Origin of the sequence: Kibdelosporangium persicum (genome assembly GCF_013280595.1) — a bacterium.
GTDB classification, from domain to species: domain Bacteria; phylum Actinomycetota; class Actinomycetes; order Mycobacteriales; family Pseudonocardiaceae; genus Kibdelosporangium; species Kibdelosporangium persicum.
In genome coordinates this window covers 1-82,644 of record NZ_JAAATY010000040.1, presented here as the reverse complement: position 1 = coordinate 82,644, position 82,644 = coordinate 1, and the positions used below count along the sequence as shown (strand labels likewise).

General features: G+C 68.4%; 72 protein-coding genes. 26 read left to right on the top strand and 46 right to left on the bottom strand.

The window, feature by feature from the left end; genetic code table 11:
* Positions 1-189 precede the first annotated feature (189 nt).
* Complete coding sequence (locus GC106_RS41555) at positions 190-1,629, bottom strand: MFS transporter (RefSeq protein ID WP_173141681.1); 1,440 nt, start codon at positions 1,627-1,629, stop codon at positions 190-192.
* 84 nt (positions 1,630-1,713) lie between these two features.
* Here GC106_RS41555 and GC106_RS41550 point away from each other — a divergent pair, with 84 nt between their 5' ends.
* Together GC106_RS41550 and GC106_RS41545 are read left to right on the top strand one after the other, a co-directional pair.
* Complete coding sequence (locus GC106_RS41550) at positions 1,714-2,907, top strand: cytochrome P450 (RefSeq protein ID WP_173141680.1); 1,194 nt, start codon at positions 1,714-1,716, stop codon at positions 2,905-2,907.
* A gap of 1 nt (position 2,908) precedes the next feature.
* A complete protein-coding gene (locus tag GC106_RS41545) occupies positions 2,909-3,538 on the top strand; it encodes a TetR/AcrR family transcriptional regulator (RefSeq protein ID WP_173141679.1) in 630 nt (209 codons plus the stop codon).
* A 110-nt stretch (positions 3,539-3,648) separates the two neighbouring features.
* On the opposite strand, the gene GC106_RS41540 is transcribed toward GC106_RS41545, so the two are convergent.
* Positions 3,649-4,041, bottom strand: coding sequence for a TIGR03618 family F420-dependent PPOX class oxidoreductase (locus GC106_RS41540; RefSeq protein WP_312873301.1), 393 nt, complete (start codon positions 4,039-4,041; stop codon positions 3,649-3,651).
* Positions 4,042-4,049: 8 nt separating this feature from the next.
* Positions 4,050-4,589, bottom strand: coding sequence for a F0F1 ATP synthase subunit B (gene atpF / locus GC106_RS41535; RefSeq protein WP_173141678.1), 540 nt, complete (start codon positions 4,587-4,589; stop codon positions 4,050-4,052).
* 184 nt (positions 4,590-4,773) lie between these two features.
* On the opposite strand from atpF, the gene GC106_RS41530 reads away from it, so the two are divergent.
* A complete protein-coding gene (locus GC106_RS41530; protein WP_173141677.1) occupies positions 4,774-6,282 on the top strand; it encodes an MDR family MFS transporter in 1,509 nt (502 codons plus the stop codon).
* On the opposite strand, the gene GC106_RS41525 is transcribed toward GC106_RS41530, so the two are convergent.
* Complete coding sequence (locus GC106_RS41525) at positions 6,251-7,390, bottom strand: erythromycin esterase family protein (RefSeq protein ID WP_217281604.1); 1,140 nt, start codon at positions 7,388-7,390, stop codon at positions 6,251-6,253. The genes GC106_RS41530 and GC106_RS41525 overlap by 32 nt on opposite strands.
* Positions 7,391-7,471: 81 nt before the next feature.
* Between GC106_RS41525 and GC106_RS47215 the strand changes: the two genes are divergently transcribed.
* Entirely contained in the window at positions 7,472-8,161 is a 690-nt protein-coding gene (locus tag GC106_RS47215) for a TioE family transcriptional regulator (RefSeq protein WP_217281603.1), read from the top strand.
* Between the two features lie 217 nt (positions 8,162-8,378).
* On the opposite strand, the gene GC106_RS41515 is transcribed toward GC106_RS47215, so the two are convergent.
* Together GC106_RS41515 and GC106_RS41510 are read right to left on the bottom strand one after the other, a co-directional pair.
* The gene (locus GC106_RS41515; RefSeq protein ID WP_173141674.1) at positions 8,379-9,389 is read right to left on the bottom strand and encodes a hypothetical protein; all 1,011 of its coding nucleotides are present in this window, start codon (positions 9,387-9,389) and stop codon (positions 8,379-8,381) included.
* A 19-nt stretch (positions 9,390-9,408) separates the two neighbouring features.
* Positions 9,409-10,794, bottom strand: coding sequence for an MFS transporter (locus GC106_RS41510; protein WP_173141673.1), 1,386 nt, complete (start codon positions 10,792-10,794; stop codon positions 9,409-9,411).
* Between the two features lie 57 nt (positions 10,795-10,851).
* Here GC106_RS41510 and GC106_RS41505 point away from each other — a divergent pair, with 57 nt between their 5' ends.
* The gene (locus GC106_RS41505; RefSeq protein WP_217281602.1) at positions 10,852-13,845 is read left to right on the top strand and encodes an ATP-binding protein; all 2,994 of its coding nucleotides are present in this window, start codon (positions 10,852-10,854) and stop codon (positions 13,843-13,845) included.
* Here the strand turns inward: GC106_RS41505 and GC106_RS41500 are convergent.
* Positions 13,747-14,658: a DMT family transporter gene (locus tag GC106_RS41500; protein WP_173141672.1), complete on the bottom strand. Its 912-nt coding sequence runs from the start codon at positions 14,656-14,658 to the stop codon at positions 13,747-13,749. The genes GC106_RS41505 and GC106_RS41500 overlap by 99 nt on opposite strands.
* Positions 14,659-14,724: 66 nt before the next feature.
* Here GC106_RS41500 and GC106_RS41495 point away from each other — a divergent pair, with 66 nt between their 5' ends.
* A complete protein-coding gene (locus GC106_RS41495) occupies positions 14,725-15,525 on the top strand; it encodes an AraC family transcriptional regulator (RefSeq protein ID WP_217281601.1) in 801 nt (266 codons plus the stop codon).
* A 75-nt stretch (positions 15,526-15,600) separates the two neighbouring features.
* The gene (locus GC106_RS41490) at positions 15,601-16,068 is read left to right on the top strand and encodes a hypothetical protein (protein WP_173141671.1); all 468 of its coding nucleotides are present in this window, start codon (positions 15,601-15,603) and stop codon (positions 16,066-16,068) included.
* Here GC106_RS41490 and GC106_RS41485 read toward each other — a convergent pair.
* A complete protein-coding gene (locus GC106_RS41485; RefSeq protein WP_173141670.1) occupies positions 16,057-16,899 on the bottom strand; it encodes an NAD(P)-dependent oxidoreductase in 843 nt (280 codons plus the stop codon). The genes GC106_RS41490 and GC106_RS41485 overlap by 12 nt on opposite strands.
* On the bottom strand, positions 16,896-17,771 hold the full coding sequence (locus GC106_RS41480; protein WP_173141669.1) for an NAD(P)-dependent oxidoreductase: 876 nt from the start codon (positions 17,769-17,771) through the stop codon (positions 16,896-16,898). The genes GC106_RS41485 and GC106_RS41480 overlap by 4 nt, the downstream gene beginning before the upstream one ends.
* Before the next feature lie 428 nt (positions 17,772-18,199).
* On the opposite strand from GC106_RS41480, the gene GC106_RS41475 reads away from it, so the two are divergent.
* The gene (locus GC106_RS41475; protein ID WP_173141668.1) at positions 18,200-21,340 is read left to right on the top strand and encodes an AfsR/SARP family transcriptional regulator; all 3,141 of its coding nucleotides are present in this window, start codon (positions 18,200-18,202) and stop codon (positions 21,338-21,340) included.
* A 274-nt stretch (positions 21,341-21,614) separates the two neighbouring features.
* Here GC106_RS41475 and GC106_RS41470 read toward each other — a convergent pair whose 3' ends face one another.
* Positions 21,615-22,079 (bottom strand): peroxiredoxin, encoded by a 465-nt coding sequence (locus tag GC106_RS41470; protein WP_217281600.1) that lies wholly within the window; start codon positions 22,077-22,079, stop codon positions 21,615-21,617.
* Between the two features lie 204 nt (positions 22,080-22,283).
* Here GC106_RS41470 and GC106_RS41465 point away from each other — a divergent pair, with 204 nt between their 5' ends.
* Together GC106_RS41465 and GC106_RS41460 are read left to right on the top strand one after the other, a co-directional pair.
* A complete protein-coding gene (locus tag GC106_RS41465; protein WP_173141667.1) occupies positions 22,284-22,637 on the top strand; it encodes a hypothetical protein in 354 nt (117 codons plus the stop codon).
* 59 nt (positions 22,638-22,696) lie between these two features.
* Positions 22,697-23,053 (top strand): hypothetical protein, encoded by a 357-nt coding sequence (locus GC106_RS41460; protein WP_173141666.1) that lies wholly within the window; start codon positions 22,697-22,699, stop codon positions 23,051-23,053.
* A 122-nt stretch (positions 23,054-23,175) separates the two neighbouring features.
* Here GC106_RS41460 and GC106_RS41455 read toward each other — a convergent pair whose 3' ends face one another.
* A complete protein-coding gene (locus tag GC106_RS41455) occupies positions 23,176-24,300 on the bottom strand; it encodes a carbohydrate-binding protein (protein WP_173141665.1) in 1,125 nt (374 codons plus the stop codon).
* 191 nt (positions 24,301-24,491) lie between these two features.
* Here GC106_RS41455 and GC106_RS41450 point away from each other — a divergent pair, with 191 nt between their 5' ends.
* Entirely contained in the window at positions 24,492-25,202 is a 711-nt protein-coding gene (locus GC106_RS41450; RefSeq protein WP_173141664.1) for a GntR family transcriptional regulator, read from the top strand.
* Here the strand turns inward: GC106_RS41450 and GC106_RS41445 are convergent.
* The 6 genes from GC106_RS41445 to GC106_RS41420 are packed head-to-tail and all read right to left on the bottom strand — an operon-like array spanning position 25,177 to position 31,488.
* Positions 25,177-26,676 carry a beta-N-acetylhexosaminidase gene (locus GC106_RS41445; protein WP_217281598.1) on the bottom strand — a complete coding sequence of 500 codons (1,500 nt, stop codon included), beginning with the start codon at positions 26,674-26,676 and terminating at the stop codon, positions 25,177-25,179. The genes GC106_RS41450 and GC106_RS41445 overlap by 26 nt on opposite strands.
* 5 nt (positions 26,677-26,681) lie before the next feature.
* On the bottom strand, positions 26,682-27,488 hold the full coding sequence (locus GC106_RS41440; protein ID WP_312873300.1) for a carbohydrate ABC transporter permease: 807 nt from the start codon (positions 27,486-27,488) through the stop codon (positions 26,682-26,684).
* Positions 27,485-28,420 (bottom strand): carbohydrate ABC transporter permease, encoded by a 936-nt coding sequence (locus tag GC106_RS41435; protein ID WP_173141662.1) that lies wholly within the window; start codon positions 28,418-28,420, stop codon positions 27,485-27,487. Before GC106_RS41435 ends, GC106_RS41440 begins: the two co-directional genes overlap by 4 nt.
* A complete protein-coding gene (locus tag GC106_RS41430) occupies positions 28,417-29,652 on the bottom strand; it encodes an extracellular solute-binding protein (protein WP_217281597.1) in 1,236 nt (411 codons plus the stop codon). Before GC106_RS41430 ends, GC106_RS41435 begins: the two co-directional genes overlap by 4 nt.
* Before the next feature lie 42 nt (positions 29,653-29,694).
* Positions 29,695-31,116 carry a carboxylesterase/lipase family protein gene (locus GC106_RS41425; RefSeq protein ID WP_173141661.1) on the bottom strand — a complete coding sequence of 474 codons (1,422 nt, stop codon included), beginning with the start codon at positions 31,114-31,116 and terminating at the stop codon, positions 29,695-29,697.
* Between the two features lie 9 nt (positions 31,117-31,125).
* Positions 31,126-31,488, bottom strand: a complete 363-nt coding sequence (locus tag GC106_RS41420) for a winged helix-turn-helix transcriptional regulator (protein ID WP_173141660.1) — start codon at positions 31,486-31,488, stop codon at positions 31,126-31,128.
* A gap of 111 nt (positions 31,489-31,599) precedes the next feature.
* On the opposite strand from GC106_RS41420, the gene GC106_RS41415 reads away from it, so the two are divergent.
* The 4 genes from GC106_RS41415 (at position 31,600) to GC106_RS41400 (ending at position 36,328) form a co-directional block, all read left to right on the top strand.
* The gene (locus GC106_RS41415) at positions 31,600-32,544 is read left to right on the top strand and encodes an NADP-dependent oxidoreductase (protein WP_173141659.1); all 945 of its coding nucleotides are present in this window, start codon (positions 31,600-31,602) and stop codon (positions 32,542-32,544) included.
* 45 nt (positions 32,545-32,589) lie between these two features.
* Positions 32,590-33,036, top strand: coding sequence for a hypothetical protein (locus GC106_RS41410; protein WP_173141658.1), 447 nt, complete (start codon positions 32,590-32,592; stop codon positions 33,034-33,036).
* A complete protein-coding gene (locus tag GC106_RS41405) occupies positions 33,033-33,659 on the top strand; it encodes an alpha/beta fold hydrolase (RefSeq protein ID WP_173141657.1) in 627 nt (208 codons plus the stop codon). The genes GC106_RS41410 and GC106_RS41405 overlap by 4 nt, the downstream gene beginning before the upstream one ends.
* Positions 33,660-33,997: 338 nt before the next feature.
* The gene (locus GC106_RS41400; protein WP_376777818.1) at positions 33,998-36,328 is read left to right on the top strand and encodes a Tex family protein; all 2,331 of its coding nucleotides are present in this window, start codon (positions 33,998-34,000) and stop codon (positions 36,326-36,328) included.
* Here the strand turns inward: GC106_RS41400 and GC106_RS41395 are convergent, their stop codons facing one another.
* Both GC106_RS41395 and GC106_RS41390 read right to left on the bottom strand, forming a co-directional pair.
* Complete coding sequence (locus GC106_RS41395; protein WP_312873296.1) at positions 36,329-37,102, bottom strand: tRNA(His) guanylyltransferase Thg1 family protein; 774 nt, start codon at positions 37,100-37,102, stop codon at positions 36,329-36,331.
* 50 nt (positions 37,103-37,152) lie between these two features.
* Positions 37,153-37,995, bottom strand: coding sequence for a LacI family DNA-binding transcriptional regulator (locus GC106_RS41390; RefSeq protein ID WP_173141655.1), 843 nt, complete (start codon positions 37,993-37,995; stop codon positions 37,153-37,155).
* A gap of 70 nt (positions 37,996-38,065) precedes the next feature.
* Between GC106_RS41390 and GC106_RS41385 the strand changes: the two genes are divergently transcribed.
* Together GC106_RS41385 and GC106_RS41380 are read left to right on the top strand one after the other, a co-directional pair.
* The gene (locus tag GC106_RS41385) at positions 38,066-38,641 is read left to right on the top strand and encodes a hypothetical protein (RefSeq protein ID WP_173141654.1); all 576 of its coding nucleotides are present in this window, start codon (positions 38,066-38,068) and stop codon (positions 38,639-38,641) included.
* Positions 38,642-39,309: 668 nt separating this feature from the next.
* Positions 39,310-42,321, top strand: a complete 3,012-nt coding sequence (locus GC106_RS41380) for an AfsR/SARP family transcriptional regulator (RefSeq protein ID WP_312873295.1) — start codon at positions 39,310-39,312, stop codon at positions 42,319-42,321.
* A gap of 46 nt (positions 42,322-42,367) precedes the next feature.
* Here the strand turns inward: GC106_RS41380 and GC106_RS41375 are convergent, their stop codons facing one another.
* The 5 genes from GC106_RS41375 to GC106_RS41355 form a co-directional block, all read right to left on the bottom strand.
* Positions 42,368-42,925, bottom strand: coding sequence for a hypothetical protein (locus tag GC106_RS41375; RefSeq protein WP_173141653.1), 558 nt, complete (start codon positions 42,923-42,925; stop codon positions 42,368-42,370).
* 108 nt (positions 42,926-43,033) lie between these two features.
* Complete coding sequence (locus tag GC106_RS41370; RefSeq protein WP_173141652.1) at positions 43,034-44,299, bottom strand: sensor histidine kinase; 1,266 nt, start codon at positions 44,297-44,299, stop codon at positions 43,034-43,036.
* A 50-nt stretch (positions 44,300-44,349) separates the two neighbouring features.
* The gene (locus tag GC106_RS48445; protein WP_246368002.1) at positions 44,350-46,614 is read right to left on the bottom strand and encodes an acetyl/propionyl/methylcrotonyl-CoA carboxylase subunit alpha; all 2,265 of its coding nucleotides are present in this window, start codon (positions 46,612-46,614) and stop codon (positions 44,350-44,352) included.
* A 5-nt stretch (positions 46,615-46,619) separates the two neighbouring features.
* Entirely contained in the window at positions 46,620-48,215 is a 1,596-nt protein-coding gene (locus tag GC106_RS41360; protein ID WP_173141651.1) for an acyl-CoA carboxylase subunit beta, read from the bottom strand.
* Positions 48,212-49,888 carry an acyclic terpene utilization AtuA family protein gene (locus tag GC106_RS41355; protein ID WP_173141650.1) on the bottom strand — a complete coding sequence of 559 codons (1,677 nt, stop codon included), beginning with the start codon at positions 49,886-49,888 and terminating at the stop codon, positions 48,212-48,214. The genes GC106_RS41360 and GC106_RS41355 overlap by 4 nt, the downstream gene beginning before the upstream one ends.
* Positions 49,889-50,052: 164 nt before the next feature.
* Between GC106_RS41355 and GC106_RS41350 the strand changes: the two genes are divergently transcribed.
* Complete coding sequence (locus GC106_RS41350; protein ID WP_173141649.1) at positions 50,053-51,492, top strand: multicopper oxidase family protein; 1,440 nt, start codon at positions 50,053-50,055, stop codon at positions 51,490-51,492.
* Here GC106_RS41350 and GC106_RS41345 read toward each other — a convergent pair.
* From GC106_RS41345 to GC106_RS41300, 10 genes are all read right to left on the bottom strand, one after another.
* The gene (locus GC106_RS41345) at positions 51,486-52,271 is read right to left on the bottom strand and encodes a TIGR03084 family metal-binding protein (protein ID WP_173141648.1); all 786 of its coding nucleotides are present in this window, start codon (positions 52,269-52,271) and stop codon (positions 51,486-51,488) included. The genes GC106_RS41350 and GC106_RS41345 overlap by 7 nt on opposite strands.
* Before the next feature lie 10 nt (positions 52,272-52,281).
* The gene (locus GC106_RS49580) at positions 52,282-52,482 is read right to left on the bottom strand and encodes a hypothetical protein (RefSeq protein WP_173141647.1); all 201 of its coding nucleotides are present in this window, start codon (positions 52,480-52,482) and stop codon (positions 52,282-52,284) included.
* 104 nt (positions 52,483-52,586) lie between these two features.
* Positions 52,587-53,963, bottom strand: a complete 1,377-nt coding sequence (locus GC106_RS41335) for an amidase (RefSeq protein WP_173141646.1) — start codon at positions 53,961-53,963, stop codon at positions 52,587-52,589.
* Between the two features lie 10 nt (positions 53,964-53,973).
* A complete protein-coding gene (locus GC106_RS41330; RefSeq protein WP_173141645.1) occupies positions 53,974-54,741 on the bottom strand; it encodes an SDR family NAD(P)-dependent oxidoreductase in 768 nt (255 codons plus the stop codon).
* On the bottom strand, positions 54,738-56,183 hold the full coding sequence (locus GC106_RS41325; RefSeq protein WP_173141685.1) for an aldehyde dehydrogenase family protein: 1,446 nt from the start codon (positions 56,181-56,183) through the stop codon (positions 54,738-54,740). The genes GC106_RS41330 and GC106_RS41325 overlap by 4 nt, the downstream gene beginning before the upstream one ends.
* A gap of 2 nt (positions 56,184-56,185) precedes the next feature.
* A complete protein-coding gene (locus GC106_RS41320; RefSeq protein ID WP_173141644.1) occupies positions 56,186-56,962 on the bottom strand; it encodes an ABC transporter ATP-binding protein in 777 nt (258 codons plus the stop codon).
* A complete protein-coding gene (locus GC106_RS41315) occupies positions 56,955-57,761 on the bottom strand; it encodes an ABC transporter ATP-binding protein (protein WP_173141643.1) in 807 nt (268 codons plus the stop codon). The genes GC106_RS41320 and GC106_RS41315 overlap by 8 nt, the downstream gene beginning before the upstream one ends.
* On the bottom strand, positions 57,758-58,576 hold the full coding sequence (locus GC106_RS41310) for an ABC transporter permease (protein ID WP_173141684.1): 819 nt from the start codon (positions 58,574-58,576) through the stop codon (positions 57,758-57,760). The genes GC106_RS41315 and GC106_RS41310 overlap by 4 nt, the downstream gene beginning before the upstream one ends.
* A gap of 14 nt (positions 58,577-58,590) precedes the next feature.
* Positions 58,591-59,535, bottom strand: a complete 945-nt coding sequence (locus tag GC106_RS41305) for an ABC transporter permease (RefSeq protein WP_173141642.1) — start codon at positions 59,533-59,535, stop codon at positions 58,591-58,593.
* Positions 59,532-60,983, bottom strand: coding sequence for an ABC transporter substrate-binding protein (locus GC106_RS41300; protein ID WP_173141683.1), 1,452 nt, complete (start codon positions 60,981-60,983; stop codon positions 59,532-59,534). Before GC106_RS41300 ends, GC106_RS41305 begins: the two co-directional genes overlap by 4 nt.
* Positions 60,984-61,096: 113 nt before the next feature.
* Between GC106_RS41300 and GC106_RS41295 the strand changes: the two genes are divergently transcribed.
* Positions 61,097-61,834, top strand: a complete 738-nt coding sequence (locus GC106_RS41295) for a FadR/GntR family transcriptional regulator (protein ID WP_173141641.1) — start codon at positions 61,097-61,099, stop codon at positions 61,832-61,834.
* A gap of 32 nt (positions 61,835-61,866) precedes the next feature.
* Here GC106_RS41295 and GC106_RS41290 read toward each other — a convergent pair whose 3' ends face one another.
* The 6 genes from GC106_RS41290 to GC106_RS41265 all read right to left on the bottom strand — a co-directional run bounded on the left by GC106_RS41290 (position 61,867) and on the right by GC106_RS41265 (position 67,054).
* Positions 61,867-62,484 carry a response regulator transcription factor gene (locus tag GC106_RS41290; RefSeq protein WP_173141640.1) on the bottom strand — a complete coding sequence of 206 codons (618 nt, stop codon included), beginning with the start codon at positions 62,482-62,484 and terminating at the stop codon, positions 61,867-61,869.
* Entirely contained in the window at positions 62,481-63,593 is a 1,113-nt protein-coding gene (locus GC106_RS49575) for a sensor histidine kinase (protein ID WP_173141639.1), read from the bottom strand. The genes GC106_RS41290 and GC106_RS49575 overlap by 4 nt, the downstream gene beginning before the upstream one ends.
* Before the next feature lie 11 nt (positions 63,594-63,604).
* A complete protein-coding gene (locus tag GC106_RS41280; protein ID WP_173141638.1) occupies positions 63,605-64,255 on the bottom strand; it encodes an ABC transporter permease in 651 nt (216 codons plus the stop codon).
* Positions 64,255-64,941 carry an ABC transporter ATP-binding protein gene (locus GC106_RS41275; RefSeq protein WP_173141637.1) on the bottom strand — a complete coding sequence of 229 codons (687 nt, stop codon included), beginning with the start codon at positions 64,939-64,941 and terminating at the stop codon, positions 64,255-64,257. The genes GC106_RS41280 and GC106_RS41275 overlap by 1 nt, the downstream gene beginning before the upstream one ends.
* Before the next feature lie 144 nt (positions 64,942-65,085).
* Positions 65,086-65,823, bottom strand: a complete 738-nt coding sequence (locus tag GC106_RS41270) for an SDR family oxidoreductase (protein WP_173141636.1) — start codon at positions 65,821-65,823, stop codon at positions 65,086-65,088.
* A gap of 10 nt (positions 65,824-65,833) precedes the next feature.
* Positions 65,834-67,054 (bottom strand): SGNH/GDSL hydrolase family protein, encoded by a 1,221-nt coding sequence (locus GC106_RS41265; RefSeq protein WP_173141635.1) that lies wholly within the window; start codon positions 67,052-67,054, stop codon positions 65,834-65,836.
* Between the two features lie 41 nt (positions 67,055-67,095).
* Here GC106_RS41265 and GC106_RS41260 point away from each other — a divergent pair, with 41 nt between their 5' ends.
* The 3 genes from GC106_RS41260 (at position 67,096) to GC106_RS41250 (ending at position 71,995) form a co-directional block, all read left to right on the top strand.
* Positions 67,096-68,097 (top strand): asparaginase, encoded by a 1,002-nt coding sequence (locus GC106_RS41260; protein WP_312873293.1) that lies wholly within the window; start codon positions 67,096-67,098, stop codon positions 68,095-68,097.
* A 212-nt stretch (positions 68,098-68,309) separates the two neighbouring features.
* A complete protein-coding gene (locus tag GC106_RS41255; RefSeq protein ID WP_173141634.1) occupies positions 68,310-70,103 on the top strand; it encodes an AMP-dependent synthetase/ligase in 1,794 nt (597 codons plus the stop codon).
* Between the two features lie 266 nt (positions 70,104-70,369).
* Complete coding sequence (locus GC106_RS41250) at positions 70,370-71,995, top strand: substrate-binding domain-containing protein (protein ID WP_173141633.1); 1,626 nt, start codon at positions 70,370-70,372, stop codon at positions 71,993-71,995.
* A gap of 103 nt (positions 71,996-72,098) precedes the next feature.
* On the opposite strand, the gene GC106_RS41245 is transcribed toward GC106_RS41250, so the two are convergent.
* From GC106_RS41245 to GC106_RS41235, 3 genes are all read right to left on the bottom strand, one after another.
* A complete protein-coding gene (locus tag GC106_RS41245) occupies positions 72,099-73,274 on the bottom strand; it encodes a PucR family transcriptional regulator (protein ID WP_173141632.1) in 1,176 nt (391 codons plus the stop codon).
* 39 nt (positions 73,275-73,313) lie between these two features.
* Positions 73,314-73,760, bottom strand: coding sequence for a hypothetical protein (locus GC106_RS41240; RefSeq protein WP_173141631.1), 447 nt, complete (start codon positions 73,758-73,760; stop codon positions 73,314-73,316).
* 94 nt (positions 73,761-73,854) lie between these two features.
* Positions 73,855-74,424, bottom strand: coding sequence for a TIGR03086 family metal-binding protein (locus GC106_RS41235; protein ID WP_173141630.1), 570 nt, complete (start codon positions 74,422-74,424; stop codon positions 73,855-73,857).
* An 87-nt stretch (positions 74,425-74,511) separates the two neighbouring features.
* On the opposite strand from GC106_RS41235, the gene pdxR reads away from it, so the two are divergent.
* Entirely contained in the window at positions 74,512-75,939 is a 1,428-nt protein-coding gene (pdxR, locus tag GC106_RS41230; RefSeq protein ID WP_173141629.1) for a MocR-like pyridoxine biosynthesis transcription factor PdxR, read from the top strand.
* On the top strand, positions 75,936-76,556 hold the full coding sequence (locus tag GC106_RS41225) for a signal protein (protein WP_173141628.1): 621 nt from the start codon (positions 75,936-75,938) through the stop codon (positions 76,554-76,556). The genes pdxR and GC106_RS41225 overlap by 4 nt, the downstream gene beginning before the upstream one ends.
* A gap of 72 nt (positions 76,557-76,628) precedes the next feature.
* Here the strand turns inward: GC106_RS41225 and GC106_RS41220 are convergent, their stop codons facing one another.
* From GC106_RS41220 to mihF, 3 genes are all read right to left on the bottom strand, one after another.
* Complete coding sequence (locus GC106_RS41220; protein WP_173141627.1) at positions 76,629-77,465, bottom strand: PhzF family protein; 837 nt, start codon at positions 77,463-77,465, stop codon at positions 76,629-76,631.
* Between the two features lie 9 nt (positions 77,466-77,474).
* Complete coding sequence (locus GC106_RS41215) at positions 77,475-78,584, bottom strand: isochorismate synthase (protein ID WP_312873291.1); 1,110 nt, start codon at positions 78,582-78,584, stop codon at positions 77,475-77,477.
* A gap of 136 nt (positions 78,585-78,720) precedes the next feature.
* The gene (gene mihF / locus GC106_RS41210) at positions 78,721-79,032 is read right to left on the bottom strand and encodes an integration host factor, actinobacterial type (RefSeq protein WP_173141625.1); all 312 of its coding nucleotides are present in this window, start codon (positions 79,030-79,032) and stop codon (positions 78,721-78,723) included.
* A 421-nt stretch (positions 79,033-79,453) separates the two neighbouring features.
* On the opposite strand from mihF, the gene GC106_RS41205 reads away from it, so the two are divergent.
* Both GC106_RS41205 and GC106_RS41200 read left to right on the top strand, forming a co-directional pair.
* Positions 79,454-81,091, top strand: a complete 1,638-nt coding sequence (locus GC106_RS41205) for a long-chain fatty acid--CoA ligase (RefSeq protein ID WP_173141624.1) — start codon at positions 79,454-79,456, stop codon at positions 81,089-81,091.
* A gap of 151 nt (positions 81,092-81,242) precedes the next feature.
* The gene (locus GC106_RS41200; protein ID WP_312872492.1) at positions 81,243-82,625 is read left to right on the top strand and encodes an IS1380 family transposase; all 1,383 of its coding nucleotides are present in this window, start codon (positions 81,243-81,245) and stop codon (positions 82,623-82,625) included.
* Positions 82,626-82,644 lie beyond the last annotated feature (19 nt).

Genomic DNA, 82,644 nt, shown 5'->3' with positions numbered 1-82,644 from the left:
AGCATTGACCACCCACCAAGGCACCCCCGCCCCAACAACTCACAGTGGAAAAGCTGGGCAGACCAGCGGCTCCCGCACGCCCACGACAGAAACCACCGGCCCACCAACACAACCACCCACGACCAAGATCACCAACAAAACCCATCGGTGGATCTGGGTTCTAACACTGATAAACACTCACGAGGGGTTCTACCGCAGGGTGGCGAGGTTGTCCTTCGGCACAGCGGGGGCGCCGTCCCGCTCGCGGGGGCGGCTGGGGATGAACGCGGCGATGGCCAGCGCGGCCAGCGCCGTGGCACTGCCGATCGCCATGATCAGCCGGAAGCCGGTCTGTGACGGGACCTGGGTGGGTCCGAACGAGACGGTGAGGTGCGCGAGGATCACCCCGGCGACGGCGCTGGAGACGGACGTGCCGATCGACCGCATCAACGTGTTGAGGCTGTTGGCGGCCGCCGTCTCCGACAGCGGTACGGCGCTCATGATCAACGCGGGCATGGCGCCGTAGGCCAGGCCGATTCCGGCGCCGATCAACGCCGAGACGAGGACGAGCTGCCACACGGCGGACATCAGCACGACACCGAGCCCGTACCCGGCGGCGACGACGACAGCACCGGCCATCAACGTCACCTTGGGGCCGTGGACACGGGAGATCCGCGCGGACACAGGCGCTGTCGCCATCATCACGAGACCGGACGGCACGAGCACGAGGCCGGTGACGAGCATGGTCTGCCCGAGGCCGTACCCGGTCGCCTTGGGCAGCTGCAGGATCTGCGGCAGTACCAAGGACATCGCGAACATCGCGAAGGCGAACACGATGGACGTCAGGTTGGTGAGCAGGACCTGGCGACGGGCGGTCGTGCGCAGGTCCACGAGCGGTTGCCGGATGCGCAGTTCGAACCAGCCCCATACCAGCAGCACGAGGATTCCCACGCCGTACAACCCGAAAGTGAGCCCGGCTTCCCAGTCCGCGCCCTTGGAGATGGCCAGCAGCAGACAGACCAGCGCCACGGACAGGCCGACAGCACCGACGAGGTCGAAACGTCCGCCGGTCCGCACGCTCGACTCCGGCACACAAGTCAGCACCAGCGCGAAAACCACGACGCCGAGCCCGGCGGAGGTCCAGAAAAGCATGTGCCAGTCGGTGTTTTCGGCCAGGAACGCAGCCGCGGGAAGGCCGAGGGCACCGCCGACACCGAGAGAAGCACTCATCACTGCCGTCGCCGAACCGAGCCGCTCCACCGGCAGTTCGTCGCGCATGATGCTGATTCCCAACGGGATCACGGCAGCCGCGGCGCCCTGCAGGGCTCGGCCGGCCACCATGGGGATCAGCGTGTCGGACAGTGCTGCGACGATCGACCCAAGGACCAACAAGCCCAAACTGAGCAGAAGCATGCGACGTTTGCCGTACATGTCGCCGAGCCGTCCGACGACCGGCGTCGCGACCGCTCCCGCCAGCAGCGTCGAGGTGATCACCCAGGACGTGTCCGCCACGGACGCGCCGAGCAGCGCCGGAAACGTTGGCAGCAGCGGAATCACCAGCGTCTGCATCAGCGACACCACGACCCCGCCGAGTGCCAGTACCGGCACGACGACGTTCGGTCGTGGCCGGATCGCGGCGAATTGGGACATTCAGGGCCTCCATCTCGGCGTACCATGCCGATCATAGATTAAGTCAATTGACTGACTTAACGCCGCACGACAAAGGAGTCACCGGTGACAGAGGAGCTGGTGCGATACCCGATCCCCACCCAGTCGGCGCTGGAACCCCCGGAGGACTGGGCCCGGCTGCGTGCGCAGTGCCCGGTCGCGCGTGTCCAACTGCCCAGCGGGGACGAGGCTTTACTGGTCACGCGCTACGACGACGTCCGGCAAGTGCTGTCCGACCGCAGGTTCACCCGGCCGACCCCGGACGACAACGCGGCCCGGGTCGCGGATGTCGAGTCGGGCGGCGTGTTCAACAGCGAGATCGCCACGATCCTGCCGCAGCACGGCGAGGCGCACACGCGGTGGCGCCGCATGATCGGCAAGTGGTTCACCATCCGGCGGATGAACGAGTTGCGCCCGGCCGTCGAGGCGATGGCCGAGCAGTTGATCGACGACATGGTCGCCAAGGGAGCGCCCGCCGATCTCAAGGCGTCATTGGGCTTTCCGCTCCCGGTGTGGGTCATCTGCGACATGCTCGGCGTGCCCGACGCCGACCGGGACCGTTTCGCGCGCTGGTCGGACATGTTGCTGAGCATGACGAAGTTCACCCAGGAGGAGATGACCGCCGCCCAGGTGGAGTTCGGCACGTACATGGCCGCGCACATCGCGGCGAAACGGGAACACCCGGGCGACGATCTGCTCAGCGCGCTGATCGAAGAGCCGGAGATGACCGACCTGACGCTGATCGCCACCGGCATCGCCCTGCTCGTCGCGGGGCACGAGACCACGGCGAACATGATCGGCAAGATGGTCGCCATGCTGCTGGCCGACCGGCGGCGCTGGGAACAGCTCGTCGCCGATCCGGACCTGGTGCGGCCCGCCGTCGAGGAAGCGCTGCGGATGGACGCCAACGCGGGCTTCGGCATGCTGCGGTACCTCACCGAGGACGTGGAGATCGCCGGCACCGTACTGCCGAGCGGCACGACGGCGGTGTGCAGCATGGCCGCGGCCAACCGGGACGAGAAGGTGTTCGGCAACGCGGCCGAAATGGACATCCGGCGCAGCCCGAACCCGCACCTGGCGTTCGGTGCGGGCGCGCATTCGTGCATCGGTCAGCCGCTGGCCCGCACGGAGCTGCAGGCGGTGCTCGACGTGCTGGTGCGTAAGCTGCCCTCGCTGGAGCTCGCCGTCGACGTCGACGACCTGCGTCGGATCGAAGGGCTGGTCGTCGGCGGGCTGAAGGAATTGCCGGTGCGGTGGTGACATGAGGACAACACGAGCCAGTGCGACGCGGGAACTGATCCTGACGGCGGCCGAGCGCCTGTTCGCCGAGCACGGGGTGCTGGCGGTCTCCAACCGGCAGGTCAGCGAGGCCGCCGAACAGGGCAACAACACGGCCGTCGGCTATCACTTCGGCACCAAGGCCGATCTGGTGCGGGCGATCGCCCGCAAGCACTCGGTGCAGATCGAGGAGATCCGCCAGCGCATGCTCGCCGAGCTGGGCGACAGCGGCGATCTGCGGGCATGGATCGCGTGCCTGGTACGGCCGACCTGCGAGCATCTGGCCGAACAGGGCAATCCGACGTGGTTCGCCCGGTTCAACGCGCAGGCGATGACCGAGCCGTCGCTGCGCGAGATCATGATGGACGAGTCGCTGTCGTCGCCGTCGCTCGTGCGGATCATCGCGGGGATCAACCGGTGCCTGCCGGAGCTGCCCGCCGATGTCCGTGCCGAACGCAGGGACATGTCCAGGCAGTTGATGGTGCACATGTTCGCGGAACGGGAACGTGCGCTGGCCGAGGGGACGGCGACGCCCCGGGCCAGCTGGCGGGACACCGCGGACGGGCTGATCGACGCGCTGGCCGGGCTCTGGCTCGCGCCGGTGAGCAAGTAGGCGGCACCAGGTCCGATATGGACCAGGCCCCCTCGTGAGTGTTTATCAGGGTTAGAACACGGATAAACACTCACGAGCTACTTCCTGCCCTGCGCGTACCTGCTCGTGGTCTACATGGTGACTGTGCCGAGAACGCGGCGAATGCTGATTTCCAACACGACACGCTTCGGGTTCACGCGCGGCGTGCGGTAACGCTCGGCGTAGCGTTCCTCGGCCAGACGGACGGAATCGGCGTCATCACGCAGAACCGCCGTGCCTTCGATCGTCGTCCAACGGCGGCCGTCGACCTGACAGATGGCCGCTGGAACGCCGTCAGGACCCGCCGCACGGATACGGCGAGCCTTGGCGGACTCCCCTGACGTGATGACGCGGACGATTCCGGCGGCCACGTCCAGCGTCGCTCCGACGGGGACCACGTGCGGTGTCCCGTCCGGCCGGATCGTCGTGATGGTGCACAGATGGCGTTCCCGCCAGAAGGCGGCGAGCTCGCCGTCGGGATCGATCACGCCGATCAGGCGCGTTCGGCGAGGAACCGGTCGATGGTGCCGCGCCGACGGGCGTCCGCCTCGACGTCCGATGTGGACTCACCGAGCACCCGGGCGGCCAGCTCGACCGCGATCCGGGAGACCTCGGGCCGCAGTTCCGCCTTGACCTGGACCCGCTGGGTCTCCAGGTCGGCACGGGTCGCCATGACCAGTTCGTCGGCTTCGGCCTTGGCCTGGGCGCGGACCTCGGCGATGACCTGGTTGCCCTCGGCACGGGCCTCGTCACGGATACGGGCCGCCTCGGCCTGCGCGGCGTGGATCTCCCGCTGGTAGCGCTCAAGGGCCTGCTGTGCCTCGGCCTGCATGGCCTCGGCTTCCTCGATCCGGCCCTCGATACGGCCCTGCCGTTCGGTGTACAGCTTCTCGAACCGCGGCACGACCAGCTTGGACATGACCAGGTACAGGATGATGAACAGCGCGAGCCCGAGCGGGACCTCCACGGGCAGCGTGCTCGGGAAGACCGGGCTCTCCTGGTCCGGTTCCACCGCGAGGACGAAGTTCGGCATCGGCGCTCCCCCTGGGTCGTCGGTGACCTCACCTTACCGGTCGTGACCTTGCGCGATCGCCTCCGCCTTACCCGGCGAAGCCCGCACCAGAGTAGTTGCTGAACCTAAGCAAGTAGCGAACTTCACAGCGCCACTGGAATCGCTCCAGGTAGATGATGGTTGACGGTCTACTGGGAGGAAAGACATGACTCAGGTGGCGCGCGCCGCGGTCGGGCTGCGCTCGGAACGCGGCCCGGTCCTCGGTTCGATCATGCTGGCCACCGCGCTGGTGGCGCTGGACAGCACGATCATCGCGACCGCGGTGCCGTCCGTTGTGGCCGATTTGGGCGGGTTCTCGCAGTTTCCGTGGTTGTTCTCGATTTATTTGTTGACACAGGCCGTCACGGTTCCGTTGTACGGCAAATTCGCGGATCTGTTCGGCCGTAAACCGGTTCTGCTGTTCGGCATCGCGGTTTTCCTGATCGGCTCGGTGCTGTGCGGGGTCGCCTGGAGCATGCCGGTGCTGATCGCCGCCCGGGCCATCCAGGGCATCGGCGCGGGTGCGGTCCAGCCGATCAGCATGACCATGCTCGGCGACCTCTACACCCTTGAGGAACGTGCCCGGGTGCAGGGCTACGTGACCAGCGTGTGGGGTATCTCGTCGCTGGTCGGGCCGGCGCTGGGCGGCCTGTTCGCCGAGTACGTGTCGTGGCGGTGGATCTTCTTCATCAACATCCCGGTCGGTGCGCTGGCCGTGCTCGTGCTGCTGCGCAAGTTCAACGAGGAGATCACCCGTAGCAAGCACAAGATCGACTACCTCGGCTCCGCGCTGCTGACCATCGGCCTGTCGCTGGTGCTGCTCGGGTTGCTGGAAGGCGGCGTCGCCTGGGCGTGGGACTCGCCGCCCAGCGTGCTGATCTTCGCCGCAGGCGCGGTTGTGCTGATCGCGTTCGGCTTCGCGGAACGCCGGGCCGACGAGCCCGTGCTGCCGCTGTGGGTGTTCCGCAGCCGCACGCTTGTCGGCGGCAATCTGATGGCGTTGATCGTCGGCGCGATGATGATGGGCCTCAGTTCGTACCTGCCCACGTTCGTCGAAGGCGTGCTCGGCACCGGCGCGCTGGTCGCCGGTTTCACGTTGGCGGCCATGACCATCGGGTGGCCGATCGCCGCGAGCATGTCCGGGCACGCGTACATGCGGATCGGGTTGCGCAACACAGCCATGATCGGCGCGGTCTTCGTGATCGTCGGTGCCGTGCTGACCGCGATGCTCCCGCGCGACGCCGCGATCTGGCAGGCCGCGGGCGCCGCGTTCATCATGGGCGTCGGCCTCGGCCTGACGTCAAGCCCGTCGGTGATCGCCGTCCAGTCGTCCGTCGGCTGGGAACGCCGTGGCGTCGCCACCGGTACCAACATGTTCGCCCGTTCCCTGGGCAGCGCGGTTGGCGTGGCTGTGTTCGGCGCGATCGCCAACGCCACCCTCGCCAACCGCTTCGCGACCCCACCGGCCGAGGTCGCCGGGCAACTACCCAGCAGTGTGGACGCCACCAGTCTCGTCCTGGGCACGCACGACGACTCCCCGGTGTCCTCGTTCATCCGCGGCGCCCTGTACGACGCGACTCACAACGTGTTCGTCTCGTTGATCATCGTCGCGGCGCTCAGCGTCATCGCCCTGTTGCTGATGCCTAGCCGAACGGCAGCCGAGGCACGTTCCTGACGAACAAGATCCCGTCCGTGTCCCGGACGTGGGCGGGATCAAGCGGGATGTAGCTGAAGTTCCCGGTGGTGCGCGGTTTCAGGCCGGTCGTGTCGATGTCGGCCGAGCGCACCACGAAGCTGTCACCGGGCAACGTCGACAAATACCCTTCCAGGGTGTCCGGGTCCGGCGCACCGACGTTGGGGTTCGGCGCGGTCCCCATGCCCGTGGCGATGAAGGCGTACTGGTCGCCGACCTCCGCGCTGACGATCGCGCCCGCGCACCAGAACTCCCGCACCGCACCGGCGAAGTCGAGGGTGCTCAGCTCCCGCTGCAGGTGCCTGTTGTGGGCGTTGACGAAGGTCTTGCCGTATTCGGCGATGGCCTTGAGGTTCTCGGCCATCATGGCGTCCCTGATGGCCATCAGGTGCGCGATCCGGGCGTCCGAGTTCCACGCCATGCCCTGGTGGTAGCGCAGCAGGCCGTTGGCGGTCCGGCCGTACAACCGGGCGGACCACCACTCGTCACGGGATTCCGCGATCAGCCGCGGTGTCCGCGCCACGAGCAGGCCCTGGAGGTCGTCGACGATCAGCCGGAGCCGTTCGACGTCCGGCGACGAGCCGACCGACTGGGTCGGGTCCATGGTCGCGTCGGGGTTGCTCCAGCGCTCGTCGGCGCCGAGTAGTTCGTCCACTGTGTACGGTGAACCGAGGTACGAGTTCAACGCGGTGATCGCCTGCCGTGGGCTCGCGGCGGCGGTTATCTCCAGCGGACCGTCGAAGCCGAAGAACCTGACCGGCTCCGGATGGGTCTCGTTGTAGGCACGCATCCACTCGACCAGCGCGCGGGACGATTCGAGCTCACCGAAGCCGTGGCTGAAGCCGTCTCGCATCACCTCGTCGAGCGATCCGATGCCGTCCACGACATAGGCGTTCACCACCTGGCCCGCCAGGCAGTCGCTCTCCAACGCGAACGCACGATAGCCGTGGTTCGCCACGAGGTGCTGGAAGATCTGGTTGCGCAGCAGGGGAAACGCTTCCATCCAGTGCGTCGGCTCGCCCAGCCCCAAGATCCGCGGAATGGCCGGCAGCCCGGCCAGGACGGCGTCCACTTGTTCCTCAATCGACATGGGTTCTACCGTATCGTTGAACTCTCAGTTGAAGCTTTGACCAGGAAAAACGCCAGAACTAGCGAGGAAACCCTCAACACGATGAGCAGGCCGATAGATCTCGCCAGGCAGCATCGGCTGTCCACGCAGGCGGTCCGGAACTACGAGGACGCCGGAATCCTGCCGCCCGCGGATCGCACACCCAGCGGCTACCGCACCTACACGGACCTGCACGCGAAGGCGTTGAGCGCCTTCCTGGCGCTGGTCCCGGCTCACGGCCACCAGACCGCGACCGCGATCATGCAGGCGGTCAACGAAGGTGCCGTCGACACGGCGCTCGCCCTCATCGACGACAGCCACGACCAGCTCCGCAAGGACCGGCAAACCCTTGCCTCGGTGGAGAACGCGCTCGCGACCATGACCCCGCCGGACGAGTCCAAAGTGGCGTCCGTCGGCGCACTCGCCCACCAGCTCAAGCTCCGCCCGGCGACGCTCCGGAAGTGGGAGAAGGCGGGCATCGTGCGACCGAAACGCGACCGGAAGACCGGATATCGCGTCTACACGGCGACCGACGTCCGCGACGCCCAACTGGCGCACCAGCTCCGGCGTGGCGGGTACCTGCTCAGCCAGATCGCCGACGTGCTCGACCAAGTGCGTACCGCGGGCGGCATCGAGCCGCTGCGGGCCACGCTGGCCGACTGGCACGGCCACCTCACCCGGCGTGGCCGGGCCATGCTCGCCGCGGCGGCCCAGCTCGACGACTACCTCAAGCAGGCCGCCCGCGAAACCTGAAGGACCGGCACGTTCCGAGCCAGTACGCCTAGGCCGTGTTTCAAATGCCCGATCGCGATAGCCGGGCCGGATGCGGCCCCTGACGCCACCGCGGGACCGCCCAAAGACAACCAGTATTCGCGGCGATCCCGCGGCGACGCCAGGAACCGCCCCACCGAGCCGATTCCGGCCTCCGGCCGGGGCAGACTCTCATCGACCGGGACATTCGAAACACGACCTAGACGTGGCCGTCCAGCACAGTCCGGATGGCCACGAGCTGGTCACCGGCGTAGTCGGCGTACGTCGGGTAGAACCCGTCACCCCAGCTCGTCATGGCGAACAGGATCTGCGCGCCACCGACCTCGATCACGCCCGACGCGGTCTCCGAGGCCCGGACGTCCCGCATGACCTGCCAGTGGTGCGAGTGCGGCCGGAAGTCCAGCTTCATCCGCTTGTCGTTGGCCAGCTGCCAGGTCTCGACGGTCTCGTACCGCTCGATCGCCTCTTCCAGGCCGAGGTTCTCCCAGCCGTACACGTCCGCCTCGCTGAGCGGCGACGCCTCGTGCGCGGCGGCGGCCTCCTCGGCGTCCCTGCCCCAGAACGCCACATCGGCCTGGCCGTCGACGGGCTTCAGGTGCCGCCACGAGCTCAGCGCGTCCGCGTCGGCGAAGGACAGGCGCGCCCAGTCGACGCCGACGCGGCCGAGCAGTTCGGTGCGTGTCACAGGCTCTTCGCTGACCCGCACGGACATGTCCTTCAGCCGCACGCCGTCCTCGCCGTAGTCCTGCTCGGTCGCTTCGACCGGCAAAGGACGGTCCGTCGGCAGGCCGCCGACCGCCACGACAGGAACACCGAAAATGATGAACCCACCGTCACCCCTGGTGACGGACCGTCGCACCCGCTCCCGATGCGGCACGCGTTCCTCGCGCGCCTCGGTCCTGGCGTCGAAGCCCTGCTCGTGGCAGAACTCGGCGAAGTCCCGCGGCATCTTGTCCACGTGCGACTTCGGGATGTCGTAGAGGAACACACCGGCCTGCCGGTCGTACGCCGCCGCGGCCTGTTCGGCGTGCGGCCCGACGATGTCGAAGTCGACCGCCCCGGTGATCTCCCTGATCAGCTTCGGGTCGTCGATGTTCAGCAGCACCGGGTCGATCTCGGCGGGCGACCGCTCGCCGGACCATGCCCCGAGGTAACCCCCATCGGCGACGACCAGGTGGCCGGACGGACACGTGATCTGTCCAAGTCGCATCACCGCATCCTATTGGGTGTCACCTGCCGGGGTGAGCTGGGCGCAGCAGCCGCAGCACGAGGACCGCCAGCACCCCGGTGATCGCGGCACACAGCAGCGCCACCACGTTGAGACCGGCCGTGAACTGCGTGGACGTGGTCTCCAGCAGCGATTGCCCGTTCGTGGCCACAGCGGTGCCGATGACGCCGAGCACGCCGACGCCCAGCGCGATGCCGAACTCCATCGCGGTCTCGGACATCGCGGCCGCCGACCCGGCCTTCTCCGGCGGTGCCGTCCCGATCACCAGCTCCGTGCCCAGCGCCATGATCGGGCCGATCCCCAGGTACACCAGGGAGAACCCGGCCATGACCAGGCCGAGGCCGTCGGCCGCCGCCAGCACGGCGAAGCCGAGAGCCGCCATCGCCAACGCGACACCGACGATGTGCGCGGGCGCGAACCTGCCGGCCAGCTTGGGCGTGACCAGGGAACTGAGCACGAGCACCACAGCGGAGGGCACCAGCCAGAGCCCGGCGGTCAACGGTGTGAAGTCCTGGACGAGCTGCAGGTACTGGGTGACGAACAGGTAGATGCCGCCGATCGCCGTCATCGTGAACAGCTGCGCCATCAGCGCGACGCTGAACGACCGGTGGCCGAACATCCGCAGGTCCAGTAGCGGATCGGCGAGCTTGCGCTGGCGCGACACGAACACCGCCCCGAACACCAGACCCACCACGATCGCGATGCCACCGGCCAGCCCGCCGTGCTGTTTGATGCCGTAGATCACCGGCAGCACCGCGGCCAACGACAGGAACACGCTGGTCAGGTCGAGCCTGCCGGCCTCGGTGTCGCGGTACTCCGGTAGCAGGAACGGCCCGGCCACCAGGAGCACGGCCATGAACGGAACGGCGAGCAGGAACACCGAGCCCCACCAGAACCACTCCAGCAGCAGCCCGCCGACGATCGGGCCGAGGGCGATCCCGGCCGAGAAACACGTGGCCCACAGGCCGATCGCGATCCCCCGCTGGCCCGGCGGGAACATCGTGCTGATCAGCGACAGCGTCGACGGGCCGAGCGTGGCGCCCGCGACGCCGAGCAGCCCACGAGCCAGGATCAACAGCAGCGGATCCGGCGCGAACGCGGCGAGCACCGAGGCCGCGGCGAACGCCATCGCACCGATCATCAGCAGCCTGCGCCTGCCGATCCGGTCGCCCAACGTGCCCATGGTGACCAGGAACCCGGCGACCATGAAGCCGTAGCTGTCCACGATCCACAGCAGTTCCGTGTCGGTCGGCCGCAGGTCGGCGCCGAGATGCGGGACGGCGAGATACACCACGGTGGCGTCCATCGCGAGCAGCAACGTCGGCAACGCCAGCACCGCGAGGCCGACCCATTCCCGGACCCCCGCCCGGGCTTCAGTTGTCTTCACGGGCCAGAGCGTGCGTGTGGTCGCCTACCAAGCGCTTACCAAACTATTCTCGGAGACATGCGATTCGGCGTGCTCGGGCCGCTCACCGTGCACGACGCGCACGGCGAGCCGGTCACGGTCACCCGGGCCGCGGTCCGGGTTCTGCTCGCCGATCTGCTGGTGCACCAGGGCCGGCCGGTGTCGGCGGACCGGCTGATCGAGGATCTGTGGGGCGCCCAGCCGCCCCGTGATCCGGTCGCCGCGTTGCAGGTCCGGGTCGCTCAGTTGCGGACCGCCTTGGGCGAGCGGACGTTGGTGGAGTCCACGCCCGCCGGATACCGCTTGGTCACCGACAATGTGGACGCCGCCGACTTCGCGTCGCTGATCGGGCAGGCCCGGGCGACGTCCGACGCCCGCCGGAAGGTCGCCCTGCTGGATCAAGCGCTCGCTTTGTGGCGCGGCCCGGCGTACGCCGACTTCGCCGACGCGGCGTTCGCCCAGCCCGCGATCACCCGGCTGACCGAGCAGCGGCTGGTCGCGATCGAAGACCGTCTCGATGCCCTTGACGACTGGGACTTGGGCGAACTGGCCGAACTGGTGGCCACGTATCCGTTGCGGGAGCGGCTAAGGGCGATCCAGATGCGGGCGTTGTACCGCGCCGGGCGGCAAAGTGATGCGCTCGCGAGCTTCCGTGAGCTCACGTCCTCGCTCCGCGAGGAGCTGGGCATCGATCCCGGTGCGGAAATCGTCCGGCTGCACCAGCAGATCCTTCGCCAGGACACCGGCCTGGCCAGGGCACGCACCAACCTTCCCGCCGAAGTGTCCCCTTTGGTCGGCCGCGCCGCCGCGATCAGTGACGTGAGCGCGCTTCTGGACGCTCATCGGCTGGTGACGCTGACCGGCTCCGGTGGTGTCGGCAAGACACGGTTGGCGCTCGCGACGGCAGGACGCGTGAGCCTGCCTGACGGCGTCTGGCTCGTCGAACTGGCCGGAGCCGGTTCCGTCGCCGAGGCCGTGCTGGCGGCGTTGGGTGTTCGTGAGTACCAGGAGCTGGCGCCAGCCGATTTGGTGCTGACGGCGTTGCGTGACAAGCAACTCCTGCTGGTCTTGGACAACTGTGAGCATGTTGTGGGTCAGGCCGCGGAGTTGGTGTCCCGGCTGCTGCGGGCGGCTCCTCTTGCGCGCGTGCTCACCACGAGCCAGGAACCACTCGGGTTGCCCGGCGAGGTGCGCTATCCCGTGCCGCCACTGGACGAGCCGGACGCCGTCCAGCTGTTGACCGAACGCGTACAAGCGTTGGGCCACAGCCTGTCTGACTCAGCTGCCGCGGCAGAACTGTGTCGACGGCTGGACGGTATTCCGCTCGCGCTGGAGCTGGCGGCGTCCCGCGTGCCTGTGCTGGGTGTGCACGAGCTTATTGCGCGGCTTGATGACCGGTTCCGGCTGCTGACCGACGGCTATCGCGACGCACCACCTCGGCAACGGACGCTTCGCGCGGTGCTCGACTGGAGCTGGAGCCTGTTGTCGGACGAGGAACGGACGGTCCTGCGCCGGCTTTCCGTGCACGTCGAAGGGTGCACGTTGGCGGCTGCCGAGGCGGTCAGCGGCCTTGACGTGCTCGACCAGCTGGCGACGTTGGCACAGCGCAGTCTTGTCGTTGTCACGCATGACCCGCAGCCGCGTTATCGCCTGCTGGAGTCCGTCGCCCAGTACGGCGCCGAACGCCTCGCTGAGGCCGGCGAAACAGCGGAAACCCGTCAACGGCACCAGATGTGGTACCTGCGATTGGCCGAGCAAGCCAGGGACGAGCTCTACGGGCCTCGTCAACGGCAGTGGCTCGCCACACTCGACCAGGAGTCGGCCAACCTGCGGGCCGCGCTGGACGGTCTCGTCCGTGACGGCCAGGCCGATCCGGCGTTGAGGCTGGCCAATGCGCTCACCGGGTACTGGTTCCTGCGCGGCAGGCGGAGCGAATCGTCCCGTGCCCTGAACTCGGCGTTGGCGTTGGGCGGCTCGCCCGAGCTGCGTGCCCAGGCCCGGGTGTGGCAGCTGGGCCTGGATCTGCTTGCCGGGCAGGGAACCGATCGAGTCGCGGCCTGCGAAGAGGTGCTGGCCGACTACACGCGGTTCGGCGATGCCGTGGGTATCCCCCGGGCGCAGTGGTTTCTGGGTTACGCGCTGTTCGTCTGCGGTGAGCTGCCCGCGAGCGAGGACTTCGTTTCCCGTGCGCTGGCCGGGTTCCGTGACGACCCGTGGGGCGAGGCCGTGGCTCTCGGCGTCCGCGCCGACCAGGCTCTGCTGCGTGGCGATCTGTCCACTGTGGAGGAGGCCGGTCGGCGGAGCGTGCGGATGCTGGCGGAACTCGGCGACCGGTGGGGCCAGTCCCAGGTGGTGTCGCCATTGGCCGCCTTGGCCGAGATCACCGGCGACTACGAGCGTGCCGAGCGGTTGCACACCGATGGCCTGCGGCTCGCCGAGGACCTCGGCCTGTGGACGGACGTCGCCGAACGGCTCACCGGCCTGGGCCGGTTACGGCTTCTCGCCGGGGACTACCGTGCCGCCTGGGACCTGCACGAGCGGGCGATGCGCCTGGCCGCGGAGCATTCCTACGAGCCAGGCGTGGTGCACGCCGAGGTCGGGCTGGCGTTGGGCGCCCGCCGCGAGGGAAAGCTCGACATCGCCGAAGCGCACCTGGAGCGCCTGCTCGAGTGGCAGCGCCGTGCGGACTACCCGCCCGGGGACGCCCTGATCTTCGCCGAGCTCGGCTTCGTTGCCGAAATGCAAGGCGATGCCGGCAAAGCGATGAACCTGCACCGGAAATCCCTGGCGGAAGCGGAGAGGTCCGGCGACCGACGAGCCGTCGCCCTTGCGCTGGAAGGCCTTGCCGGGGCGTACTCGATCAGCGGGGACCTCGCCCGGGCCGCCGAACTGCTCGACGCCGCGGCCGCGGAACGGGCGTCCGCGGGCGCTCCGCTACCGGCGGCTGAGCGGTTTGACGTGGACAGGATCAGCGCTCGGCTTGCGGGATGGCGTGATGGTGGCGAGCCACGCGCCGACGAGCATGCACGCTGATCCGACCGCCTGCACCGGCGTGATCGACTCACCGAGCACCAGCCACGAGCCCGTCAGCCCGAACACCGGCACCAAAAACATCGCCGAGGCTGCCGTGGCGGGCCCGACCGCCCGGACCGCCTGGTAGTACATGACGTAGGCCAACGCCGTGGGCAACGTTGCCAAGTAGGCCTGGTTGAGCCAGAACCCGGCGTCCAAACCGGACCAGTCGACGTCCCCGAAGGACGGCAACGCGATCACTCCCAACGCCACAGCTCCCGCTGTCGTGGCGTATGCGGTGACTGTGAACGCGGGCAACCTGCTCAGCAGCGGCGCGCCGCAGATCGTGTACGCCGCCCAGCACGCGGCGGCCCCGAGGAACAGCAGGTCCCCGGCGAACCGGCTCGACCCACCGTCCGGGATTCCCACGAAGAACACAGCGGCCCCGGCGACCGCGATGACCAGCCCGGCGGTTGCCCGGACGGTCAGCGTGCGGCGGCCGAGCAGGGCCGTGACCGCGACCGTGATCACCGGCGCCGTCACCGGGACGATCACGCTGCCGTCGGCCGACGGTGCGAGGGAGAGGGCCATGAAGAAGAACGAGTTGTAGCCGAACATCCCCAGCATGCCGAGACCGGCGACCTTGCCGAGGTCCTTGCCGCCGATCCGGTGACGGGCCAGCACGCTGTGCAGCACCAGCAGGACCACGGCGCCGAGCCCGAACCGGAGGAACGCGCCGACCTGCGGTGTGACCTCGTTCACCGACACCTTCGACAAGGCGAACGCGCTCCCCCAGAACGCCATGACCAGCACAAGCATCAAATACGTACGCACGTGTCCGATGCTGCTGCCGTTCCGCCGGGCGGTCTTGAACGCTCGTGCGTGGGGCACAATGAGCGGGTGGAGTGGGTTCGGTATCGACGGCTGGCAGATCGCCCGGTCGAGGCGATGCACGCCCACTTCGAACAGCACAGCTACCACATGCACAGCCATGACACGTACTCGTTCGGCCTGACCGAACTCGGTGCGCAGACGTTCGGCTGCCGGGGGTCGAGGCGGACGAGTGCGGCCGGGATGGTGATGGCCTTCAACCCCGACGAGCCGCACGACGGGCACGCCGAGACCGAGCACGGCTTCACGTACCGGATCATCCACATCGGCCCGTCGCTGGTCACGGACGTGCTGTCCGACCAGGCCGGGCGTTCGGCGGGCATGCCGTTGTTCACCGAGCCAGTGCTGCATGATCCCGTCCTGGCCAGGGCGCTTGACCGGCTGTACAACAGCCTCTCTGACGAGGCCAGCGCCCTGGCCAAGGATGAGGCGCTGGCCGAGACCGTGGCCGCGCTCGTGCGCCGGGCCGCGATGTCCGCGCCTGTTCCCGTTGTGCAACCACTGGCCAACGTCCGCCGCGCTCGTGAACTGCTCGACGCGGAGTACCTGTCGGCTGTGGGCGCCGAGGACTTGGCCACGGCCGCGGGGTGCAGCCGGTTCGCGCTGTACCGCGCGTTCAAGGCGACTTACGGGATGTCCCCCAGCGATTACCAACGGCTACTGCGCCTGCGGGCCGCTCGCCGGTTGATCGCCTCGGGGACCGCGCCCGCCGAAGCGGCCGTTCGCTCCGGGTTTGCCGATCAGGCCCACCTGACCAGATGGTTCCGCCGCTACTACGGCATCACGCCCGGCACTTACCAACGCGCCTGAGCATTGTCCGGCATCACGCACTTCCGGCGGCCCCGGGAGTTGAGCCTGACTGAGCCGGCGCCCTAAGGTGCTGCGGTGGGTTTCTTCGGTACCTATTTGTACGACGGTGACAAATGGACACCGCACGATCTCGAAGTGCCGCCGGACGTGGCCGGGCCGTGGCTGATGGTCGACATCCACGACAGCGACATCGCCGCGGTCAGGTACAGCCCGGCAGGGCCCGGCACCGGAATCGCGTACCTCGGGGTCACCCCGCGGGTCTACTTCGACGACGAGAAAGCCTCGGCGCCGACGGACGTGGCCCGCGAGGCGGAAGGCCTGGCCGCGTGGCGTGAGGAACTCGGCGCCTCGGCCGTCATCTCGGACGACCTGATCGACTTCCTCGCCGAGGACGAGGCGGAGGACTGGGATGAGGACGAGGACGGCGAGGACCTGGACGACACCTTCGTCGAGGAGAAGACGGTCCAGTTCCTCGTCGCGCTCAACGTTCCCGTGCCGGACGACCTGCTCCGCTCCTGGGCAGCTCGGCCGTCACTTTCGTGACTTGACCACTTCGTACAGACTGGTCCAGCTGTCGCGGCCGTGGCCCGTGGCGATCGCCCTGTCGTACAACGACTTCACCGCGTACGGCAGCACCGGGTCCACCCCGGACTCGTTGCTCGTGATCGTGATGTGGTCGGCCGTGGCACCCATCATGATCACGTTGGCCGCGTCGCCCGGGTGGTTGCCCTGCTGGATGTTCTTCAGCGCCTCGTCGAGGAAGTACGACACGGTGTTGAAGTTCTCCACGGCGTACGGGAAGAACTCCGCAGCAGGCACGCCCGCGGCCTCGATCAGCGCCGTGGCGTGCAGGTAGGACGCCAGCGCGGTCAGGAAGATGTCCAACTGCGCCTGGTAGAACAGCTGGCCGAGCGCGGGATCCGCGCCGACGTACTTGACGCTGCCGATCACGTTGAGCACCGGCTCGTACTTCTTGATGACGTCCTCAGGGCCGCCGTAGAAGACGTACGCGACGTCGGTCGCGACCTGCTCGGCAGGCACCATCACGCCGCCCGCGACGAAGGTGGCGCCACGGTCGGTCGCCCACTTCGCGGCTTCCCTTGTCTTGCCGGGAGTGTCCGAGCTGAGGTTGACGATCACCTTGTCCTGGAGCGTTTCGCCGTCCAGGATGTCGTACATCGCCTTGTAGTCGGTCAGGCTCAGAATCACCAGTTCGCTCGCTGCCAAGGCGTCCTTGACCGTCGGCGCGACCGTCGCGTCAAGGCCTTCGGCACGTGACGCGGTCCGGTTCCACACCGTGACCTCGTGACCCGCCTTGCGGAGGCCCCGGACCATCGCCTGGCCCATCGGGCCGAGACCGATGAGAGTGATCACTTCTTCCCCTTCTTCAACAGTTCCACCACGCCACCGATGTCCTCGTGGCCGTGGCCGTCCGCGACCCGGCGCGCCATCAGCGGGGCGAGCGGTGCCAGCAGTTCCGGGCTGATCCCCACTTCCTCAGCCGACAGCATGAGGTTCGCGTAGCCCGCGGACTGCATGGCGATGTTCGACGTGACGTTGATCGTGTAGTCCTGCTTGTCGATCTGCTCGGCCATGCCGTCGACATAGCCAGCCATCGAGGTGATGTAGCGCTTCAGCAGCGGCGCGAACGTCGTCGCCGGGACGCCCGCCGACGTGACCAGCGCAAGGGCGTGGAGGCCACCCGCGAACATCCCGTACATGCCACTGAGCAACCCGATGTCGTGCAGTGCCGCGAAACCGGCGTCCGTGCCGACGTACAGGCTCTCCCCGAACGCCTCCAGCACCTGCTTGTTCGTGTCGTACGCGCTACGCGACCCGCTGTAGAACACGAACGCGGCGGGCGTTCCGATCATCGGCGGCACGGCCATGATCCCACCGTCGAGGTAGTCGACGTCGTACCTGCCCGCGAACTCACGAGCTTGCCCCGGCGTGCCGTTGGTCAGGTTGACCAGCACCCGCCCGGTCAGCGCGTCACCGGCGGTGTCCAGCACGTCGGTCACGGACTTGTAGTCGAACAGACAGGCGATCACCAGGCGGCTGGCTGCCACCGCCTCGGCCACCGTGGTGGCGTGCGTCGCACCCTCGGCGACCAGTGGTTTTGCCTTGTCGGCAGTGCGGTTCCATACCGTCGTCGGGTATCCGGCCTTGAGCAACGCCCTGACCAGGGCGGACCCCATGTCCCCGAGCCCGAGAACAGTCACTGCGGATTTGCTGAGATCTGGCATGACCCCAACTCTGCGCGCCCCCACGCACGAACCACTGGGGGTCCACGCACGGCCGCTCCCCAGCGACCAAGCCCCGGCCGCCCCCAAACCCCTCGTGAGTGTTTATCGGTGTTCTAACCCTGATAAACGCTCACGAGGGCTGAGCTGGGGTTATTCGCCGCCCTGGACTCCTCAAACCGTCACCGGCACTGGCTTCGGCGACCAAGCCCGTCCGAGCGGAGCGAGGACAATCCAACACGGCTTGGTCGCGCCGGTCATTTACGCCACGCAACACGCCCGACACCGCCCCCGCCCACCACGGAGACCAGCCACCGAGCGGTGTCGGCAGCGTGGGGCGGGGTGGAAATGACCGGCTTCCAGCGACCAAGCCCGTCCGAGCGAAGCGAGGACAATCAAACACTGTCGGTGGGTGCCGCTACCTTCGGAGAGTGCGATTCGGGGTGCTGGGGCCGTTGGCCGTGTGGACCGCTGACGGGCGCGAGGTGCGCGTGCCCGAGGTGAAGGTCCGCGCGCTGCTGGCGGATCTGCTTGTCCAGGACGGCCGGCCGATCCCGGCCGACCGGCTGGCCGACGACCTGTGGGGCGACAGGTTGCCCGGCAATCCGGTGAACACGCTGCAGACCAAGGTCTCGCAGCTGCGCAGGGCGCTGGAGGACGCCGAGCCGGGTGGGCGGCTGCTGGTGTCCCACCGTTCGGGCAGTTACGTGATGCAGGTCGACGTGGACGTGGCGCGGTTCCGCACACTGGTGGCGCAGGCCCGTGAGGTCGGCGATCCGCGGGCGCGGGCGGCCTTGTTGTCCGACGCGCTGGCTTTGTGGCGAGGGCCCGCGCTGGCGGACTTCGCCGACGAGCCGTTCGCGATCCCGGTGATCCAGCGGCTCACCGAGGAACGGCTCGTCGCCTTCGAGGAATGGGCCGCGGCACGGCTGGAGCTCGGCGAACACGCCTCCTTGGTCGTGGAGCTCGCCGACCTGGTCGCCGAGCATCCGTTACGTGAGCGGTTACGTGCGCTCCAACTGCTCGCGCTCTACCGCGCGGGCAGGCAGACCGAGGCGTTGGACAGCTACCGTGAACTGGTCACGGTGCTGGACGTCGAGTTGGGCCTGACGCCCAGTCCTGAGCTGGTCGAGCTGCACTCGCAGATCCTCCGGCAGGATCCGTCGCTGGGCCTGCCGTCCGTGGCGCGCACGAACCTGCCCGAGCCGTTGACCGAGCTGGTCGGCCGGGAAACGGCGGTGCAGTCCGTGCTGTCGTTGATCGGCGAGACCCGGCTGGTCACGCTGACCGGTCCCGGTGGCGTGGGCAAGACGAGGCTGGCGATCCAGACCGCGCGGCAGACGCCGGAAGCGTGGCTGGTCGAGTTCGCGGGTCTGGAGCAGCACGGGACGCCGGAGTCGTGCCCGCGTGAGGACATGGTCGCCGAGGTCACCGCGGCGACGCTGGGCATCCGTGACGACCAGGGCGCCGTGCTGGACCGGCTGGCCGAGTCGTTGTACGCCAAGGAAGTCCTGCTCGTGCTGGACAACTGCGAGGGTCTGGTCGGCTCGATCGCCACGATGGCGTCCCGCCTGCTGCAAGCCGCGCCGCGGTTGCGCATCCTGGCGACCAGTCAGGAGCCGCTCGGCGTGGCCGGTGAAGTGGTGTGGAACGTGCCGCCGTTGGACGTGCCCAGCGCGGCCAGCGTCGAGGCTTCCGACGTCCGCGCGTTCAGCGCGGTGCAACTGTTCGTCGCACGTGCTTCGGCCGCTGACCCTCGATTTGTCCTCAACGCGGACAACGCGGCCGACGTCGCCGCGATCTGTCGTCGGCTGGACGGCATCCCGCTGGCGTTGGAGCTCGCCGCGACCCGAGTACGCGCGCTCGGCACGCGTGAGTTGCTAGCACGCCTGGACGACAGGTTCCGTCTGCTGGCGAGCGGCAACCGCGGCGGCCCGCCACGCCAACGGACGCTTCGGGCGATGATCGACTGGAGCTGGCAACTGCTGTCCCCCGTGGAGCAGGTAGTGCTGCGCCGCCTGGCCGTGCACGTCGAAGGCGCCAGCCTGGCCGCGGTCGAGGCGATCTGCGCGGGCGGTGACGTCCTCAAGGCCGACGTCCTGTCGCACGTCGCCGACCTGGTGGACCGGTCCTTGGTCGTCAGCAGCCCAGGGCCGCGATACCGGCTGCTCGAATCCGTTGTGGCGTACTGCGTCGAACAACTGCAGGCCGCAGGCGAACTGGACACGATGCGCCTACGGCACGCGGAGTACTACGTCAGCCTCGCCGAACAAGCGGACAGCAAGCTGCGCACGAGCGAACAGCGCCCGTGGCTCGAAGTCCTCGACCTCGAAACTGCCAACCTGCGCCGCGCGCTGGAAACCGCCCTGCAACACGGAAACGCCGCCCTCGCGCTGCGCCTGGCCAAGGCGATGACGTGGTACTGGTTCCTCCGTGGCCGTATCAACGAGGCCCGCAGGACGATCCGGCAGGCCCTCGACGTCCCGGGCGAAGTGCCGGACCTGCGATCGACGGTCCTGGCTTGGGACGTCGGCCTCGCCGTGCTGGCCGGTGAACCGGTCGACGAGCAGGCCTTCGAGGTGGCGCACGACATCAAGAACCCCGCCGACCGCGCCATGGCCCTGTGGTTCCTCGGCTACGTCAACACCACGATCGGCTCGGCGACCGCCATCGAACTGACCACCCAGGCACTCGCCGAGTTCGAGGCGCTCGACGACACCTGGGGCGTCGCGGTGGTCCTGGTCGACAGGATGGCGCAGTACATGGCCTGCGGCGACTTCGACGCGGCCGAATGCGCCAACCAACGCAGCGCCCGGCTGATGGCCGGCCTCGGTGAACGCTGGGGGCAGTTGCAGGTCAGCTACAGCACCGGAACCCTCGCCGAGATCGCCGGCGACTACGACCTCGCCGCCGAGATGCACGCCAACGGCCTGCGCATGGCCGAGGAACTGAACCTCACGCCGGAAGTGTCGTACCAGCTCTCCTGGCTCGGCCGGATCGCCCTGATCCGTGGCGACTACACCAAGGCGTGGGATCTGCACGAGCGGGCCCGCCAGATCGGAGCCGAACACGGCTTCAAACCGGCGGAGATGTACGCCGAAACCGGCCTCGCCCTGGGCGCCCGCCAGTCCGGTGACCTCGACACGGCGGAAAAACACGCCCGCAACGTCCTGGCCTGGCACCGTGAACAGCACTACGAGGCGGGAAGCTCGCTGATCCTGGTGGAACTCGGCTTCATCGCCGAACACCGCGGCGACGTACGGAAAGCACTGGCTCTCCACCTGGAGGGCTACACCGTAGCCACCGCCGCCAACGATCCCCGCGCGGTGGCCCTTGCCCTCGAAGGCCTGGCAGGAACCGAAGCACTGGCAGGCAACGCGGCATCCGCCGCCCGTCTCCTCGGCGCCGCCGCCCAGGCCCGCGAATCCGTCGGCCGCCCGCTGCCACCCGGTCAGCGCCGCGACGTCGACCGCATCACCGAAACCGCCCGCACCGCCCTCGGCCCGGCGACCTTCGCCACGGAGTTCGACCGCGGCAAACAAACCCCGCCCGACGACCTCATCCCCCGCTGACCGCCACCCGAAGCGGTCTTCCGCGCTCGCCGACGCCCCAGACCCGCACCCCCGTCATGGGTACATCGACCGCACCCAGCCAGCCCAGACCACATTCCCACCATCACAACGCCCCCAAGCATCCCCCACCACTCCCGGGGGGCGACCCCGGACCCAGTCTACCGGCGATGGCTTGGCGCGGAAGGGAAATCGGGCGCCTGTGGACAACCAGATTGGCGAACGGACCGTTCGTACGGTCTCCGCCAGGTCGGGCAGCGAAAAGCCGGCTGGGCGATCAGTGCTGGGCGGCGAGGGTTTCCAGGGCGCGGTCGGCGTGGCCGTTCATGTCGAGCTCGGAGTGGATCACCGCGAGCACCTTGCGGTTCGTGTCGATCACGAAGGTCATCCGGCGGTTCTTCAGCGGGCCGAAGCCGAGCTTGCGGCGGACGCCGAACCGTGCGGCGACCGCACTGTCCGGGTCGGACAGCAGGGGGTAGTCGAAGCCGTGCGTGTCGGAGAATTCGCGCTGTTTCTCCACCGAGTCCGCGCTGACGCCGACCCGTTGGGCGTTGTACTGCGCGAATTCCGCGGCGAGGTCGCGGAAATGGCAGGACTCCATGGTGCAGCCGCGGGTCATCGCCGCCGGGTAGAAGAACAACACGACCGGGCCCTTGTCCAGGAACTCCGTCAGCCGTCGCGGGGTGCCGGTCGCGTCCGGCAGCTCGAAGTCCTCCACCACGTCACCGACGGCCACGCTCATCCGAGTCTCCTCCTAGTCCAGCGCTACGAACCCAGCGTAACCGGGTCCTCGCTCACACGATCGGGTAGTTCTCGATGCCAGGACTTCCGCCGGTGGCATCAGGACGCCATAAAGGAACATCCCGAACGCGTCAGAACCTCGCCATCGCGAGGCGCCATCGGCCGATCACCGTGAGTCAATCGATGAGTGAGAGGTGCCAAGGACATGACCAGATGGCCGAGGATCCCCGGTTCCCTGGGATCCGCGGCGGGCTTCGCGGCAGGCATCATGGCCAGTCTGATCGCCTCGCTGGCCGGCGCCACAACGCACCACGAGATCGGCCTGTTCGCCCTCGCCCTGGCCGTCGCCGCCGTCTCGGCGATCACCACCGTCATCGGCGCGCTCGCCACCTGCGTGCAGTGCTGGTTGCTCTACGCAGGCTTCATCGTCGGCCGTTCCGGATCGCTCGTGCTCGACGAGGCGTCCGTCGAAACCGCCGGCCTGTTCACGATCATCGCGCTGGCCGCCACCGGCCTCGCGAGCGGCGGCACCACCGTGTTCGCACGCCTGAGCCGCTGAGCAGCCATTTCTCCCCCGAAGGGGTTACGGCGATTTGCCCAGGGCGCCATTGACCCCCAATGATCGAACATGTGTTCGATCGCGAGAGCAGGCAAGCGGCTGACGAGATCCGGGCGGCATCCGACTGGTTACGTGAACTGGGCCGTAAAGCCGCTCCCGGCGTGTGGCGCGCCGTACCGGAGGGCGCGTTGATCCGTCTGCGCGGCCGCGAGGACCATGAAGTCGCTGTGCTCACAGGCTTGTGGGCGCCACACACGGCCGACTATCTGACCGCGGTCGCTCCCGCCACGGCCTACAACGTCGCCGAACTGATGTGGCTCTGTGAAACCCATGTCCGCCAAGGAGAAATGCCCACCCGTCTGCGTGAAGCGTTGCTACGGCTGGCCCGAGGCCTGAAGTCGGACGTCTCGGCATAGCGACCAGCGGAATCTCGACGAGGCACGGAAAGCGGGCCACGGTCCTGACCGACGTGGCAGCCAGCGCGGGGCAGGCGGGAAACGTTGTCGTTCGCCCCGCGACTGGCTGCCACGCCTGGGAATCACGTCGAACAGGGGCCCAGGTTCTCCCACTGCGCGGTCAGTCCGGGCTCGGAGCCCTGAGTCCACCAACGGGCACGCCATAGCCGTCCGTTGTGCTTGACGCGCTGGTTCTCCAGGTACGCCGTGGCCCATTGCCAGTTCGGGGCGTTGGTGCAGTCGGGTGGGTTGGTGGGCGGCGGGTCGGTCGGCGGCGTACCGCAGTTGCCGACGAGGTCGTCCTTGAACCGCACGCCGGAACTACGGAACGACGACGCCTGAGCCGAGGCCTCAGCGGGAGTCAGAACACGGTTCTTGGCGTAGTACACCCAGTCGATCTGCTCGTGGTACGTGCTCAGCCCGCCGCTGTGCTGGGTGAGGTCGATGAACCAGTGGTTGAAGTTGAGCGACATCATCTGCCGCGGGTAGACGCTCAACTCCTTGCCGTCGACGAAGATCGTGCTGTGGTCCCCGGTCAGCTGACCGTCCACGTAGTACTTCACGTGGCCGCCGGACACCGTGGCCGCGATCGTGTGCCACCCCGCCATGCTCCGGACCTGCTTGTCGTACTTGTTCTTCGACACCCAGGGTTCGAGCTGGTAGGTGTGCCACGAGGTGTGGAAGTTGACCGGCCACGTCGGTTCACCCCATCCGCCGTTGGGCAGGTACTCGGCGAAGTCCAGTTCGCTGTACAGGGGGTCGTTGTCGTACCGGAGCGGGCTGATGGTGAAGAACGTCTGGTTGATCCGGTCGCCGTCGGGACCGCTGACCGGCGCGTCCGAGAACTTGATCCGGGCCGCGTACGTGCCTTCGAAGAACCGCATCTGGTTCTGCAGCAACTCCGTGTGGGTCGTGCCGCTCGCAGTGCCGTCGGTCGACGACGCCAGTTGTGCGGCCTTGTCACCGTCGACGGTCGGGAACGTGATTTTCTCCGGCGCCCATCTGGCACCGGGAACACCGGGGCCACCGGCGTTCGACCGCGCGGACCAGCCGTGCGCGGACAATGCCGGGTCGGTGTGCGATGTGTAGTGGAAGTCGTCGAACAGTTCGCCGCACGCGGCACTCGCCTGAGGCGAGGCCGTCGCGGCCGCGGGGGTGAGCATGGCGATCAGCGCCACGACCACCGCGGTGATTCTTGATCCGGACATGGGTTCTTCCTCGAGTAGCAGGGAACCTCGCAGAGAGCCGGCCGGCCGTAACTGGTAAACTCCACCTCCCGGGCAACGTTGTCAAGAGGTAAACGGAATATCTCCCTTCGCTGCTAGAACCGCCATCCAGTGGTCAGTTATTGGTCCACGTTGATACCCTTGGCCGTCGGGGTCGGCGAAGGGAGCGGTCGGTGAAGCGGGCAGAGGTGCGCGAACGGCTGCGTCAGTTGATCAACTCTCGGCAGCCGGGCGAAGTCCTGCCGTCCGAGCGAAATCTCAGCGAGGAACTGGGCGTGTCCCGGCCGACGCTCCGGGCCGCGATGAGCGACCTGGCCAAGGACGGCCTGTTGGTCCGGGAGCACGGCCGCGGCACGTTCACCGGCGCGCGCAAGATCTCCCAGGAGCTGACGCCGATGCCGACCGGGGAGTTCAACGCGCCACCCGCGGACGGCACGTGGTTCAGCCGCGTCGTCGAGTTCACCACCCAGGTCGCGGGCGCCCGGCTCGGTCAGCGCCTGCAGGTCTCACCGAGCACAGAGCTGTTGTCCGTCACGAGGGTCCGCATCGTCGACGACAACCCCATGGCGATCGAGCGGATCTTGTTGCCCGCCGAACTCGTGCCCGAGATCGCCCCCTCGGACTTCGAGTCCGGCTCGCTGTACGAACTGCTGCGCATCCGATATGAAGTTGTCGCGAGCAAGGCCGTGCAGACGACCGAACCGACGGTCACCGACCCGACGGAGTCGGAGCTGCTCGGCGTGCCGCTGCACGCGCCGGCACTGCTCTTCGAGCGCACCACGAAGGACACAACCGATCGCGTGATCGAGTACACCCGGTCGATCTATCGCGGGGACCGGTACCGCATCACCACCCACCTCACGTTCGATCATACCTCAGGCTAGGACGATAGTTCACCCCGAGTTCCTTCAGCCTGCTTTCGTGCTGTGCCAACCGGTCCGCGAAGTCCGGCCACTGTCCCGACCACGCGTTCTCGGCGAGCGCGCACAACCTGGGAAACGCCAGGTACTCCACCGCTTCGGCTGTCGCCGCGAACTCCGTCCACACCTGACCCTGCGTACCGAGTACCGCACCCGACAACTCGGAATCCCAAGTGGACGGCAGAATCTCCTGACGGTACACGTCTTCCAGGGTGACGATGCCCGTGGGCTGTCCCGGCGGTTCACCGTGCGCGGCTTGGGGATAGTCGAGATACGTCGACCGCCACGGCGTCATCACGACCTGATGCCCACGTTGTGCCGCAGCCAACCCGTGTTCGGCATCGCGCCACGCCATCACCGTCGCCTCCGCGGGCAGGCTCCCACTGTGGTCACCGTCGTCCCAGCACACCGGTTGTCTGCCGTGCCGCACCAGGAACCGGCTGATCTGGCCAAGGAACCAGCCGCGCAGCTCGCTCGCTCCGGCCAGTCCTTCGGCCGCGATCCGTTGCCGCGCGACAGGACTGCGCTCCCATTCGACAATCGGGCACTCGTCGCCGCCGATGTGGATCCGTGGTGACGGAAAGATCTCCATCACCTCGGCCAGCACCTCACGGCAGAAGTCCAGCGTCGATTCCTGGACGCCGAAGATCGCGTCCGACACACCCCACCCGGTCCACACGCCCAGTTCGCGGTCCGGGAAGTTCCCGAGTTCAGGATACGCCGCCAAGGCCGCTCGCGCATGTCCCGGCATCTCGATCTCGGGCATGATCGTGATTCCGCGATCACTCGCGTACCGCACAAGGTCCTCGAGTTCACGACGGGTGTACGCGCCGCCGTGCGGTGTGCCGTCGAACCTGGTGCTCCCGGCCGGACCGATCATGCTTTCCGGCCGCCAGGCACCGGTTTCGGTCAACGCGGGGTACCGGCGGACCGGCATCCGCCAGCCCTGATCGTCGGTCAGGTGCAGGTGCAGCACGTTGAGTTTGTGCAGCGCCAGCAGATCGACGAACTTGCGCAGGAAATCCACGGGCATGAAGTGCCGGGCCACGTCGATCATCGCGCCACGCCAGGCGAACCGCGGCCGGTCGCTGATGTCCACACACGGGATGTGACTTCCCCCCGAGGTCATCAGCAACTGACGGAGCGACTGGATCCCGTGCAGCAGACCGGGATTGCGGGCCGCCCGCAGCACGACGGCCTGCCGGCTGACGATCAGCGAGTACCCTTCCTCGCCCATCCCGGTCAGCCGGGGATCCAGTGCGAGCGTGATCGTGCCGCTGGGCACGATCCTCGGCGACAGGCCGGCTGTGCCCGCGATGTGCTCGCGGAGGAGTTCCGCGGCCGGTTCAGTGCCCTGTCCCGCCCGGATGGCGGTCTCCGAGTCCACAGTGAAGTGTCCTGGCCGGGTGATCATCCGGTGTGGACGTGGAATCAGCATCGACATCACCCCTTGACCGCGCCCGCGGTGATCCCGGCCGTGACCCGGCCTTGGAGAATGAGGAAAACCACCAGTACCGGCAGCATGAACAGCGTGGCCGCGGCCATCGTCGCACCCCAGTCGGTTCCGAACGTGCTGCTGAACGACGACAGCCACACCGGCAGGGTGCGGTCGTCGAGGTCCTTGATGATCAACAGGTTGGCGAACGCGAACTCGTTCCACGCCGTGATGAAGCCGAACAGCGACGTGGCCAACAGGCCCGGCGCCAGCAGCGGGAAGACCACCCTGCGGAACGCGGTGATCCTGCTCGCGCCGTCGACCAGCGCGGCCTCCTCCAGCTCGGCGGGGATCGCCTCGATGAACCCGCGCAGGGTGACCACGGTGAACGGCAGGGTGATCATGAAGTAGATCAGCGTGAGCATGGACAGCTTGTCGAGCATGTCGGTGTCGCGGGCGATCACGTACATCGGGATCAGCAACGCCTCCCACGGCGTCATCTGCGCGACGAAGATCATCAGGATGAAGGCTTTGCGGCCCTTCCACCGCATCCTGGCGACCGCGAACGCCGCGAGTGACGCCACGACCAGCGACAACAGCACGCCGCCGACGGCCACCAGCAGGCTGTTGCGCCAGAACGACCAGAATCCGGCGGCCGACACGGCCGTCCCGAAGTGCTCCAGGGTGAACGACGGCCAGAACGCCGGCGTGGCCGACTGGATCTCCCTGGTCGGTTTGAACGCCGTCAGCACCATCCAGTACACCGGGAACACCGACACCGAGAAGACGATCAAAGCGAGAAACCGTTTGGTCACCTGGCTTTCTCCGTCCGGACGTACGCCAGCAGGACGACCGTCAGCATCAGCACGGTCACCGTCGAGATGGCCGCTCCCAGGTCGAACCTATGCAACGCCTGGGCGACCTGGAAGGCGTACACCGGCAAGGTGGTGGTCGCTTCGCCCGGCCCGCCCTGGCTGATCGCCCAGATCTGCACGAACGCCTTGAACACCCAGATGACCTCGAGGCACAGCACCAGCCCGAACATCGGCCGCAGCACGGGCACCGTGATCGACAGGAACATCCGTGTCCCGCTCGCGCCGTCGATCTTCGCCGACTCGTAGAGCTCGGCGGGGACCGTGGTCATCGCCGCGTACAGCACGAGCGCCGCGAACGGCACGGACTGCCACACGATCAGCGCGACCAGAATCCCGAACGTGGCGGTGCCGCTGGCGAACCACGTGTAGCCCTCGAACTGGTCGAAGCCCAGCCGGACCAGCACCCAGTTGACCAGTCCGAGCTGCGACGCGAACAGCCACTGGAACACCGTGGTCGCGGCGATGATCGGCATGGCCCAGGTCAGCACGAGCCCGCCCATCACCATCAGACGCGCCCACCTGCCCAAACCCGTCAGCAACAACGCCACCGCCGTGGACAACACCATGATCAGCACGACGTTGACGACGGTGAACACGAACGTGCGCCGCACCACGGCCCAGAACTGCGGGTCGGCGAGGATCTCGACGTAGTTCGCGAACCACACGAAGTCCGCTCCGCCCCTGATCAGCTCGCCGACGCCGAACCGCTGCAGCGACATGACGACGTTGCGCACCAGCGGATAAACCAGGAGATACGCGGTCGCCAGGACAGTCGGGGCGACCAGCAGGTACGGCCAGATCGTGATCCGGCGGGCCCGCGCTCGGGGTACTGGCGGGACCTCGAGTGCGGGCCCGGTCCGCAGGGCCGTCATCTCCCGGTGTTCAGCGCCGCGGTGATCACCGCGTCCGCCTCCCGTGCCGCGGTCGCCGGATCGGCCCCGGTGAGCATCTTGGTCAGGTAGTCCTTGATCGGGTTACGGGCCTCCACCGCGGCCCAGTTCGGTGAGTTCGGGGTGCCGTGGCCGTTTCGCGCCCCGGCGGCCATCGCCTGAGCGCCCGGGTCGGTCGCGGCCTGCGCCAGGGACGTGCGGTTGGGGACGTAGTTCATCGTCCTGGCCAGCTCGGTCTGCCACTTCTGCCCGGTGAGGGACTTGACCACCTGGTAAGCCTCCTCCTGCTGCGCCGCCGCCACCGGGATGATCAGGTCGGAACCACCGGTGAACACCGCGCCCGGCAGGTCGGCGGTCTTCCCGGGGATCGGGAAGAAGCCGAGCTTGTCCGCCAGTGCCGGATTGGCCTTGGTGATCAGCTTGGCCGCGCCGGGCACCGCGATCATCTGCGCCACTTCCCCGCCTGCGAAGACGTCGGACTGCTGCGGCTTGGCCTCGTCGGAGTCCTTCGGCCCCTTGCCCAGTGCCTGTAATCGCTTGTAGAAGTCCGCGCCGGCCAGCGCCTGCGGGGTCGCCAGCGCGCCTTTCCAGCCGGTTCCGTCGCGGACCGCCAGGTCACCGCCCTCGTCCCAGATGAATCCGGCCAGCGCGTACCACATCTGCCCAGGCAGGTAGATGCCCTGGACGGCGCCCTGGTTGAGCTTCTCGGTCGCCGCGAGCCACTCGGCACGCGTCTTCGGCGGCGTCACCCCGGCCTGCTCGAACAGGTCCTTGCGGTAGATCACCACGCGGTTCGCCGCGTAGTACGGGATGCCGTACTGCTTGCCGTCGAGCGCTCCCGGATCGCGCAGGCCGGGGATCCAGTCCCGGCCGGCCAGGTCGTCCACCTTGGACGTCAGGTCGGTCAGGCCGCCACTGGCGGCGTACTGGGCGACCTGCGTGTTGCCCACCTCGATCACGTCAGGGGCGTCGTTGCCGGCCAGGGCACTGACCACCCTGGGCCCGATGCCGTCCCACTCCTGGATCTGGATGTCGAGCCGGACACCTGGGTTGTTCTTCTCGAAGTCTTCCTTGAACCGGGCCGTGAAGTCGTCGGTGGTGCTGTCGCGCATCAACCAGACGTCGACCGTGACCGGGCCGCCGTCCGCGGGTTCGGACGCGCCGCAACCGGCCAGGAGAGCCACGGCCACCAGTTGACCAATTGGTAAACGCACGGGCCGACTGTGACACAGACCACTTGGCCAGTCAAGGGCCGGTCAGAACGGGAACCACGCGCCCGGCTGCCACGAGACATCGCCCCACGCCAGGCGTTCCCGCCGGTTCGGGTCGAACTCGACATGGGTGTCCTCGTCGAAGACCAGTACCGGCCGGGTCGGGCCGTAAGGTGGCCAACTGGGCAACGGGATGCCGTCCTCGATGAAGCTCACCCACGCCTCATGGATCTGGGCGGCGGTGATCTCCCTCGGCAGCGAGACCTGTTCGGGCGGGTTCCACACCATTCCGAGTTCCATACCGTGCGCGCCGTCGAGGAACTGCGGCACGCCTGGTTGCGCGATGTCGATGCGGTACCGGTAGACGCGACTGTGCAAGGCCTGGGCGTCGGCGAGCCGTTGGGTCGGAATGCCGTACCGCTCATCGCTCATGACGGCGACCTTGGCCGCGTCCGCGCCCCGGGTGTCCCGGTAGGTGTCCAGAATCCTGGTGTCGCCGAAGATCTCGGTGAGGACGGCATCCACCGGCGCGGTCGCCCGTTCCCCGAGGAACGCGGCGAACGTGGCGGCCTCATTGCCGTTGTGGCCGATCATCAGCCGGATTCCGGCCGCGCTGCCCGCCGCGATGAGCCTGGTCGGCATCGCGGGCAGCGCCCTGGAGTGCATCGTCGGCCGCCACAGCCATACGGCGGCCATCCCGGTCAGGATTCGTTCCTGCGCCGCGAGCACGTCTTCGGCGGGCACGGCCCGGACGTCACGCGTGCCGAGTTCGTCGATCAGCCGCCGGGCGATCTCGGTGCCCTGCCGCGGCGTCGCGACGTGGTCACCGCCGCTGCTGACGATGGCTTGGCAGAACAGGTTCCGGCTCAGCGGGCTGGCCATCAGGTTGCCCACGCTCTTGGCGCCCGCGGATACACCGTAAACCGTGATGCGTTGCGGATTTCCACCGAACGCGCCGATGTTGTCGCGTACCCACCGCAGCGCGGCGATCTGGTCGAGCAGGGTGCAGACTCCCGCGTCCTGCTCATCCGGGCCCAGGACACCGGCCAGATAGGTCATCCCGAGCGCGCCCAGCCGGTAGTTGACCGTCACCACGACGATTCCGGCACGGGCGAACGCCTCGCCCTCCCCCACCTGAATCCCGCTGCCCGTCCGGTATCCGCCGCCGTGCAGCCAGAACAGCACCGGCCAGCCACCTGGCGGCGGCACGCCTTGCGGAGCGCAGACGTTCAGGTACAGGCAGTCCTCACTGGACGGTGCGGGAGCGACGCCGATCTCCTGCGGTTGCAATGCCTGCGGCCCGAAATCCGTGGCCGGCCACGTACCCGCCCAGCACGGGGCCTGCCTGGGCGCACGCCAGCGCAGCTCGCCGACCGGCGGCTCTGCATACGGAATCCCGCGCCAGTGAACACATCCGTCGCCCTGCAGCCCGTTGAGCCGCCCCTGCTCGATCGTCACCAAGGCCACACGACCCCACTATAGGGACGCGATCCGGTGCAGGTTGTCCTCGACCCACGAACGCAGCGCGGCCAACGGCTCGGCGACACTGCGCCCCAGGTCGGTGAGGGTGTATTCGACGTGTAACGGCACCGCCGGGTAGATCGTCCGCTCGACGAACCCGGCGTCCTCCAGCTTGCGCAGCGTGTTGGTGAGCACCTTCGGACTCACGCCCTCCAGCTTGCGCTGAAGCTCGCCGAACCGCCGCGGGCCGTCCTCCATGGCACCGATCGCCAGCGCCGCCCACTTGTTCGCCAGCAGGTCGAGCACGCCACGGCAGGGACACTGCGCGGCGTACACGTCGTGCTTGTCGTGCTGCCCTGTTGGACACGAAAGCGTCACCTGAACCTCCTCCTAGCTGCATGCTTCCCGGCGGATAGTACTAGCCCTTGCGGGAAAGTAGGGCCTCGGGGATAGCTTCGACACACGCCAGCCGGAGTAAAGGAGAAAGACATGCGCGCGATCAGCCAGACCGAGTTCGGCGGCACCGAAGTGCTGCACGAGATCGACGTTCCACGCCCGGAACCACTGCCCACGGAAGTGCTCGTCCGGGTGGTCTCGGCCGGGGTCAACCCGGTCGACGCCAAGACCCGCGCGGGCGGCGGAATGGCGGACGTGCTGGGCAAGCCGCCGTTCGTCCTGGGCTGGGACGTGTCCGGCGTGGTCGAGGAGGCGGGCTTCGGTGTGCACACCCTCAAGCCGGGTGACGAGGTGTACGGGATGCCCTGGTTCCCCCGCCAGGCAGGCGGGTTCTCGGAGTACGTGACGGCCCCGTCCCGGCACTTCGCCCGTAAGCCGTCCACTGTGGACCACGACGCGGCCGCGGCGGTGCCGCTGGCCGCCCTGACGGCGTGGCAGGCCCTGCACGACGCCGTGCACATCAAGTCCGGACAGCGCGTGCTGATCCACGCCGCGGCCGGCGGCGTCGGACACTTCGCCGTGCAGTTCGCCAAGGCCGCCGGCGCGCACGTGACCGGCACGGCCAGCGCCGCGAAGCACGACTGGCTGCGCGGGATCGGCGCCGACGAGGTGATCGACTACCGGACCACCCGTTTCGAGGACGCGACCGCTGACCAGGACGTCGTCCTCGACCTGATCGGCGGCGACAACGCGGTCCGGTCGGTGCGGGTGACCAAGCCCGGCGGGATCGTCGTCGCCATCCCCGGTGGCGTGTCCGCCGATCTGGCCGACGCCGCCGAGCGGCGCGGTGTGTCGGCGATCCCGTTCCTGGTGGAACCGGACGGGCACGCGCTGACCGAGATCGCCGCCCTGATCGACGCGGGCCGAGTGCACGTCGAGGTCGAGCAGGTGTACCCGTTCACCAGGATCGCCGCCGCGCACGAGCGCCAGGAAAGTGGCCGGGCCCAGGGCAAACTGGTGGTCCGCGTCGCCTCTTGACAGCTCGCGTCAAGTACTTGACACTGACTGTCAAGGAGGTGGGCGATGACCGAGACCGGACCACTGGCCCAGCAGCTGATGTCGATCATGAGCAACCGGCTGCTGGATCCCTTGGAGATCCTGCTGGACGATCCGGTCACGGATCTGCGGGAGCGATGTGAGCGTGCCGCCGAAGCATGGGCGGCACGCCTGCACGGCCCGGAGGCGAACTACGCGATCGCGAGCATCGTCGGCGCCCTGTACCCGGGCGACGAGGCCTTCGACCCGCCCGCGGACTGGTGGCGGACCCCACTCGGGCAGGTCGTCCTGCTCCGGGTGGGGTTCCCCGGCCGCGAAGCGGTGTCGTACGCGCTCGCGGGTGCGATGTTGGGCGTCACCAGGCAGGGCGTACACGACCTGGTGACGCGCGACAAGCTCGCCCGCCATCCCGACGGGGGCGTCACCGTGACGTCCATCCGGGAACGGATCCAGCTGAGGGGACACCCAAGATGAGAGACCTGTTACTGCTGCACGGAGCGGGCGCACAGCCGTCGGTCTGGGACGAGTTCATCCCGCTGATGCCTGGCTTCCGCTGCGTGGCACCGGATTTGACCGGCCTGACGACCTGGGAGGCGATGCTCGACCACCTGGAGGGGCTCGGCTTGGACAACCCGGCCGTCGTCGGGCACTCGCTCGGCGGGGCGTTGGGCGTCAAGTGGGCCCACCGCCACCCCGAATGCCCCGGCGTGGTCAACTTCGACGGCCATGGCCACCCGTCGACCTACCCGGGCCTGACCGATGCCGAGGTCGGCAGCTGGAAGGCCAAGCTCAAGGAGCTCTTTGACGAGATGGCCAAGCAGATGCCACCCGAGCACGTGGCGCTGCGCCCACTGATCGACAACGGCTCGGTCCACGACCTGTACGACGGCCTGACCGCCAGGCACCTCGCGGTCGTCGCCGACAAGCTCATGACGGCCCAGGAGCCGTTCGCCGACTTCTACAACGCCATGCGCGAAGGCGTCCTCGCCGACCTGGCCGGGCACCAGGTCGTCCGGTTCGACGGATCACACGCCATGCTCCAGGAACAGCCGCGGAAGCTGGCTGAGCTGTCGGCCCGTTTTCTGTCGGAAGAGTGAGCCTAAGCAGTACCGCCTCAATCTCCTCTCGTTATGGCTCAAGCCATGCGGTAGCCACAACGCACTGACGGTCCAGAATGGACGTCACGGCCGCCTCTCGGCCGACCAGTTCCGCACGCCACTGCACCTGTGTTGTGCACGGTCCCGACAACGACCGCATCCGGCGTAACGAGGACATCCACCAACGCACCGAGCCTGTTGCTGCCTGCGACAGGGTGGTGCCATGGCGCGCGGGTCGCCCTGGCTGTGGGCGGCCCGCGCACTGGCCAAGCAGCCGTGAGCTGCGCATATTTCACCCCTGCCTTGTGCTGTGACGGCCTGCGGGCACAATGCTCGGCGTGACTTTGTCGATAGACCAGCGGATCGCCGAGGAGCTGGGCGTCCGCGAGCACCAGGTGAAGGCCGCGGTCGACCTGCTCGACGGCGGCGCGACCGTGCCGTTCATCGCCCGGTACCGCAAGGAGGTGACCGGCATGCTCGACGACGCGCAGCTGCGCACGCTCGAAGAGCGGCTGCGTTACCTGCGTGAGCTCGAAGAGCGGCGGGTGGCGATCCTGGACTCGGTGCGATCGCAAGGGAAACTCACCGACGAGCTGGAGCAGCAGATCCGTGCCGCGGACTCCAAAGCCCGTCTCGAGGACATCTACCTGCCGTACAAGCCCAAGCGGCGGACCAAGGCGCAGATCGCCAGGGAGGCCGGTCTCGAGCCGCTCGCCGACCAGCTGCTCGCCGACCCCACGCTGGACCCACAGGCCACCGCGGCCGGGTTCGTCGACGCCGAGAAGAACGTCAAGGACGCCGCCGCGGCGCTGGAAGGCGCACGGGCCATCCTGGTCGAGCGCTTCGGTGAGGACGCCGACCTGATCGGTGACCTGCGTGAGCACATGTGGTCCCGTGGCCGGCTCGCCGCGAAGGTCCGGGAAGGCAAGGAGGAAGCAGGCGCGAAGTTCGCCGACTACTTCGACTTCGCCGAGCCGCTGACCAAGCTGCCCTCGCACCGGATCCTGGCGATGTTCCGCGGCGAGAAGGAGGAGATCCTCGACCTCACCCTCAACCCGGAACCCGACGACGAGCCCCCGGCCGGACCGAGCGACTACGAGATCCGCATCGCGGCGAAGTTCGGCATCGACGACAAGGGCCGTCCCGCCGACAAGTGGCTCGCCGACACGGTCCGGTGGGCCTGGCGCACCAGAATCCTCGTGCACCTGGGCATCGACCTGCGGATGCGGCTGCGCAACGCGGCCGAGGAGGAAGCAGTTCGCGTGTTCGCCGCGAACCTGCGTGACCTGCTGCTGGCGGCACCCGCGGGCACCCGCGCGACCATGGGACTGGACCCGGGCTTCCGTACCGGCGTGAAGGTCGCGGTGGTCGACGGCACCGGAAAGGTCGTCGCGACCGACACGATCTACCCGCACGAGCCGCGGCGCGCGTGGGACGAGTCGATCCACAAGCTCGCCGTCCTGTGCAAGCAGCACAAGGTCGAGCTGATCGCGATCGGCAACGGCACCGCGTCCCGGGAGACCGACAAACTGGCCGGTGACCTGCTCAAGGCGCACCCGGACCTGCGGCTGACCAAGGTCATGGTGTCCGAGGCGGGCGCGTCGGTGTACTCCGCGTCGGCGTACGCGTCGGCCGAGCTGCCCGGGCTGGACGTGTCGCTGCGTGGCGCGGTCTCCATCGCCCGGCGGTTGCAGGACCCGTTGGCGGAACTGGTGAAGATCGACCCGAAGTCCATCGGTGTCGGCCAGTACCAGCATGACCTGTCCGAAGGGAAGCTGTCCCGGTCGCTCGACGCGGTCGTCGAGGACTGTGTGAACGCGGTCGGCGTGGACGTCAACACGGCTTCGGCACCGCTGCTGACCCGCGTTTCGGGCATCGGCGAAGGCCTCGCCGAGAACATCGTGCTGCACCGCGACACGCACGGGCCGTTCCGGTCCCGCTCCGCGTTGAAGGACGTGCCTCGCCTGGGCCCCAAGGCTTTCGAGCAGTGCGCGGGCTTCCTCCGGATCCCCGACGGCGACGACCCGCTGGACGCCTCCAGCGTGCACCCGGAGTCCTACCCGGTGGTGCGGCGCATCCTGGACGCGACCAAGACCGACGTGCGGTCACTGATCGGCAGCCCGACGCTGAAGAAGCTGCGGCCGCAGGACTTCGTCGACGAGAAGTTCGGTCTGCCCACGATCACCGACATCCTGGCCGAGCTGGACAAGCCGGGCCGCGACCCGCGTCCGGCGTTCAAGACCGCGTCCTTCGCCGACGGCGTCGAGAAGATCTCCGACCTCAGGCCGGGCATGACGCTGGAGGGCGTGGTCACCAACGTGGCGGCGTTCGGCGCGTTCGTCGACATCGGAGTGCACCAGGACGGCCTCGTGCACGTCTCGGCGATGTCCCGCAACTTCGTCAAGGACCCGCGTGACGTGGTCAAACCCGGTGACATCGTGAAGGTGAAGGTGCTGGAGGTCGACATCCCGCGCAAGCGGATCGGCCTGACGCTCCGGCTGGACGACGAGGTCGGCAAGCCCGCACCGCAGGGCGGTGGCCGTCGCGACGGCCGCGACAACAACGGCGGCCCGCGTCGAGGCGGTCAGCAACGTCCGCAGCGCCGCAACGAGCCACCGGCCGGCGGTTCGATGGCGGATGCCCTGCGCCGGGCGGGTTTCGGGAAGTAGTCAGGACGGCCGCGCGATGAGGCCGGCGAGGAACTCCCGATAAGGCTCCTTCATCGGGAGTTCCCGCTCCTCCCGCACCCGGCGGCGGGTCGCGGTCACCGTCATCGCCCGTACCGGGTCGTAGCCGGGGCGTTCGTAGGTCTCCCACCACAGGCCGACGCCCCGGCGCTGCCACGCCGGCACCTCGTTGAAGTTCACGCCGTACCGGAAGAGCAGCTCGTTCTTGGCCGAGGCGTTCGCGCCCTCCAGAGCTTTTGTCGCCTCCTGCCTGCTGCGGCCGTCCTTGCGCAAAGTCCAGTAGCACCAGCCGTTGAGGGCCGAACGGGCCGCGTCGGCCTGGCGCCAGGAGAAGTAGTCGATCACGTCGGCCGGTCCGGTGCCGATCCAGACCCGGCTGTCGAAGTGCGCCGGTTCGCCGGCCGCGTGGGTGAAGGCCGCGGCGGTGACGCTGGCCGACAACGACACCAGCTTCTCGACGCCACGGCCGAAGATCTGGGACTCCGGGTCGAGCAGCACCGAGATCTCGTCGCTCTCGGTGTAGGCGTAGCGGCCGCCGAACTCGATCAGCAACGCCCGCGCGGTCTCGGTCATCAGCTGCGAGAAGCGTAAGTCGAACGGCTTGTCGTACCGCTGCTCGGTGAACCGCGAGAAGCTGCGGCCGTCGACTCGCAGGATCGTCCATGCTCCGGGTGGCACCGTCATCGAGTGGAACCACTCACGCGCCCGCTGGCCGGCTTCGAACTCCTCGCCGTGCACGTCCGCCCCTCTTGTCACCGCTTTGACACTGTGCGTGACAGTAGCGGTATCGGCCGTGGTCAGGCCGACTAGGTCGTGCCACGCACGACCAGTTCGTCAAGACCGGTCTCACGCTGTTCCGGGACACCGGTGCTGAGCAGGTTGAGCAGCAGCCGGGCGGCCAGCGCGCCGTCGGCGGCGTGGTCGTGCCGGATCGCGGTGATCTCCGGGTTCACCAGGCGGCACACCGGCGAGTCGTGCCACGCGACCACCGCCAGGTCGTCCGGGACACGGATGCCCGACGTGGACACGACTTTCGCCGCGGCCATCGGGTCGTCGTAGATCACCGCGGTGACGTCCTCCAGGTCGCGTGTCGCGGCTATGGCCTCGTCGGGACCAGCGGCGACGTGGCCGATCCTGGTGTGGCCGCGCTCGGCGAGGTGCCTGGTCACCTGCTCGCACGCCCCAGTTCTGTCGTGCAGGACCGCGGACATGCCGGGATGGCTCGCGCCGATCAGGGCGGTGGGGACGCCGAGCTTGTGCAGCAACGGAATGCGCGGGTCGTCGGGCCGCGGATCGATCAGCAGCATGCCGTCCACCCGGCCGGACGCCCACCAGTCCTGGTAGGTCTCCTCGGCGTCCTTGGCGATCGCGACCTGCAGGGCCACGCCGTCACCCGCGAGCTCCCGCTCGATCCCTTCGACCGTCGGCCACGGCACCTCGCCCGCGACCACCAGTCCGGCGACACCGACCCGTTCGCTCGACAGCGCCAACGCCGCGATGTTCGCCCGCCAGCCCAAGGCGTGCGCGATCCGCGACACCCGCTCCCTCGTCTCCTCGGACACGCCGGGACGGCCGTTGAGCGCGTAGGACACCGCCGCCTTGGACAGTCCGGCACGCCGGGCTATGTCGCCGATGGTTGGTCGCTTCATGTCGGCCTCCGCAAGTCCACCCATTCGAGGGATACCCAGCCTGAACCCGCAGCTCAAACCCAAATCCGAAATGACTGTTCCGCATATCGGCCCGCCCGGACTGTCGGTGCCGTCCGCGAAGCTGTCGGCACACCGGGTTCACCAGGAACCTGACGAGAAGGAAGAGGTGACCGATATGGGGATCGTGGACTGCAGCGCGGACGTTCAGGTCAACGGCCGCAAGTACACCGTCCGGGCGGCGACCCTGCCACCGGCGGGCACCGGCGACGAACGGGTCGAAGTCGCACTCGCCGACCACGATTCGACGGGCGGCACAACCGAACGCGGTTCGATCACGGTGCCTGCCGACGGCCTCGCGGCGATCGGCAAACTGATCAGCCAGGTGCTCGCCGGTCTGTCCACATTGAGCGGACGGTCGGCCACCAGTCCGGCGAACGCCCAGGCGCCGTGGAGCAAGGAACAGGACGAGGAGTTGCTCGAACGCTGGATCTCGGCCGGCGACACGCACAGCTCGTACGCCCTGCGCCGGATCCTCGCCGACCACTTCGGCCGCACGCCCGGAGCGATCCGCGCCCGGCTGTTGCGCATCGGCTGTGATCCGGACGCGCCTGGTCATGCCTTCATCCCGGCACCTGGATCGTCGTGATGCCCGGCGCCGCGCCGCGTCCCCCGCCGTGATCACCGATCCTCGTGAGCCCGCACCCTCACGAGGCCCCGGATCTCCCTCGACTCGAGGAGTCGCCCTTGGTCCGACGAACAGAACTCACCTCACGCCCGCCTCGCCCGGTCACCGAGGAGCCGCCTTCGCGAGAACCTCAACCGATCGCCCCACCGGCACCGCATTACCGGCGCCGCGTCACTGACACCGCGTCGAAAGGAGCGCGTTCACGAACCAAGACAGTCCGCCGCCGGCCGGCACCCCGCCCACGTCGCGGGCAACCACTTTGTCCTCACGCCCACTGCTCGCCCGCGACAACCCAGGTGAGCCAATTGGCTCCCGTCCCCGAAAGCCTGCACAGAGAAAGGAGTTTTATCCAGCCCATCGCCTGTCCCGGCGCCGCACGAGGGCCGCGCGAATCGACCGGTCGACATCATTGTCCGCTCACGCATCCCGGCTGCGATGATCTCGCTGAGCCGGATGACCAGCCGCCCTGCCCCACCAGGGCGGGCGGCACATCGTGAGACGTCTTGAAAACTACTTCGACACCTGCGGAGGTTGCTATTTCACGTTGTGAACTAACACCTGGCCGGGCATTCACTCGGCAAGCTGGTTAAGCTGCACCCCGCTCATCTGCTGGAGAAGGCGACGACACTGTGAAATTCGGCGTGCTTGGCCCGCTGACCGTGACAGGCCCAGAGGGTGAGGTCCGATTACGCGGTGAGCACCAGCGTGTCCTGCTGGCCATGCTGTTGTTCCACGCGAACCGGCCCGTGACCACCGACCTGCTGGTCGGTGCGCTGTGGCCGGACATGCCGCCGAAGTCGTACGCCTCCAACCTGCACACGTATGTGTCGCGTCTACGGGCACGGCTTCCTGGCAGTCGCATCGACTTGGCCGGGCGTGGGTATCGGCTTCACGTCGCCACTGAGGACGTCGATCTCCTGGTGTTCCGGGAGGCCGCGGCCGCGGGGCGCAGTGCGGCGCGAGCCGGGCAGCCGGAGAAGGCGGCCATGTTCCTGCGTAAGGCGTTGGCGCAGTGGCGTGGACATCCGCTGACCGACATGCACGTGCCTGTGCTCGATGCCGAGCTGGGCAGGCTGGAGTCCGAGCGGCTGGCGGTGTTCGAGGACTGTGTCGACGCGGAACTGGCGGTGGGGCGGCACGCCGAGCTCGCGGCCGAGTTACAGGCGGCGTTGACCGAGAACCCGCTGCGGGAACGGTTGGCCGGTCAGCTGATGCTGGCGCTGCAACACTCGGGGCGGCAGGCTGAGGCGCTCGAGGTGTACCGGATGACTCGGGCCACGCTCATCGACGAGCTCGGCATCGAACCGGGAACAGCTCTACGCAGGCTGCACACCTCGCTGTTGCAGGGCGACGGTGACGACGCGCCGTTGCCACGGCCGACCTGGCCGATCTGCCAGTTGCCCGCGGTCGCCGCGGATTTCTCCGGGCGCGATCGGCAACTGGCCGAGGTGACCAGCCGGCTCAACCCGGGTGGGCACAGCGTTCCGGTGGTGGTGCTCAGTGGCGAGCCGGGCGCGGGCAAGACCAGCCTGTCGATCGGTGCCGCGCACCAGCTGCGGTCGGTGTTCCCGGACGGCCAGCTGTTCGTGCCACTGTCCGGAGTGGACTCGCCACGGGACACCGGCGCGGTGCTCGCGGACCTGTTGCGCGGCCTGGGGGTCAGCGGTCCGGCGATCCCGGACGACCTGCAGGCCAGGGCGGCGACGTACCGCGGGCTGCTGACCGACCGCAAGGTGCTGGTGGTGCTGGACGACGCGGCCGATCCGGCACAGGTGCGGCCGTTGCTGCCGGGCACACCGGGCTGTGCGGTGCTGATCACCAGCCGGAGGCGGCTGAGCGGGCTGGCTGGGGCGACCCGGCTCACGGTCGGGCCGTTGGCCGACGAGGAAGCACTCCGGCTGCTCGAGCGGATTGCAGGCCGGGCAAGGGTTTCCGCCGAACGAACGGATGCCGTGCGGATCGCGCGGGCGTGCGGCAACCTGCCGCTGGCGTTGCGCATCGCCGGAACACGCCTGGCGTTGCGGCCGAACCTGCGGCTGGGGCTGCTGGCCGACCGGTTGGAGGACGAAGGGAGGAGACTGGACGAACTCGAAGTCAGCGATCTTCAGGTGCGGGCGAGCCTGGCGCTCAGTTATGCCGCGCTGGCGAAGACGTCACAGGTGGCGTTGCGCCGGCTGGGGTTGATCGACACCGTCGACCTGCCGGAGTGGCGGATCACGACGCTGCTCGACAGCCATTCCACCGAGGGCGTCGTCGAGGACCTGGTCGAGTCGGGCCTGTTGGAGCCGACCGGCACGGACGAGACCGGCGAACCGCGGTACCGGCTGCACGATCTGGTGCGCGTGTTCGCGCTCGAACGCGCGCGGGCGGAGGACAGCACGCGGGATCGGTACACCAGTGCACGCACGATCGTCGACGCGATCATCGGCATCGCCGATGTCGCCGCACGCCGGCTGCCGTGGACGATTCCCTTGCCCCGGCTGCGTGGTCCGATCCCGGCGCAACCGTTGGCGAGCGATCTGGTCAAGCGGCTCACGGTCAATCCTGAGGCGTGGTTCTCGGCTGAGCGCGTGAACCTGCTCAACGGCATCCCGAAGATGAGCGCACTCGGCTGGCACACCGACGCGATTCTGGTGATGGACCGGCTTTCGGTGTACCTGTGGGCTGAGGGCCTCTACGCGGACATGCGGGTGGCGTACCAGAGCATCGCTGACGCCGCGGAGAACTCGAATCCACGGGTGGCTGCTCGCGCGAGGTCAGTCCTCGCGTTGCTGTGGCATGCCCGCGGACAGTACGAGAAGGCAGTGGACGCGTACCGGGCGTGTGCCACGGAACTGGCCGCCTTGGGCGAGCGGGAAGCGCTGGCCTGGGTGCACACCAACCTGGCCGCGTGCTTGATCGCGGTCGGCCGGTCCGAGGAGTCGATCGAGCTGACGGCGTCGGCGCGGATCGAGTTGCGCGACGACCCGTTCGCCGTCGGATCGGCGCTGCGGATCCAGTTGGCGGCGCTGAACAGGTTGGGCCGTACCGAGGAGTCCGCACGCATCGTGAGCGAAGCGCTTGACGTGGCCCAGAGTTTCGGTGAGCCACGACAGTTGGCGATGGCGCTGCACGACAAGGCATGGGCCTATGTGCTGGGTGAAGGAAACCTCGAGCAGGCCAGGGAGCTGGCCGAGGAGGCCACCACCCTGTTGCGGACGGTCGGCTCGCGGTCGTCGCTCGCCAAAGCCTTGCGGACGTTGGGCGCGGTCCTCGCCGGCCTGGGGAAGCGGGAGGAATCCGTCCGCGCCTTCAGGGAAGCCCGTGACATCGCGCGGGAACTCACTGAGCGGCCACGGGAACTGTCGTGCACCCGGGCGATCGCAGCGGCCTGGATCGGTGACGGCCGGGCCGGCGACGCGATCCCGGTTCTCCGCGAATGCCTTGCGACGTACCGCGAAATGGGCAGCACGTCGGCGACGACGATCACGCTGAACCTGTTGGCCGCCGCCTACGACTGCCAGAACGACGTTGTCGCGGCGGCACAGGCCCGTGCCGAGGCCGACCGGCTCGGCGATCCCCGGGACACCAACACCGCGATCCTGTTGAAACTACTGCTGAATCTCGCGGTGGTACCGGCGCCTGCCGTGCCGGCACCTTAGGGTCGGACGCCCCCGGCCCGTCCGACCCTCCCCTGGTGCTGACGCATCAGGCCCGCTGTTGTTTGACCGCCCGCGCATAGCGGTTGTTCGGCCCGAGCCAGGTCAACACGATCGTGATCAGAGCGGCCAGGACAGCGATCCACGCGGTGGCGAGCATGAGAGTGGTGGCCTCGTAGTCCCTGAAGGCGATGAGGCACGCGCCCGGGAGCGTGAGCGTGGCGAAGATGGTCACCAGGACCCGGCTCCAGGTGGCAGCCTTGCCCATCATCAGCGCGAACAGCAACGCCAACACGCCGGGCACCATCAGGATGTACGCCCTGCCGGCCAGCTGGTCCTTGATCTCCTCGGCCCCGGCTGCCAACAGCAGCTCGCCGCCCTCGGCCTTCACCTGGTCGACGGTCATCCCGGTCTCCTCGGCCAGCGCCTTGGCGGCCACCTCCTTGGCCAGGTCGACGCCCCCGGTGAGGATGACCAGGCCGCACGCGACCGCGGCGAGTCCGGTCAGGATCGCGATCGCCCAGGCGACGACCAAGGTGCCCGGCTTCTTCGGCGCCGCGTCAACGGCCTGCCCGCCGTGGGTCGCGGTGGTCGGGTAAGTGCTCACGTGCCTCAGTTCTCCTTGATATGCGGGACTGGGTGACAGATGTCGGGTTCACCCAGGCGCAGCACATTAAGAACCGGCGCCACACGGAACGAACACCCCGTTGCACAGTTAGCGCAGGCCGGCGATCAGCTCGCAGGGCACGGACATCACGACCACGGTCGGGCCGCCGATGGGGCTGCTCACCACCAGTGTGCCGTCGAACGCGGAAAGACGCCGCTCGATGCCGCGCAAACCGGTGCCACCGCCCGGGTCGGCACCGCCACGGCCGTCGTCGCCGACGAGAATGGTGAGCTTTCCCTCGTCGTAGGTCAGCCGGATCCACGCTTTGCCCGCCCCGGCGTGTTTGGCCACATTGGTCAGTGTTTCCGCGACGGCGAAGTACGCGGCCGACTCCACCGGCGCGGACAGTCTGCCGGGGATGTCGATGTCCACATCGGTCTGCAGCGGATTGGCCAGGACAAGCGCCTGGATCGCGCCTTCCAGGCCGCGGTCGGCGAGCACCGGTGGGTGGATTCCCCGTACCAGGTCACGAAGTTCCGCCAACGCCTGCGAGCTGGCGGCACGGGCCTCGGCGAGCAGTTCCCGGGCGGCGGCCGGATCGCGGGCGACTGTCTCCTCGGCCATCCCGAGGCTCATTCCCAGTGCCACCAACCTGGCCTGCGCGCCGTCGTGCAGGTCACGCTCGATCCGCCGGAGTTCGGCGGCCTGCGTGTCCACGGTGTCCGCACGCGACTCCGTCAGTTGCTGGACCCGGTTGGCCAGCCGTGCCGCCTCAGTGGGTGCCAGCAACGCGGCGGTCAGCCGGGCTTGTGCCCGCATCAGATGGGACGATCCGAAGTACCAGACGGCGACGTACAGCACGCCGACCGGGATACCGATGAAGATCGCGGACGCGGTGGAGCTCACCGACAACAGGCCGATCAGGTTGACATCGGCGTCATCCGGCAGCGCCCACCACCAGGTCGCCAGCGTGATGTGCGCGATCCCGCCGACCAGCAGCGCGAAGTTCGTGATCGCCAGCGCCGAGCCGACGACGACCTGGGTGAACACCCAGGCCAGGTCACGCCAGGTCGCCACGTCGGTGAGCAGGGCGAAGACCCGCCGGTACATGCCCTGACCGGGCACGCGGGCCCGGTACGGCCGCTCGATCTCGGTGCCCAGGACCCACCCGGCGCGCCTGCGGTGCACGTCGGCGAACTTGCGCAGCAACGCCAGCAGGCCGAGCAGGAGCGGGAAGCCGATCCAGACCAGCATCAGCCCCATCGACGTCAGCAAGGCGCTGAGCAGCACGATCAGCGGGGCCATCATGCCCATCAGGGCCACGCTCCAGCCGAACAACTGAAGCCTGGTCGGTGCCGGGCGCGGTGAGCTCATGCGCCCATTCTGGTATGCGAACGGCCGCCGGCCAGTGGGCCTAGGCCCACTCATTCCAGTGGCGCCACCACCGCCAGCACGGCCCCCAGGTCGACCTGCTGGCCCGCGACGACCGACAGCGACGTGACCGTCCCCGTGGCCGGAGCAATGATCTTGTGCTCCATCTTCATGGCCTCGAGCCACAGCAGCGGCTGGCCCTGTTCGACCTGGTCCCCGGCGGACACCGCGACCCTGACCACAGTCCCCGGCATCGGCGCGAGCAGCGAGCCCGGCGCCGTCTGGGCGGACGGATCGGTGAACCGCGGCACGGGCGTCAGCGACACCGGCCCCAACGGCGAGTCCACGCAGACCAGGCCCGGATACACCGCGACCCGGAACGCCCGGCGCACCCCGGCTACCTCGAGGACCACGTGCTCCGGTTCGGCACTGAGCAGCCGCAGGTCCGGATACCCGTCGGTGACCAGGCCTGCCCGAGTGTGCCGGTACGTGACCTCGTGATCACCGGACGCCGTCCGGTACACCTTGCGCTGCGGCTGCGACGGCACATTCCGCCATCCGCTCGGGACGTCCATGGAACGCCGTGCCGCGGCGTCGGCCAACGCGGCCGCGAGCGCACTGAGCGCCTCGGTGTCCTTGTCGGCGAGCGGCTCCGCGAGGACGGCCAGCTCATGCCGGTCGAGAAACGCGGTGTCGGTGTTGCCTGCCAGGAACTCGGGATGCCGCAGCACGCGCACGAGCAGGTCCCGGTTGGTCACCAACCCGTGGATCTCCGCACGCGCCAGCGCACCGGCCAGCCCGAGCGCGGCCTCCTCCCGGGTGTCGGCGAACGAGATGACCTTCGCCAGCATCGGGTCGTAGAAGACGCTGACGGCGGAGCCGTCCCGCAACCCGCTGTCCAGCCGAAGCCCCGGCCCGGCGGGCACCGCGAACTCCGTGGTCACGCCGGGCACGCAAAGCCGATGCACCACACCGCTCTGCGGCCGCCAGTCCTGCGCGGGATCCTCGGCATAGAGCCGCACCTCGATCGCGTGCCCGCGCGTGAGCGGCGGCCCAGAACTGTCGTACCCCTCCGGTAGCGTTGAAATCAGGGGTTCCCCCTTGGGAATTCCTGTTGTGGAGAGGGCTGCGCTCAGATTGGCACGGTCTTTCGCGGCCTGGCTGCCGGCCGCGCGTGCGCCGGAATTGTCAGACCCCTGCGGTAACGTTGAATCAAGGGGATCCCCTTGGGGAATTGCTGTTGCGGAAGGGGCTGCGCTGACGCCGGCGGGCGTCTGCGCCGCACCGGAACTGTCGGTCCCTTGCGGTAACGTTGAATTCAGGGGTTCCCCTCGGCGAATTGCTGTTGCGGAAAGGGCTGCGCCGGTGGGGATCAGGGCGGGCAGGTGGGCGCCCTGGGCGATCAGGATCTGCAGGCGGACGAGGTCCAGGCCGGTCGTGCACTCGGTCACCGGGTGTTCGACCTGGAGGCGGGTGTTCATCTCCAGGAAGTAGAAACGGCCGTTTTCGTCCGCGAGGAACTCGACGGTTCCGGCGCCGGTGTAGGCGATAGCGCTCGCCGCCGCGCGGGCGGCGGCGAAGAGGCGCGAGCGCATGCCTGGGGTGCGTTCGACCAGTGGGGACGGGGCTTCCTCGATGACTTTCTGGTGCCTGCGCTGGATCGAGCATTCGCGTTCGCCGACTGCCCGGACCGTTCCGTGGGTGTCGGCCATGATCTGGACTTCGATGTGCCGTCCGGTCTCCAGGTACGGCTCGCAGAACACCGTCGGGTCGCCGAACGCCGACAAGGCCTCCGACTTGGCCGCTTCGAGCTCGCCGGGCAGGTCCGCGAGGTCGCGCACGATGCGCATGCCCCGGCCGCCGCCGCCCGCCGATGCCTTGATCAGCACCGGCAGGTCGTCGGCCGTGACGTCGTCCACTTCGGACAGGACCGGGACTCCCGCCGCGGCCATCAACCGCTTCGCCGCTACCTTCGAGCCCATCTGGCCGATGGCTTCGGGGGACGGGCCGATCCACGTCAGGCCCGCCTCGATCACCGCGCGGGCGAAGTCCGCGTTCTCCGACAGGAAGCCGTAGCCGGGATGGATCGCGTCCGCGCCCGCGCGCTGGGCGGCTTCGATGATCAACGGACCGCGCAGGTAGGTCTCCGACGGCGTGTTGCCGGGCAGGCGGACGGCCGCGTCCGCCTCGGCCACGTGCGGCGACGACGCGTCGGCGTCCGAATAGACCGCCACGCAGGAGATCCCGAGGGACCGGCAGGTACGGAACACCCGCCGGGCGATCTCCCCACGGTTCGCGACCAGAACACTTGTGATCATCGCTCTCACATCCGGAAGACGCCGAAGCCGTCGGCGCCGGCCACTGGTGTGGTGTGGATGGCGGACAGGCAGAGCCCGAGGACCGTCCTGGTGTCGCGGGGATCGATCACGCCGTCGTCGTACAGTCTGCCGGACAGGAACATCGGCAGCGACTCGGCTTCGATCTGCGCCTCGACCATCGCGCGCATGGCCGCGTCGTTCTCCTCGCTGTACTCCTCGCCACGAGCCAAGGTCGCCGCACGCGCCACAATGGACAGTACGCCGGCCAGTTGTTGCGGTCCCATCACCGCCGACTTCGCGCTCGGCCAGGCGAACAGGAACCGTGGGTCGTACGCGCGGCCGCACATTCCATAGTGTCCCGCGCCGTAGGAGGCGCCCATCAGGATCGAGATGTGCGGCACCTTCGAGTTCGACACGGCGTTGATCATCATCGAGCCGTGTTTGATGATGCCGCCCTGCTCGAAGTCCTTGCCGACCATGTACCCGGTGGTGTTGTGCAGGAAGATCAGCGGGGTGTCCGTCTGGTTCGCCAGCTGGATGAACTGCGCGGCCTTCTGCGACTCCTCGCTGAACAACACGCCTTGGGCGTTGGCCAGGATACCGACCGGATACCCGTGCACCGTCGCCCAGCCGGTCGCCAGACTGGTTCCGTACATCGGTTTGAACTCGTCGAAGTCCGAACCGTCGACCACCCGCGCGATCACTTCCCGCGGGTCGAACGGGATCTTGAGGTCGCCAGGCACGACGCCCAGCAGCTCGTCCTCGTCGAACAGCGGCGGTGTGTACGGACCCGGTGCCGCGCCGCGCTTCTTCCAGTTCAGCCGCGCCACGATCCGCCTGCCGATCCGGATCGCGTCCTGCTCGTCGACCGCGAAGTAGTCGGCCAGGCCGGACTTGCGGGCGTGCATCTCCGCACCGCCCAGTGACTCGTCGTCCGACTCCTCACCGGTGGCCATCTTGACCAGCGGCGGGCCACCGAGGAAGACCTTGGACTGGCCCTTGACCATCACGACGTGGTCGGACATGCCCGGCACGTACGCGCCGCCGGCCGTCGCGTTGCCGAAGACCAAGGCGATCGTCGGGATGCCCGCGGCGGACAACCTGGTGAGGTCACGGAACAACCGGCCGCCCGGGATGAAGATCTCCTTCTGCGACGGCAGGTCCGCACCGCCGGACTCGCCGAGGTTGATCAACGGCAGCCGGTTCTCCAGCGCGATGTCCATGGCGCGGAACGTTTTCCTGACCGTCCACGGATTGCTCGACCCGCCGCGCACGGTCGGGTCGCTGGCCATGATCATGCATTCGACGCCCTCGACCACGCCGATTCCGGTGACCACACTGGCACCGACGGTGTAGTCGCTGCCCCACGCGGCCAGCGGGGACAGCTCCAGGAACGGCGAGTCCGGGTCGATCAGCAGCTCGACGCGTTCCCTGGCGAGGAGTTTGCCGCGTTTGCGGTGTCGTTCGACGTACTTCGGCCCGCCACCGGCGATCGCCTTGGCGTACTCGCCGTCCAGCTCGGCCAGCTTGCCGAGCATCGACTCGCGGTTCGCCGCGTACTCGTCCGACGCCGTGTCCAGTGTGGACTGCAACGTCGTCACAGCAGTACCTCCGGGATGTCCGTGTACCGCGCTCGTAACCACTCGCCGAGCGCCTTGGCCTGCGGGTCGAACCGGGCCTGCGACGCGACGCCGTCGCCGAGGATGCCCGTGACCACGAAGTTCACCGCTTTCAGGTTGCCGAACACGTGCCTGGTCACCGGCAGCGCAGCGGTTTCCGGCAGCAGCCTGCGGAACTCGTCGACGGTCAACGCGTGCACCAGCCACCGCCAGGCTTCGTCGGTACGCACCCAGACGCCGACGTTCGCGTCACCTCCCTTGTCCCCGCTCCGAGCACCGGCGACGAGGCCCAGCGGCGCCCGCCGCGCCGGCCCCGTCAGAGGTTCGGGCAGCGGGGGTTCCTCCACCGGTTCCAGGGGAAGCGTCTCGGCGGCGGGCGGGACGGGGATCGTCCGACCGTCCACAATCGCCACGTGGTCGACCAGTTTCGCGTCCACGTAACCAGGCGTGAAAAGTCCGTAGGGCGATGCGTCGCCGGGCGGGGCCGTCACGTGGAATCCTGGATAGCTCGCCAACGCGATTTCGACCGCCGCGTTGGCGAACGCCCGGCCGACGACCTTGGGATCGGCGTCCTTGACGGCACACCGCAGCAGCGCGCTCGCCTCTTCCTCACCGGCCGCGTCGACGTGGTCCGTGCGGGCGAGCGTCCACTTGATCTCGGCAGGTGGCTTGGCGAACGTCAGCTGCTGCTTCACCAGTTCGGCCTTGGCCTCGATGTCCAGGCCGGTGAGCACGAAGACCATCTCGTTGCGGAAGCCGCCCAGGGTGTTCAGCGACACCTTGAGCGACGGTGGGGGCGGTTCGCCACGTACGCCGGTGATCCTGACCCGGTCAGTGTCCTCCTGGGACAGTTCGATGGTGTCGAAGCGGGCGGTGACGTCCGGCCCGGCATAGCGGGCACCGGCGATCTCGTAGAGTAGTTGGGCCGTCACGGTTCCCACAGTCACGGCACCGCCCGTGCCGTCGTGCTTGGTGATCACACTGCTGCCGTCGGGGTGGATCTCGGCGATCGGGAAGCCCGGGTGGCGGATGTCGTGTTCCTGGAAGAACGAGTAGTTGCCGCCGGTGGCCTGCGCGCCGCATTCGATCACGTGCCCGGCCGCGACCGCACCGGCGAGCTGGTCGTAGTCCGTCGGCTGCCAGCCGAAAGCCGCGATGGCCGGGCCGACGATCACTGACGCGTCGGTCACCCGGCCGGTCACCACGACGTCGGCGCCTGCCCTGAGGCACTCCGCGATCCCGAAAGCGCCGAGGTAGGCGTTGGCGGTCAACGGTTGACCGAGCCCGAGTTCGGCGGCACGGCCGATCAGGTCATCGCCTTCGACGTGCGCGACGCGCACGTCCAGCCCCAGCTTCCCGGCCAGTTCCCGTAAGGCGTCTGCCAGACCGGCGGGGTTCAGGCCGCCGGCGTTCGTGACGATCCGCACGCCCCGCTCGGCCGCCAGGCCGAGGTTCTCCTCCATCTGGAGCAGGAACGTCTTGGCGTAGCCGAGCTTCGGGTCCTTCATCCGGTCGCGGCCGAGGATCAGCATGGTCAGCTCGGCCAGGTAGTCGCCGGTGAGCACGTCGAGCGGCCCACCGGTGAGCATCTCGCGCACCGCGCCGAACCGGTCCCCGTAGAACCCGGACGCGTTGCCGATCCTGATCGCCGACATGCCGTCAGCATGCCAGCCGCACGCAAAACAAGCAAGCGTGCTTGTTTTGCCTCGGGCGCAACTCACGGATACCGCCGGGGGACGCCGCTACCACGCAAGATGTACGCCAAGTTGCCGTTGCGGGCCGACGCGCCAGGCCAAGCCTCGAAGCAACCATCAGTGCCATGAGAAGGCGAAGCTTCCTGGCCCTGACGGCACTGGCCGCGTTCACGGTGACCGGCTGCGGCGGCGGGCAGGGCAACGTGGGCTCGCTGGAGTTCACCGCTCCCCTGCACATCCCGCCTGTGCTGGACCCCGCACCCGGCCCCGACGGCGTCAAGCGGTTCCCGTTGCGGCTCCAGGAAGGACGCGCCGAAATGCGGCCCGGGAAGCCCGTCGGCACTTGGGGGATCAACGGCGACTACCTCGGCCCGACGCTCCGCGCGAAGCGCGGTGACCGTGTGGCGATGAACGTGACCAACACGCTCGGCGAAGCAAGCACTCTGCACTGGCACGGAATGCGGTTGCCCGCGAAGATGGACGGCGGCCCGCACCAGATGATCAACCCGGGTGACACGTGGAGTCCGGAGTGGACAGTTGATCAGCCCGCGGCCACGACCTGGTACCACCCGCACCCGCACGGCCAGACCGCGCGGCACGTCTACCGTGGGCTGGCCGGGATGTTCCTGATCGACGACGACAAGGACGTCGCGCTGCCGAGGACGTACGGCACCGACGACATCCCGTTGGTCATCCAGGACAAGAAGTTCAAGGACGACGGCGAACTCAACGACAACACCGGCGGCACGTTCGGCATCCTCGGTGATCACATCCTGGTCAACGGCACCTACGGCCCGTACTTCCAGGTGACGACCACAAATGCCCGGTTCCGCGTGCTCAACGGCTCCAACGCGCGCGTCTACGACATCGGGTTCGCGGACGACCGCACGTTCCACGTCGTCGGCGGTGACGGCGGCCTGCTCGAGAAACCGGTGCCGGTGCGCCGGTTCCAAATCAGCCCCGGGGAACGGGTCGAGATCGTCGCCGGGTTCCAGCCGGGCGAGCAGGTGCTGCTGAAGAGCTTCGACGGTGACTCCGACATCGGCAGCGGCGACTTCGACCTGATCAAGTTCACCGCCGCGGAGCGGCTCAAGCCGTCGGCCGGACTGCCGGGCAGGCTCGCCGACCTGGCGCCCCCGGCGAAACCCACGAAGACCAGGACGTTCCGGCTGGGCGGGTCCAACATCAACAGCCGCAACATGGACATGACCCGGATCGACGAGGTCGTCGCCGCGGGCGCGAGCGAGATCTGGGAGCTGGACAACGTCACGTACTCGCACAACTTCCACATCCACGAAGTGGTGTTCCGCGTGCTCGACATCGACGGCGAACAGCCGCCGGAGCACCTGCGCGGCCCGAAGGACACCGTGTTCGTGCCCAGCGGGACGAAAGTCAGGCTCGCGGTGGAGTTCGGCCGGCACACCGATCCGAAGACGCCGTACATGTACCACTGCCACATCCTCAAGCACGAGGACCAAGGCATGATGGGACAGTTCGTGATCGTCCCGCCTGGAACCGAGGATCACACGTCACGCACGGTGTCGATGTCGGGCCACGGTCATTGAGAAGGCTTGCGGCCCGGCCCCGGCAGACCCGCGAACGCCTGGGCGATGTCGAGCCACTTGTCGGCATCGGGCCCGGTGGCCACCAGTGCGGTGTCCGCGCGGTGACGGCGTTGGGTGGCGACGAGGCACAGGTCCAGGGCCGGGCCGGTGACTTTCTGGGCCGCGTCGGCCGGGCCCCAGGTCCAGGTCGAGCCGTCCGGCGCGGTCAACGCCACGTGGAACGGCTCGGCGGGCGGGGTCAGGCCATGCAGCTGGAAGGCGAAGTCCCTGGTACGGACGGAAATATGGGTCACGTGCCGCAGCCGCGTCGTCGGTGGGCGCTCGACACCCAGCGCGTCGGCGATGTCCAGCCCGTGTGCCCAGGTTTCCATGATGCGGGCGGTGGCCATGGACATGGCGCTCATCGGCGGCCCGAACCACGGCAGCTTCTCCCCCGCGGGCACGTCCGCCAACGCCGACGCCACCGCTGTCCGGCCCGCACGCCAGCGGGCGAGCAACTCGGCCGGTGGCGTCCGGGCCAGGGCTTCGGCGCCTTCGTCGACGAGGCCGACCGGGTTCTGCCAGGCCTCGGTGACCATTTTCTGGAAGCCCGCCGCGTCGGTCGCGGCCAGGATGCTGGCGTCATCGGTCCACGCCAGGTGCGCGATCTGATGCGCGATGGTCCAGCCCTCGGCCGGAGTCATGGTGGACCACCCGGATTCCGGTAACGAAGCCACCAGGTCGTCGAGGGATAAGCCCTCGGCGAGCAGATCGTCAAGCACCCCGCGAAGTTCCGACATGCTGATCACTCTAACCGCGTCCTGGTTGGACCGACCCCGGCTCGTAGGCCGGCACGATCGCCTGCGCACGGTCCCGGACGCCGGGTTTGCCCAGGACACGGCCCACACAGGTCCGCGGGCCCGGCCCGAGGCGCGGGTTCGGCCTTGACCACATCGGCCGGTACCGCACGAGCAGCACCCGGCCGGTCGCGAGCGCCCAGGCGATCTCCATCCCCCGACGCTGACCAACCCGGCCCGCACCCGGATATCAGGGAAATTCCCGTAGTCCCATGGAGGTACGCCACAGCGGGAAAGCGCCGGCCACCGATGTGCTGATCAAACGGCTCTCCGCTGCTCCGGCCGCAACTGTTCGAACAGGGCGGCCATCCTGAGCACGCCGGGGTCGTCGAACCGGCGGCCGGTGATCTGCAGGCCGATCGGCTGGCCTTCGGCGGTGTACCCGCAGTTGATCGACACCGACGGCTGGCCGGACATGTTGAACGGGACGGTGAACTCGATGTGCTCGAACGGCCTGGCGGGGTCGTTGACCGGCGACGCCCACTCGGCGGGGAAGGCGGACACGGGACTCGTCGGCGAGAGCACGAAGTCGTACGGCGCAGTCGCCCGCAACGCGGCCACGGTCATCCTGTCGATCTGCGAGAATCCGCGATACACGTCCACACCGGAGGAATCACCGCCCGCACGTGCCCATTCCGTGATGTACGGCAGCACCCGCTCGAACCGCTCCGGCGGCAACGTCATCAGGTCCGACCAGAGCCGGGTTCGCCAGAACAGGTCGAGGCCGTCGATCATCTCCCTGGTGACGAAGGGGTTCATCGGCTCGACGGTCACGCCCGCGTTCTCGAACAGCCGCGCGGCTGCCTCCACCGCCGACCTGATCTCCGGCTCGACGTCAAGCCCGACACCGGCGTCGAGGTGCAGCCCGACGCGTACTCCAGCGGGGTCGAAATTCAAGGACTGCCAGTCGATATCGCTCGGCGGCAGGCTCATGTGGTCCCGCTCGTCCGGTTGGGACAACACCCGCATCAGCAATGCCGCGTCCGCGACTGTCCTGGTCATCGGGCCGACGACACGACCGATGTACGGCGGATCCACCGGCACACGGCCAAAGCTGGGCTTCAGGCCGACGAGACCGCAGAACGCCGCAGGCAGCCGGATCGACCCGCCGATGTCCGTGCCAAGGTGCAGCGGGCCGTACCCGGCCGCAGCCGCGGCACCAGCGCCCGCGCTCGATCCGCCTGGCGTTCGTGCCGTGTCCCAGGGATTCCGAGAGGCTTCGTGGAAGCTGGACAGGCCGGACGTGAGCATTCCGTAGTCCGGCATCGTGGTCTTGCCCAGCGTGATCGCACCGGCCTCACGCAGCCGGGCCGCGGCCGGAGCGTCCTCCGCGGCGGGCACCAGTTCCGTCGCGGCCGTGCCCAACGGGACCGGCGTGCCGCGGGTGGCGATGTTCTCCTTGATCGTCACCGGCACGCCGTCCAGCGTCCCTTGTGGATTACCGGCTCGCCAGCGCAGCTCGGATTCCCGTGCCGCCGCCAGGACAGCCTCCGGTTCGTGCGTGTAGAACGCCTTCAGCCTGGGTTCCAGCGACGCGATCCGGGCGAGCACCGCTTCGGCCACCTCGACCGGCGAAAGCCCCGACCGGTACTCGGCGAGCAGGTCGACGGCAGGCAGGTCCGCGAGATCAGTCATGTCCGTCCTTTCACGCAGGCGGGTCGAAGCGGCCGTCGACCGCGGTCCAGCCGCCGTCCACGGCGATCACGGCGCCGGTCACGAAGCTGGCGGCGTCCGATGCCAGGTACACCACGGCACCGGCCAGTTCCGACGGTCTCGCCCACCGGCCGAGCGCGCCCTTGTCGGCGTACGCCTGGTACCAGCCGGGATTGGACTTGATCTGCGCGGTCAGCGGGGTTTCCACCACACCGGGCGCGATCGCGTTGACCCGCACACCGGACGGGCCGAACTCCGCCGCGGCCGTGCGGAACAGCTGCACCAGACCGGCTTTGGTGGCCGCGTAGACACTCTGACCAGGTTCGACCGTCGTGCCACGGATCGACGAGAAGCCGATGATGCTGCCGGTGCCGCGGTCGACCATGCGCGCTCCGAAAGCCCGCACGACGTCGAAAGTGGCGCCCAGGTTCAGCGCGACCACGCGGTCGAACTCCGCCTTGGTGTAGTCGAGCAAGCGTTTGCGGACGTTCATGGCGGCGGTCAGCACGACGACGTCGACCTCGCCCAACGCGGCCGCCGCTGCCGTGACCGCCTCGGTGTCGAGCACGTTGATCTCGTACGCGTCGGCGTCGATCATCGACGCTGTCTCCTGCGCGGCAGGCAGGTTCACGTCGGCGCACACCACCGACGCGCCGTGAGCGGCGAGAGCCAGCGCCGACTCGCGGCCGATCCCGCTGCCCGCGCCCAGAACCACGGCCCTACGACCGTCCAACCTGAACAGTTTGGTGTAGTCGGTCATGCCGGCCGGATCACCGCCATCCTCGTCACGGTCAGTTCCTCGATGGCGAACCTCGGCCCCTCGCGGCCGATGCCGGAGTCCTTCACACCGCCGTACGGCATGGTGTCCGACCGGAATCCGGGTACCTCGTTCACCACGACCGCACCGACCTCCAGCGTGTCGATCGCCTTGTGCGCCGTGGCCAGCGACCGCGTGAACACCGACGCGTTCAACCCGTACCGCGAGTCGTTCACCACGTCGAACGCTTCATCCATAGTGGACACTGTACGCAAACAGACGACCGGGCCGAAGATTTCGTCGTCCCAGCAGGAAGCACCGGCGGGCACGTCGGCCAGCACGGTCGGACGGACCACGCCGCCGTCGAGCTCGCCGCCGCTGACCACCCGTGCACCGGCGGAAACCGCCGAGTCGATCCATTCCAGGACACGCTTGGTGGACCGCTCGTCGATCAACGCCGACACCCTGGTCCGCGGGTCCCGCGGGTCGCCGGTCACGACTTCGCCCAGCCGGGCTTGGAGTTTCGCCGCGAAGTCGTCGGCCACGGACTCGTGCACGACCAAGCGCTGCACCGAGATGCACGCCTGGCCGGAGGCGTAGAAACCGCCACGCAGTGCGGCATCGACGGCGGCGTCCAGGTCCGCGTCATCCGCGACCACCATGGCCGCGTTGGATCCGAGCTCAAGCAAGGTCTTGGTCGGTGCGGCGTCGCGGGCGATCTGGTGCCCGACCGCGGACGAGCCGGTGAACGACACGGCGCCGATCCGCCGGTCGGTCACCAGAGTCGAGCCGACCTCCACGTCGCCGGTCACCAACTGGACCAGCGCGGCCGGAGCGCCCGCTTCGACGGCCGCCTTGCGGAACAGGTCCACCAGCCACAAGGTCGCCAACGGCGTTGCCGGAGCGGGCTTGCACACGACCGGGCACGCGGCGGCGACCGCGGGCGCGATCTTGTGCGACGCCAGCAACAACGGGTAGTTGAAACCCGCGATGCCCACCACGACACCGATCGGCCGCCTGGTCCAGTACCCCACCATGCCGTCGCCGGACGGCAGAAGATCCAGCGGCACCGTTTCGCCGTGCAGGCGTGCGACCTCCTCGGCCGAGGCCTGCAAGGTCACGATCGTCCTGGCGACTTCGACCCGGCAGTCCACCAAGGGCTTCCCGGTCTCCGCGACCAGCAGTTGTTCAAAGGCCTCACGGTGGGCCGTGATCGCGTCGGCCGCCGAGGTCAGGATCTGACGACGGGCACGCGACGACAGCGCGGCGACCTCTTTCCTGATCGCGACAGCCTCGTCGAGGGCCTGCCGGGCGAGTTCCGAGGTGCCGACCGGGGCCTGCGCGACGACAGTCCCGTCGTACGGAAACAGCACCGGAGTAGTGCTGGGCGTCGGTACCCAGTCCGGCCCGATCGGCAGCCCAGGGGGATACGGCGGGGAGAACATGCTCATCCTTCCTGGAATCTCGCGAGCGCGGCACGCAACGTCGGCGCGGCGGCGATCAGCTCACGCGTGTACAGATGCGACGGCTCCTGGTAAACCTGTTCGACGTCACCGAGTTCGACGATCTCCCCACGACGCATCACCGCGACCGTGTCACACACGTGCCGGACCACGGACAGGTCGTGCGAAACGAAGACCAGCGTGAGGTCGTACCGCTCCACCAGTTCCGCCAGCAGGTTCAGGATCTGCGCGCGGACGGACACGTCCAACGCGCTGACCGGTTCGTCGGCGATCAGCACCTTCGGGTGCGGCGCGAGGGCACGGGCGATCGAGATGCGCTGCCGTTGCCCACCGGAGAACTGGTGCGGGTAACGGGAAGCCGCGTCCTGCGGCAGGCCGACCGCGTCCAGCAGCTCGTGCAGTCGTTCTTCGCGGTTGCCGGAACGTTTCAGCGGCTCGCAGATGATGTCGCGCACGCGCATCCGCGGGTCCAGCGAGCCCATCGGGTCCTGGAAGACGATCTGCAGCTCGTCCCGCAGGAACTTCAGCCTGCGCTCGGGCAGTTCGTCGATCCTGATGCCGCGGAACGAGATCGTGCCGCTCGTCGGCCTGTCCAGCGCGGCCAGCAGCCTGACCATAGTGGACTTTCCGGAGCCGGACTCGCCGACGATCCCGAACCGTTGCCCGGTGCGGACGTCGAACGACACCCCGCGCAGGGCTTCCACCGGCTTTCGGCCGAGCCGTCCGCGGTACGTCCGGCGAAGGTCACGGACCTCAATCATGGGACACCGTCCGGAGCCTGCCGTTCTCGTCGGTCGCCTCAAGGTCCGAGGACGCGAGGAGTTGCCGCGTGTAGCGGTGTTCCGGCGCGGTGAAGACGTCACGGACGAGGCCGGATTCCACGATCCGCCCGTTGTACATCACAAGTACCCGCTCGCACACGGTTGCCACGACAGCCAGGTCATGGGTGATGAACAGCAGCGCGGAGTCGTTGGTGTTCGCCAGGATCAGGTCGAGGATCTGTGCCTGCACGGTCACGTCCAAGGCCGTGGTCGGTTCGTCGCAGATCAGCAGCGACGGGTTGTTGGCCAAGGCGATCGCCAGCATCACGCGTTGCCGTTGCCCACCGGAAAGCTGGTGCGGATAGGACTTCGCGGCCCGCTGGGGATCAGGCAGGCGGACCCGGCCGAGCAGGTCCACGGCGGCCGCACGGGCCGACCGGCGGTCCGGTTGTGTGCGGTGCAGCGACATGACTTCCGCGACCTGTTTGCCGACCTGCATGGCCGGGTTCAGCGCGGTCATCGGTTCCTGGAAGACCATGCTCATGTCCCGGCCACGCAACCGGGACAACTGCCGTTCCGGCATGCCGACGATCTGCTTGCCGTTCAGGGTGATCGAGCCGGACGCGGTCAGTTCCTCGGACAGCAGGCCCATCACCGCGGACGCCGTCACGGACTTGCCGGAACCCGACTCACCGATCAGGCCGACCCGTTCACCCTTGCCGATCGTGAAGGACACGTCCCTGACCAGCTCGGCATCGCCTGCCGAGACATTCAGGCCGTGCACGGTGAGGACGCTCATCGACGGCCTGCCAATCGTGGGTCGAGCCGGTCCCGCAGCCCGTCGCCGAGCAGGTTGAAACCCAGCACCGCGATGGCGATCGCGATGCCCGGCACGATGGCCAGCCGTGGTTGCACCGCCAGCAGCTCCTGCGATTCCTGCAGCATCCGGCCCCATGACGGCGTCGGCGGGCGCGTACCGAACCCGAGGAACGACAACGCCGCCTCGGCCAGCACAGCGATCGCGAACGACACCGAACTCTGCACGATCAGCAGGCCCGCGACGTTCGGCAGGACGTGCCTGTGCGCGATGGCGAACCGGGACCGTCCGGCCGCACGCGCCGCGAGCACGTACTCGGTGCTCATCACCTGCAAGGTCCCGGACCTCGCGATCCGCGCGAAGGACGGCACGGTCGCGATCCCGATGGCGATCATCGCCGTCAGCGTGCTGGCGCCGAACACCGCGCCGAACATGATCGCCAGCAGCAGGGCCGGGAACGCGAGCACCAGATCGTTGACCCGCATGACAAACTCGCCGAGCCACCGCGGGCCCATCGCGGCGAGGATGCCGAGCGGCGTGCCGATCACGGCAGCCACGCCGACCGCGACCACGCCGACGTACAACGTTGTCCGCGCGCCGACCATGATCTGGCTGACCAGGTCGCGGCCGAACTTGTCCGTGCCGAACAGGTAATCGCCGGTCGGCCCGAGCAAGCGTACGGCCGCGTCGACGCGGGTCGGGTCGTGCGGCGTCCACAGGAAGGACATCACCGCGAGCAGCACGACGAGACCGACCAGGATCGCGCCCACGGTCAGCGTCGGTGTCCGGCGTTTCATGGCGGCAGTCGTCATCAGGACCTCCGCAGCCGTGGGTCGATGACCGTGTACAGCAGGTCGACCAGGAAGTTGACCAGCAGCGCGGCGATCACCAGGACGAGCACGATCCCTTGCACCGTCAGCAGATCACGGGCCGCGACCGCGTCGAGCAGCATGCTTCCCAGCCCCGGCAACACGAAGACGCGCTCGACCACGACCGCACCGATCAGCAACGTCGTGAGCTGCAAGCCCAGTACGGTCACCACAGGCACGGCGGCGTTGCGCAGACCGTGCCGCACAAGCGCTTGGCCGGGCATCAGTCCTTTCGCCCGGGCCGTCCGCAGATAGTCCTCCCGCAACGTGTCCAGCACAGCTGACCGGACGTACCGCGTCAGCACGGCGCCCTGCACCAGACCAAGCGCCAGGGCGGGCAGGACCAGGCCACGGAGGAACTCGCCGAAGTCCTGGTTCGGCGGTGTCCATCCACCGGACGGCAGCAACCGCCACTGCACCGCGAAGACCTGCACCAGCAGGATTCCGGCGAGGAACGCGGGCACTGCCACACCGAGCTGGGACGCCCCGGAGATGACCGTGCCGCTGACCTTGCGGTGCCGCACGGCCGCGAACGAACCCAGCGGCACCGCGATCACCACCGCGATCACCATGGCCGCGCCGACCAGCCACAACGTCACGCCGAGCCGGTCGGCGAGCTGCGGGCCGATCAGGTCGCGGGTGACGTACGACCGGCCGAAGTCACCGGTCAGCACGCCGCCGATCCAGTCGAAGTACTGAGTCGTGAGTGGACGGTCGGTGCCGAACTCCGCCCTGGTCCTGGCGATCAGCTCCGGTGTGGCGTTGATGCCCAGCGCCACCTGCGCCGGGTCGCCGGGCAGGACCGCCATGAACAGGAACACGGCGATGGACGCGGCGAGGACACTGACGAGGAAGATGGCCGTGCGGCGGGCGATGCCGAGGATCATCGGCGCCCCAGCCCGGTCAGGTCGAACGACTCGCTGACCTGGTTGCGCGACAGCCCGGTGACCTTGGTCTTCGCCGCGATCACGTTGGGGAACAGGAACAACCAGTCCGCGGCGGCGTCGTCGGCGATGGTGCGGGCGATCTCCTTCATGGCCTGGACCTGTTTCTCCGGTGTGCCCACGTCCGCCTGGGTCAGCAGCTCCCGCACCTTCGGGCTGTCGTATCCCCAGTAGTACTTGGGATTGCCGAACGTGACGATGTCCCGGGCCTCGACGTGCTGGACGATCGACATGTCGAAGTCGTGGTCGGTGAACACCTGCTTGAGCCACACCGCCGGGAAGTCCAGCGGCTCGATGCTCACGTTCACCCCGACGTCGGCCAGTTGCGAGGCGACCACCTGCGCGGCTGAGACGGCGTACGGCAGGTTCGCCACTCGCAACCGGAGGCTGATGTTCCGCAGGCCGGCCTCGGCCAGCAGCGCTTTCGCCCGCGCCGGGTCGTGCGGGTGGACGCCGGACAGGTCCTCGTACCAGGGGTCGGTCGGCGGCACCATGCTGCCGATCTGGGTGCCGCGACCGGCCGAGACCGTGGCCATCACCGCCTTGCGGTCGATCGCGTACGTCAGCGCCTGGCGGACCCGCTTGTCGTTCAGGGGCGCTTTCGCGTTGTTGAACGAGAGCGTGACCTCGGCGTTCGTCGTACCCTGCAGGACGGTGAACCGGGTGTCCGCCTCGAACTGGCCGATCGAGTCCGGTGTGGTGATCGAGGAGATCACGTCGATCCCGTTGCTGAGCAGGGCGTTGTTCAACGCGGTCGGGTCCTTGTAGTACTTCAGGTACACCGTGGTGTACGCCGGTCTGCGGCCCCAGTAGGACGGATTGGCCCGCAGCACGATCGAGTCACCGCGCTTGCGGGTGGCGAAGGTGTACGGGCCCGTGCCGACCGGCGTGTTCGCCAGGTCCGCGACGCCGGACGGGCTGAACATCGCGCCCACCCGTGTGGTCATGTCGAACAGCCAGTTGTTGCTGGGCCGTTTCAGCACCACCCGGGCGTGCAGCGGGCCGACGACGTCCACCCGGTCCACGACGTCCATCTTGGACTTCAGCGAGATGGTCCACGCCGTCTTCACCCGTTCCACCGAGAACTTGACGTCCTGCGCGGTGAACGGCTGGCCGTTGCTGAAGGTGACGTCCGGCCGCAGCTGGAAGTCGTACGTCCGGCGGTCCTCGCTGACTGTCCACTCGCGAGCCAGCAGGGGCACGACCCGGCCGTCCGCGTCCAGTTTCACCAGGCCTTCGTAGACGTTGTACAGCAGAGCCTGCGGAATCGCGGCACCATCGGTGCGGGTGAAGTCCAGGTTGGCCGGTTCGGCGGCGAACCCGATCGAGATCGCGTCGGGGTCGGCGGGCACCGACACGGAGGACCCGGCCGAGCAGGCGCTCACGAGCATCGCGAGGACGAGAGTCGCGCCGAACACCCGCACCGGCTTCACCTACCTAGTACGCTGGTCTGACCAGTAGACTCGCACTTGGTCACGGCAGCGGTCAAGAGGGGCGGTCCTCGATGTTCGAGCCGGTCAGCCCGGTCCGGGCGTACGAACGGGTGGTCGAGCAGATCGAAGAAGCCGTGTTCACGGGCCGGCTCAGACCCGGGTCCCGGTTGCCCAGCGAACGTGACCTGATGACCCAGTTCGGCGTCAGCCGGTCGACTGTCCGGGAGGCTCTGCGCGTCCTGCAGAGCAACGGGATGATCCAGTCCCGCGCCGGCGACCCGCGCGGCCCGGAGGTGCTGCCCGCGTCGCCGAAGAACCTGCGCAAGTCGATGTCCCGCCTGGTCAGGGCGGAGTCGATGTCGCTGGCCGAGTTGCTGCAGTTCCGGATGGTGCTCGAAGGGTCCGCGTACCTGCTGGCCGCGCGGTTACGAACCGACGCCCAGCTCGCGGAGATGGAAGCCGCGGTGCGGTCGATGTCGGACGCGACCGGGCACGCCGAGTTCAGCGACGCGGACGTGGCGTTCCACGACGCCGTCGCCCGCGCCACGCAGAACACGCTGATCGTGGTGTGCAGCAACGTCGTGCGAGGCGTGGTGCTCGACCTGATCGCCGACCGGCTGGCCGCCGCGCCGGACCGGCAGGCGCTGATGAGCGCGTACCTGCGGCACCATTCCGAGGTCCTGCAAGCGATCCGTGACCGTGACGGCGAACTCGCCGCCCGCCTGGCCCGGCAGGCGCTGTACGACTACTACGCCGACTGGGTCCCGGAACCCGAGCGCGACCTGCTCGCCGCCCTGGTCACCTCGTGAGCGTTTATCCGTGTTCTAACCCTGATAAACACTCACGAGGGGTTCTGGAGCCAGCCTTTGGCTTCGGCGAGGTGGACGGCCTCGGCGCGGGTCCGGGCGCCGAGTTTCTGGATCGCCGCGGACAGGTGGTTGCGGACGGTTCCTGGGGAAAGATGTAGCTGCCTGGCCAGGTCCGCGATGGTGTCGTGGCCGCGGGCAGCCGCCAGGATCTCGGTTTCCCTTGGCGTCAACGGGCTTGCGCCTTCGCTCAGCGCCGCGAGGGCGAGCCCGGGGTCGACGACCTGCCCGCCTGCCGCGACTTTCCGGATCGCCACGGCCAGCTCGGTCACGGGTGCGTCCTTGAGCAGGAAGCCCGCGACTCCGGCGGCGATCGCGGAGTGCAGGTAGCCGGGACGGCCGAACGTCGTCAGGATCATCACCCGGGTGGCGGGCACCTTGGCGTGCACCAGCCTGGCGGCCGCCAGGCCGTCCATCCCCGGCATCTCGATGTCCAGCAGCGCCACGTCCGGCTGGAACGCCTGCGCCGCACCGAGGACTTCGTCGCCCCGGCCGAGCTGCACGACGACCTCGAAGTCCGGTTCGAGGCCGAGCAGCGTGGCCATCGCGCCGCGGAACATGGTCTGGTCTTCGGCCAGCAACAACTTGATCATGTGGGTACCCGTACTCGGAGGTGGAAGCCACAGTCCTGGTGCGGACCCGAGTCCATCGAACCGCCGAGCGCCCGGGCCCGTTCGGCCAGCCCGGCCAGTCCGTTGCCCCGGCCGTCCTGGCCGGGACCGACGCCGTCGTCGACGATCGAGACCTCCGCGTGGGAGTCCCTGAGCGACAAGGTGATCGTGCAGTGCGTAGCCCGGCTGTGCCTGAGGACGTTGGTCACGCCTTCGCGCACGCTCCACGCCAGCACACCGTCCGCAGGCGCGGGCAGCGACCACGAGTCGGGTGATTCCACGCGGCAGTCGATGCCCGCCGACGCGGCCGCTCGCCGGGCTGACGCCAGTTCTCCAGCCAGCGTGGGCCGGCGGTAGTTCGTGACCGCCTGCCGTACCTCGGTCAAGGCGCGGCGGACGACCGTGTCGATGTCCGCGAGTTCCTGCTCGGCCTTCGCCGGGTCCGCCGTGACCAGGCGACGGGCGAGCTCGGTCTTCACCGCGATCACCGACAGGCTGTGGCCGACCAGGTCGTGCAGGTCGCGGGCGATCCGGTCACGTTCCTCGGCCACCGCGAGCCTGGCCCGTTCCCTGCGGCTGACCTGCAGTTCCAGGAACATGTCGGACTGAACGCGGGACTGCCTGCAGAAGAAGCCGACCATCAGCCCGACCACCGCCAGCCACCCGACCAGCACCGGCTCGAGGTCTTGTGACCAGGCGATGTAGCCGATCACCGCGTTGTACGCGACCAGCCTGAGCGGCAGCCATCGACCGCCGATCCAGCCGGTCGCCGCGCTCGCCCAGATCGAGTTGAACGCCCATTCGCTGCCCGCGAAGATCGGCAGCAGCAGGCACAGCGCGAGCAACACGACGTAGGACAGCCAGGAGGAGAGCCTGTTCAGCAACGGGAGGCTGATGTCGAAGGTCGTCCGCATGCCGAGCACCGCGGTGACGGCCGCGACCAGCAACACGAGGACGGTCTCCCACACGGGCGGATGTCGCGACAGGTAGAACACCGCGGACACGACCATGGCCAGGTACATCAGCGCGAACCTGGACCACTTGCGCCGGTTCCACATCGCCCGGACGTGTTCGTCGGCTGGGTCCACCACGCCTGCCATTGTCACGCGCGGCGCCACCTGAGCAGTACCGCGACGGCCGCGGCCACGGTCCACGCAGCGAGGTTGACGAGCGCTTCCGCCCCGATCGGCCGACTCTCCAGCACCCCGACACCCGCCGTGAGAAGGCTGTGGGTCGGCGCCAGGGTCCAGATCGTCTCGCCGCCGACCACCCCGCCGAGGAACATCATCGTGAAGAACACGAGCACCAGGGCGATCGTCGCCGTCCTGCCGCGGAAGAGAGTTCCGGCGAACACGCCGATCAGGACGAACGGCAACGAACCGGCCACGGTCACCGCGACCAGTAACGGCCAACGTCCGACATGCGTCGTCACCGCGCCGATCACGCTGACCAACAGCACGCCTGGGATGACGGTCAGCACGCCCTGCACGATCTTGCCGATCAGCCATGCCCTGTCCGACAGGGGTGTGACTCGCAACTGTTTGAGCCAGCCGGTGGCGCGGTCTTCCGCGATCGCGCTGCCGCTGCCGATGAGCCCGGCGCCGGTGGCGGCGTAGACCGCCATGGCCGCGGTCACCGCTTGTCCCTGCTTGCCCCAGATCAACTCGAACACCACGGGCATCAGCACGAGGAACACGAGATACCGGAAGTTGTGCAGTGTGCGCAGCACTTCGAACTTCGTGTACGCCAGCATCACTCGGTTCCCCCGGTCAGCTTGACCAGTGCGTACTCCAGGCTTTTGTCGCCCTTGATCTGCTGGGGCGGGCCGTCGGCGATCACGCGTCCGCGGTCGATCACGATGATTCGGTCGGCGTACTCGTCGGCCTCGTCGAGGTAGTGCGTGGCGAAGATGACCGTGTTGCCTTCTTCCTTCACCGCGCGCCAGAACTGCCTGCGGGCCCTGAAATCCAGTGCGACGGTCGGTTCGTCGAGGAAGAGGAGTTCGGGTTTTCCGGCCATGGCGACGGCGAAACGGACGCGCTGGGCCTGGCCTCCGGAGAGGGTGTCGGCTCTGCGGCGCCGGAAGTCATCGAGGCCTGCCAGGGCGATGACTTCGTCGGCGGTTCTCCGGTGGCCGTAGAGGTGACAGGCGAGGTCGATGATCTCCTTGACAGTGGAGTCCGTTGGCAGGCCGCCGGTTTGCAGCATTGCGCCTGTGCGACCGTGCGCGACCGCGGCCTGTGGCGTGCTGTTGAGGACGGTGACTGTGCCGGTTTCGGGACGTTTCAGTCCAAGCAGCAGGTCCACCGTGGTGGATTTTCCTGCTCCGTTGGCTCCGAGAAGGGCGACCGTCTGTCCACTAGGGACGGTGAAGGTCACTTCGGTGAGGGCTTTGGCCGAACCATAGCTGTAGCTCACTCGATCAAAGCTCGTGTCCATGCTTCGACGCTACGAGTGGGCTTGCCCGATGGTCAGTGTCGAGGGTCGCGACTTGACCCATGACGACCGTCATGGGCCAAGCACCGCCCTGGTCACCTCGTGAGTGTTTATCCGTGTTCTAACCCTGACAAACACTCACGAGGGTTATCCTCGGCCTACGAAGGGCATGGTTGTCGCCATGATCGTCATGAACTGGACGTTCGTGTCCAGCGGGAGGGCGACCATTTGCCGGACCGCCGTGGCGACGTGCCGCACGTCGAAGACCGGTTCGGGGGCGATGGTCCCGTTGGCCTGCGGGACGCCTTCGACGAACCTGCTCGCCATTTCGGTGGCCGCGTTGCCGATGTCGATCTGTCCACACGCGATGTTGTAGGGCCTGCCGTCCAGGGAGATCGACTTCGTCAGGCCGGTGATGGCGTGCTTCGACGCGGTGTAGGCCGGGCTGCCCGGGCGCGGGCTGTGGGCCGAGATCGAGCCGTTGTTGATGATCCGGCCGCCCTGGGGGTCCTGGTCGCGCATCAGGGTGAACGCCTGCTGCGCGCACAGGAACGAGCCGGTCAGGTTGATGTCGATCACCCGTCGCCAGTCCTCGAGGGACACGTCGCCGACGTTTCCCGGGGCGTTCAGGCCCGCGTTGTTGAACAGCACGTCGACCCGGCCGTAGCGAGCCCGGACCTGGTCGAACAGGGCCCGTACCGAGTCCGGGTCGGCCACGTCGGTGGGGACGGCCAGGGATTCGCCCTGGCTGAGCGCCGCCGTCTCGCGCAACTTGTCCTCGCGCCTGCCCGCGAGGACCACCGTGTATCCGGCGTCGAGCAGTTCGACGGCGACAGCCCGGCCGATCCCCGAACCGGCCCCAGTGATCACAGCAACCTGAGTCATGCGGTGAGTATTACAAGGACCTCAGGTCGATCGCGGCGGCCATCGCCTTGTAGCCCACGGCGTTCGGGTGCAGCCTGTCACCGACGTCGTACGCGGGGTTCAGGGCGTCCGCGTCCTTCGGGTCGGCCATCACCCTGTCGAAGTCCACGACCGCGTCGTACACACCGGACGTGCGGATCCAGGTGTTGACCTCGTCGCGGACCTTCTCCCCGCGCTCGGTGTAGTACGCGGCTCCCTTGTACGGCAGGATCGTCGCGCCGATCACCCGCAGGCCCTTCTCCCGCGCCTGACGGACGAGCTCACGATGCCCGGCGATCAGTTGCGCCGCGGTCACTGGCGGCCGCGGCGGAAGCCCCGGCACCTCGATCTCGGACAAACCGATGTCGTTGACGCCCTCCAGGATGATCACCGTGCGGACCCGCGGCTGGCTCAGCACGTCCGACTTGAACCGGTTGAGCGCGCTGTCACCGCCGAAGCCGGTGTCTGCCAGTACCTGGTTGGCGCCGATGCCCTGGTTCAGCACGCCGAGCCGGCCACGCAGCCGCTCCGCCAGCTCGTCCGGGTAGCGGTCGTTGGTGTTCGGACCGGCGCCGAAGCCGTCGGTGATCGAGTCACCGAACGCCACCACCACATCGCGACGTGGGTTCGGGTCGATCACCTGGACGCCCGAAAGCAGGTACCAGGACTGCGAAGTCTCGGTGAAAGCCGCGCCGTCACGGTCATCGCGGTGATCACCGGCCGCGCGGTAGGTCGTGGCCTCCGCGACAGCGTGGTACGTGACCGGGCCGGTCGGCTTGGCGAAGTACAGCGTCACCGCGAGGCTTTCCAAGGGCCGCACGGGCAGGAACGCCGTGTCACTCGCGACCTGCCCGCCCGGCGGGATCACCGCCTGCTTGCGGGCCTTGAACGTCAACGGCCGCACCGACTCGACCGCGGCGCCGTGCGTCGCCTTGGCGATCGTCGCGCCGGTGACCGTGAGCGGAGTCGTGCCGTACTTGTTGCTCAGCTGGATACGGACCGCCGGGCCGCCCTGGCTCACGCGGACGACCTGACGGACGGTCTGGTCGGCGAAGCCCTCGAGCGACCAGTTCGGCGCGAAGCCTTCGTGCGGCCTGTGTGCCGAGGCAGTCCACGTGCCTTCCCAGCCCCCGGACTGACCGGCGGACGCGACCGCGGGGGTCGCCACCAGCCCGAACACTGTCACCAGTGTGAGAAGCGTTTTCCGTCTCATGAACCGATGCAACTACAGGGGTACGACATAAAGTCCCGGCCGTGACGGACAAACCCAGGCTGTCGATGCTGACCCTCGGCGGCACCATCGCGATGACGTCGGCGAGCGCGTCCGGTGCGGTCGTACCGAGACTCGACGCGGCCGACCTGCTCTCGACCCTGCCCGAGCTCGACGTCGAGCTGGTCACCCACGACTTCCGCAGGCTGCCGAGCCCGGACATCGGGTTCACCGATCTGGCCGCGCTGGCCACGAAGATCGAGGAGGAGATCGCGGCGGGCGCGACCGGCATCGTCGTCACGCAGGGCACGGACACGATCGAGGAGTCCTCCTACTTCCTGGACCGCACGATCGGCGGGGACGTGCCGATCGTGATGACCGGCGCGATGCGCCACCCGCAGCAGGCAGGCCCGGACGGCCCGGCGAACCTCCTGGCCGCGATGGTCGTCGCGGCCGATCCGCGGGCTCGTGGCCTCGGCACCGTCGTGGTGATGTCCGACGAGGTGCACGCCGCTCGTTACGTCCGTAAGTCGCACAGCACCAGCACGGGAGCGTTCACGTCGCCCAACGCCGCCCCGATCGGTCACATCGTCGAGCAGGAGCTGGTCCTGTTGAGCAGGCCGCGGCCGTACGATCCGCTGCCGCGTAGTCCCCGGCTGTCGGAGACGTCGATCGGCATGGTGCACGCCGCGCTGGGTGACGACGGTGACTGGCTGCGCCCGTTCGCCGAGCACACCGACGGCCTGGTCATCGCCGGGTTCGGCGGCGGGCACGTGCCGTCCCGGCTGGTGCCGTTGCTGGCCGAGCTGGCCGAGGCGAAACCGGTCGTGCTGGCGTCGCGGACCAGTTCCGGGCCGGTGCTGACCCGGACATACGGATATCCGGGTTCGGAACAGGACCTGTTGTCAAGGGGCCTCATCAACGCCGGTTTCCTCGACCCGTTCAAAGCACGTGTTCTGCTGCACGTTCTGGTGTCCGCCGGAGCCGATCGCGCCGAGATCACGCGCGTGTTCCGCGACTCCGGCGAGATCCGGGTGATGAGCTGAGGAAAATCCGTGTGAAGAATGCGGTCGGCGCATTTTCCACTGTGACGCAGGAAACGTTTACCGCCGACTGTGCGAGGCTACCGGACGGTGGGTCGCGCCGGGCGAGCCTGCCCGGAAAGTACCGATTCGGACGCGGGGTCTGGCCGTTACCGCAGCGGGAAGGCACTATGTCACCCTGGTTACCGAGTAGTAGCAGGTCGGAGGAGTGAGGTATGCGCGAGATCGCAGTCGCCCCCTTGGTGGAGCCCTACGGCGGTGGACTGGCCGACCTCATCTACACCAACGCGGCCGAGGTCCCCGACACGGTGGCGTTCAGCCGCAAGGTCGACGGCACCTGGCGGGACGTCACCGCGGCACAGTTCAAGGACGAGATGGTCGCCGTCGCGCGTGGCCTGATCGGTTCCGGTGTGGGTGTCGGTGACCGGGTGGCGATCCTCGCCGCGACGCGGTACGAGTGGACCCTGTTCGACTTCGCCATCTGGGCGGTCGGCGGCGTTCCGGTACCGATCTACGTGACGTCGTCGGAGGAGCAGATCCAGTGGATCCTCTCCGACTCCGGCGCGGTCGCGGTGATCGCCGAGAACGACGCATTGCAGGCCAAAGTGGACAGCGTCAGGGCGGCGACGCCCGCGCTCAGGCAGGTCTGGAACATCGAGCGGGGCGCGGTCGACCAGGTCGTCGCGGCCGGCGTGAACGAGACGGCCGAGGCGGTCGACGAACGCCGCAAGGCGGTGAAGGCGTCCGACATCGCCACGTTGATCTACACGTCCGGCACCACCGGGCGGCCCAAGGGCTGCGTGCTCACCCACGCCAACTTCCACTCCGAGGGCGGCAACGTCGTGGAGATGCTGGCGCCGGTGTTCAAGGGCCTCGGCGTCGAGGAGACCTCCACCCTGCTGTTCCTGCCGCTGGCCCACGTCTTCGGGCGAATGGTGCAGGTCGGCGCGGTGCAGGCGCGGGCACGGCTCGGGCACACCGGCGACATCAAGAAGGTCACCGAGGACCTGGCCGCGTTCAAGCCGACGTTCATCCTGTCGGTGCCGTACGTGCTGGAGAAGGTCTACAACGGCGCACGGCAGAAGGCGCACTCCGCGGGCAAGGGCAAGATCTTCGACGCCGCCGCGGCGACCGCGATCGCCTTCAGCGAGGCCGACGGCAAGGCCGGAATCGGGCTGAAGATCAAGCACGCGATCTTCGACAAACTCGTCTACTCGAAACTGCGTGCCGCACTCGGCGGCAAGGCCAAGTACGCCATCTCCGGTGGCGCGGCCCTCGGCCTGCGGCTGACTCACTTCTTCCGCGGCGTCGGCCTGGTCGTGTTCGAGGGCTACGGCCTGACCGAGACGTGCGCGGCGGCCACGGTGAACTCGCCGGACAAGTTCAAGCCGGGCACGGTCGGCCACCCGCTGCCGAACACCGCGGTGCGGATCGCCGAGGACGGCGAGATCCAGATCAAGGGCGGCCAGGTGTTCCCCGGCTACTGGCAGAACGAGGAGGCCACCAAGGCCGCGCTGGACGACGAGGGCTGGTTCGCCACCGGTGACCTCGGTGAACTGGACGACGAGGGCTTCCTGAAGATCACCGGGCGGAAGAAGGAGATCCTGGTGACCAGCGGCGGCAAGAACGTCGCGCCCGCCGTGATCGAGGACCGGATCGCGGCGCACCCGCTGGTCGGGCAGGCCATGGTGGTCGGCGACGGGAAGAGCTACATCGCCGCGCTGATCACCATCGAGCCGGACTACTTCGCCTACTGGAAGTCCACCAACGGCAAGCCCGAGTCGGCGACCGTCGCGGACCTGGTCGACGACCCGGACCTCAACGCCGAGATCCAGCGTGCGGTCGACGAGGGCAACCTCGCGGTGTCCAAGGCCGAGTCGGTCCGCCGGTTCCGGATCCTGACCACCGAGTTCAGCCCGGAGACCGGCCACCTCACCCCGTCGCTGAAGCTGAAGCGGTCGGTGATCATGGCCGACTTCCGGGCCGACGTCGATGCCTTGTACTCATAAGGCTACGAATTGTGACGCCACCCCCGGCGGCACGCTGACTTTGCCGCCGGGGACAAGGGAAGCAATTGACAACGATCACGTCTTGCGGAACGACAATCATTGACGAAACCCGGTGTTACTGCACACGGCCTATTCGTCGACGCCATTCGAGGCAGTACATTCCAGGGGTCTTCCTGATTGGCCGGAATTGCCGGCGACACCGTGAGGGGTAGGAAAAGATGGGCCGGCACGACATCGAGCAGCGGAACCGGCGGAAATTGATCTTGATGCTGGTCATAGTGCTCGTCGGAGCGCTCGTGGCGGGCGTCGCCTGGTTCACCGTGGACCGGCTGCGCGACCCGGCTCAGGCCAAGTGCGCCGACCCGACCGTGCTCAACGTGGTGGCCGCGCCGGACATCGCGCCCGTGGTCGACCAGGTGGCGCGCGGGCTGGACCCGGAAGACGAGAACACGTGCTACCGGGTCGAGATGGTGGTGAACGACTCCGCCACCACCGCGGACCAGCTGTCCGCGCCGAAGCCGGTGAACGTGCCGTCGGTGTGGATTCCCGACTCCACCGTCTGGCTGCGCCGGGCCCGGGAGAAGGGCGCGACGCAGGTGCCGGACGCCGGTTCGTCCATCGCCAGCTCCCCCGTGGTGATGGCGCTGGCCGAGGACGCCGCCAAGGCCCGTGGCTGGCCGCAGAAGCAACTGAGCTGGACCGACGTGATCGGCGCCGGTGGCGCGGACCTGAACGTCGGCATGGTCGATCCGTCCGTCGACGCCGTGGGTGTCTCGGCGCTGATCGCGGTGCGTGACGTGACCGGGCTGACGTCCGACCCGGCCGCCAACAACGTCGCCGTGCTGCGCAAACTGTCGCCCAACGCGGCGTCCGGCGCGGCCGAGCTGTTCGCGAAGACCGGCACGACCTCCAGCGGCCCGCCGATCACCGCCTTCCCGACCTCCGAGCACGCGCTGCTGGACAACAACGCCAAGCGCAAGGACGAGCAGCTCGTCGCGGTCTACCCCAACCCGGCGTCGCCGTCCCTGGACTACCCGTACACCGTGCTGCCCTCGCCGGAGGACGTCGCCATCGCCGCGGCGAAGTTCCGGACCGCGCTGCAGTCGCAGAACGTCGGCGATGCCTTGGCGGCCAACGGTTTGCGCTTCCCGGACGGCCGGGTCCCCGGCTCGCCGCCGACGGACAACCGGACCATCGTGCGCCAGCTGCGCCCGGTCGCCCCGCCCGGAACCGCCCAGCTCGACCAGGTGCTCAACACGTGGGCGGGCATCAGCAAGGCCTCGCGTATCCAGGCCGTGCTCGACGTGTCCGGCTCGATGAACGGCGTGATCCCCGGTTCCGGCAAGACCCGGATGCAGGTGACGCTGGAGGCGTCCGAGGGCGGCATCAAGCTGATGAACCCCCGCACCAAACTGGGCATCTGGGTGTTCTCCGCGGAGCTGGACGGCGAGAAGGACTACAAGGAAGTACTGCCGGTCCTGCCGCTGAACGAGTCCCTGCCGCAGGGTGCGCTGGAGAAACTGCGCGCGATCAAGGCGACCCCGACCGGCCGCACCGGCCTGTACGACACGGCCCTGGCCGCGTACACGTCGGCGCGTCAGAACTGGGAGCCCGGGCGGTTGAACATGGTGCTGATCCTGACCGACGGCAAGAACGACGACGACGGCCGTGGCGTCACCCGGGAGGCACTGCTCGCCGAGCTGGGCAAGTTGCAGGACCCGAACCGGCCGCTGCCGATCGTGTTCATCGGGTTCGGCCCGGACGTCGACGTGGCCGAGCTGAACGCGATCGCCAAGGCCACCGGCGGCCAGGCGTTCAACACGGCGGACCCGACGAAGATCAACGAGATCTTCTTCGCGGCACTCAGCCGGTTCATCTCCGGCAAGCCCTGATCCGGTCAGCTCACCCGGCGCCGGTGCGAACGCCTGTCGTTCGCACCGGCGTTCCGCCGCCGAGGCGATCCTTATGCGTGCGATGCGCACTCGGGGAAGAAAGTTACAAGCCGAGGCGGACCGCTTGCAGTGCCATGTAGAGCTCCGCGACACACTTCGGGCGGTTCAGATCACGGCCCGTCAGGTCCTCGATCCGCCGGATCCGGTAACGCACGGTGTTCGGATGGACGTAGAGGTTCTTGGCCGCGACCTTGGCCGATCCGCCGTGCCCGTACCACGCTTCGAGCGTGGTCAGCAGGATCTCCCGCTCGGCCTGGGGCAGCGCGAGCAAGTCGGCGAGCATCTCGTGCGCCAGCTCGGCGGCCAGCGCGGGAGCGCCCGCGACCAGTGCGGCAACTGGCGAATCGCCGAAGACCACCACGCCGTTGGCACCGTGTGGTAGTGACCGGCGGGCGATTCTGGCTCTGTGCAAGGCCGTCGGGACTTCGGTCAGGTCCGAGAACGGGGTGCTGACGCCGACGACCCCGCTGGTCTTCGCGAGGACTTCGCGCAACGCGGTCACGCCGGAGCCGACGGCCATGATGCCGACGTTCATGTCCACTCCGGACGAGTGCACGCGGCGGCGCCAGACGGCACGGGACCCGATCGCGTCGACCACGCTCGCGTCGTCGGCGACGATCACCACGAGCTTGCCGGTGGACGGCAGGCCGAGCACGCCCGCCGCGTCCTCCAGGTCCGGGCGTTGCGCGATACGGCCTTCGAGCAGGCCGTCCATCAACGCGGTCCGAGCCTGGTCGTCCAGCCTGCCGCGGTCGGCCTCGACTTCGCGGTATGCCGTGGTGAGCGCTTCGGAGTAGGCGTCGATGATCCGCCAGACCGTGGTGCTGGCCTGCAACATCTGTTCGGGTGTCACGCTGTGCGGACGCGGGTTGCCGCGTTCGATCAGCATCTCGTAGACGAACGTTCCCGCCAGCCGGTAGGCGCGCAACGCGTCCGGCAACGTGATCCCGATCCGGGCCTGCGCGCGGCCGGTCTTCAGCGCGTTGCCGAGTTCGACCTCGCGGCTCTCGATGAACGAGGTGAAGGCGCCGTCCAGATGCGCTTCGCAGACCTTGCGCAGCTCCTCGGGGTACTGCTCGGCCACCCGGCGGTAGCACTCGGTTTTGTCGCGCAGCAGGTCCACCAGCCGCGCGGACAACTCCGGCACCTGCGCCCGTTGCGATCGCGCCAGGTCCAGGAGTTCCTCAGGCAGCGGCGTAGCCACTATCCGAGAGCCCATAACGCGACTTTAACTCGCCTTTCCGCTTCGCGGATAGCCTCAGCCGGCGGGCATCGCCCGCTGTTCGCGCCGAAACGCCAGGAACGCCGCGGCACCGGAGCCCGCGGCGACCATGAGCCCCAGGTATAGACCGAACCCACTGACCACCGACGCGGGCAACGTGATCCAGCGCAGCACGATCATCACCACGGCCAGCATTCCGAGGGTCAGCCACAGCGACGACGTCATCCGCACCGGCCTGCCGAACCGTTGCCACAACAGCAGCACGCTGACGGCCAGCAACAGCACGACCGGGAACCACGCCAGGAAGTTGCCCTCCCACACCGGGATCCACGTCGGCGCTCCCTGCGCGCGCAGGCCCACGGCGACCGGCTCGGTGGCTCTGAACCACGGCAGGAAGCTCACGACCAGGCCGATGATCCCCGCGGCGACCCCGATCCATTCCAGCCAGGTGATCCGGTGCCGGGTCGCGGGAACGTCAGCCACGAAAGCCTCCTCTACTGTCCGATCAGCGAACAGTATGGCCCCACGCAGGCGAAACGCGCGAGCCCGGCAGCAGACCCCCAGCCTGCTGCCGGGCTCACGTCCAGTGCGGATCCCGGCCGGCGTAGGCCACGAGCTTGTCCAGCTCGCTCGTGTCGTCCGGCACCGTCACCTGAACGTCGAACGCGGCGGTAGGACGATCGGATGGGAAGCGCCGCATGGCTTTCAGCGCCGCCGCCGCGATCCGCTCGTCCGGCGTGTACGGCACGCCGATCGTCCTGGCGACGTCCCAGCCGTGCACGACCGTGTCGATGAAGTGCATCGTCACGGCGACCGAACCGGGCACCACCCCGAACACGCCGATGCGCATCGGCCGGTCCAGCACCGAGCCGGGCTCGAAGGCCGCGACGTACCCGGCCGCCGCTCGCCGGTAGCCGGCGACCGGGTCGGGCCCGAGCCCGCCCGCGTTCCAGTCCACATCGGACAATCCGGTGCCCGCGGTCGTCGCGGCGGCGAAGCCCAGGTCCTCGCTGACCAGGTGCCGTAGCAGACCGTGCAGCGTCCAGTCGGCGCACGGCGTCGGCAGCCGCAGCTGGTCCGGCCGGACCTGGCCGATCACCTCGCTGGTCAGTTTCATCGCCTGGCGGTCGAGTTCCCGGAAGTCCACGGGAAGCACCCTAGAAAGCCCCAGCGGCACCCCGGAAGAGCCAAAATCGGCAAGTTCGACTGGGCCAATCCGGCTATCGTCGAGGCGGTGGAGTTCCATGTCAGCCTGGTCGGCCGGACCGAGAAGACCGGCCAGATCTACCAGCAGGTCAAGGCCGCCATCATGGACGGCAGGCTGCGGCAGGGCGACGCGCTGCCGCCGACCCGCGAGCTCGCCGAGCGGCTTGCGGTGTCCCGCAACACCGTCAGCGCCGCGTACGACCGGCTCACCGCCGAGGGGTTCGTGGCCGCGAAGACCGGCTCGGGCACGTTCGTCCAGGCGTCCGGGTTCTCCCAGCCGCCCGGCCGCACGCACGGCGCGGGACCGCGTCCCAAAGCGGTGTGGGAAACCCTGCGGGCCCCGGCACACGACACGTCGCCGGTCCGGTACGACTTCCGCGCCGGGATACCGGACGCGAAGCTGTTCCCGTACGCCGCGTGGCGCCGGTTGCTGGCCAGACAGTTCACCCCGGCGGCCATCGGATCGCTCGCGCACGACGGGGCGGCGGCTCATCCCGCGCTGGCCGCGGCGCTGGCCCGGCACGTCGGCGTTTCCCGTGCGGTGCGCGCGTCCGCGGACGACGTGCTGGTCACCCACGGCGCCCAGCAAGCGCTCGATCTGGTCTGCCGCGTCCTGGTCGAACCGGGAACCGTTGTGGCCGTGGAGGATCCCGGCTACTTCGGGCCGCTGCACCTGTTCCGGTCGCACGGCGCCGACGTCGTCGGCGTGCCCGTCGACGAGGAGGGGATCGTCGTCTCCGCGATCCCTCCGGCCGCGCGGGTCGTCTACGTGACACCGTCCCACCAGTTCCCGTTGGGCGTCCCGATGTCCTTGGCCCGCCGGACCGCGTTGCTCGAATGGGCCGAACGGACCGGGGCCGTCGTGGTCGAGGACGACTACGACAGCGAGTTCCGGTACGGCGGCCGTCCGATCGAGCCGTTGCAGAACCTCGACCGGACCGGGCACGTGGTCTACGTCGGTTCACTGTCCAAAGTGCTGCTGCCGAGCCTGCGGCTCGGTTTCCTGATCGCACCGGCCGGTCTGCGGCCCGCGCTGCGGGCGGCGAAGTACGTCGGCGACTGGCAGTCCAACCGGCCGATCCAGGGCGCGCTCGCCGGCCTGATCGACGAAGGCCTGCTGGCCCGGCACATCCGGCGGACCCGCAAGGAGTACCAGGCCAGGCATGACCGGATTCTGACGGTGCTGCGGCGTGACTTCGCCGGTCTGCTCGAACCGCAGCCCGTCGCGGCGGGCCTGCACCTGTGTGCATATCTACCCGATGGTGTGAACGACCTGTCCGTCTATCGGCGTGCACGGGCGGCCGGTGTCGTCGTGTACGCCTTGTCTCCGTTCAGAATTCACTCTTCCGGTCGCCCCGGTCTGGTGATCGGGTATGGCGCGATTGAACTGTCCGATATCGACGAAGGGCTACACCGGCTGAAAGCCTGCATGCGGCCCGATACGATTCGCCGGTGATCCGACGCCCTGTGTTGTTCGGTGTGGCCGCACTGTTCCTGGCCGGATGCGGCAGCACGTCCGAACCGGCCCCGCCACCGGCCGCGCCGCCACCGGCCGTCGCCGGACTGCCGGCCGATCAGGTGAGGGCGGAACCGCTGACCCCGCAACGGTTGCAGACCCTCTGGTGGAGCTGGGCGAGCTCGGCCGCGCCGGGCCAGAGCCCGGTCGAGGACCCGACCGGGCAGTACTGCGGCGACAGCCAGCCGTTCGGCGTCTGGCTGATCGCGGGAACGCCGGGAGGCACGGCGGACAGGCACTGCCAGGTCCCCTCGGCCCTGCCGCTCGCCGGCCCGGTCGCCACGCGGATGACGAAGGACGCGGCGGGCTGCGCCACGTTCCTCTCGGCCGCGAACGGCGAAGCGCTGCTGGACGGCAAACCGGTGCCGGTCGAGCGGATCGAGCCCACCAAGATCACGTACGACTCGATGTCAGGTGCCCAGGAGGGCTACAGCTGTGGATTGTGGGTGCGGGTCGATCCGCTGGCGCCCGGGCAGCACACGCTGACTCTGCGCGGAGGCAGCGGCACGTTCACCAACGAGGCCAACTACGACTTGACCGTCGTCCAGTTGCCCTGAGCAAAACCCCAGCCCAACCCTCGTGAGTGTTTATCAGGGTTAGAACACGGACAAACACTCACGAGGGGAGCGCTAGAGGTTCAGTGTTCCCTTTGCCACGATCACCGCTGATCCGGCTACTTCCACCCGGTCGATGCGCTCGCCTTCGCCGTCCACCCGGGCGTGGATCGTCGAGGGGCGGTGGATCGCCGCGCCCTGGCTGATCGTGATGTCCTCGCCGAAGGGGATTCGGTTGTACCGGGCCAGGTGTACGGCCAGCGGGCCGGCCGCCGAGCCGGTCGCCGGGTCCTCGTTCACGCCGAGGGACGGGCCGAACATCCGCGTCGTCCACTGCGAACCGGAGCCGGCGAAGCAGTTCACGCCGATGCCCGGCAGTTCCGCGAGGACAGCCATGTCCGGGCGCAGGGCCATGACCGCGTCGACGGTATCGAGCATCACGTAGAGGTGGCGCGGGCCGTTGGTGTACACGTCGACCGGCAGCACCGAGTAGCGGACTCCCAGCGCCGCCAGCAGTTCCGCCGCGTCGGCGAACTCCTCCCACGTCGGGATCGGCTGGGTCATCCGCCCGGACACGATCCGGCCGTCCGTGCGGGTCAGCGCGACCGGCACGATGCCCTTGCCGGTCTCCAGGCGGATCTCGTCGCCGGGCAGGTTCTGGCCGAGCACGTACGCCGTGCCGAGGATCGGGTGCCCCGCGAAGGGCAGTTCGACCGCCGGGGTGAAGATCCGGACCTTCGCGTCCCCGCCTTCGGCCGGCGGCAGCACGAACACCGTCTCCGAGAGGTTCATCTCGCGCGCGATCGCCTGCATGTGCTCGGCGGGCACCTCCTGGCCCGCGGTGAACACGGCGACCGGGTTGCCCTTCAGCGGCCGCTCGGTGAAGACGTCAGCCACGACATACGGATGCATGTGCCAAAGCTACAGCGTGAGATCAAGTCCCATACCGCGCAACAACGTCTGGAACTTCGCGGATGTCTCGGCCAGCTCGAGCTCCGGCACCGAAGCGTCGACGATCCCCGCCCCGGCGTAGAGGCGTAGTGACTGGTCAGTGACGTCTGCCGACCTGATCGCCACGGCCCACTCGCCGTCCCCGTTGCTGTCGACCCAGCCGACCGCGCCGGTGTAGAAACCCCGGTCGAACGATTCGATCTGGGCGATCGCGTCCCGGGCCGCCCTGGTCGGCGATCCGCAGACCGCCGGGGTCGGGTGCAGGGCCGCGGCCAGCGTCAGCGCCGTCACGCTCCGGTCGGCGAGCTCGCCGGTGATCGTGGTGCACAGGTGCCACATGCTCGGCGTGCTGACCAGCGACGGCGTGCGGGGCACGGTCATCCGCCGGCAGAACGGCCGCAGCGCCTCGACCTCGGCCTCGACCACCCACCGGTGCTCGTCCTGGTCCTTCTTCGACGCCAGCAGCCGCTGGGCGTTGGCACGGTCCTCCACCGGGTCCTTGCCGCGCGGCTGGGAGCCGGCCAGCGGCCGGGACACGAAACTCATCCCGGTCCGGCGGACCAGCAGCTCCGGGCTGGCACTGACGAGCGTCACCCCAGGAGTGGGCAGCGGGGTCGCGAAGGTGTAACCGTGCGTGTTCATCGCGGCCAGGCTGGCCAGCATCCGCCGCATGTCGACCGGCTCGTCCAGGTCGATCCGCAGGGTCCTGGCGAGCACGACCTTGCCCAGGGTGCCGTCGTTGAGCAGGGCGAGGGCCTTGCTGACCCCGCGTTCGTACTCCTCGGGCGACGGTTCGGAGGTCACCCGGTGGCCGGGCAGCGACACCTGGTGCTTGCCCGGGCGGATCGGACCGGCCCAGGACACCGAGGCCGGCAGCAGCACGTGCGTCTCGCCCGTGTCGTCGTACGGCAGCGCGCCGACGGCTATCCCGCGGTACTCCGCGAGAGCCTCGTTGACCTGGGCGGACAGGGCGTCGGAGTCCTTCTCGGAGAGCACGTGCCGCGGGTCGCTCGCGAGCAGTGTGCGGTCCGGGGCGGCGAAGAAGAAGGCTCCCGGCTGGTACTGGTCGGTCAGTTCCACGTCCACAACCTCTCATCGTGCCCGCCCGCCTTCATCGTGCCCCGCCCACCGGCCCGGAAACTGCTGAAGGTGGCCCTCGTCATGCGAGGACCACCTTCGGCAAACCTGAACCGCCCCTCCGGCTAGGGGCCTGTTGTCACTTGAGGGCGTCGATCAGCGCGCCGCGCTGACGGTCGCCGAGACCCGCCGCCCGGCGCTCGGCGTCGATACCGGCCTTCTCCAGCAGCGAGGCGACCTTCACCGCACCAAGCCCCGGCACCGCCATCAGCAGCTGCTTGACCTTGGTCTTTCCGATGGTCTTGTCTTCCTTGGCCTTGGCGAGCACCTTGTCGATGGTGGTCTTGCCGGCCTTGATCGAAGCAAGCAGCTCGGAGCGCGCCTTGCGTGCCTCGGCTGCCTTGGCCAACGCCTCAGCGCGCTGCTCGGGAGTCAACGTAGGCAGAGCCAACGTGCTGTTCCTTCCTATGTCGAGGTCTGGTGTCGCCGGTGCGATTTCCACCGCCCTTTTTCGGGCCCGATCACGCCTCGCGACGCGACCAGTAAACGACACCCACCTGCGGAACATACCCCCGACACGCGGGACTTTCCGCCGAACAACCCCGCACCGACCAGGCACAACCCTCCGTAATTCACCCTCAAGGGCGGTTTGCGGCACGGGCCGGACCGGCTGACCGGAGACTCCCTCCGGTGAGTTTCACGCTTGTTTTTCGGCCTCTTCCTGGGGATGTTCGAATTGCCCTCCGGTTACCTCAGGCGAGTTTTCGTCGCAAGCTGTGACCGTGATCCGGGCCTCATACCCCGGAGGTAAGGACCATCTACTGTGCAGTCAGGCGCACGATGCGGTGACGCAGGACACAGCGGGAGAGCCCATGTTGAGCACGATGCAGGACACCCCTCTCACGATCGGGCGGATCGTCCGCCACGGAACCGGCATGTACTCGTCCAGTGAGGTGATCACCTGGACCGGTACCGAGGCCAGGCGCGAGCAGTACGGGCAGACCGGCCGCCGGGCGGCTCAGCTCGCCCACGCGCTGCGTGGCCTTGGGGTCACCGGCGACCAGCGGGTGGGCACGTTCATGTGGAACAACGCCGAGCACCTGCAGGCCTACCTGGCCGTCCCCGCGATGGGCGCGGTGCTGCACACGCTGAACCTGCGCCTGTTCCCCGAGCAGCTGACCTACATCGCCAACCACGCCGAAGACCACGTGGTGATCGTGGACGCGTCGATCGCGCCGCTGTTGGCGCGCGTCCTGCCGACGTTCAGCACGGTCAGGCACGTGGTCGTGGCCAACGGGCCGGTCGAGGCGCTCGAAGCGCCTGCCGGGGTCGAGGTGCACTCGTACGACGAACTGCTGGCCGGTCAGCCGGAGGAGTACGACTGGCCGGAAGTGGACGAACGGCAGGCCGCCGCGATGTGCTACACGTCCGGCACGACCGGCAACCCGAAGGGCGTCGTCTACTCGCACCGCTCGATCTACCTGCACTCCATGCAGGTCTGCATGTCCGACAGCATGAACCTGTCGGGGTCGGACAAGGCACTGGTGATCGTGCCGCAGTTCCACGCGATGTCGTGGGGCATGCCGTACGCGGCGATGATGGTGGGCGCGTCGTTGCTGATGCCGGACCGGTTCCTGCAGCCGGAGCCGCTGGCGGCGATGATCGCGGCCGAGCGGCCGACCTTCGCGGGCGCCGTTCCCACGATCTGGCAAGGCCTGCTGGCGCACCTGGAGAGCAACCCGGTCGACCTCTCGTCGTTGCGGGACGTCATCGTCGGCGGCTCCGCGTGCCCGCCCGCTCTGATGCATGCCTTCAACGACCGCTACGGCGTGCACATCACGCACGCGTGGGGCATGACCGAGACGTCACCGCTGGGCAGCGTCGCGCGGCCGCCGGCAGGCGTGACGGGCGACGAGGAGTGGGCGTACCGGTACACGCAGGGCCGTCCGCCCGCGTCGGTGAGCGCACGCCTGATCGACGACGACGGCAACGAGGTGCCGTGGGACGGCGAGAGCGTCGGCGAACTGGAGGTCAGCGGCCCGTGGATCGCGGCCTCGTACTACCGGCAGGACGAGGACGGTGAGGGCGCGGACAAGTTCCACGACGGCTGGCTGCGCACCGGCGACGTCGGCTCGTTCACCCCGGACGGGTTCCTGAAGCTGACCGACCGCTCCAAGGACGTGATCAAGTCCGGCGGCGAGTGGATCTCCTCGGTGGAGCTGGAGAACCAGGTGATGGCGCACCCGGCGGTGGCCGAGGCGGCGGTCGTCGGCATCCCGGACGAGAAGTGGGACGAGCGCCCGTTGGTCGCGGTCGTGGTGCGGGAGGGGCAGACCGTCCAGCCGCGGGAGCTGCGTGAGTTCCTGGAAGGCCGGGTCGCGCACTGGCAGGTGCCGGAGAACTACACGTACATCGAGGAAGTCCCGAAGACCAGCGTCGGCAAGTTCGACAAGAAGCGGATCCGGGCGGCCTTCGCCGAAGGCAAGCTCGACGTCACCCACCTGCCCTGAAAGACCTCGTGAGTGTTTATCCGGGTTCTAACCCTGATCCACCGGTGAATGTGTTGGTGGTGGGTATGTCGTAGACGGGCAGGTGCCCTCTGAGCTGGGATGATTGTTCTTGTCTAGGGAACAAGCCATCACAGAAGAGGGCACCTGTTAAGTGAAAGCATCGCATACCCGTGGTGGGATTGACGCGAGGTTCGACCATCCGACGTTGGTGTCGCAGGCCGGGCTGGTGCCGGCGATGCGATTAGCGCAGGATGCGGGCCTGTCTGAGCTGGCCGATAGGCATGTCCGGCTGGGTGGCTCGATCGGCGCCAACGCCGGCGCGAAGATCGCGTCGATCGTGGCGGGCATGGTCTGTGGCGCGGACTCGATCGACGATCTGGACGTGATCCGCCATGGCGGGCTGCCGCTGCTGTTCGACGGTATCAGGGCACCGTCCACGCTGGGCAGCTTCCTGCGGTATTTCGGCATCGGTCACCTGACCCAGTTGCAGCACGTGGCTCACGGGGTGCTGGTCAGGCTGGCCGCCCAGACCCCGCTGCTGCCCGGCGTCGATCAGCTGGCCTTTGTGGACATGGATTCCAAAACCCAGCAGGTGCACAGCAAGAAACAAGGTGCCGCGTACGGGCACAAGAACCTGTTCGGCCTGGACTACCAACTCATCACGCTGGGCACCCCGCTGGCCGCTCCGGTGATCCTCGACAGCCGGCTACGCGGCGGCAACGCCCACTCCGCCCGCAACGCCGCCAGCCTGCTGCGCCGCTCGCTGACCACCGCCCGAGCCTGCGGCGCGACCGGCCCCATCCTGGTACGCATGGACTCGGCGTTCTTCAACGGCGAGGTCATCACCGAGGTGATCACGGCCGGCGCATGGTTTTCCATCACCGCACGCCACAGCGGCAACGTCACCGCCGCCATCCACGACATCCCCGAACCACACTGGCAACCGGTCACCTTCGCCACCCCCATCCGCGACCAGGACACCGGGCAGCTGATCACCCACGCCGAGATCGCCGAGACCAGCCTGACCGTTCTCACCAACATCACCCGGCACCCCACCGGACCAGCCACCCTCCGGCTGATCGTGCGCCGCGTGCCCATCACCACCCCGCACACCGACCAACAACCACTATTCCCCGCTTACCGCTACCACGCCATCCTCACCAACTCCCCACTCGAAAAGACCCAAGCCGAGGCCTGCCACCGCCAACGAGCCGGCAGCATCGAACACGTCCTGGGCCAACTCGCCACCAGCACCCTGACCCACTTCCCGTCACACGCCTTCATCGCCAACGCCGCCTGGCTGATCCTGGCCACCATCACCCACAACCTCCTGCGCGCCACCGGCTGCCTGGCCACCGGACGCTTCGCCCGCGCCCACACCACCACCCTGCGCCGCACCCTGATCACCGTGGCCGCCCAACTCACCCGCCAAGCACGCCGCACCACCCTGCGCCTGCCCACCCACTGGCCCCACCGCAACGCCTGGCTACTGCTGTTCGACCGGGCACACTCCCCACCCCCACTCCAGCATTGACCACCCACCAAGGCACCCC

Excerpts from the sequence above, each read along its gene's own strand:
- GC106_RS41290 (WP_173141640.1), bottom strand. The coding sequence starts at position 62,484 with ATGATCAAGTTGTTGCTGGCCGAAGACCAGACCATGTTCCGCGGCGCG.
- GC106_RS41525 (WP_217281604.1), bottom strand. The coding sequence starts at position 7,390 with ATGTCGATTGAGGAACAAGTGGACGCCGTCCTGGCCGGGCTGCCGGCC.
- GC106_RS41505 (WP_217281602.1), top strand. The coding sequence starts at position 10,852 with ATGCGATTCGGCGTGCTCGGGCCGCTCACCGTGCACGACGCGCACGGC.
- GC106_RS41455 (WP_173141665.1), bottom strand. The coding sequence starts at position 24,300 with ATGTCCGGATCAAGAATCACCGCGGTGGTCGTGGCGCTGATCGCCATG.
- GC106_RS41480 (WP_173141669.1), bottom strand. The coding sequence starts at position 17,771 with ATGCCAGATCTCAGCAAATCCGCAGTGACTGTTCTCGGGCTCGGGGAC.
- GC106_RS41555 (WP_173141681.1), bottom strand. The coding sequence starts at position 1,629 with ATGTCCCAATTCGCCGCGATCCGGCCACGACCGAACGTCGTCGTGCCG.
- GC106_RS41295 (WP_173141641.1), top strand. The coding sequence starts at position 61,097 with ATGTTCGAGCCGGTCAGCCCGGTCCGGGCGTACGAACGGGTGGTCGAG.
- GC106_RS41325 (WP_173141685.1), bottom strand. The coding sequence starts at position 56,183 with ATGTTCTCCCCGCCGTATCCCCCTGGGCTGCCGATCGGGCCGGACTGG.
- GC106_RS41355 (WP_173141650.1), bottom strand. The coding sequence starts at position 49,888 with ATGTCGGCGATCAGGATCGGCAACGCGTCCGGGTTCTACGGGGACCGG.
- GC106_RS41305 (WP_173141642.1), bottom strand. The coding sequence starts at position 59,535 with ATGATCCTCGGCATCGCCCGCCGCACGGCCATCTTCCTCGTCAGTGTC.
- GC106_RS41435 (WP_173141662.1), bottom strand. The coding sequence starts at position 28,420 with ATGACGGCCCTGCGGACCGGGCCCGCACTCGAGGTCCCGCCAGTACCC.
- GC106_RS41465 (WP_173141667.1), top strand. The coding sequence starts at position 22,284 with ATGACCAGATGGCCGAGGATCCCCGGTTCCCTGGGATCCGCGGCGGGC.
- GC106_RS41315 (WP_173141643.1), bottom strand. The coding sequence starts at position 57,761 with ATGAGCGTCCTCACCGTGCACGGCCTGAATGTCTCGGCAGGCGATGCC.
- GC106_RS41415 (WP_173141659.1), top strand. The coding sequence starts at position 31,600 with ATGCGCGCGATCAGCCAGACCGAGTTCGGCGGCACCGAAGTGCTGCAC.
- GC106_RS41270 (WP_173141636.1), bottom strand. The coding sequence starts at position 65,823 with ATGACTCAGGTTGCTGTGATCACTGGGGCCGGTTCGGGGATCGGCCGG.
- GC106_RS47215 (WP_217281603.1), top strand. The coding sequence starts at position 7,472 with ATGAGCAGGCCGATAGATCTCGCCAGGCAGCATCGGCTGTCCACGCAG.
- GC106_RS41405 (WP_173141657.1), top strand. The coding sequence starts at position 33,033 with ATGAGAGACCTGTTACTGCTGCACGGAGCGGGCGCACAGCCGTCGGTC.
- GC106_RS41445 (WP_217281598.1), bottom strand. The coding sequence starts at position 26,676 with ATGCTGATTCCACGTCCACACCGGATGATCACCCGGCCAGGACACTTC.
- GC106_RS41350 (WP_173141649.1), top strand. The coding sequence starts at position 50,053 with ATGAGAAGGCGAAGCTTCCTGGCCCTGACGGCACTGGCCGCGTTCACG.
- GC106_RS41530 (WP_173141677.1), top strand. The coding sequence starts at position 4,774 with ATGACTCAGGTGGCGCGCGCCGCGGTCGGGCTGCGCTCGGAACGCGGC.
- GC106_RS41310 (WP_173141684.1), bottom strand. The coding sequence starts at position 58,576 with ATGAAACGCCGGACACCGACGCTGACCGTGGGCGCGATCCTGGTCGGT.
- atpF (WP_173141678.1), bottom strand. The coding sequence starts at position 4,589 with ATGCCGAACTTCGTCCTCGCGGTGGAACCGGACCAGGAGAGCCCGGTC.
- GC106_RS41330 (WP_173141645.1), bottom strand. The coding sequence starts at position 54,741 with ATGACCGACTACACCAAACTGTTCAGGTTGGACGGTCGTAGGGCCGTG.
- GC106_RS41250 (WP_173141633.1), top strand. The coding sequence starts at position 70,370 with ATGCTGGTCATAGTGCTCGTCGGAGCGCTCGTGGCGGGCGTCGCCTGG.
- GC106_RS41335 (WP_173141646.1), bottom strand. The coding sequence starts at position 53,963 with ATGACTGATCTCGCGGACCTGCCTGCCGTCGACCTGCTCGCCGAGTAC.
- GC106_RS49580 (WP_173141647.1), bottom strand. The coding sequence starts at position 52,482 with ATGGAGATCGCCTGGGCGCTCGCGACCGGCCGGGTGCTGCTCGTGCGG.
- GC106_RS41255 (WP_173141634.1), top strand. The coding sequence starts at position 68,310 with ATGCGCGAGATCGCAGTCGCCCCCTTGGTGGAGCCCTACGGCGGTGGA.
- GC106_RS41515 (WP_173141674.1), bottom strand. The coding sequence starts at position 9,389 with ATGCGACTTGGACAGATCACGTGTCCGTCCGGCCACCTGGTCGTCGCC.
- GC106_RS41385 (WP_173141654.1), top strand. The coding sequence starts at position 38,066 with ATGACTGTTCCGCATATCGGCCCGCCCGGACTGTCGGTGCCGTCCGCG.
- GC106_RS41300 (WP_173141683.1), bottom strand. The coding sequence starts at position 60,983 with ATGCTCGTGAGCGCCTGCTCGGCCGGGTCCTCCGTGTCGGTGCCCGCC.
- GC106_RS41460 (WP_173141666.1), top strand. The coding sequence starts at position 22,697 with ATGATCGAACATGTGTTCGATCGCGAGAGCAGGCAAGCGGCTGACGAG.
- GC106_RS41470 (WP_217281600.1), bottom strand. The coding sequence starts at position 22,079 with ATGAGCGTGGCCGTCGGTGACGTGGTGGAGGACTTCGAGCTGCCGGAC.
- GC106_RS41390 (WP_173141655.1), bottom strand. The coding sequence starts at position 37,995 with ATGAAGCGACCAACCATCGGCGACATAGCCCGGCGTGCCGGACTGTCC.
- GC106_RS41280 (WP_173141638.1), bottom strand. The coding sequence starts at position 64,255 with ATGCTGGCGTACACGAAGTTCGAAGTGCTGCGCACACTGCACAACTTC.
- GC106_RS41245 (WP_173141632.1), bottom strand. The coding sequence starts at position 73,274 with ATGGGCTCTCGGATAGTGGCTACGCCGCTGCCTGAGGAACTCCTGGAC.
- GC106_RS41545 (WP_173141679.1), top strand. The coding sequence starts at position 2,909 with ATGAGGACAACACGAGCCAGTGCGACGCGGGAACTGATCCTGACGGCG.
- GC106_RS41345 (WP_173141648.1), bottom strand. The coding sequence starts at position 52,271 with ATGTCGGAACTTCGCGGGGTGCTTGACGATCTGCTCGCCGAGGGCTTA.
- GC106_RS41410 (WP_173141658.1), top strand. The coding sequence starts at position 32,590 with ATGACCGAGACCGGACCACTGGCCCAGCAGCTGATGTCGATCATGAGC.
- GC106_RS41265 (WP_173141635.1), bottom strand. The coding sequence starts at position 67,054 with ATGAGACGGAAAACGCTTCTCACACTGGTGACAGTGTTCGGGCTGGTG.
- GC106_RS41370 (WP_173141652.1), bottom strand. The coding sequence starts at position 44,299 with ATGAGCTCACCGCGCCCGGCACCGACCAGGCTTCAGTTGTTCGGCTGG.
- GC106_RS41320 (WP_173141644.1), bottom strand. The coding sequence starts at position 56,962 with ATGATTGAGGTCCGTGACCTTCGCCGGACGTACCGCGGACGGCTCGGC.
- GC106_RS41205 (WP_173141624.1), top strand. The coding sequence starts at position 79,454 with ATGTTGAGCACGATGCAGGACACCCCTCTCACGATCGGGCGGATCGTC.
- GC106_RS41220 (WP_173141627.1), bottom strand. The coding sequence starts at position 77,465 with ATGCATCCGTATGTCGTGGCTGACGTCTTCACCGAGCGGCCGCTGAAG.
- GC106_RS41275 (WP_173141637.1), bottom strand. The coding sequence starts at position 64,941 with ATGGACACGAGCTTTGATCGAGTGAGCTACAGCTATGGTTCGGCCAAA.
- GC106_RS48445 (WP_246368002.1), bottom strand. The coding sequence starts at position 46,614 with ATGATCACAAGTGTTCTGGTCGCGAACCGTGGGGAGATCGCCCGGCGG.